The sequence below is a fragment of the Leifsonia aquatica H1aii genome (assembly GCF_000633535.1).
In the GTDB taxonomy this organism is placed as follows: Bacteria; Actinomycetota; Actinomycetes; order Actinomycetales; family Microbacteriaceae; genus Leifsonia; species Leifsonia aquatica_A.
Window position 1 is genome coordinate 55,410 of the sequence record NZ_AYMR01000020.1, and the last position, 82,546, is coordinate 137,955.

Annotated in this window: 73 protein-coding genes and 2 riboswitches (1 of these 75 running past the window's edge); of the genes, 33 read left to right on the top strand and 40 right to left on the bottom strand. The window is 70.9% G+C overall.

Annotated elements, in window-relative coordinates:
• From U870_RS24470 to U870_RS22745, 3 genes are all read left to right on the top strand, one after another.
• Positions 1 to 21, top strand: the end of a protein-coding gene (locus U870_RS24470; RefSeq protein ID WP_162819179.1) for a hypothetical protein. 216 nt of this gene lie to the left of the window's left edge; the window shows 21 of its 237 coding nt (coding positions 217-237); its start codon lies beyond the left edge, outside the window; its stop codon occupies positions 19 to 21.
• 227 nt (positions 22 to 248) lie between these two features.
• The gene (locus U870_RS0117710) at positions 249 to 1,088 is read left to right on the top strand and encodes a hypothetical protein (protein ID WP_025158708.1); all 840 of its coding nucleotides are present in this window, start codon (positions 249 to 251) and stop codon (positions 1,086 to 1,088) included.
• A gap of 49 nt (positions 1,089 to 1,137) precedes the next feature.
• Positions 1,138 to 1,653 carry an AAA family ATPase gene (locus tag U870_RS22745; RefSeq protein WP_025158709.1) on the top strand — a complete coding sequence of 172 codons (516 nt, stop codon included), beginning with the start codon at positions 1,138 to 1,140 and terminating at the stop codon, positions 1,651 to 1,653.
• Between the two features lie 137 nt (positions 1,654 to 1,790).
• Here the strand turns inward: U870_RS22745 and U870_RS0117720 are convergent, their stop codons facing one another.
• Complete coding sequence (locus U870_RS0117720; RefSeq protein ID WP_025158710.1) at positions 1,791 to 2,288, bottom strand: DUF427 domain-containing protein; 498 nt, start codon at positions 2,286 to 2,288, stop codon at positions 1,791 to 1,793.
• A gap of 50 nt (positions 2,289 to 2,338) precedes the next feature.
• Between U870_RS0117720 and U870_RS0117725 the strand changes: the two genes are divergently transcribed.
• The 5 genes from U870_RS0117725 (at position 2,339) to U870_RS0117750 (ending at position 5,160) form a co-directional block, all read left to right on the top strand.
• On the top strand, positions 2,339 to 2,941 hold the full coding sequence (locus tag U870_RS0117725; protein ID WP_205288793.1) for an LON peptidase substrate-binding domain-containing protein: 603 nt from the start codon (positions 2,339 to 2,341) through the stop codon (positions 2,939 to 2,941).
• Positions 2,942 to 3,163: 222 nt separating this feature from the next.
• Complete coding sequence (locus U870_RS22750; RefSeq protein WP_162819181.1) at positions 3,164 to 3,469, top strand: hypothetical protein; 306 nt, start codon at positions 3,164 to 3,166, stop codon at positions 3,467 to 3,469.
• A 117-nt stretch (positions 3,470 to 3,586) separates the two neighbouring features.
• Positions 3,587 to 4,072 (top strand): hypothetical protein, encoded by a 486-nt coding sequence (locus U870_RS0117735; protein ID WP_025158713.1) that lies wholly within the window; start codon positions 3,587 to 3,589, stop codon positions 4,070 to 4,072.
• 168 nt (positions 4,073 to 4,240) lie between these two features.
• Positions 4,241 to 4,588 (top strand): hypothetical protein, encoded by a 348-nt coding sequence (locus U870_RS0117740; protein WP_025158714.1) that lies wholly within the window; start codon positions 4,241 to 4,243, stop codon positions 4,586 to 4,588.
• A gap of 296 nt (positions 4,589 to 4,884) precedes the next feature.
• Complete coding sequence (locus tag U870_RS0117750; protein ID WP_025158715.1) at positions 4,885 to 5,160, top strand: hypothetical protein; 276 nt, start codon at positions 4,885 to 4,887, stop codon at positions 5,158 to 5,160.
• 67 nt (positions 5,161 to 5,227) lie between these two features.
• On the opposite strand, the gene U870_RS0117755 is transcribed toward U870_RS0117750, so the two are convergent.
• From U870_RS0117755 to U870_RS0117765, 3 genes are all read right to left on the bottom strand, one after another.
• Positions 5,228 to 5,572, bottom strand: a complete 345-nt coding sequence (locus U870_RS0117755) for a YciI family protein (protein ID WP_025158716.1) — start codon at positions 5,570 to 5,572, stop codon at positions 5,228 to 5,230.
• 290 nt (positions 5,573 to 5,862) lie between these two features.
• A complete protein-coding gene (locus U870_RS0117760; RefSeq protein ID WP_162819182.1) occupies positions 5,863 to 6,624 on the bottom strand; it encodes a hypothetical protein in 762 nt (253 codons plus the stop codon).
• 203 nt (positions 6,625 to 6,827) lie between these two features.
• Complete coding sequence (locus U870_RS0117765; protein WP_025158718.1) at positions 6,828 to 7,370, bottom strand: sugar O-acetyltransferase; 543 nt, start codon at positions 7,368 to 7,370, stop codon at positions 6,828 to 6,830.
• Positions 7,371 to 7,551: 181 nt separating this feature from the next.
• Between U870_RS0117765 and U870_RS0117770 the strand changes: the two genes are divergently transcribed.
• Positions 7,552 to 8,118, top strand: coding sequence for a GNAT family N-acetyltransferase (locus U870_RS0117770; protein WP_025158719.1), 567 nt, complete (start codon positions 7,552 to 7,554; stop codon positions 8,116 to 8,118).
• 106 nt (positions 8,119 to 8,224) lie between these two features.
• Here the strand turns inward: U870_RS0117770 and U870_RS0117775 are convergent, their stop codons facing one another.
• The 9 genes from U870_RS0117775 to U870_RS0117815 all read right to left on the bottom strand — a co-directional run bounded on the left by U870_RS0117775 (position 8,225) and on the right by U870_RS0117815 (position 18,991).
• Positions 8,225 to 9,001, bottom strand: coding sequence for an ABC transporter permease (locus U870_RS0117775; protein WP_025158720.1), 777 nt, complete (start codon positions 8,999 to 9,001; stop codon positions 8,225 to 8,227).
• The gene (locus U870_RS0117780) at positions 9,001 to 9,801 is read right to left on the bottom strand and encodes an ABC transporter ATP-binding protein (protein WP_025158721.1); all 801 of its coding nucleotides are present in this window, start codon (positions 9,799 to 9,801) and stop codon (positions 9,001 to 9,003) included. Before U870_RS0117780 ends, U870_RS0117775 begins: the two co-directional genes overlap by 1 nt.
• The gene (locus tag U870_RS0117785) at positions 9,798 to 10,169 is read right to left on the bottom strand and encodes a DUF1048 domain-containing protein (protein ID WP_025158722.1); all 372 of its coding nucleotides are present in this window, start codon (positions 10,167 to 10,169) and stop codon (positions 9,798 to 9,800) included. Before U870_RS0117785 ends, U870_RS0117780 begins: the two co-directional genes overlap by 4 nt.
• Position 10,170: 1 nt before the next feature.
• Positions 10,171 to 10,503, bottom strand: coding sequence for a PadR family transcriptional regulator (locus tag U870_RS0117790; protein WP_025158723.1), 333 nt, complete (start codon positions 10,501 to 10,503; stop codon positions 10,171 to 10,173).
• Positions 10,504 to 10,726: 223 nt separating this feature from the next.
• Entirely contained in the window at positions 10,727 to 11,476 is a 750-nt protein-coding gene (locus U870_RS0117795) for an ABC transporter ATP-binding protein (protein ID WP_025158724.1), read from the bottom strand.
• On the bottom strand, positions 11,463 to 12,410 hold the full coding sequence (locus tag U870_RS0117800; protein WP_025158725.1) for an ABC transporter ATP-binding protein: 948 nt from the start codon (positions 12,408 to 12,410) through the stop codon (positions 11,463 to 11,465). Before U870_RS0117800 ends, U870_RS0117795 begins: the two co-directional genes overlap by 14 nt.
• Complete coding sequence (locus U870_RS0117805; protein ID WP_025158726.1) at positions 12,407 to 15,154, bottom strand: ABC transporter permease; 2,748 nt, start codon at positions 15,152 to 15,154, stop codon at positions 12,407 to 12,409. Before U870_RS0117805 ends, U870_RS0117800 begins: the two co-directional genes overlap by 4 nt.
• The gene (locus tag U870_RS0117810; RefSeq protein ID WP_025158727.1) at positions 15,151 to 18,273 is read right to left on the bottom strand and encodes an FtsX-like permease family protein; all 3,123 of its coding nucleotides are present in this window, start codon (positions 18,271 to 18,273) and stop codon (positions 15,151 to 15,153) included. The genes U870_RS0117805 and U870_RS0117810 overlap by 4 nt, the downstream gene beginning before the upstream one ends.
• Before the next feature lie 58 nt (positions 18,274 to 18,331).
• A complete protein-coding gene (locus U870_RS0117815) occupies positions 18,332 to 18,991 on the bottom strand; it encodes an alpha/beta hydrolase family protein (RefSeq protein ID WP_025158728.1) in 660 nt (219 codons plus the stop codon).
• Between the two features lie 94 nt (positions 18,992 to 19,085).
• Between U870_RS0117815 and U870_RS0117820 the strand changes: the two genes are divergently transcribed.
• Positions 19,086 to 20,141 (top strand): NAD(P)H-dependent flavin oxidoreductase, encoded by a 1,056-nt coding sequence (locus U870_RS0117820; protein ID WP_025158729.1) that lies wholly within the window; start codon positions 19,086 to 19,088, stop codon positions 20,139 to 20,141.
• An 18-nt stretch (positions 20,142 to 20,159) separates the two neighbouring features.
• Here U870_RS0117820 and U870_RS0117825 read toward each other — a convergent pair whose 3' ends face one another.
• The gene (locus U870_RS0117825) at positions 20,160 to 20,678 is read right to left on the bottom strand and encodes a MarR family winged helix-turn-helix transcriptional regulator (protein WP_025158730.1); all 519 of its coding nucleotides are present in this window, start codon (positions 20,676 to 20,678) and stop codon (positions 20,160 to 20,162) included.
• 455 nt (positions 20,679 to 21,133) lie between these two features.
• On the opposite strand from U870_RS0117825, the gene U870_RS23300 reads away from it, so the two are divergent.
• The 3 genes from U870_RS23300 (at position 21,134) to U870_RS0117845 (ending at position 27,574) form a co-directional block, all read left to right on the top strand.
• Complete coding sequence (locus U870_RS23300; RefSeq protein WP_081815336.1) at positions 21,134 to 22,783, top strand: leucine-rich repeat domain-containing protein; 1,650 nt, start codon at positions 21,134 to 21,136, stop codon at positions 22,781 to 22,783.
• Positions 22,784 to 22,983: 200 nt separating this feature from the next.
• Positions 22,984 to 25,410, top strand: coding sequence for a hypothetical protein (locus U870_RS0117840; RefSeq protein ID WP_162819183.1), 2,427 nt, complete (start codon positions 22,984 to 22,986; stop codon positions 25,408 to 25,410).
• 208 nt (positions 25,411 to 25,618) lie between these two features.
• Complete coding sequence (locus U870_RS0117845) at positions 25,619 to 27,574, top strand: acyltransferase family protein (RefSeq protein WP_025158733.1); 1,956 nt, start codon at positions 25,619 to 25,621, stop codon at positions 27,572 to 27,574.
• A 19-nt stretch (positions 27,575 to 27,593) separates the two neighbouring features.
• On the opposite strand, the gene U870_RS0117850 is transcribed toward U870_RS0117845, so the two are convergent.
• The gene (locus U870_RS0117850; RefSeq protein WP_029947806.1) at positions 27,594 to 28,994 is read right to left on the bottom strand and encodes an MFS transporter; all 1,401 of its coding nucleotides are present in this window, start codon (positions 28,992 to 28,994) and stop codon (positions 27,594 to 27,596) included.
• Between the two features lie 20 nt (positions 28,995 to 29,014).
• Complete coding sequence (locus U870_RS0117855) at positions 29,015 to 29,260, bottom strand: hypothetical protein (RefSeq protein WP_025158735.1); 246 nt, start codon at positions 29,258 to 29,260, stop codon at positions 29,015 to 29,017.
• Between the two features lie 76 nt (positions 29,261 to 29,336).
• Between U870_RS0117855 and U870_RS0117860 the strand changes: the two genes are divergently transcribed.
• Both U870_RS0117860 and U870_RS0117865 read left to right on the top strand, forming a co-directional pair.
• Positions 29,337 to 29,702 (top strand): hypothetical protein, encoded by a 366-nt coding sequence (locus U870_RS0117860; protein WP_025158736.1) that lies wholly within the window; start codon positions 29,337 to 29,339, stop codon positions 29,700 to 29,702.
• A 3-nt stretch (positions 29,703 to 29,705) separates the two neighbouring features.
• Positions 29,706 to 30,026, top strand: a complete 321-nt coding sequence (locus U870_RS0117865) for a hypothetical protein (RefSeq protein ID WP_025158737.1) — start codon at positions 29,706 to 29,708, stop codon at positions 30,024 to 30,026.
• Positions 30,027 to 30,130: 104 nt separating this feature from the next.
• On the opposite strand, the gene U870_RS0117870 is transcribed toward U870_RS0117865, so the two are convergent.
• On the bottom strand, positions 30,131 to 30,922 hold the full coding sequence (locus U870_RS0117870) for a nucleotidyltransferase domain-containing protein (RefSeq protein ID WP_025158738.1): 792 nt from the start codon (positions 30,920 to 30,922) through the stop codon (positions 30,131 to 30,133).
• Between the two features lie 114 nt (positions 30,923 to 31,036).
• Here U870_RS0117870 and U870_RS22755 point away from each other — a divergent pair, with 114 nt between their 5' ends.
• Positions 31,037 to 31,282: a hypothetical protein gene (locus tag U870_RS22755; protein ID WP_162819184.1), complete on the top strand. Its 246-nt coding sequence runs from the start codon at positions 31,037 to 31,039 to the stop codon at positions 31,280 to 31,282.
• Positions 31,283 to 31,358: 76 nt separating this feature from the next.
• Here the strand turns inward: U870_RS22755 and U870_RS0117880 are convergent, their stop codons facing one another.
• The 4 genes from U870_RS0117880 to U870_RS0117895 form a co-directional block, all read right to left on the bottom strand.
• Entirely contained in the window at positions 31,359 to 32,294 is a 936-nt protein-coding gene (locus U870_RS0117880) for a quinone oxidoreductase family protein (RefSeq protein ID WP_029947807.1), read from the bottom strand.
• Positions 32,295 to 32,349: 55 nt separating this feature from the next.
• Positions 32,350 to 33,486 carry an NYN domain-containing protein gene (locus tag U870_RS0117885; protein ID WP_025158741.1) on the bottom strand — a complete coding sequence of 379 codons (1,137 nt, stop codon included), beginning with the start codon at positions 33,484 to 33,486 and terminating at the stop codon, positions 32,350 to 32,352.
• A gap of 106 nt (positions 33,487 to 33,592) precedes the next feature.
• Positions 33,593 to 35,005: an aspartate aminotransferase family protein gene (locus U870_RS0117890; RefSeq protein ID WP_025158742.1), complete on the bottom strand. Its 1,413-nt coding sequence runs from the start codon at positions 35,003 to 35,005 to the stop codon at positions 33,593 to 33,595.
• Positions 35,006 to 35,034: 29 nt separating this feature from the next.
• On the bottom strand, positions 35,035 to 36,519 hold the full coding sequence (locus U870_RS0117895) for a CoA-acylating methylmalonate-semialdehyde dehydrogenase (protein WP_025158743.1): 1,485 nt from the start codon (positions 36,517 to 36,519) through the stop codon (positions 35,035 to 35,037).
• Between the two features lie 116 nt (positions 36,520 to 36,635).
• Between U870_RS0117895 and U870_RS0117900 the strand changes: the two genes are divergently transcribed.
• Positions 36,636 to 38,315, top strand: a complete 1,680-nt coding sequence (locus U870_RS0117900) for a PucR family transcriptional regulator (protein ID WP_240183749.1) — start codon at positions 36,636 to 36,638, stop codon at positions 38,313 to 38,315.
• Positions 38,316 to 38,327: 12 nt separating this feature from the next.
• On the opposite strand, the gene U870_RS0117905 is transcribed toward U870_RS0117900, so the two are convergent.
• Complete coding sequence (locus U870_RS0117905) at positions 38,328 to 39,455, bottom strand: P1 family peptidase (RefSeq protein ID WP_081815338.1); 1,128 nt, start codon at positions 39,453 to 39,455, stop codon at positions 38,328 to 38,330.
• A 148-nt stretch (positions 39,456 to 39,603) separates the two neighbouring features.
• Between U870_RS0117905 and U870_RS0117910 the strand changes: the two genes are divergently transcribed.
• Entirely contained in the window at positions 39,604 to 41,139 is a 1,536-nt protein-coding gene (locus U870_RS0117910) for an APC family permease (protein WP_081815339.1), read from the top strand.
• Between the two features lie 38 nt (positions 41,140 to 41,177).
• Positions 41,178 to 41,744: a TetR/AcrR family transcriptional regulator gene (locus tag U870_RS0117915; protein WP_240183750.1), complete on the top strand. Its 567-nt coding sequence runs from the start codon at positions 41,178 to 41,180 to the stop codon at positions 41,742 to 41,744.
• Positions 41,745 to 41,756: 12 nt separating this feature from the next.
• Here U870_RS0117915 and U870_RS0117920 read toward each other — a convergent pair whose 3' ends face one another.
• From U870_RS0117920 to U870_RS0117950, 7 genes are all read right to left on the bottom strand, one after another.
• A complete protein-coding gene (locus U870_RS0117920; RefSeq protein WP_081815337.1) occupies positions 41,757 to 42,137 on the bottom strand; it encodes a cupin domain-containing protein in 381 nt (126 codons plus the stop codon).
• On the bottom strand, positions 42,134 to 43,063 hold the full coding sequence (locus tag U870_RS0117925) for an ABC transporter permease (RefSeq protein ID WP_025158749.1): 930 nt from the start codon (positions 43,061 to 43,063) through the stop codon (positions 42,134 to 42,136). The genes U870_RS0117920 and U870_RS0117925 overlap by 4 nt, the downstream gene beginning before the upstream one ends.
• Positions 43,060 to 44,043: an ABC transporter permease gene (locus U870_RS0117930; RefSeq protein WP_025158750.1), complete on the bottom strand. Its 984-nt coding sequence runs from the start codon at positions 44,041 to 44,043 to the stop codon at positions 43,060 to 43,062. Before U870_RS0117930 ends, U870_RS0117925 begins: the two co-directional genes overlap by 4 nt.
• Complete coding sequence (locus U870_RS0117935) at positions 44,043 to 45,239, bottom strand: polyamine ABC transporter substrate-binding protein (protein WP_025158751.1); 1,197 nt, start codon at positions 45,237 to 45,239, stop codon at positions 44,043 to 44,045. The genes U870_RS0117930 and U870_RS0117935 overlap by 1 nt, the downstream gene beginning before the upstream one ends.
• A gap of 1 nt (position 45,240) precedes the next feature.
• Positions 45,241 to 46,356, bottom strand: coding sequence for an ABC transporter ATP-binding protein (locus U870_RS0117940; RefSeq protein WP_025158752.1), 1,116 nt, complete (start codon positions 46,354 to 46,356; stop codon positions 45,241 to 45,243).
• A 46-nt stretch (positions 46,357 to 46,402) separates the two neighbouring features.
• The gene (locus U870_RS0117945; protein ID WP_025158753.1) at positions 46,403 to 47,809 is read right to left on the bottom strand and encodes an NAD(P)/FAD-dependent oxidoreductase; all 1,407 of its coding nucleotides are present in this window, start codon (positions 47,807 to 47,809) and stop codon (positions 46,403 to 46,405) included.
• A 206-nt stretch (positions 47,810 to 48,015) separates the two neighbouring features.
• Positions 48,016 to 49,470 carry a helix-turn-helix transcriptional regulator gene (locus U870_RS0117950; RefSeq protein WP_240183751.1) on the bottom strand — a complete coding sequence of 485 codons (1,455 nt, stop codon included), beginning with the start codon at positions 49,468 to 49,470 and terminating at the stop codon, positions 48,016 to 48,018.
• Between the two features lie 132 nt (positions 49,471 to 49,602).
• Between U870_RS0117950 and aceA the strand changes: the two genes are divergently transcribed.
• Together aceA and aceB are read left to right on the top strand one after the other, a co-directional pair.
• Positions 49,603 to 50,922 (top strand): isocitrate lyase, encoded by a 1,320-nt coding sequence (gene aceA / locus U870_RS0117955; protein ID WP_029947814.1) that lies wholly within the window; start codon positions 49,603 to 49,605, stop codon positions 50,920 to 50,922.
• Between the two features lie 124 nt (positions 50,923 to 51,046).
• Positions 51,047 to 52,681, top strand: a complete 1,635-nt coding sequence (gene aceB / locus U870_RS0117960) for a malate synthase A (protein ID WP_025158756.1) — start codon at positions 51,047 to 51,049, stop codon at positions 52,679 to 52,681.
• Between the two features lie 14 nt (positions 52,682 to 52,695).
• Here the strand turns inward: aceB and U870_RS0117965 are convergent, their stop codons facing one another.
• The 9 genes from U870_RS0117965 to U870_RS0118005 all read right to left on the bottom strand — a co-directional run bounded on the left by U870_RS0117965 (position 52,696) and on the right by U870_RS0118005 (position 61,489).
• Positions 52,696 to 53,067, bottom strand: coding sequence for a DUF488 domain-containing protein (locus U870_RS0117965; RefSeq protein WP_025158757.1), 372 nt, complete (start codon positions 53,065 to 53,067; stop codon positions 52,696 to 52,698).
• The gene (locus tag U870_RS0117970) at positions 53,064 to 53,633 is read right to left on the bottom strand and encodes a carboxymuconolactone decarboxylase family protein (RefSeq protein WP_025158758.1); all 570 of its coding nucleotides are present in this window, start codon (positions 53,631 to 53,633) and stop codon (positions 53,064 to 53,066) included. Before U870_RS0117970 ends, U870_RS0117965 begins: the two co-directional genes overlap by 4 nt.
• Before the next feature lie 136 nt (positions 53,634 to 53,769).
• The gene (locus tag U870_RS23305) at positions 53,770 to 54,132 is read right to left on the bottom strand and encodes an iron chaperone (RefSeq protein ID WP_162819185.1); all 363 of its coding nucleotides are present in this window, start codon (positions 54,130 to 54,132) and stop codon (positions 53,770 to 53,772) included.
• A 119-nt stretch (positions 54,133 to 54,251) separates the two neighbouring features.
• The gene (locus tag U870_RS0117980; protein WP_025158760.1) at positions 54,252 to 55,757 is read right to left on the bottom strand and encodes an MDR family MFS transporter; all 1,506 of its coding nucleotides are present in this window, start codon (positions 55,755 to 55,757) and stop codon (positions 54,252 to 54,254) included.
• 133 nt (positions 55,758 to 55,890) lie between these two features.
• The gene (locus U870_RS0117985; protein WP_025158761.1) at positions 55,891 to 57,042 is read right to left on the bottom strand and encodes a cysteine desulfurase family protein; all 1,152 of its coding nucleotides are present in this window, start codon (positions 57,040 to 57,042) and stop codon (positions 55,891 to 55,893) included.
• Positions 57,039 to 57,899 carry a carboxylating nicotinate-nucleotide diphosphorylase gene (nadC, locus tag U870_RS0117990; protein WP_025158762.1) on the bottom strand — a complete coding sequence of 287 codons (861 nt, stop codon included), beginning with the start codon at positions 57,897 to 57,899 and terminating at the stop codon, positions 57,039 to 57,041. The genes U870_RS0117985 and nadC overlap by 4 nt, the downstream gene beginning before the upstream one ends.
• The gene (nadB, locus tag U870_RS0117995) at positions 57,893 to 59,467 is read right to left on the bottom strand and encodes an L-aspartate oxidase (RefSeq protein WP_025158763.1); all 1,575 of its coding nucleotides are present in this window, start codon (positions 59,465 to 59,467) and stop codon (positions 57,893 to 57,895) included. Before nadB ends, nadC begins: the two co-directional genes overlap by 7 nt.
• Before the next feature lies 1 nt (position 59,468).
• A complete protein-coding gene (gene nadA, locus U870_RS0118000) occupies positions 59,469 to 60,767 on the bottom strand; it encodes a quinolinate synthase NadA (RefSeq protein WP_029947817.1) in 1,299 nt (432 codons plus the stop codon).
• On the bottom strand, positions 60,764 to 61,489 hold the full coding sequence (locus U870_RS0118005) for an NUDIX hydrolase (protein ID WP_025158765.1): 726 nt from the start codon (positions 61,487 to 61,489) through the stop codon (positions 60,764 to 60,766). Before U870_RS0118005 ends, nadA begins: the two co-directional genes overlap by 4 nt.
• A 161-nt stretch (positions 61,490 to 61,650) precedes the next feature.
• A riboswitch (glycine riboswitch) is annotated at positions 61,651 to 61,746 on the top strand.
• A 1-nt stretch (position 61,747) separates the two neighbouring features.
• A riboswitch (glycine riboswitch) is annotated at positions 61,748 to 61,858 on the top strand.
• Positions 61,859 to 61,923: 65 nt separating this feature from the next.
• Between U870_RS0118005 and gcvT the strand changes: the two genes are divergently transcribed.
• From gcvT to gcvP, 3 genes are read left to right on the top strand one after another with little or no spacing between them, the layout of a single operon-like run.
• Positions 61,924 to 63,108, top strand: coding sequence for a glycine cleavage system aminomethyltransferase GcvT (gene gcvT / locus U870_RS0118010; RefSeq protein WP_025158766.1), 1,185 nt, complete (start codon positions 61,924 to 61,926; stop codon positions 63,106 to 63,108).
• A gap of 2 nt (positions 63,109 to 63,110) precedes the next feature.
• A complete protein-coding gene (gene gcvH / locus U870_RS0118015; RefSeq protein ID WP_025158767.1) occupies positions 63,111 to 63,482 on the top strand; it encodes a glycine cleavage system protein GcvH in 372 nt (123 codons plus the stop codon).
• A gap of 15 nt (positions 63,483 to 63,497) precedes the next feature.
• On the top strand, positions 63,498 to 66,413 hold the full coding sequence (gene gcvP, locus U870_RS0118020; protein WP_025158768.1) for an aminomethyl-transferring glycine dehydrogenase: 2,916 nt from the start codon (positions 63,498 to 63,500) through the stop codon (positions 66,411 to 66,413).
• Between the two features lie 37 nt (positions 66,414 to 66,450).
• Here the strand turns inward: gcvP and U870_RS0118025 are convergent, their stop codons facing one another.
• A complete protein-coding gene (locus U870_RS0118025) occupies positions 66,451 to 67,245 on the bottom strand; it encodes a CPBP family intramembrane glutamic endopeptidase (protein ID WP_025158769.1) in 795 nt (264 codons plus the stop codon).
• A 280-nt stretch (positions 67,246 to 67,525) separates the two neighbouring features.
• Here U870_RS0118025 and U870_RS0118030 point away from each other — a divergent pair, with 280 nt between their 5' ends.
• The 3 genes from U870_RS0118030 (at position 67,526) to U870_RS0118040 (ending at position 72,055) form a co-directional block, all read left to right on the top strand.
• A complete protein-coding gene (locus U870_RS0118030) occupies positions 67,526 to 69,316 on the top strand; it encodes an ABC transporter family substrate-binding protein (RefSeq protein ID WP_025158770.1) in 1,791 nt (596 codons plus the stop codon).
• 192 nt (positions 69,317 to 69,508) lie between these two features.
• The gene (locus U870_RS0118035; RefSeq protein WP_025158771.1) at positions 69,509 to 71,041 is read left to right on the top strand and encodes an ABC transporter permease; all 1,533 of its coding nucleotides are present in this window, start codon (positions 69,509 to 69,511) and stop codon (positions 71,039 to 71,041) included.
• Positions 71,042 to 72,055: an ABC transporter permease gene (locus U870_RS0118040; RefSeq protein ID WP_025158772.1), complete on the top strand. Its 1,014-nt coding sequence runs from the start codon at positions 71,042 to 71,044 to the stop codon at positions 72,053 to 72,055. It begins immediately after the preceding gene.
• A 32-nt stretch (positions 72,056 to 72,087) separates the two neighbouring features.
• On the opposite strand, the gene U870_RS0118045 is transcribed toward U870_RS0118040, so the two are convergent.
• Positions 72,088 to 72,714: a PH domain-containing protein gene (locus U870_RS0118045; protein WP_025158773.1), complete on the bottom strand. Its 627-nt coding sequence runs from the start codon at positions 72,712 to 72,714 to the stop codon at positions 72,088 to 72,090.
• Between the two features lie 68 nt (positions 72,715 to 72,782).
• Between U870_RS0118045 and U870_RS0118050 the strand changes: the two genes are divergently transcribed.
• The 6 genes from U870_RS0118050 to typA all read left to right on the top strand — a co-directional run bounded on the left by U870_RS0118050 (position 72,783) and on the right by typA (position 82,399).
• The gene (locus U870_RS0118050; protein WP_025158774.1) at positions 72,783 to 74,639 is read left to right on the top strand and encodes an ABC transporter ATP-binding protein; all 1,857 of its coding nucleotides are present in this window, start codon (positions 72,783 to 72,785) and stop codon (positions 74,637 to 74,639) included.
• 396 nt (positions 74,640 to 75,035) lie between these two features.
• Positions 75,036 to 76,643, top strand: coding sequence for a peptide ABC transporter substrate-binding protein (locus tag U870_RS0118055; protein WP_025158775.1), 1,608 nt, complete (start codon positions 75,036 to 75,038; stop codon positions 76,641 to 76,643).
• A 148-nt stretch (positions 76,644 to 76,791) separates the two neighbouring features.
• Entirely contained in the window at positions 76,792 to 77,721 is a 930-nt protein-coding gene (locus U870_RS0118060; protein ID WP_025158776.1) for an ABC transporter permease, read from the top strand.
• Positions 77,711 to 78,688 (top strand): ABC transporter permease, encoded by a 978-nt coding sequence (locus U870_RS0118065; protein ID WP_025158777.1) that lies wholly within the window; start codon positions 77,711 to 77,713, stop codon positions 78,686 to 78,688. The genes U870_RS0118060 and U870_RS0118065 overlap by 11 nt, the downstream gene beginning before the upstream one ends.
• A complete protein-coding gene (locus tag U870_RS0118070) occupies positions 78,685 to 80,382 on the top strand; it encodes a dipeptide ABC transporter ATP-binding protein (protein ID WP_025158778.1) in 1,698 nt (565 codons plus the stop codon). Before U870_RS0118065 ends, U870_RS0118070 begins: the two co-directional genes overlap by 4 nt.
• Before the next feature lie 100 nt (positions 80,383 to 80,482).
• On the top strand, positions 80,483 to 82,399 hold the full coding sequence (gene typA / locus U870_RS0118075) for a translational GTPase TypA (protein ID WP_025158779.1): 1,917 nt from the start codon (positions 80,483 to 80,485) through the stop codon (positions 82,397 to 82,399).
• Positions 82,400 to 82,546: the final 147 nt, after the last annotated feature.

Consider the following 82,546-nt stretch of genomic DNA (forward strand, 5'->3'; position numbering starts at 1 on the left):
CGTCACGTCTTTCAAGGATGAGTTCGGGGCTGAATGCGCCTTGAAAGTCGCCGAATCGCTCGTGAGGACTGGTGCAGTCAAGCGCGATGAGAGAGCTCGCTGGTCGGTCGAGGCCTGCGCTGCTCCGCCCATTCGCAACGCTTGAAGCCGATGCACCATGGTGGAGTTCCGGGTTCGGAAGGACGTCTACGTCCAGAGGCCGACTGGATCCCGGTCGATAGAGGCGCGTCGGGTTCTAGGATCGTGACGTGATGCTGACCGAGATGCCTCTTCGCCGAATCGGCGTTCCAGAGAGCGAAGGGCCGCTCCGGTTCGGCAAAGCGGATTCGAGCCTTCCGTTCTCGGCGAGAACTTTGTTCCTGGAGGGGAAGCCAGCATTCGAACTGTCCTCTTGGTGTGGCACCTGCCCTTTCCTGTTCGAACGAAAGGAGGGTGCGAACAGCACTCTGTCTGGTGCGCGCGAGCGGATGGGGGAACTAGAGGGGCCACTCGCTACGGTAAGCGAGCGCGTCATTCAATCGTTCGGTTCCGTGCTTCCTAGCGGAGAGTACCTGCCTCTCCTTCTTGAGGTGCGACCAGACCAAGTCGTACCGAACGACGATCGCGACTATTTCACTCACGAGCAGATAGCTACGTGGGGAGTCGACAGCTTCTGGGGGCTTCCCGAGAATCCGCGCAGCTACTATTACCGGACGTTCGAGACACCGGTCGAGCCCAACGAGCATCTCTATGAGTTCGTGGTCCCGATGGTGCCACCGGGCTGGAACGATCAGGGGCGGGTGGCCGAGTATCGAGACCTCATCCGAGGCGGGACGGCGCCGACAGCCGTTGCTCTATCGACGCTGGATATTTGTCAGCCCGCGACCGATGACGATTCGATCGACTTTTACACGCACTGGGGCCTCACCCACTTCTTGCTCGACGGGCACCACAAGATGCAAGCTGCGGCCGAGGTGGGAGCGCCGCTTCAGTTGCTTGCGTTCGTCAGCATCGACGACAGCCTGGCGCGTTCGGAAGACATTGCCCGACTTCCCCAACTGCTCTCTCGGCCGCTCATGCGGCGAGCAGCTCCGGGCTCCGATCGATAGCCGTGATGTGGTGGAGTTCCGGTTCAACGTGTAGCCGGTCAGGTATTCGATGCTCGTCGTGATCTCCGGGCTGCCCGGCGTGGGCAAGACCACCGTCGCCGACATCGTCGGCGCGCGTCTCAGTGCGGTGCGTCTCTCGATCGACCCGGTGGAGGAGGCGCTGCTTGCGAGCGGTTTCCCGCACGGGTGGAAGACGGGTGTCGCGGCCTACGAGGCGGTCGGGGTCATCGCGGAATTGAATCTGAGGGCCGGGCGGACCGTCGTCCTCGATGCCGTCAACGACAGCGAGCCGGCACGAGAGACCTGGCGCCGAGCGGCGGTGTCCGCGGGTGCAACGCTGTGCTGGGTGGTGCTGACGATGAGCGATACTGCTGGTCACGCGTCGCGGTTGGACGGGCGTCATCGGGGCTTCTTGCACATCCCCGAGCCGACATGGACCGATGTGGCCGGGCGGACGATGGAGCCGTGGAGAGACCAGCACCGAGCGATCGACGTGTCAGGTTCCAGCGAGGATGTCGCGGCTGAGGTCGAGCGGTACGTCGTCGAGTTCAGATCCGACGTGTAGCGGGCGGTCAGCCACCGCTGCGCGCGCCCAAAGGAGGAGATCCCGGCCGATTCCGGCTCGGACCGCCTCCGTTTCCTGCGTTCGGGCGGCGTGTCGGGGCGGATGTCCTCCGGTGCCAACGCCTGCATCCCCACCGGTCACCACCCCAGCGACCCCGGCACCCCCTTGAACGGCCCGACGACGGCACTCGTGATCCAGCCGCCGTAGAAGCCTCCGGGTTGCGGGGTGACGACCTCGCCGTCGACCGTGCATTCGTCCATCTGCTGCGCGTAGACGGCGACGCGGTCTCGGAGCAGCTCGTACCCGGGCGACGGATGCGGGTAGTTCCACGCGCACGCGGACCGCGTCTCGCCTCCGCCGCGCACATCGAGATAGCGTGCGGTGCCTTTGAACTCGCAGAACGACGAACCGACGCCGTCGGCGAGAGCGCCGGGAGCGAAGTCCGCTATCGGGAGGTAGTAGACCGGGGGATGGCTGGTCTCGAGCACCCGGACGACGTCCCGGGTGTCGACGATCAGCTGCCCGCCCAGCCGGATCGTCACAGTCGCAGTGACGCGCTCGATGCGGGGCGGTCTCGGGTAGTCCCACACGGACTCCTGTCCCGTTCCGGGGATCTCGGGGCGCGGTCGGGGCACCTGTTCACTCTACGCGCGCGGTGCTTCACTGGAGTATGGCCGTCTCCCCGATGTTCCCGCTCGGATCCGTGCTGTTCCCCTCCGTGGCCATCCCGCTGCGGGTGTTCGAGCCGCGGTATCTCACGCTGGTCGGGCGACTGCTCGACGAGGACGAACCGGACTTCGAGTTCGGCGTCGTCCTCATCGAGCGCGGCCCCGAGGCCGGGGGCGGCGACCAGCGCGCCTCGGTCGGGACGATGGCGCGCCTGGTGAGCGCCGCCGCGGGCGCCGACGATCTGCTCATCGTCGGCGTGGGGACCCGGCGGTTCACGGTCGAGCGCTGGGACGACGACGACCCGTATCCCCGGGCCGAGCTCGCGTCGCTCCCGGAGCTGGAGTGGTCCGAGGCGCTCGCCCCCCTGCGGGCCGAGGCCGAAGCGGTCGTCCGCCGCATGATCGCCCGCGTCGCGGAGGCGCCGTCGGATGCCGACATCGAGCTGTCGGACGATCCCGTCGCAGCGGTCTGGCAGCTGGCGGCGGTCACCCCGCTGGGCGAGTACGACAGGTACACCCTGTTGCGGTCGACCACGATGGGAGGGCTCCTGCGCCAGCTGATCGACCTGACCCTCGAGGCGGAGGAACTCTGGGCGGCCGAGGGAGGCGGAGGCGTCTGACCACGATTCGCCACCTTCGGTGCTTCCGCTCCCGCTCCGGCCAACGGAGGAACTCTCGGCGGTATCCCGGGCGGATCTCCTCCCTTGCCGGTATCCGCACGGCGTGTCACCGGCGAACTCCTCCGTTCCCGCCGCCACCGACGGTGTACGGTCAGGCCGTGATCTGGACGAGAGAGCGACTCGAATGACGGCCGCGTCCGAGAACACTGAGGCGTACGGGGCGTGCTGGGCGTACGGGGCGTGCAGGGCATCGCGGTGAACAGATGGCCCGCCGGTGCCCTGACCCGCGAGGAGGTGTCCGCGCTCCTGCAGGAGCCGACCCACTGGCGCGTGGAATGGTGCGAGGGCGCACATCGCGAACCGTCGGAGGGGTACGGCGTCATGCTCCCGGACGGGGTCCTGGAGGGTGTGCCGTCGCGGGCGAAGCGTCGCAAGCTCGAACGCGGCATTCACGACCGTCGCACCCGTTTCTCCGCCATCGTGGCCGGGGAGGGAGCCGCTCGGCTCCTCGTGCTGCGGGAGGGGTGAGGCCGCGGCCCACGTTACCCTCCTCATGTGACGACCTGACCTTCCGGCGGCGCCCGGCTCCGCTAGGGTCGGTCCGGGAGGGCGAGATTCTTTCGCTCCGATCGGAACGGGGGCAGCGTGGTGTCATTCATCGGGAAGGGCCGGTCGCAGCGCATCGCGGTCGTCGTCGCGGCCGCGGTATTCGTCGGCGTGTTGCTGACGGGATGCGTCGGCTCAGGGGGTGGATCCGAGACGCCGGTGGCCGCCCCGTCGGCTTCAGGCTCACCGGAGGCCTCCTCGACGGCCTCATCGGGTTCGAGCGCCCTCCCCACGGCTCGTGCGGACGGGTTCGACACGAAGGCGATCTATGCAGCCTGCGATGCCGCGGTGCCTGCGGACGTCTGGGGCGGCCAGCAGCCCGTCGCGCCCGGACCGATCGTCGCCGACTCCATCGGACCGGCGTCGTCGGACGGCTATACGGCCGACCATACGAACGGTGATCCGGCCGCCGTCTACATCAATGTCCAGTACTTCACCGGTGACTCGTTCGCTTTCTCCGCATTGTGCGTCGCGTCCGGTGATCCGTCCGCGCCGCGCGTCGAGTACATCCGGACCTTGAACTGAGCGCACGACTACGTTGGGGCAGCGTTTCCGGACGAACGCAGTCGGTCGGAGGGAGCGCTGGACCGGGAAAGACTCGAACGGCCTTCGTCTCTTATGTTCGGGCGTCCTGTTGGGTGGGGTCTCCTCCGATCGCTTAGTGGCCCACCGGACAAGCACTACGGTGATCCCATGAGTAGCGACCAGCCAAGCACCGCTGCCGAGCAGGCCGCCGCAGATCGCCGTGCGATCGAGGCGGTCATCGAGAGTTCGCTCGGCGATGTTCGACCTGCAGCCGGCGCGTGGCCCGTCGGGACCCGGGTGCGGGTGGTGAAGGACCCGGGATGGGATGGCCCCTGGAAGAACGAGTTCTCGGGGACCATCGACAACACGTTCCCTGCCTCGATCATCGATCACGCCCTGGCTGAGGACGGCGAGCTGGAGTACTCGGTCCGATTCGACAGCCCGCAGCTCGATGCCGACGGCGACGGGCCGTATCGCAAGGCCGTGATCTGGGGCAGATACCTCCGGCCCGAGTGATGCGTCGTTGCGCGTGTTCGAGCGCAGGCGGGATAGGCTGCCGGGCATGTCCCGATCCGGTCCCGACTTCGGCTCGATGACGGTGAACGAGCGGTTGATGACCGCCGGTCTGCTCGATGTGTAGGAGCGCGCCGTCGGGCGCCACGACCGCACGAAACCATTGATGTTCTGGGTCGGGTCGCCATCGATCGCCGCAGTGCCACAGTCACCGTCGATTCGCTGCTCCACGGCGTGACGGGAAGCGACGCCAAAACCGCAGCTGTGGTCGAATCGTCCACCGAGGAGGGTTCGCCACGATGAACGTCTGGCCCGATGGCGCCCTGACGCGCGAAGCGGTGTCCGACCTTTTGCACGAGCCGGTGCGCTGGCGGGTGGAATGGTGCGACGGGGCGCGCAGAAGCCCCTCGGAGCGATACGGCTCCGACCTTCCGGAAGCAGCACTCCAGGGTGTGCCGACGCGGGCGAAGCGCCGGAAAGTCGAGCGTGGCTCCCACGATCACCGCACCTGGTTCTTCGCCTTCGTGTCCGATGCTGACGGCGACCGGATCCTGACCCTTCGCGAAGGGCATTGAGGTTAGGGATCTCGAGTACGACGGCTGGCCCACGCGCGAAGGGTCTGCGTCCTGAGGGCAAGGCGGATCAACTCACCACGCCGCCACTGTGCACCAGCCGCACCTCCACGCCGCCGTCCCCGCGGATGGCCGGGTTCGTCGCGGCGATCGCCAGTGCCGCATCCAGGTCGTCCGCCTCGATCACGTAGACGCCCGCGACCGCGACCGGAGCGTCGATGAACGGCCCGGTCGTCACACCGTCCGCCCGCACCGAACGGGCCAGGTCGCGCGGGGTGAACGCGTAGGCGACCCGCATGGCGCCGGAGGCGGCGAGCTCGTCGCCGTGCCCGTTCGGCTCCTCGAGGTCCTCGGGCGTGGCGTCGAGGCGGTGAGCGGAGTCGCTCGCGTAGATCAGGACGGCGTACTGCGGCATGGTGTGGTCCTTTCGACGACTCGACGGTACTCGCCCCGCCCGACGTCCGGGATGACCGCCGGTGTTCGGGACGTTCGCGCCGGGGCGCCGGGGCGCGCTCGTCCCGAACCGCCGCGCTTGTACCGAACCGCCGCGCTCGTCCCGAACCGCCGCGCTCGTCCCGAACCGCCGCGCTCCTCCCGAACCGCCGCGCTCCTCCCGAACCGCCGCGCTCGTCCCGAACCGCCGCGGTCGTCCCGAACAGGCGCTGCGTCGCGAACCGCCGCGCTCGCCGGTCGCCCGACGGGCGACTACCCGCCGTACTTCGCGTGGACGACGATCGGGGTGCCGTTCGCCGCGCAGATCTGGCCGACGAGGGCGTCAGCGGCGGTGAAGTCGCCGAGCGGCGCACCGATGAAACCGCCGGGGTGGTCTCCCGCGCCGCCGAGCCAGTCGGCGAGCGGCGGGAGGGCCGGGCCGAGCAGGCCCGCCGTCTCGGGGTGGGAGTGCGCCGTCGCCGCGAGGTCGTCCAGCTGGGCCTTGGCCTTCGCCGTCTGCTGGACCCACTCGGCGTCCGTCACGTCTCCGGCGGCATGCCCCTGGTCGGCGTTGGTGTACGCCTCCGTGATCGAGGAGAGCGCCGCGCACTGCGTCTTCGTCGTGCGATCGGGCGCGAACGGTCGGGGGCTGTACCGCAGGTCCGCGGTGAGGCGGGTATCGGTCGGCACGGTGATGTCGACCCGCAGCCGGGTGCCGGGCGCGACGGCGGTCACGTCGAAGTCGAAGGACTGGGCGCCCCCGCACATCCCGGAACGCGAGTCGATGCCGGTCGCCGGAGACACGGCGTAGAGGCCGCTCGTGCAGGAGAAGTCGACATGCAGTGATCGCGCGCCCGACGGCAGGGTCAGCGTGGCGGTCGTGGGCCCCTCGTGGTAGAGCTGCGCGGTCGGCCATCCGGCGGTGGAGGCCGCGGTCGGGGTGGGGCTCGACGCACCGCTCGCGGCGGTGCAGCCGCTCAGCGCGGCAACGGCGAGCCCCGCGGCCACGATGGTCGTCCAGTGTGTGCTGCGCATGATCGTGGTCCCCTCCACCCGGCGAGTCGGCTGGGGACATCCTGCCGCATCCACCTGCCCGCGGCCGCCTCCGCCGCACCGGTGTCGACGGTCCGCGGTCTGCGGTCCGGTGTCCGCGGTCCGTCGGGACGTTCGCGGTGCGGCGCGCGGGGGCGGATGTCCCGGGACGCAGCGGTCGCGCGTCGCCGCTGCCCGGGCGGACGCTACCAGCGACGCTTGATCGTGCCCTTCGGACCGGCGACGAGGCTGGCCGCAGGCACGTCCTCGGCGACGACCGTGCCGGCGGCGACGACCGAGTCGCGGCCGATCCTCACCCCGGGGAGGATGGTCGCGCCGGCTCCGATCCAGACGTTCTCCTCGACGTCGATCGGTCCGCCGGTGAGCCAGATGCGGCGGTCGTCGGTGTCGACCGGATGGCCGACCGTGATGAACGTGACCTTCGGCGCGACCATGACGCGCTCGGCGAGGCGGATGCCGGCGTAGTCGAGGAAGGTGCAGTTCTGGTTGATGAAGACGCGCTCGGCGAGCTCCAGGTTCAGCCCGTGGTCGGTGAAGAACGGCGGATAGATCGTGGTGCGCTCGGGAACGGGACGGCCGAGGATCTGCGCGAGCAGCTCCGCCTTGCCGGCCTCGTCGTCGAAGGGGAGGACGTTGAGGCGGGAGGTCAGGGCGGTCACCGCGAGGACGCGCTCCGACATGGCCTGGAACTCGGGGCTGTGGATGCGCATGAGGAGGTCGGCGGGCATGTGCCCATGCTGCCACCGATATCCCCGTCGCCGACTCACGCCTCCGTGCGTCGCCAGTGCTCCTGCGACTGCGCTCGGCCGGTACGTTTGCGCCGCGGCGAGGTGGCGCAGACGTTCCGAGACGTAGCAATCACCGCTCTGTCGCAGCCCCGATGTCGCCCCCTCCCGCTACGCTTCCCGCATGTCCATCGAAGTGCTGCCCGCGACCGGTCGCTGGGACGATTTCGCGACGTTCATGGTGCCGCGCAAGCCCGGCGGTGGGGGTTGTGTGTGCATGTCGTACCGGGATTCGCGGCTCGACATGCCCGCGCGGATCGACTACATGCACGCCGAGTGCGAGACGGAGCCGGGGCCGGGGGTGCTGGCCTACCTCGACGGGGAGGTGGCGGGCTGGTGCTCGGTGGCGCCGAAGTCGAGCTACCGGCGGCTGCTGAACTCCCGCACCATCCCGCACCTGGACGAAGAGCTCGACCCGTGGTCGATCGTGTGCTTCGTGGTGCGCGGCGGCTTCCGCAAACGGGGAGTGATGCACCAGCTGCTCGACGGGGCGGTGGAGCACGCGCGGGCGTCCGGAGCGGCGATCGTCGAAGGCTACCCGGTCGACACCGACGGGAAGAAGGTGGACGTGATCAGCGGCTACGTCGGAACGGTCGCGCTGTTCGAGAAGCACGGGTTCGAGCGCTACGCCGAGACGAACGCGCATTCCGGGGGAGCGGACCGCTGGGTGATGCGGCGGAGTCTGCGCTGACGTCCGCTGGGTCAGAGACGTCCGCTGGGGCGGGGGCGCGCGTGGGGTCAAACACGACCACCGCCGGCCCGAGCGGGGCGGCGGGAGTCGGTGCCGGCAAGGGTGCTCACCCGGCGGTGATCCGGCGGCGGTAGGCGACCATCGCGAAGGCGTAGGCGGCCACGAGGATGCCGACGCACCAGGCGAGGGCGACCCAGATGTCGGTGCCCGCCGGCTGGCCGGCGAACAGGGCGCGGATGGTGTCGACGATCGAGGTGACCGGCTGGTTCTCGGCGAACCAGCGCACCGGCCCGGGCATGGTCGCCGTCGGGACGAACGCCGAGCTGATGAACGGCAGGAAGATGATCGGGTAGGCGAACGCCCCGGCCCCGTCCACGGACTTGGCCGTCAGACCCGCGATCACCGCGATCCAGGTCAGCGCCAGGCTGAACAGCACCAGGATGCCCGCGACGCCGAGCCAGGCGAGCACGCTCGCGCCGGAGCGGAAGCCGATCAGGAGCGAGACCAGCACGACCAGCACCACCGAGATGAGGGTCGAGACCAGCGAGGTCAGCACGTGCGCCCAGAGCACGCTCGACCGGGCGATCGGCATGGACTGGAAGCGCTCGAAGATGCCGCCCTGCAGGTCCATGAACAGCCGGTACGACGTGTACGAGATGGCCGTCGCGACCGTGATGAGCATGATCCCGGGGAGGAGGTAGTCGACGTACGAGCCGGAGAACGACCCGGTGTCGATGGCTCCGCCGAAGACGAACGTGAACAGCAGCATGAACGCGATCGGCATGAGGGCGGTGGTGATGATGGTGTCGAGGCTGCGCGTGATGTGGCGCATGGACCGCCCGGTGAGCACGGCGGTGTCGCTGACGAACGTGGCGGTGGACATCATGACTCCTTCGAGGTCGTGCCGTCGTCGGCGGGAGTGCCGACGATGGCGAGGAAGACGTCCTCCAGGCTGGGCTGCTTCTCGACGTACTCGACCTGCGCCGGCGGAAGCAGGTGCTTCAGCTCGGCGAGGGTTCCGTTCGCGATGATGCGGCCCTCGTGGAGGATGGCGATGCGGTCGGCGAGGTGCTCGGCCTCGTCGAGGTACTGCGTGGTGAGCAGCACGGTGGTGCCGCGCCCGGCGAGCTCTTTCACGGCCTCCCAGACCTCGATGCGGGCCTGCGGGTCGAGACCGGTGGTGGGCTCGTCGAGGAAGATCACCGGCGGGTCGCCGATGAGGCTCATCGCGATGTCGAGCCGGCGGCGCATGCCTCCGGAGTAGGTCGCGACCTTGCGCGAGCCCGCGTCGGTGAGGGAGAAGCGGGCGAGCAGGGCGTCCGCGATGGCCGCGGGCTTCTTCTGGTGCCGCAGCTGGGCGACGAGGATGAGGTTCTCGCGCCCGGTGAGGATCTCGTCGACCGCGGCGAACTGGCCCGTCAGGCTGATCGAGTCGCGCACGTCGCCGGCCTTCGTGGCGACGTCGAACCCGTTGACGACGGCCTGACCGGCGTCCCCCTTCAGCAATGTGGAGAGGATCTTGATCGCCGTGGTCTTGCCGGCGCCGTTGGAGCCGAGCAGGGCGAAGATGCTGCCGCGCTCGACGTCGAAGTCGACGCCGCGCAGGACGCTGAGCTTCTTGTAGGACTTCTCGAGGCCGCGGACCCGGATGGCCGGGACGCGGTCGAGGGTGCTGGTGGTCATTCGTCCGTCCCCTTCTTCTCGGCCGCCTCGACGGCGGCGTTCAGGCGGGCGCGCTCCTTGTCGATCCAGCGCTTGCCGGTGTAGGCCTCGGCGAACGCCTCCGCGAACTCGACCGGGTCGTCGCCGACGATGTCGCGGACGGGGGTCTCGTCGGCTGCGGCGCGCTCCCAGAGCTCGACGAAGTCGCCCATCATGGTGAGGAGGGTGTCGCCGTCCTCGACGCCGCCGTTGTAGAGGAAGTACCGCTGCACGGCCTTCGCGACGGCGAGGTACGGCTCGGGCAGGGCCTCGATGCGCGCCTTGTACTGGCGGTACTGCTTCTTCTGCTCGAGCGACCCGGTGAGCGCTTCGATCCACTTGCTTGCCATGTCAGTTCTCTCCTTCGTGTCGGAGCTGTTCCAATCGTTCTGCGAGGAAGCTCCACGTCCTCCAGAACTCGTCGAGGTACTCGTGACCCGCCCGGTTGAGCGAGTACACCTTGCGCGGCGGGCCCTTCTCGGACGGGACCTTCTCCACGTCCACGAGGCCGCGCTGCTCGATCCGCACGAGGAGCGCGTAGATGGTGCCCTCGGCGATGTCGGTGAAGCCCTGATCCCGCAGCCACGAGGTGATCTCGTAGCCGTACGCGGGCCGGGCCTGGAGGATGGCGAGGACGATGCCCTCGAGGGTTCCCTTGAGCATCTCCGTTGCCTGCTTGCTCATCGGACGCTCCTTCCGGCTACTCAGTGTTGCTTGGTACTGCTAGATAGTAACGCCGAGTACCGGTAGATAGCAACACTGAATAGCAAGAGAGTTTCGTGGGGCTCGCGGGCGCCGGAGCCACGCCGAACGCCCCGAGTCCGACGGCATGCGGAGGCGAGGAGAGAAGAGGGAAGCGAGGAGAGAACGGGGAGGACAGGAGACGAGAGGGAAGCGGAGCCGCGCGTCAGTCGCGCACGTGGGCGCCGCGCCGTCGAGGGACGGTGCGGCCGTCATGCAGCTCGATCACGCGATCGGCGCGCGCCATGAGGATCGGGTCGTGGGTGGTGACGACGGCCGCGACGCCGGAGTCGTGCACCAGCTCGACCAGCAGATCCATCATCGCGGCCCCGGTCACGCTGTCCAGCTGACCGGTCGGCTCGTCCGCGAGCAGCAGCTGCGGCCGGGCGGCGAGGGCGCGCGCGATGCCGACCCGCTGCTGCTGGCCGCCGGAGAGCTCCGCGGGCCGCTGCGCGGCATGGCCGGTGAGTCCGACCCGGTCGAGGAGGTCGGCCACGCGGGCGTCGCGCTCGGCCGGGTCGACGCCGAGGAGCCGCAGGGGGACCTCCACGTTCTCCGCCGCGGACAGCACCGGGACGAGACCGAACGCCTGGAAGACGAAGCCGATGCGGGAGCGGCGGGTGGCGACCAGCGCGGCCTCGCTCGCCGTCGTCAGCTCGAGCGGACCGAGGGTCACGGTCCCGCTGGTCGGCGTGTCCAGGCCGCCGAGCACATTGAGCAGGGTGGTCTTGCCCGAGCCGGAACGCCCGCGGATCACGAGCAGCTCGCCGGGGTGCACCGCCAGCGACACCCCGTCGAGCGCGGTGACCGGTCCGGCCGGCGTCGGGAACACCCGGCTGACGCCGTCGGCGCGCAGCAGCGGCTGCAGTCCATCGGATTCGCCGGTGCGCGGGAGGATCGGCTCAGCGCTGCTCATCGCGGTTCCTCCGCTCGGTGGTCTCCGTGCCGGTGCTCGTGCTCTCGTCGCCGTCGTCGTGCGGCCAGACGCCGACGTGGTCGGATTCGAGGGCGAGGCGCACCCGGTCGCGCAGCGAGAGCGCGGCGAGGTACTCGGGCGGCAGCTGCAGGCGCCCGACCCGGTCCAGCACCGCGAACTCCTCGGCCACCGTGTGCTCGTCGCCGCTCGCGGTGCGACCGGTGCGGCGGATGACCTCGGTGGAGGTCCGCCCATCGCGGATCTGCACCGTGCGCGCCACGTGCTCCGACACCGCTGGGTCGTGGGTGACGATCAGGGTGGTGACACCGAGCTCGCGGTTGACGCCGCGCATCGCCTCCAGCACGTCGGCCGAGGTGTGCTCGTCGAGCTCGCCGGTGGGCTCGTCGGCGAGCAGCACGGCGGGCTCGTTGGCGAGACCGACGGCGATGGCGACGCGCTGCTGCTCGCCTCCGGACATCTCGGCGGGCCGTCGGTCCGCGCAGTGCGAGACCTCCAGCAGATCGAGCAGGTCGCGGCTGCGGTCGACCCGATCCGGGCGGCGGGCCAGCGACATCGTCAGGGCGATGTTCTCGCGCGCCGTCAGGTACGGCAGGAGGTTGCGGGAGGTCTGCTGCCAGACGAACCCGACGGTGTGGCGGCGGTAGTCGACCCGCTGCGCCGAGCTGAGCGTCAGCAGATCCCGGCCCGCGACGGACGCCGCGCCCGCGGTCGGTTTGTCGAGTCCCGACAGGATGCCGAGGAGCGTCGACTTGCCGGACCCCGAGGCGCCGACGATCGCCACGAGCTCGCCGCTGCGGACGCGGAGGTTGAGGCCCTGGAGGGCCTGCACCTCCACCCCTTCCGCCGTGAAGATGCGCACGAGGTCGGAGCAATCGATGCTCGCGTCCTCGCGCCGTGCTGTCATGGTGGTCATTCTTCTCCTCCTACGCGCAGCACGGCCGCGGGGGAGCGGCGGCGTGCGACGGCGAGCGCGACGAGTGTGACGGCGACGGTGGAGAGCGCGAAGCCTCCCGCCGCCAGGGCGATGAGCCCGGGGTCGATGACGACCGCGGGGGCGATCGGGCCACCGGTGAAGCCGCTGAGGTCGATCGGCGCGAGCACGATCGCCGGCAGCGCCAGCCCGACCAGGATGCCGGCCACGAGCCCGACGATCAGGATCGGTCCCAGCTCCCAGCCGAGCAGGGCGGCCGTCTGACGCGAGGTGTAGCCGATGGTCCGCAGGGTGGCCACCAGCCGGGTGCGGGCGGCGGCGCCGATCACCAGCGCGAGCAGCAGCGCCCCGACGCACATCAGCGCCGAGAGGGCGATGGAGAGCAGCGCGATGGTCTCGATGCCGGAGACCAGCGGGGCGGAGCGGAGCGCTGCCTGCTCCCGTTGGGCGTCGCCGATCGTGGCGCCGTCTCCGGCGATCGCCGCGACCTGCCGGTGCACGTCGTCGTCGTCGGCGCCCGGGGCCAGGGCGATCAGCACGGTCTGCGGTGTGCCGGTGACCCCGGTGTGCGCCGGAAGGGTGGTGCGGTCGATGATCGCCCACTGACCATCCCAGATGTAGACGCCTGGCACGAAGTCGAACTCCGTCACCCCGAGGTGCACGGAGGTATCGGCGGTGAGGATGGCGCTGGTCACGGGGATGGCGGGATCGAAGCCGCCGATGACCGCACCGGTGCGCGCCGGGTCGGTGTGCGCGAGGGCGGAGGAGACCCGAGCGGCTTCGGGGATCCCGGTCTGCACGCGTGCCAGCTCGGCCGGGTCGACGAGATAGCCGGAGAGGTCTCCGCCCTGCGAGCCCGCCTGGATGCGCAGGCCGCCCGCCCACTCGACGACCGCGCTCGCGGCGACCCCGGGGACCTCCCGCAGCTGTGCCACCTGGGCGTCGGTGAACGTCCCGGAGGCGGTGACGCTGAGATCGGCCCCGACGCGGGCGAGCGCGCCCGACTCGATTCCGGCGCGCTCGGTGCTGAGCACGCTCGCCGAGAAGACCGCGATGGAGACGCCCACGACCACGGCGAAGACGGGCCAGAGCCCGCCCGCGCGTGACCGCAGCGCGCCGGCGGCGCCGAGATACGCGACCGGTCCACGGCGTCGACGCAGGGCGCGCGCCAGCCAGGAGAGCGGGAGCGGGTACAGCCGCAGCACGAGCACGCAGGCGGCCAGAGCGAGGAGCACGGGCGTCACCACCAGCAGCGGGTCCACGCCGAGGCCGGCGCCCGGGGCGGCGAGCCCGCGTTGGAACAGCGCCGCGACGCCGAGAGCGGCCAGGCCGATCACGAGGGCTTCGAGCACCCAGCCCCAGCGCCGCCGGGCGCTGCGCTCTCCGCGGAGGTCGTCGCGCGGGCCGAGCCTGCCGGCCGCGGCGACGCAGATCAGGGGAGGGGCCAGCGCGCAGATCGCCGCGAGCGCGATCGGGAGGGCGAGCGCATCCACTCCCGGCGTGAGCAGGAGGGCCGCGATCAGGCCGAGGGCCGCCGCGGGGACGGACACGGCGGCGGTGTCGGCGGCCAATCCGAGGCGCAAGCGCGCGGGAGAGGCTCCCCGGGCCGCCAGCAGCGCCAGCGCCTCCCGGCGCCGGCCCAGCAGCAGCCGCACGCCGAGGACGAGCACGGCGAGCGCGACCCCGAGCGGCCCGGCGGCGAGGAGCGCGAACAAGGTGTTCGCCGGCTGCGCGCGAGCGAGGTAGTCGTCGAGCGTCCGGTCGAGGGATGTCGAGAACCGCAGCGTGGCGGGGGTGCCGCCGACGCCCGCGGCCGACGGGGAGGAGAGGAAGCGCGCGAGGGACGACCGCACCGGTTCGAGTCCCGAGATGGTGAACGCCCCGGGCGCGACCGGGTACCAGGCTTGGGTGAACGTCCCGGGGAAGAGCGGGGCGACCCGCGACCAGGATCCGGGATCGACCCAGGCGACGGCGCGGTAGAGCTTGCCGTGGTCGCCGAGATCGGCGTAGCTGCCGCGGGACCGCAGCGTCGCCAGCTCCCAGAAGTCCGAATCGGACGGTTTCTCCCGCACCGTTCCGCTGAGCCGCAGCGCGAACGGAGCCCCGGCGTACGCCCGCCGGGTCTCGCCCACGTGCCAGCCCAGGAGCGTCGCCGCGGTCGATGCCATCACGACGTCGACCGTGCCGCCCTCCGGGATCGGGTCCTGCGTCGTCGCTCCGGCGGGGACGCGCGCCGGCCAGGCGCCCGCATCCAAGTCCGCCACCGTGCGGAGCCGTTGGTAGGCCTCCACCTGGGTGACGTAGCGCGCATCGCCGGCGGCGTCGGCGGGCCCGGCGGTCGGGACGTCGTCGCTGCGAGCGGCGACGTCTCCGGGCAGCGTGACGGCCCGCAGCGCCGGCTGCATGGCGGAGCGTGCGCCGGCCAGCGCCGCGGGCATGCCCTCCCAGATGGCGGCGGGCTCGCTGCCGTCGCCGACGGTCGGCGTTCCCGACATCATCGGCATCCCCGTGGTCACGGAGCTGAGCAGGTCCCGGTTGACCGGCGTCGCCTGCTCCACGCGGTAGCGCAACTCGTCGCGCAGCAGACCGTCGGCGAAACGCGGCCAGGCGGAGACGGCGGTCGTCGCGATGAGCACGACGACGCCGAGCAGGGCGAGACCGCCGCGGGAGGCGGCGAACGCACGGGCAGCGAGACCGGGCCCGGAGAGCAGGGAGCGCCGGCTCATCGCGTCTCCGCCCGGTACGCGGTGTCGGCGACCTGCCCGCGCACGGCCCGACCGTACAGCCAGAGGACGGCGGCCACCGCGACACCCAGAGCCGCGAGGGCGATGCCGAGCCCCGCGACATCCACCCGGCCCTGCACGGAGAGGGTGCTCGGCGCGGTGACCACCGAGATCCGGGCCAGGGTGTTGCCGGCGAGGAGGAAGACGGCCAGGCCGCCCAGTACCCCGACGATCGCGGCGCCCGCGATGACGCCGCCGATCTCCAGCCGGCGTGCGGCCGCCTGCTGGCGCGAGCCGACGCCGACCGCTCGCAGCACCACGACCTCCGCCCGTCGGCCGCGCAACGCGGAGAGCACGGCGGCGGCGACGGCCACGACCGCCAGCAGGGCGCAGCCCGCCGCACCGAGCCAGAGGGCGGCGACCGCGCTCGCCATGAACCGGGCGACGAAGGCGCCCGAGGCGTCCGTGACCACGGCGTCTGCGCCGGCCACCTGTGCGGCGGCCGCGGCGACCCGCTGCGGCTCGGGTGTGGCCAGCCAGACGGAGCCCAGCCGGGGGATGGTCGGCGAGGTGCGGAGCAGCTGATCCTCGAGTGCCGGCAGATCGACCAGCAGTGCGTTCTGATCCGCCGTGCCGGGGACGGCGGCGACGATGCCGGCGACGACGCCGTGGAACGACGCCCACGCGGAATCGACGTCGATGCGCGCGCCCGTCTGCAGCCCTCCCGCGTCCGCGGTCGCCTGAGTGACCAGCACGGGCACGTCGGAGACCGTCCCGGGAAGCAGCCGCACGGCGTTGTCGGCGCCGGCGGGGACGAGCGGGGAGTCGAAGCCGAGGCCGCCGGTGCGGGGCGCGGACGCCGTGAACGCGGCGCCGAAGGCGTCCGGTGCGGGCTCCCACGCCGAGGTGATGAGCGTGGTGCCCGCGCGCACGTCGGTGAGACGCACCTGCACGGGTGTAGAGGCGGCTCCCGTGTCCAGGTGTGCATCCACGGCGACGAGCCGCCACGGTCCGCCGGCCGGCAGCGTGGCGCCGATCCGGCCGGGGGCTCCGCTCGTGGTGGCCGACGCCGGGAGCGGGGCGAGCGACCCGTGCCGGTCGGCCACCCAGAAGGTCACCCCGAGACCGGGAACGACAGGAGGGGCATCGGCGGAGGGGGAGGAGTCGGCGGAGGAGTCGGCGGCGGGCTCCGGCACGGTGACCGTCGCCACCGCCTCGATCGTCTGCGCTCCCGGGGGGATCGGTGGTCCGCCGAGCGGGTCGGTCGCGGCGAGGGTCTGCCCGGCGGACGACGGGAACAGGTAGTCCCCGACGGGCATGAGATCCTGCAGGGCGTAGCCGTCGACGGCGACCAGGGCGACGCTCTGCTGGCCGAGCGTCGAATCGGTCACGAGCGCGGGCGCGGCCGTCCTCACCGTCGGCACGGTGGCGAGACGTGGCGAGGGCGGGAGATCGTCCGGGGCGCGCACGCTCCCGGCGACGCCGAGATCCACCCGGACGTCCGAGCCCACGACCAGGAGCGACGAGTCGCGCAGGAAGCCGGACCACGTCCCCACGTAGCCGGCAGCGAAGGTCGCCGCGCCCACGGCCAGCACCACCAGGGCGGCGGGGGCGGCCACCAGGCCCACGCCGCGGCTCACCTGGCGGGCGGGGAGCACGCGCGAGAGTCCTCGACCGCGGGCCGCCAGTCGTTCGACCAGTGCGGAGGCCGGGCCGAGGGCGACGAGGGCGACCACCACGACCGCGCAGAGCACGGCGGCGGGGGCCACCGTCCCGACGGCGTCGACGTGCCCCTGCGCATCCGGCGTGCCGAAGGAGAGGAAGCGCCAGAGGGTCACGCCGGCCGCGGCCAGGGCGAGCACTCCGAGGCCGAGGGAGGCCGCCGACCGGGTGCGCCCGGCCTCGACCGGACCGGGGGCGCCGTCGGCGGAGCGGGCGGCGAGGGCGGTGACGACGGCGGTGGAGCCGACGGCGACCGCGAGCACGGCGACGGCCGGGACGAGGGCGGCGAGGGCGACCTCCAGCGCTCCGCTCCCGCTTCCCGTTCCCGCCGCGGCGAGCACGACGAGCGAGGCGCCGGTACCGAGGGCGGTGCCGACCAGGGCGACGACGGCGGATTCGCTCGCGTCGGCGCGCACGAGGCCGCCGACGGTCGCCCCGCGGGCGCGCAGCACCCGCGTCTCCGCCAGGCGGGAGCGGGCGAGCAGCCGGGACAGCAGCACGAGCGAGATCGCCGAGCACACGGCGAGCAGGGCGAGCGGAACCGGGAGCACGGCGGCCAGCGCGCCCACCGACTGCTGCATGTCCGCCACCGTCGCGGTGGCGCCGCCGAGGGCGGCGAACGGTGACGGCGACGCGTCCGACTCGGTGAGCGCGTCGAGGGCGCCGACATACCCGGTGTGCAGGCGGGGGAGGTCGCCCGCGGTCAGCCGGCCGGCATCCGGCGCCACGACCCATTGCGCCGTCGCGGACGCGGTCAGCCGGGCGAGCAGCGCCGGGTCGGCGATCGCGCGACCGTCCGTCCCCCCGATGCCGGCGGTCACGCCGAGCCACGCCGGGGCCGCCGGGTGGGCGGGCTCCCAGATGCCGGACACCACGACGGGGACCGTCCCCGCGTCGGCGGTCAGCTGCAGCCGTGCGCCGGCCTCGATCCGTGCCGCGTGCGCGAGGGTGGCGTCGACGGCGATCTCCCCGTCGCCGGACGGCCACGTGCCGGACCGCAGGGTGGCGCGCCCACGCAGAGCGTCGTCATCGGCCAGGACCAGGGCGGAGCGGTCCCCGCCGAGCGCGACGACACCGGCGAACGCGGCACGGTCGACGGTGACAGGCGCGGAGCCGAACCGGTGGGCCAGCACGGAACGGACGATGCGGTCCTGACCCGCGGGGTCGTCGGGGTCGAGCGCGGCCTGGTACGCCTCGGCGACGGCGGAGGCGGGACCGGCCTCGACGCTCTGCCGCACCGCGACGGTCGGGGAGCGCACGGCGAGCCCGGCCATCGTGCACGCCAGGAAGGAGATCACCAGCACCGTGAGAGCCGTGGAGGCGAGGACCCCGGCCTGTGCCCGGGAGCGCTGCGGCCAGAACGCGCGGATGCGTCCGTTCGTCCGAGCCCCCACGCGCATCCACTCACCGTATCGCGGCCGGGACGCATTACTGATGCGCGTCGCGGGATTTCTCCGCTCAGATCGTGCGGTCGAGCGTCGAGTCGATGAATCCTGTGACGGTCGAGACGACGAGGGCGGCGACGTCGTGGGCGTCCAGCGGCGACGATTTCAGGGTCTTCATCCCGTGATCCGCGCCCGGGACCGGGACGACGCGGATGCGGTCGTGAGCCGTGATCTCGTCGGAGAGGGTCTGCGCCGAGCCGAAGGTGTCACGATCGCCTTGCAGGACCAGGACCGGCGCCTCCGGGGTCAGCAGCTCGGCGAGCCGCGACGTCTCCGGGCGCCCCGGCGGGTGCAGGGGGAAGGCCAGGCAGACGACGCCAGCCGCGCCGACCTCCGCGGCGGTGCGGCACGCCACCCGCGCGCCGGCGCTGCGGCCGCCCGTGAACAGCGGCAGCCCCGCGGCGAGTCCGGTCACGACGGGCGCGGTCTCGCGCCACGCGATGTCGAGCGCCTGCGGCCGGGAGGCGACGCGTTTGCCGGCGACCCGCCACGGCTGCTCGTAGCGGGCGACCGTGATGCCGACTGCGGGGAGCGCCCGCGCGAGCGCCGCCAGGTCGATCGCGTCGATCCCGCCGCCCGCGCCGTGGCCGAGCCAGAGCAGGGCGCGCGGAGCCGGGGACTCCGCCACGACGAGGCGGCCGGGTCCCAGCGACGTGGGGGTCGTGATGTCCATCGACCCGACGGTACCCGACCGTGGCCGGGCCGGCACGACTAGACTCGTCCGCGTCGAGTGATTGCGCGTGCGCAAGGATTCTGAGGAGGACGGGATGCGCTTCGAGGAACGGATCGGGACGAGTCTGCCGGTGGTGCTCGGGCCGTTCGGCGGACTCTCCTCCGTGGAGCTGACCGCCGCGGTGAGCGAGGCGGGCGCTCTCGGATCGTTCGGCCTCTACGGCTTCTCCGCCGATCGCATCCGGAGCACTGCGGCGAGTCTGCGCGCCCGGACCGCGCGTCCCTTCGCGTTCAACCTGTGGCTGCCGTTGCAGCTGCCGGGCGAGCACGCGGTCGACCGCGCCGAGTTCGCCGCCTCCGTCGATGCGCTGGGTCGGCTGTTCGACGACGCGGGTGCGGAACGACCCGCGTGGCCGATCGCGCTGCCGCCGTCATTCGATGAACAGATCGAGGCCGCGCTCGCCGCGGAGCCCGCCGTGCTGAGCTTCATCTTCGGCGTGCCGCCCGCCGAGGTGGTCGCGGCGGCGCACGAGCGCGGCATCGCCGTGGTCGGCACGGCGACGACGGTCGCCGAGGCGCGCGCGCTCGCAGCGGGCGGTGTGGACGCGATCGTCGCCTCCGGCTCGGAGTCGGCCGGACACCGGCCATCGTTCCTCGCCCCCGCCGAGGACAGCCTGGTCGGCTCCTTCGCCCTGATCCCTCAGGTGGTCGACGCGGTGGACGTGCCGGTGATCGCGGCGGGCGGCATCGCCGACCGGCGTGGAGTCGCGGCGGCGTTCGCTCTCGGCGCGAGCGCGGTGCAGGTCGGCACGGCGTTCCTCGCCACCCGGGAGTCGGCGGCGCCGGAGGTGCATCGTGCGCGCATCCGCACCGCAGAGGCCTCCGACACCGTCCTGACCCGGGCGATGAGCGGGCGGCTCGCACGCGGCCTGCGCAATCGGGCGGTCGCCGAGATCGAACGGGGCGGCGGGGTCGCCCCGTTCCCGGTGCAGAACGCCCTCACCGGGGTGTTCCGTCGCGCCGCCGGCGAGCGCGGCGACGACGAGCTGCTGTCCCTGTGGATGGGACAGAGTGCGGGCCTCGCCCGGTACGTCGACGCCGACGCGGTGCTCGCGGAGCTGGTGGCGGGTCTGCCCGAGCGCCCACATTAGGCGCTCGGCCGAGGACGGCTAGCTGTCCTTCCCGGCGACGCCGGGACCCGGGCGATCTCCGGGCAGCAGCAGAGTGAAGCGGCCGTCGTCGACGGCGGTGATCCCGGCCGCCTCCTCGGCGGCCCGGGCGAACGCGGCGAACGCCGCCGCAGCGGCGACCCGTTCCGTCTCCGGCAGGGACTCCAGCACGTCGGCGAGCGCGGCGCGGCGCCGTGAGATCACCCGCGTGACCAGATCGGCCCCCGTCGGTGTCAGCACGAGCCGCACCGAGCGCCGGTCCCGCGGGTCGCCCGTCCGCTCGGCGTACCCCGCCCGGACGAGCTTGTCGCCGGTGCGGGTGGCGTTGGACGGGTGTACGCCGAGCGCTGTCGCGATGTCTCCGGGAGTGCGTGGCCCGTTGGTCGCGATCAGCACCAGCACCCTCAGTTGGGGCGAGGTCACCTCGTCCTCCACATCGAGCACCGAGCGCGCGGCCACACCGAGCAGGACGTTCGCCGCGCGCAGGACGGCGTCGAGATCGGCTGCAGGAACGGTCACGCTCCCAGTTCTACCGTGTCCGGGGTCCGCCTGTGGCGCTTCTCCCGCGTCTGGAGGCGGCGGCGCACGTCGGTGCCCGGCGGCGACCGCTGCGATCGTCCCTCCCTCGCCCGGCCCGCACCCGCAGGGTCCCGAGCCCCGTCGTCTACCCCCACGAGGGCCAGCTCCCCGTGCTCGCACCACTGAAATCGACGATGAGCTACTGGTTCCCTCATGCGTGCGTACTGGATTCCGCTCGCGGAGAGGGCATGCGGCCGATGCGCTCCGCAGCGGCGTGGTTGAGTGCCCCTGTCCATCGCGTGTCTCCTCGGTGCGCGGCGCACCGGACGGATCGTCCATGTCGCCTGCGCTCTCCGGATGCCCGCTGTGCCACGTGTCCGGCGTGAGCGCTGACGCGTGGTGAACGCGCCGGTGCCGCACGTCGCCGTGCTCGGAACGACCAGAGAGAACACCGTATGAGAAACACCACGCGCCGCCCCCGGCGCCTCCTCCGGATGATCGTCGCCGCGGCCGCCGGGAGCATCCTCCTGACGGGTGCGGCGCCCCTCGCCGCGACGGCCCTGACGACGCCGCAGAGCGGCGTCCGTGCGATCGCGCCGGAGCCCGGAGACGCCGTCAGCATCCCCGATCCCCGGTTGGCGTCCGTGCTGAACCAGCGTCTGGGCATGCCGGTGGGCTCGCCGATCACGGCGGTGCAACTGGAGACGTTGACGGATCTCGGCAACCCGCGGGGGCTGTCCGCTCTGGGCATCACCGACCTGACCGGGCTCGAATACGCGACCAACCTCACCAAGCTGAACATCTGGGGCAACGCCGTGACGGACCTGTCGCCGCTGACCGGACTGACGAAGCTGACCAGCCTGCAGGCCTACTCGAATCGGATCACCGATCTGACGCCGCTGGCCGGCCTGACCGCGCTGACCATCCTGAACCTCTACGACAACGACATCGCCGATCTGACCCCGCTGACCGGGCTCACGCGTATGACCGATCTGCGCGTCCACAGCAACCGGATCTCGGACATCTCTCCGCTGGAGGGGATGTCGCAGCTGAGCTACCTGGTGATCGCGGACAACCGGATCAGCGACCTCGAGCCTCTCCGTGAACTGACCACCCTGAAGAACCTCTACGCGTACGGCAACACGATCACGGACGTCGCGCCGCTGGCCGGCCTGACGCGCCTCCAGCTCCTCGCGGTGGCCGACAACCACATCGTCGACGTCACGCCGCTGGCAGGGCTGACCGCGCTCTCGAACCTCTCCCTGCGGAACAACCACATCGCCGACCTCTCCGCGCTGAGCGCGTTGAGTCCGGCCGAGCACTACTACTCCGGGCAGTACGACGTCGACGCAGGACCCCTGTACGTCCCGATCGACGCGGCGACCTTCACCCACCCGGCCACCGGACTGCTCAACACCGACGCGACCGCGGTGGCGGCGCTCTCCGCGGCCGGCTACACGGTCGCGGACGGCCTGGTCACCTGGGCGCCCATCGCCGACGGTCAGACGAGTCTGCCCATCCGGTTCGAGGGTGTGGGGAGCTTCGCCGGCAGCGGTGCCTACACGATCGTCCCCGCGGTGTTCACCAACGGCGCGACCGACGACGGCGTGGTCGGCGACGACTACGCGTTCACCTTCACCACCACGACCGGCTTCCAGGCCACGTACGCGCTCACCGCCGGGGAGGTCCCCGGGCTCACCCTCGACGCGGACACGGGCATCCTCAGCGGCACGCCCACCCAGCCCGGACGCTACGACATCACGGTCACGGCGACGGACGCCTACGGCAACCCGCTCGCGCACGACTACACCGTCGTCATCACGGACGCCGCGGTCGTCCCGCCGGTGGATCCGGAGGAGCCGGTGGACCCGGAGCAGCCCGTCGACCCGGAGCAGCCGGTGGACCCGGAGCAGCCGGAGTCCGTCACGCCGGTCGACCCCGACTCCGCGACTCCCGCTGCGACCCGCCCCACCGGTGACGCGCTCGCGCAGACCGGAGCCGACAGCCTCCTCCCCGCAGGCGTGGCCGCGGCCGGTGCACTGCTGCTCGGCGGTCTCGTCGTGCTCGGAGCCTCGCGTCGCCGGACGCGAACCCGCACCCGGTAACCCGCCCGCGTAAATGGGGGCGCAGCGCGCGCCCACGCCGCGCCACCCCGGCGGGACTCGACTGCACCTCGAGTCCCGTCGGAGTGTGTCTGCCGTCTTCCGTAGGTAGCTACGTATATCACACATACAGGTACGTATATCTGTGCATCCGGTGTTTCACCCTCTTGTGGTGCTCCACGGGTTGACGGCAGTCTCGGCAGATGACCGTCAACAGGATGGAGACGTCGATGTCGACCAGAACACGTGTCATGACGCTCGCGGGGGCGCTGACCACGGCGGCCCTCCTCCTCAGTGCAGCCGGCCCGTCGGTCGCGGGGACGATCTCGACCGGACACGCCCCGAAGAGCCTGATGGTGCAGCTCTCCACGTGGAACTCAGCGGCGCAGCTACGGACGGACATCACAGAGATCTGCGCCCACCACCACGATCCGTCCGCGGACGGCTACATCTCCGACCTGGTGCTACAGAATGTCGCCACGCTCGACCCCTCCGGCGCGCCGGTGCTCAAGACGGCGCTCCTGGACATCCTGCTCCCGCATTTCCCCGGCGGCAGTGACAGCTGTCGCTTCGAGCGCGTCTTCGTGGGGACGATCGACCTCACCGGCTCCTACACGGGCGGCAATGCGTACAACGCCGGTATCCGTGACGCCGCGTTCCGCGAGCGCATGCGCACCACGAGCGCCTCCGTCGCCCGGGCGTTCACCGGCTACGTCGCGGCGTCGGCGACGCCCGCCGTCTCCTGGGACTGGTACATCACCTTCGAATCGATGCTGAACTACCTGGGCGGGACCGACGCCTCCGGGACGACGACGGCCGGAGCGCAGGTGGCCGAGGGCTACCGGCTCTATCTCACCGAGCACATGGCCGATCTCGACGCCATCCACCGCACCGCCTCGTACCTCTGGTCCCCGGGCGTCGACGACTTCCCCGACAACTACGCGACCGGTTCGGCCAAGCGGACCGAGCTGGCGAAGAACCTCGGCGCGCTGACCGCGCAGATCGCGGCGTCGATGCGGAGCATCCCCGGTCGGACCGACGGGGCGGACGGCCCGCTGATCGTGGACCTGCAGGATCACGTCGGCTCGACCGATTGCTCGTTCGGGATGAGCCCGCAGATGGCCGTGTCGTGGGCACGGATGCTGAAGTCGATGATGACCGTGGACGCGTTCCGGGTCAACGTCGAGCAGTTCCGGCATGTGAACCCGGCCGCGTGCAGCCAGGGGATCGTCTCCGACTTCGGTGCGGCGCTGAATGCCCGCGAGGACTACTACGTGTCGCAGGGTCTCACCCTCGGTGCGGCCTGGGAGCTCCGGTTCTGGGCCGGGGTGAACAAGACCAGCGCGACCGCCGGGCTGACGACGCTGGTCGGTGACGGGCGGTCCGAGTTCCACCAGCCGGGGGAGACGATGACCGTCACGGGCACCCTCCTCGGCGAGCGCTCGCAGCCGCTGGCGGGCAAGACGGTCCAGCTCGTCTCCTGCGATATCACCTGGGGCAAGTGCGCGCTGGTCACGGGTGCCGGCTCCAGCGCGCGGACGGACGCGACCGGCGCGGTGAGGATCACGACCCCCGCGCTCAGCCGGACCGGATACCTCCGGCTCTACTTCCCCGGCGACGCCACGGATCTTGCGTCGTTCGGCCAGCAGAACTTCGCCTTCGTCGTCTCCACGACGGGTCAGGCGGTGACGTGGTCGGGGGCTTCGGCGTCGGGAACCGCGGTGGGCGGCACGAGCGCGGTGACGGGCAAGCTGACGGTGGTGTCGAACGGGTGGTCGATGACGGGTGCCAACGTGGTGCTGGTGCGATGCGCGTCCGCGCTGGACTGCGCGGATGGTTCGCCGGTGCTGGCGGGCGTCGTCGGCTCCGGGGGCGTGGCGACGCTGACGACGCCGGCGTTGGGGGCCCTGCCGGCGTACTTCCTGATCCGGTTCATCGGGAACGGGACCTACGCGGCGAAGGACAGCCCGATCGTGTCGGTGGCGGCGACGTCGGGCCGGTCGGTGGCGTGGTCGGAGGTGGCGGCGTCGCCGGCGGCGGTGGGCGGCACGAGCGCGGTGTCGGGGACGCTGACGACCGCGACGGACGGCAGGCCGATGACCGGCTCCGAGGTGGTGCTCGTGCGGTGCGGTTCGGCGGTGGACTGTGCAGCCGGTTCGGCCGTCGCGGCGGGCACGGTCGGTCCTGCGGGTGCGGCGTCGCTGACGACGCCGACGCTGGGGACGCTGCCGGCCTTCTTCCGGATCCGGTTCCTCGGCGACGAGACGCATGCGGCGGAGGACAGCCCGATCGTGTCGGTGGCGAAGACCTCGGGACAGGCGGTCGTGTGGTCGGGGATGGCGGCGTCGGGAGCGGTGGTGGGCGGTACGAGCGTGGTGACCGGGAAGCTGGCCGTGGTGTCGAACGGATGGTCGATGACGGGGGCGAACGTGGTGCTGATGCGGTGCGGTTCGGCGACGGACTGCTCGAGCGGAACTGCGGTGGTGGCGGCCGTCGTCGGTTCCGGGGGCATGGCATCGGTGACGACGCCGGTCGTGGAAGCTCTGCCGGCGTTCTTCCAGCTCCGCTTCCTCGGGAACGGCACGTATGCGGCGAAGAACAGCCCGATCGTCACGGTGGCCGCGCGCTGACGAGGCCCGTGAGGGCCGCCCATGCGGAAGCGGGAGCCGCACGCAGAAGGCACGTGTGCCGCCCGGGACGCGGTGCGCACACTCGGTGATTGCATGCACTGAGATCCCGTCCGGGCGCTACTGAAACCGCCTCCGCGGACGACGGCGACGATCCGGCACGCCCATAGGCTGGGCCGCCTGTCGCCGCTGATCTGAACCCGGGGGATCCATGTCCGTCCTGCCCACCGTCGAGGCCGCCTCACCGCGGCGTGCAGCGCGGCGCAGCGCCGCGGCGAACGAGCACGTGGTCGCCATCGACGGGTTGCGTGCCGTCGCCGTCATCGGTGTGATCGCCTACCACCTGGGTGTCATCCCGGGAGGGTTCCTCGGCGTCGACCTGTTCTTCGTGATCTCGGGGTTCGTGATCACCCGGCTGATCCTCGGCCGGCTCGAATCGCCCGGACGCTTCCGGCTGCGGGACTTCTGGACGCGCCGCGCCAAGCGCTTGGTCCCCGCGGTGCTGTGCGTGCTGGTCGCGGTTCAGCTCTGGCTCCACCTCGTCGATCCGATCGGGCTGGAGACCGTGGTCGACGGTCAGACGGTGAGCTCGCTCGTCTACGCGACGAACTGGTACGACATCCTCGTCGACCTCCCCTACGGGCAGGCCGGTCCGGACGCCTCGCCCCTGAACCATCTCTGGTCCTTGGCGATCGAGGAGCAGTTCTACCTGGTCTGGCCCGTGCTGCTGATCCTCCTGCGCACGCGTCGTCGCATCGCCACGGCTGCGGTCGTCGGCATCGCGATCAGCGTCGCACTGACCTTCACCGTCGGGCAGGGCTGGTCGCTGACCCGGCTGTACCAGGGCACGGACATCCGGATGGCGGCGCTCCTCGTCGGTGCTCTGATCGCCGTGGCGCGCCTCGACGCCCGGATGTCCGGTCTGGACAGGAGGAGGGCGGGCCTGATCCGTTCCGCGGCTCCCTTCGTGGCGATCCTGAGCGCGGCCGGACTCGGGCTCCTCTGGCTGCTCGTGCCGCTGGACCGGAGCCTGTTCGACGGGCCGCTGCTGCTCGCCACGACACTGGAAGGTGTCCTGGTCGCGAGCATCGTGGTCGCCCCACGCTCCTGGTTCTCCTCGGTGCTGTCGTTGGGGGTCTTCCGCTACGTCGGGCACCGGAGCTACGCCCTGTACCTGTGGCACTGGCCGGTCATCATCTGCGTCAGCGAGGTCATGACGGGGTGGCAGGGCGTCGACCTGGCGATCCCGCGCACCCTCCTGATCGTGGTCCTCACCCTCGTCTCCTACGCGGCCATCGAGAATCCGATCCGGCGATCGCCGTACCGGGGGTGGCGGCTGTGGGCCGGGCTCGCCCTCACCACCCTGCTCGTCGCGGGACTCGCCGTCGCTCCCGCCTCCGCCACCGCGGCCTGGTTCGGTCGGCTCACCGGGCCGCCGACGGCAGCGAAGCCGGTCGACACCGACCAGGCCGCGTACGCGCTGTCTCCCGTGCAGCCCGGGACGAAGCTCCTCGTCGTCGGTGACTCCTGGGCGGAGAACCTCGGTCGTGGGATGGCCGATCCCGGGTTCGGCGTCGTCGTCGACAATCGCGGCCAGGGCGGGTGCGGCATCGCGGACCCCGAGGCGTACATGAATGACGACGGCGCGGTCGTGCCGCCGCCGGCGCAGTGCCTGACCTGGAGGTCCGACTGGGCGAAGCGCATCGTCGTCGATCGCCCGGACGTCGTGGTGCTCGGAGTGGGGGACTACGACCAGCGCAAGGCCAGGATCGCCGGCTCCTGGGTCTATCCGGGCGATCCGGTATTCGACGAACGCTACGCGGCGCACCTCGACGAGGCGATCGCGATCTTCACGGACGCCGGGATCCCGGTGTGGGTGCCCAGCACGGTGGTGCTCAACGGCGAGCCGTTCCACGCGCACTCGATCGCGATGAACGACCTGCTGACGGCCGCGGTGGCACGCAATGAAGGAGCGACGCTGTTCGACTTCGGTCACTATCTGTGCCGGCCGGAGGAGGTCCACGACTGTCCGCGGGTGCGCGACGGCCGCCCGATCTACGACGCCACGGGTCACGTCGCACCGTTCTGGCAGCTCCGTTCGGCGCAGTGGTCCCTCAATCAGATCCAGTCGGCCGTTCCCGCGCCCGACCCAGCCACGACCGGCTGACAGTGCGCGGCAGCGGGTGTCAGGCGCGCCCGGCCGCCCGGCCCTGCGGGCGGACGAAGACCAGCAGGCCGAGGTGCACGACCGCGAGCCCCGCGGCGACGGCGACCGCCGTCAGCCAGCTGCCGGCGGTCGTCCCCCCGCTGAACAGCAGTCCCAAGACGGTCGTGGCGACGATGGCGCCGACGTAGCGGGAGGTCTGGAAGATCCCCGCGGCGACACCGCTGTCCTCCGGGCGGGCGGCGGCGTAGAGCGCCTGGTTCATCGAGATGCTCACGACGCAGTACGGCACGCCCAGAGCGGCCGTCAGGAGCAGCACGACCCAGGGCGCCGTCGAGGCGGCGGCGACGGCCAGCAGGCCCGCCCCGACGATGAGCGACGACGCGCCCCACAGCAGGGTGCGGCGCAGCCCGACGCGCTCGATCGCGCGGGCGGCGAGGGGGGTGGCGACGATGGTGACCGCCGCCAGCGGGAACATCAGCAGGCCGGCGATCCCCGCCGGATACCCGGCGTGCGCTTGCAGATACTGGGGCAGGCCGAAGAACGCCGAGTAGTAGACCACGCTGAAGATCGCGAAGCACAGGTACACCATCATCAGGCGGCGGTTGGCGGCGAGCAGCCGCAGGTCGAGGAAGGGATGCGAGGTGCGCAGCTCCCGCCACACGAACGCCGCGCCGGCGGCGACGAAGACCGGAAGCAGCCACCACAGGGGCGCGGGGGAGAGGTCCAGCAGGAAGACCAGCAGCGCGCTCAGCGTGGTCACGAACAGCAGGACCCCGGGGATGTCGGACTCGGCCAGGGTGCGCGACAGCGGTTCCCGCTCGCGCTCCGCGTCGCGTGGGGCGAACGCCCACACGCCGACGAACGCCAGCGCGGCCAGCGGGACGTTGACCCAGAAGATCGCCTGCCAGCCGAGGAAGGTGACGAGCGCCCCGCCCAGCACCGGCCCGATCGCGGCGCCGGAGGTGTTCGCGATCTGCAGGCGGCCGAGCAGTCGCGGCGTGCCCACGTCGGTACGGGCCGCGAGCGGGCGCAGCATGGCGATCGCCGAGGGGAAGGCCGTGGCCGTGCCGATCGCGAGCGCGACCCGGCCCGCGCACACCGCCGCGAAGGACTGCGCGAACGGCGTCGCCGCGCAGGCGAGCGCCACCACGACCATCCCGAACAGGAACAGCCGGCGCGGTCCGAACCGGTCGGCGAGGCGCCCCATCAGCGGCTGCCCGGCGGCCGACGCGAGATAGAAGGAGGTGACGACCCACGTGACCGTCGTCACATCGACCCGGAAGTCGCGCTGCAGAGACACCAGCGCGACGGCGATCATCGAGGAGTTGAGCGGGTTGAGCACGGTGCCGACGCTCAGCGCCGCCACGGCGGCGCCCACCCCACTCCCGCGCGGTCGGGGAGCGGGAGTGGGCGAGGTCACCCGACCAGCCTAATCAGGCTTCAGTCGCGCAGATCGTCGATCGTCACGGGAACGGTGGAACGGTAGGGGTACGCCGGCATGGCCGAGTACTCCTCCTCGTCCGCCAGTTCGTACACGTCGTAGGCGAGTGCACCGGCGAACAGGGTGGCGACGCGGATCTCGCCCGGCGGACAGCCGCCGATCAGAGGCACGACCACGACGCTGTCCAGAGTCCGGCCGTCCTCGTAGAGGAGGGCCGCTTTGATGGTTCGCGTGAGAGCGTCCATGGCCGGACTTTACGCCGCGGCGGTCGGATCACTTGACGACGCGCCCGCCCGCCGCGAAAGTGGACCCGGAGGAACGATGGGCACTTTGATCTACGACGGCGCGGACGGCTTCGCGTTCGACGACCGCGTGCTGGCACACCTGCAGGCCGTCATCGCGACCAAGCTCCGCCGACGCGAGGGCTTCCTGCTGATCTGGACGGACAACACGTCGAGCGCCGAGGGAACGCTCCGCTCGATCTGGCTCGACCCCTCCATCAGTCTGCAGTTCGTCTTCTCACGCGCGACCCTCCCGGAACTGAACCGGGAATGGCTCGGGCTGCTCACCGAGCGCGCCAACGGCAACGGAGGGCTCGTGCTCGAGGACGCTCTGCGCGCCGAGATCCGAGAAGAGGTGCCGGAGGGCACCTACCGGGCCGCGCGGACACAGCGGAAAGAGGGCTGAACGATGGGCAAGCTGCTCTACGGCAACGGCCAGGAGTACGAGTTCGACGACCGCACCCTCTCCCACGTCAAGATCGCCCTGGTGACCAAGCTGCGCCGCCACGAGAGCTTCCTGCTCAACTGGCAGATCCCGCCCGAGCAGGGCGGCGGCCGGATGAGCCTGTGGATCAGCCGCGAGATCCCGATGGCCTTCGTCTTCGCCGGAAGCCGGCCGCCCGCGCTCAACGAGCGCTGGATGGAGGCACTGCTGCATTCGAGTCAGCGCACGGGAGGCATGGAGATCATGCGCGAGGACGAAGCCGAAGCCGGGCACGTCGCCGACTAGGCGAATCCGCCGAGCAGCGTCGCCGCCACCGCCGAGCTGCCTCCCGGACGGCGCCGAGTGTCCGGCCGGCGCCGAGTGTCCGGCCGGCGCCGAGTGTCCGGCCGTCAGTGCCCGTCGACCAGCCGGAGGAAGAAGCCGTTCGCGGCCTCCCACGCCGCCGCGCGATCCGATCGGGGGCGCTCCGGGCGCTCCGCGGCCCGCCGCAGCTCGTCGTCGACGTAGTGCCGGAGGATCTCGGGCGGCTCACCCGCTCCCAGCTCCCGGGTCACCGCCTTGCGGGCGATGAGCTCCTCCGCAGCCGCCACGACCCCGGCGGGAGGGGCGGATTCGGCGAGGAGCGTCGGCAGGTCCATCGGGGCGACGGCGGCATCGGGATGCGCGTGCAGCCAGCCGAGGACGGCGGCGGGCCGGAGCGCATAGAAGAACCGTTTCAGCCGGCCGTCCTGCCCGTCGCGGTGACGCACGCCCACGTGGAGGTAATGGTCGATCACCCGGTCGCGGTCGAGGATCTCGTCGGCCAGCGCGAGCATCCCGTCGCGGAACGCCCGATCACCGGTGTACACGATCGGCGATCGCAGCCACTCGACGACGGTGGCGTTGCCGCCCACGAGCAGGCCGACGGCCTTGCGGACATCCCAGCCGTTGACGTCGAAGACCGCGTCGAGCGGCGTCTCGATGACGTCGCGCAGCGGAGTGAGCCGAAGGTAGTCGGCGCGTGGCCGCACGTACAGGAAGCGGCCGTCGTAGTCGCTGTCGGGCGAGGGGAATCCCCACGCGCGGCTGCCGCTCTCGATCGCCCACGGGATGGCCACCCCCTGCTCGCGCTCGATGACGGCCAGGCGCGCGTCGATGGTCGAGACGACCGACGGGTCGAGGGAGTCCGGGACGGCACGCATGGCCCTGATGCTATCGGCACGCCGCGACCGCCGCCCCGGTGCGCGTCTGAAGGCGGTCTGGCAGTCGGATCGGAATCGGTGCCGGCCGGGAGTCATCGGCCTACCATCCGGAGTATGGAGAAAGTGCACGAACGGCGCGTCCCCCGCGCCGAACGGGCGGCGGAGTGGCTCGATGCGAAGCTGCTCCCGGTCCTCGGGCCGCCTCCGCTCGGCCCCTATGGGCCGGAGGCGCCGAAGACCGAGACGGCGACGTGCCCGCTCTGCGGCAGCCGGATCGACGAGCACGGGATGCAGCGCGACCACGGTCACGCGTACCTGCTGTGCCCGTACCCGGCCCGCACGCAGCTACAGGTCGAATGACCGTCCGGAGCCGAGCGCTCACCGCCACGGGCAGCGAGCGCTGGACGGGGTGCGCCCGATCGCGCCGGCGGCGGCCTCAGGGGAGCAGGGTGATCTTCCCGCCCGGATGCCCCTCGGCGAGGAAGCGCAGCGCCTCGGGGGCCTCCGCCAGCGGATAGGTCCGCGCGATCGGGACCTGCAGGCGGCCGCTGCCGGCGAGCTCCAGCAGGGAGGCGCGCACGGAGTCGCGGTAGGCCTGGCTCTCCGGCTGCGCGCCGAAGACGGCAGCGAAGCCCTCCTGCTCGGCACGCTGGGCGGCGACGATCGTGACGATGCGTGAACGGTCCCGCACCAGTTCCAGCGAGACGTCGACCGCCTCGTCCGTCCCGACGGTGTCGAGCGCGGCGACGATCGGGCCGTGCGCGGCCGCGCGCGCCCGCTCCGCCAGGCCGTCGCCGTAGAGCACCGGGGTGCCGCCGAAGCGGCGCACCCGGGCGAAACTCGCCTCGCTCGCGGTGCCGACCACGTGCACGCCCAGCTCCCCGGCCTGCTGCAGGATGCTGACCCCGACGGAGCCGGAGGCGCCGTGGACGAGGATCGTCTCGCCGGCGCGCACGTGCACGGTGTGCAGCATCTGCGACGCGGTCGTGCCGACGAGCAGCAGGTTCGCCGCCTCCTCGTCCGCGAGGCGCTCCGGCTTGGCGAACACGTCCATCGCGGGCACGGTCACCTCGTCGGCGTAGCCCCCCTGGATCCGGAACGCCACGACGGCATCGCCGACTTCCGCCGCACCCGAGCCGATCCGGGTGTCCGGGCCGACCGCGCTCAGCACCCCCGCGACCTCGTAGCCGATCGGGACGGGGAGGTCCATGCCCGGGCGCTGAGCGGAGACGTGCTTGTAGTCGGCGGGGTTGACCCCCGCGGCGTGCACCCGGATCGTGACTTCTCCCGCCCCCGGCGCGGCGACCTCCCGGTCCACCAGCTCCCAGTCCTCCGGCCCACCCCACCGCGTCGCGATCCACTGTCGTGCCATGGGGTCAGTCAACGCCCGGATGCTGTGTGCCGGCTCAGCGTCCGGGCGCGTCCGCTCAGGCGGAGACGGTGTCGGACGCGCGACCGCTGTGCCGCGCCCGCCGGGACCGGGTGGGGACCAGCCGCACCATCTGCGCCGTGGAGCTGTCGTCCAGCTCCACGAGGGTGCTGCGCGACTTCACGAAGTCGCTGAACGAGCGGAAGCCGAGCGCCTTCTCGCTGAAGGACGGATCCATCCGCTTCATCTGGCCCTTGACCGTCGAGCTGTGCAGCCACTCGGTGTCGTCCTTCTCGTGACCGAGCTGGAGTGCGCGGGTGAGCAGGCGGGTCGCCTCGGCCTGCAGCTCGGCGTCGGCCTGCTCGCTCTCTGTCGGGGCGACGGTCGCGACGGTCGCTGCCGGCTGCTCGGCGGGTGCGCGCTTGCGGCGCGACCGCGAACCGCGGGCGGGGGCGGCATCGGCGGCCGCGGCATCGGCGGCGTCGGCATCGGTGGCATCGGCATCGGCGGGAGCCGCCACGGCGGGCGCGGAGTCGTCGACGTCGGAGGCCGCCACGTCGGGCGCGTCCACGACCTCCTCCTGCACCTCGGCCTCGTCGTCGTCCGCCGCGTCGTCGGAGACCTCGTCATGCGCGATGCCGGGGATGTCGTCGTAGCTGTCGAACTCGTCGCAGGCCGCGGCGAGCGACTTGGCGGTGGAGCCGGCCACCCCGATCCCGATCACGTATCGGCCGAGGCGCTTGATCCGCTGGGCGAGCGGCACGTAGTCGGAATCCCCGGCCACGACGACCACATGGGTCAGCTCGGGCAGTCGGAACAGATCCTCGACGGCGTCGACGGCGAGCCGGATGTCGGCTCCGTTCTTCGCGTACGCGGCGGCGGGGAAGAGCTGGACGAGATCGACCGCGCGGCCCACCAGCTGGCCGCGGTAGTCCGCGTTCACGGTCGCGGACCAGTCGGCGTACGCCCGGGTCAGCACCAGGGTGCCGAAGGACGATGCGAAGTCGATGATGGCGCCCAGATCGACCCGGGCCTCCTCGAGCTTGGCGGCGAAGGCGGGCTTGGGCTTGTCGCCCGACGACTTCTGCCGGTCGCGCATGAACTGCCCGCGCCCGTGCACCTGGTCGTAGCGGGAGATGACGATGTTGTCGAAGTCGATGTAGACCGCGACGCGGCCGTGCCCAGGTTCACTCATGGCCCAACGATATCCCGCCCACCTCAGTCGAAGGGCGGTCCGTCATTCGTGCCGAATGTAGGGAATGGGAGCTGCTATCTCCACATTCGGCACGAATCGTTGCGAACTAGACCGTGTAGCGGTCCGCGACGTCGAGGGCGGCGTCGATCGCGGCGAGGCCGCGGCGCAGCTCGTCCTCCTCGATCACCAGCGGCGGAGCGATGTGCACGCGGTTGAAGTGCGTGAACGGCCACACGCCCGCGGCCTTGCACGCGGCGGCGACGGCGCCCATCGGCGCGGCGTCGGCCCCGGCGGCGTTGAACGGCACCAGCGGCTCCCGCGTCTCACGGTCGCGCACCAGCTCCAGCGCCCAGAACAGCCCGCGCCCGCGCACCTCGCCGAGCGAGGGATGCCGGTCGAGCCACGAGGTGATCTCCGGCTCGACGACGCGCTCGCCGAGGTCGCGCACGCGCTCCAGGATGCCGTCCCGCTCGAACACCTCGAAGGTCGCGACGCCGGCGGCGCACGCCAGCGGGTGCCCGGAGTAGGTGAGGCCGCCGGCGAAGGCGACGTCGTCGAAGGAGGACGCGATCGGCTCCGAGATCACGACGCCGCCCAGCGGCACGTAGCCCGAGTTCACGCCCTTCGCGAAGGTGATCAGGTCGGGAATGACGTCGAACGCGTCCACCGCGAACCACTCGCCGATGCGGCCGAAGCCGACCATGACCTCGTCGGCGATGTAGACGATCCCGTACTTGTCGCAGAGCGCGCGCACGCCGGGCAGGTACCCCGGCGGGGGGACGAGGACGCCGTTGGTGCCGACCACCGTCTCGACGATGATGGCCGCGACGGTGGCCGCGCCCTCCAGGACGATGACGCTCTCGAGGTGCTCGAGCGCGCGCCGCGTCTCCTCCTCCGGCGTCGTGGAGTGGAACGCCGAACGGTACGGGTACGGCCCGAAGAAGTGCGCGACGGAGGGGTCGCTCGGCTCGTTCGGCCACCGCCGGGGGTCGCCGGTGAGCGAGATCGCCGTGGAGGTGCCGCCGTGGTACGAGCGGTACATCGAGAGCACCTTGCGGCGCCCGGTCACCCGGCGGGCCATCCGGACCGCGTACTCGTTCGCGTCGGCGCCGCCGTTGGTGAAGAAGACCTTGTCCAGCGTGCCCGGGGCGACGCGGGCGATGCGGCGGGCGAGCTCGCCGCGCACATCGTTCGCCATCGACGGCTGGATGGTCGCGAGCCGGCCGGCCTGCTGCTGGATGGCGGCGACGAGATCGGGATGCTGGTGCCCCAGGTTCAGGTTGACCAGCTGCGAGCTGAAGTCCAGGAATGCGTTGCCCTGGTAGTCCCAGAAGGTCGAGCCGGAGCCGGCGGCGATGGGCAGCGGGTCGATCTGCGCCTGCGCGCTCCACGAGTGGAACACGTGGCTGCGGTCGTCGCTGCGCACCTGGGTCTCGGCGTCCGTGTCGCCGAACGCGTGCTGCTCTCCGCGGCGGTCCTCGAATCCGGTGCGGGCGGAAGTGGGGAGGGTGTCGGTCATGAGTCGGGTCCTTCGATCTCGCGGGGCGGTCAGGAGTTGCCGGGGAACGACAGCTGGATGCTGGACTGCACCGGGTCGGGCCAGCGCGTGGTGACGACCTTGCTGCGCGTGTAGAAGTGGAACGACTCCGGGCCGTAGATGTGGGAGTCGCCGAACAGCGAGCCCTTCCAGCCGCCGAACGAGTAGGCGCCCACCGGCACGGGGATCGGCACGTTGACCCCGACCATCCCGACCTCGATCTCGAACTCGTACCGGCGCGCGGCACCGCCGTCGCGGGTGAAGATCGCCGTGCCGTTGCCGTACTGGTTGGCGTTGACGAGGTCGATGGCCTCGTCGAAGGTGTCGACGCGGACCACGGAGAGCACCGGACCGAAGATCTCGTCCTCGTAGACGCGCATGCCGGGCTTCACGTCGTCGACCAGGCTGACGCCGATGAAGAAGCCGTCACCGTCGAACTGCTTCTGCGTGCCGTCGACGACGACCGTCGCGCCCTCGGCTGCCGCGCCGGTGACGTAGGAGGCGACCTTGTCGCGGTGCTCGCCGGTGATCAGCGGACCCATCTCGCTGGCCGGGTCGGTCCCCGCGCCGATGGCGAGGGCGCCGAGGCGGCGCTCGATGGCGGGGACGAGCCGGTCGCCCACATCGCCGACGGCGACGAGCACGCTCACGGCCATGCAGCGTTCGCCGGCGGAGCCGTAGGCGGCGGAGACCGCGGCGTCGGCGGCCGACTCGATGTCGGCGTCCTCCAGGACCACCATGTGGTTCTTCGCCCCGCCGAGGGCCTGCACGCGCTTGCCGTTGGCGCTGGCGCGCTGATAGATCGACCGGGCGATCGGGGTGGAGCCGACGAAGCTGACCGCGGAGACGTCCGGGCTGTCGAGCAGCGTGTCGACGGCCTCCTTGTCACCGTGCACGACGTTCAGCACGCCGGCCGGCAGCCCGGCCTCGAGGAAGAGGCGGGCGAGGAAGAGGGATGCGGACGGGTCCTTCTCGCTCGGCTTCAGGACCACCGTGTTGCCGCAGGCGATCGCGCTGGCGACCATCCAGAGCGGCACCATGACAGGGAAGTTGAAGGGCGTGATGCAGGCGACCACGCCGACCGGCTGCTTGACGCTGTGCACGTCGATGCCGGTGGAGACCTGCTCGCTGAACTCGCCCTTGAGCTTGTCGATCAGGCCGGAGGCGAACTCGACGTTCTCGAGTCCGCGGCCGATCTCGCCCGCGGCGTCGGAGAGCACCTTGCCGTGCTCGCTGGTCACGATGGCGGCGAGGTCGTCGCGGCGCTCGGTCAGCAGGTGGCGCAGCCGGAACAGCACGTCCGCGCGCTTGGTCAGGCTGGTGGCGCGCCACCCCGGCAGGGCGGCGCGCGCCGCGGCGATGGCGGACTCGACGTCGGCGCGGCTGCCGAGCACGACCTCGTGCTGCCGCTCGCCCGTGGCGGGGTCGAACACCGGTCCGGTGCGCACCGGCTCCCCGGTCTCGGCGCCGGCGATGAGATGACGGATCAGGGCCACGGGTATTTCTCCTTGGATGGTTCCGGACGAACTGCCCGGATCAGACAGTAGGCTTGTGCCCCAATGGTTGCAGAGAGCGGGGCGCGCGAGTGATGCCAGATCGTCGGAGCTTGTCCGTGGACGATACAGATCGTCCGGAGGCGCCGTCGCCGGTCGTGCTGCCCTCCGTCCGCGACGTGCTGCGCTTCGACGAGGTGGCCGTGGCGCTGCCGGAGGTCCTGGCCGGTGCGGACGCCCTCGACCGCCCGGTCCGCTGGGTGCACGTCTCGGAGACGGCCTCCAGCGCGCGCCTGGTCAGCGGTGGCGAGCTCCTCCTGTCGACAGGCGCCGGTTGGCCGTCGGACGAGGCGGGACTCCAGGGTCTCGCGTCGCAGCTGGCCGGAGCCGGGATCGCCGGTCTCGTCCTCGAGCTGGGCGAGCGCATGCCCGTCGCGCCGGCGACGCTCGTCGAGGGCTTCCGTGCTGCGGGGATCCCGTTCGTCGTGCTGCACCGCGAGGTGCGCTTCATCGCGATCACCGAGGCGGTGCACTCGCGCATCATCGCGGACCAGATGGGCGCCCTGCGGGCCCGCGACGAGATCCACGCCCTCTTCACCGAACTGAGTCTGCGCGGCAGCCCGGCCGACTTCATCGTGGAGCAGGCGGCGCGCGCCCTCGACGCCCCCGTCGTGCTCGAGGATCTGAACCACCGGGTGATCGCGGCCTCCGGCATTGCGGCCTCCGGCACCGATGCGGAGGAGGAGGCGCTGCGCGACTGGGAGCAGCGCTCCCGGCAGGAGCACCGCGGCGCCGGGGTCGAGGGCTGGTTGATCACGCCGATCGAGGCGCGGGGGATGCGGTGGGGGCACCTCATCGCCCTGACCGGGCGCCCGCATCCCGCCGGCCGGTCGAACGTACTGGAGCAGGCCGCGGTCGCGCTCGCCCTCAGCCGGCTCGCCGACCGGGACGCCGACGAATGGACCCGCCAGAGCCACGATCGGCTGCTCGGCGCCCTGCTGGGGCGGCGGTTCGCCTCCGAGAGCGGTCTCGTCGCCCGGTTCGAGGCGTCGGGGCTTCCGGTCGCAGGTCGCGTGCTGAGCGGGGTCGTGATCGGGCTGCCCGCCGTCGGCGCGACGGCGATCGACGTCCCGGCCCTCGTCGCCGCCGCGCACGCCGAAGCGCGGGACCAGGGTGTGGACGCACTCGTGGCGCAGCTTCCGGACCGTGCGTCCGGGACTCTGGTGCTCGCCCTCTCGTCGCGGCCGTCGCGGGCGGCGACCGATGCGATGCTCGCCGCCATCGGTGGTGCGGTCGCGCGAGCGGTCGCCGCGACGACGCCTCCTGCCGCCTCGTCCCCGGCCGTATCGGCGGCCGGCGCGGTCACGGTCGCGCTGGGGTCGGAGGCTCCGGGGATCCCTGGCCTGCTCGCGTCGATCGCGGAGGCGGGCCAGCTCGTGGCGCGCGCCGATCCCCGGCGTCCGCAGGGGGTCACCGTCCTCCGTGCCGAGCACCGACCGCTGCTGCGCCTCGTCACGACCCTGGGCGCCGACCCGCGGATGCAGGAGCACAGCGAGCTGATGCTGCGGCCGCTCATCGACTACGACCTCGCCACTGCGGGCGACCTGCTGGAGGTGCTGCGCGCCTACGCCGCGCATCCCGGCAACCGCACCAGGGCCGCCGCCGCGAGCCACCTCTCCCGGTCGGTGTTCTACCAGCGCATCGCGCTGATCGAGGAGCTGTTGGGGATGGATCTCGACGACGGCGAGACGCTCAGTGCGCTGCACGCGGCCCTGCTCGCCCGGAGTGCGCGCGGCTGAACGCGCGGGGAGCTACTCCGCGGGGAACGCGGCGCGGATCTCGGCGTGGGGGAGCGCGTGGCTGACATGCCGCGCCCGGCCCACCACGTCCCGGGCGGCGACGAGCGCGTTGGCGACGGCCTCCTCGACGGCCTGCACCGTCGCCTCGAAGAACGGATCCAGGTGGCCCCACGGCAGCGCGATCACGGAGTCGTAGTCCGCGGCGGTCGCCGGGCCGGCCGGCATGCGTGACGAGAACGCACCCGCGTTGGCGGTGGAGAAGGCGAGGAAGATGTCGCCGGAGAAGTGGCTTCCCGTGGTCCCGGTCCGGGCCAGGCCCAGCGGGACGCGGCGCGCGATCGCCGCCAGCTGGCCGGGCAGCAGCGGCGCGTCGGTCGCGACGACCGCGATGACCGAGCCCGCGCCCGCCGTCGACGGCCGGGGTAGGCCGTCACGCGAGAACCAGTCTGTCTCCTCCATCGGATTCGGCACGGATGAGCGCCGGCCCAGCGGCACGCCGGCGAGCCGCAGTTCCGAGCGCTTGCCGAAGTTGGCCTGCACGAAGGCGCCGACGGTGTACCGGGTGCCACCGTGGTCGATGAGGCGGGAGGCGCTGCCCGAGCCGCCTTTGAACCCGTAGCAGTTCATCCCGGTGCCGCCGCCCACGGACCCTTCAGCGATGGGTCCCCCGTGGGCATCCCGGATCGCCTCGGCCGCGTGACCGGGGAGCACGTGGGCTCCGTTGATGTCGTTGAGGTACCCGTCCCAGGTCTCGCCGACGACGGGGAGCATCCACTGGGCCGCGACGGCCGGATGGGCGTCGGCGACCCAGTCGATCGTCCCGCGGTGGACGGTGCCGACCGCGTGCGAGTTCGTGATCAGCACAGGCAGGGCGAGGGATCCCGACTCGTCGATCCAGCTGCGCCCGGTGAGCTCGCCGTTGCCGTTCAACGAGAAGGTCGCGGCCGCGCATGCGGTGCCCACGCCGTCCCGGCCGCGGGGGAGGATCGCCGTCACGCCGGTCTGCACGGGGCCGTCCGAGATCGTGACATAGCCGACCTCGACGCCGGCGACGTCCGTGATCGCGCCGACGGGACCCGGGGTGCCGTCGAAGGGGATGCCGAGGTCGCGGGCACGAGGCCCTCCGCTGGGATGCGTCATGGCGGACAGCATACACACGAGACTGAACGCGTGTTCAAAAAGGTGCTCAGAGTCCTTGAATTGCTTGACATCAGGAGTCCGGTCTGCGTTTAATCCGTGTTCAATGCAGCATCCCTTCGAGCAACGACGCATCGACCAGAGGAGCACCATGACACAGCACCAGCAGAGCGGGCCGCCCGCGCCGGACACCGCGGCGAACCGCGGCGCGCTCGCCCCCGGCCGCCTCGGCGTGTGGGGGATCGTCTTCTTCGTCATCTCGGCGGCCGCCCCGCTCACCGTGGTGGTGAGTGCCGGCCCCACCACCCTCCGGATGGGAAGCATCGGCGCCCCGGGTGCCATGCTGACCTGCGGGTTGATCCTGATCCTGTTCTCGCTCGGCTTCACCGCGATGTCGAAGCACGTGCGCAACACCGGCGCGTTCTACATCTACGCGTCGCGGGGGCTCGGCAAGCCGGCCGGCATCGGCGTGGCGTTCGTGACGGTCTTCGCCTACGGCTTCCTCTGCGTGTGCTTCTACGGCTTCATCGGCTTCTTCGCGCAGTCGACCTTCGCCGATCTGTTCGGGATCGACCTGCCCTGGGGCGTGTACTCCCTCGCCGCCCTGGTGATCGTCGGCCTGCTCGGCTACCGTCACATCGATGTCGGGGCGAAGGTGCTCGGCGTGCTGCTGACGCTCGAGGTCGCCATCCTGCTCGTCCTCGCCGTCGCCGTGCTGGTGCAGGGCGGCCCGGAACCGATCTCGTTCGCCGCCTTCGACCCGGCCAACGTCTTCTTCGCCGCCGGGGCGGGCAGCCTGTTCGTGGTCGGCTTCGGCGCCTATCTCGGCTTCGAAGGGACGGCCATCTATGCGGAGGAGGCCAAGGACCCGACCCGGACGGTGCCGGCGGCCACCTACATCGCGGTCGCCTTCCTCGGGATCTTCTACGCGTTCACCTTCTGGATCCTCACCGTCGCGTTCGGTGCGCAGGGCGTGCTGGCGATGGCGCGCGGCGACGACTTCCAGGACATGGTGTTCACCGCCTCGGGCAGCTATCTCGGCGAATGGGCGACGATCGCGATGCGTGTGCTCATCGTGACCAGCTTCTTCGCCTGCCTGCTCGCGTTCCACAACGCCTGCTCCCGCTACCTGTTCTCGCTCGGCCGGGAGGGCCTGCTGCCGCGCGCGCTCGGCCGCACCCATCCCGTCACCCGTTCGCCCTACCGCGCGAGCCTGCTGCTCTCCGCGGTGTGCCTGATCGCCGTGGTGGTCTGCATCGCGACCGGCGCCGACCCGTTCCTGCAGCTCGCGATCTGGACTTACGCCACGGGCGTCGCGGGCCTGGTCTTCGCGCAGGCGGTGGCGGCCGTGTCGGTGGTCGGGTTCTTCGCCCGCGACCGGCGCGGGCACAGCGTGTTCCGTGCGCTCATCGCCCCGGCCCTCGGGGCGCTCGGCCTCATCGTCGGGCTGCTGCTGATCGTGTTCAACTTCGACGTGGTGACCGGTATGGAGGGGGCCGTCAACTGGATCCTGCTGCTGCCGACGCCGATCCTGTTCGTCGCGGGCATCGTGGCCGGGCTCGTCCTGCGGCGACGTGCTCCGGCGCGCTACGCTGCGCTGACGACCATCGCGACCGGCGACGAGACGGCAGCGGCGCCGCAGACCCGGACGGACGCGGTTCCGCCGCTGAGGACAGGAGAACGGTGACGACCAACCCGCGCCAGAGGCGACGTCGTGAGGAGCTCGTGGCCGCGACCCGGAAGGTGGCGCGGGAACGCGGCATCGCCGCGACCAACGTGCGCGCCGTCGCCGCCGAGGCCGAGGTGAGCGCCGGAGCGGTGCTCTACTACTTCACGACCTTCGACGAGCTGATGTTCGCGGCGGTGGAGGGTGTGGTGGAGGAGTTCTATGAGCGCCGCCGCGCCATCGCCGAGCGGCACGACGACCCGCGCGAGCGCATCCTCGCATTGGTGGAGGCCGGCGTGCCGGACGTGATCAGCGACGATCTGCGCATCGTCTACGAGAGCATCCCGCTGCTGCGCGAGCAGCCGCAGTACAAGCCGCTGCACCGCTCCATCGTCGAACGCCAGGTGATGCTGTACCGCACCACGATCGAGATCGGCGCGGGACTCGGGACCTTCCGGCCTGCCGCGGACGCCGCGACGATCGCCCGCAACCTCGTCGCCCTCGAGGACGCCTACGACCTGTACCCGTTGATCGGCGTCGAGCTCGACCGTGCGCAGAGCAGGCGCAACGTGCTCTCCTACGCCGAACTGGCCCTGGGCTGCGAGCTGGGCGCCGATCTCGGCTGAGCCCGGATCCGGTCAGGCCAGCCAGACCTTGCGGAGGGTCTCGGTCACGGTCCAGACGGTCTCGTCGCCCGCGGTCAGCCGCACCACGTCGCCGGGCCCGATCTCCATCACCTCGCCGGTCGCGACGAACCGGACGGTCGCGTGGCCCGCGATCACCACGAAGAGCTCGTCGGACTCCACGTCGCGCATCGTCCCCGGCGTCATCTCCCAGACGCCGACCTCCGCACCGGCGAAGGAGCCCAGCTCGGCCAGGCCGGTGCGCGGGGCACCGGACACGCGCTGTGCGTCCGGCACCTCCTCGTGGTCGAGCGGCAGGGCCGACGCGACCACGCGTCTCGTCGCGGCGATCCGGTCGCCGTCGTTCTGATCGCCGCCCGGGCCCTCGCCGCTCATGCGCTCGCCAAGGTCTTCGCCATCTCCTCGGTCGACGCCCCGCTGCGGCGGAGCACGAACCCGACGACGGCGAGGGCCACCAGGGTGAGGACGAACATGACCGCGGAGACCGCGGCGATCTCGGGGCGGAGGCCGACGCGCAGCGAGCTGAAGATGTACACCGGCCACGGGGTCGAGCCCGGGACCTGTACGAAGCTCGACACGATCGTGTTGTCGAGGCTGAGCGTGAACGACATGAGCGCCCCGGCCCAGATCGCGGGGCTCGCGACCGGGAGGGTGATCTGCCAGAATCGCTTCAGCGGCGGCGCGTAGAGGTCGGCGGCCGCCTCCTCCAGTGCCTCGTCCATGCCCTGCATCCGGGCGCGGACGATGAAGGTCACCACCGCCACCGAGAGCACGGCGTGGGCGACGACGAGGCGCACCATGCCGTTGCTGAAGATGCCGATGCCGAAGTCGGTGCCGAGGCTCACGAACCACGGCAGCATCGAGACGGCGTCGACGATCTCCGGGGTGAACAGTGTGATCGACAGCAGCAGCGTGGCCCACAGCACCCAGGAGGTCTTCGCCTTCGACCGCGCGAGCGCCAGTCCGCCGAGCGTGCCGAGGATCGTGGACAGCAGCGCGGCCCCGACCGCGGCCTCCAGCGACGTGATCACGGAAGAGCGGATGACGGGGCTCGCCCAGGCGGCCGCATAGGCGTCGAAGCCGAAGCCCTGCCACGTGGCCAGCAGTCGGCCGGTGTTGAACGAGTACGCCAGCATCACCAGGATCGGCAGGAACAGGAAGGCGAACACGAGGATGCCCCAGACGGTGAGGCCGATGCGCACGCCGTCGGGCCGGCGTCGGCGGCGCACCGGGCGGCGCGGGTTCGTGCCGGCCTCGGTGCGGACGGCGAGCATGGCCTCCGTCGCGGTCGGTGTCGTCATGCGCCCGCTCCCTTCGTGAGCACGACCCGGCGCGATCGCCGCACCAGGTACCGGATGAGGAGGGCGACGCCACCGACGATGACGACGGCCGCCGCGATGAACAGCATCAGCAGGACCGCCATGGCCGAGCCCAGTGCCCAGTTCTGCGCCGTGTTGAACTGACTGGCGACCAGCTGACCGACCATGTTGCCCTGTGCGCCGCCGAGCACGGAGGCGGTGACGTAGTCGCCCATCAGCGGGATGAACACCAACAGACAGCCCGACGCGATCCCGGGGGCCGCCAGGGGCAGCGTGACCTGGAGGAACGTGCGCACACGGTTGGCGCCGAGGTCGGCGCTCGCCTCGCGCAACGGCTGGCCGGCGCGGTCCATCGCCACGTACAGCGGCAGGATCATCAGCGGCAGGTAGTTGTAGACGACACCGAGCTGCACGGCGGCCTGGGTGTAGAGCACGTTCAGGTCGCCGTGGATGATCCCGAGGGCCTGCAGCGCGTCGGACAGGAATCCCTGCGGCGACAGCACGATCTGCCAGCCCAGGGTCCGTACCAGGAAGTTCGTCCAGAACGGCACCAGGACGAGTGCGAGCGCGAGCGCCCGATACTGCGGGCGCAGCTTCACGGCCAGCCAATACGCGAAGGGCACCCCGATCACGAGGCAGATCGCTGTGCCGACCAGCCCGATCCGCAGCGTGTTGACGAAGGTGCCGAGGAACGTCGCGTCCAGCGCCTCGCCGTAGCGGTCGAACGAGAGCTTGTCGTTGGCGTGGGCGGAGAAGAGGTCCGGCTTGTAGCCGAAGCTGTACCAGAGCACGAGGGCCAGCGGCACGATGAAGAAGAACAGCACGAACGCCCAGGTCGGGAACCCGGCGATCGTGGTGCCCGAGAGCCGGGTGCGCAGCCGGCGGCGCTGCGGGCCGGGCGTCGATCCGGAGCCGGTCGCCGTGCGGTCCCCGGCACGGGATGCGGTCGCTGTCGCGGTCATCAGGAGCCTGCCTTCGCCATCATGCGGTTCACGATCGACACCAGCCGCTCGGCCGCGCCGTTGAGCTCGGCCGGGGTCAGGCGCGCGATCACGTCGTCGGACGGGAACACCAGCTCCGGCAGCGCGAAGTCCTCGCTCTGCGCGCGCTCGCGGAGCCCCTTCACCCCGGTCGAGTACCCGATGTAGTCGACCTCCCGGTACGACGCGTCCGGTTCGAGGATCGCGTCGATGAACGCGCAGGCGGCATCGGGATGCTGCGCGCCCGTCGCGATCGCCCAGGTGTCCATCCACAGGTTCGCGGTCGGCGTCGGGTAGACGAACGTCCAGTTCTTGGGGATCGTGTCCGTGGCGAGCATCCCCTGCCGGGCGTCCCCGTTGAACGCCTGGCAGAGGGCGAACGTGCCCTCGGGGATGCCGCTGGTGACGGCCGTGGAGTTGAACGCCTTGATGTGCGGGGCGAGCGTGTTCACGAGGTAGTCCTCGGCGGCCTCGAGGTCGGCCTTCTTCGTCGTGTTGGGGTCGATGCCGTTGGCCGCGAAGTACATGCTGGCGACCTCCCACGGATCCTCCAGCACGGCGACGTTCTTGCTCGCCTCCTTCTGGGCGGCGTCGAGGAAGTCGGCCCACGAGGTCATCGGCCGCTGGATCACATCGGTGTTGTATGCGAACCCGGTGGTGCCCCAGTCCTTGCAGACCGAATAGACGTTGCCGCGGTCCCACGACTGGTCGAGATAGTGCGGGTCGATGTTGCCCAGGTTGCGCAGCCGGGAGTGGTCGAGCTTCTGCAGGAGCCCGTTCGCCGACATCATCGGGATGTAGCTGCCGGTCGGCACGACGATGTCGTAGCCGCTCGTGCCACGGGTGGCGCCGAGCTTGGCGATCATCTCCTCGTTGGAGCCGTAGCTGTCGAGCTGGACGGTGACGCCGTGCTTCTTCTGGAAGGACGTGATGTTCGACGGATCGTCGTAGTCGCCCCAGCTGTACACGTTGAGCTGGCTCTCGAGCTTCCCGTCGGGCGCGACGGAGGCGCCGAAGGCCGTCTCCCGCGTGCAGGCGGTGAGCGCGAGCCCGGCCGCGGTCACGGCGAAGCCGCCGAGCAGCGCACGTCGCGTGATGCGGGCGGCTCCGGCCTCGGGGATCAGCGCGACGACGTCGGCGGCGCTGCTCGCGCGGCCGTCGCGGCGGGTGCGCCGCATCTCAGGCGGCCTCGGCGTCGGTGTCCGCACCGGCCGCGGCGTCGGCGGGGAAGACGTGCAGGTCGCCGTCGGCCCAGCCGCACCACACCGGGTCTCCGGTGCTCAGCTGCTCCACCTGGCTCGGCGGTCGCCGCGAGAGCAGTTCGACCCCGGCCGCGGTCACGACCACGTACTGGATCACATCGCCGAGGAAGGAGATGCCGGCGAGGGTCCCCTGCACGGCCGTGCCGTCGGGTCGTTCCCGGCCGACGGTGACGGCCTCGGCGCGGACGGCGACCCGCACCCGGTCGCCGCTGCGGGCGTCCGACCCGGCCGCCGAGCCCACCCGGCCGTCGGCGGCGTGCAGCGAGGCGTCCGGCTGCACGGTCGCCTCGATGAAGTTCTGCTTGCCGATGAAGCCGGCGACGAACGCGTTCGCGGGGGACAGGTACACCGCCTCCGTCGACCCGATCTGCTGCACGGCGCCGCCCTGCATCACGACGATGCGGTCGCTCATCGAGAGCGCCTCCTGCTGGTCGTGGGTCACGAACACGAAGGTGATGCCGAGCTGGCGCTGCAACAGCTTCAGCTCGATCTGCATCTCCTCGCGCAGCTTGCGGTCGAGGGCGGACATCGGCTCGTCCAGCAGCAGCACCCGCGGCCGATTGACGAGCGCGCGAGCCAGGGCGACACGCTGCTGCTGGCCGCCGGAGAGCTTCTGCGGGCTCCGGTCGGCGAAGGATCCCATCCGGGAGAGCTCCAGGGCGTCCCGCACCCGTTCGGCGATCTCCGAGCGCGGCACCCGCTTCTGCCGCAGGCCGTAGGCGACGTTCTCGGCGACGGTCATGTGCGGGAACAGCGCGTAGGACTGGAAGACCGTGTTGACCGGTCGCTTGTGCGGTGGCGTGTCGATGACGCTCGTCCCGCCGACCGCGATGTCGCCCGCGTCGGGATGTTCGAACCCGGCGATCATGCGCAGCAGGGTGGTCTTGCCGCAGCCGGACGGCCCCAGGAGCGAGATGAACTCCCCGCTGCGCACGTCCAGGTCGATGTGGTCGACCGCGGTCTGCGATCCGAACAGCTTGGTGACCCCGCGCAGCTGCACGGAGCCGTCGGAGGCCGGTGGGGTGGACGTCATCGTCGGTGTTCTCCTCGTGGTCGGGCGGAGGCGGTGGGCGAGGTGCTCAGCTGTCGAAGCCGAGCCCCACCGCATCCAGGGTCTTCAGGAACAGGTTGCGCTTGCCGTCGTTGTGATCCGCGCGGTCCAGCGACAGCCGGGTCAGGTTGATGCCGAGGGAGGCCGCGGGCTCGGGGGGGAAGGGCAGCGGTCGGCTCTTCACCATCGCGAGCTCGGTGCGCTCTGTGCGGCGGCCGGCGAGCAGGTCGAGCATGACCTGCGCACCGAAATGCGTCGCGGCGACGCCGAGCCCGGTGTAGCCCGTCGCGTAGGCGACCCGGCCGCCGCGAGCGGATCCGAAGAAGGCGCAGAACCGGCTGCAGGTGTCGATCGCGCCGGCCCACTTGTTCGTGAACCGCACCCCCTCCAACTGCGGGAAGGTGGTGAAGAAGTGGCTCGCGAGGCGGGAGAAGGTCTCGGGACGGTTCTCGTACTCCTCGCGCACCCGTCCGCCGTAGTGGTAGATCGCGTCGTAGCCGCCGAACAGGATGCGGTTGTCCGCCGAGAGCCGGTAGTAGTGGAACTGGTTGGCCGAGTCACCGAGGCCCTGCCGCCCGCTCCAGCCGATGGAGGCGAGCTGGGCATCCGACAGCGGCTCGGTCATCAGCACGTAGTCGTACACCGGCACCGTCTGCAGCCGGTTGCGCTTCAGCAGGCTCGGGAAGACGTTGGTCGCCAGCGCGGTGCGCTCCGCACGGACGATGCCGCCGGGGGTCTCGAGGGTGGTTCCGTCGCCGATGCTCTCCACCGGCGAGTGCTCGAAGATCTCGACCCCGAGGTCGGTGCAGGCCCGGGCCAGCGCGCGGGCGAGCTTCGCCGGATGCACCAGCGATGAGTCGGCGGTGCGCAGGAGGCCGGCCAGGTAGCTGGGGGAGTGGACCTCGGCGCGCACCGCCTCGGTGTCGAGGAAGACGGCGTGCTCGCCGTCGGCGGCCTCCCGTAGCCACTCCACCTGGTGCGGTTCGGTGGCGAGATCGATGGCGCCGTTGCGCTCGAAGTCGGCGTCGAGCCCGAGCTCCGCGATGGTGGCCTCGATCTCGTCGAGGTTCTGCATCCCGAGCCGCTGGAGCTGGTCGAACTCCTGCGGGAAGCGGTTGAGGCCGTTGTCGTCGCCGTGGGTCAGGCTGGCCTCGCAGAAGCCGCCGTTGCGTCCGGAGGCCGCCCAGCCGATCCGGCGCGCTTCCAGCAGCACCACCCGGGCCGCCGGGTTCTCGCGCTTGGCGAGGAGCGCCGTCCACAGCCCGGAGTATCCGCCGCCGACGACCGCGAGGTCGCACGAGAGGTCTCCAGAGAGCGTGGGGTAGGAATCGCCGGGAGCGTCCTCGAGCCAGAACACCGCCTGCCGGGTGCCCGCGAGCGCGTGCCGCACCACCGACGCGTCCGGTCGGCTTCGTTCGAATACGGTACTGCCCACGTCACACGCGCCTCTCTGCCGGGTTTGTGACATTCTGCCCCCTGCCCATGGGCCACGTCGACGGATTCCGTACCGAATCGGCCGCTATTCCATGCATTTCGTCCGATGGCCTCGCGAGCGCTCGGTGGCCGCCCACCTGCCGGGGGTCGCATCCTGTCGCTCTGCGGGCGCCCGAGCGACAGGATGCGACCCGGGAGGGAAGCTGCTCACGCCGGGGCGTGCCGCTCCAGGAAGTCGTAGACCTCGGTCGAGTCCACGCCGGGGAACGTCCCCGTCGGCAGGGCGGCGAGCAGGGACGTCGGTGTGCGGGCGGCCGGCCAGGCCTGGCCTTCCCACCGCTCCGCGAGCGTTCCGGAGGGGCGGCGGCAGCAGCTCTCGTCCGGGCAACGCGACACCGCGCGATGCGGGGTCTCCCGGCCGCGGAACCACTTCACGTGGGCGAACGGGACCCCCACGCTGACGGAGTAGTCGCCCTCCTTGGCCTTCTCGATGCGGGAGGTGCACCAGTACGTCCCGCGCGGGGTGTCCGTGTACTGGTAATACGGGCTGAACCGATCCTCCACGTCGAACACGGTGCGAGCGGTCCAGCTGCGGCAGACCGGCGTGCCCTCGATGGCGCCGAGCGCGTCGGAGGGGAAGGCGACCGAGTCGTTCTCGTACGCCTTGATGATGGTGCCCGACTCGTGCACCTTCATGAAGTGCACCGGGATGCCCAGACGTGCGGTCGCGAGGTTGGTGAAGCGGTGCGCGGCGGTCTCGTACGAGACGGCGAACGCGTCGCGCAGATCCTCCATCGAGAGGCGACGGAAGTTCTTGGCCTCGGTGAGGACGGCCACGGCGTCCTTCTCGGGCAGCAGCAGGGCGGCGGTCAGGTAGTTGGTCTCGATGCGCTGCCGCAGAAATTCGGCGTAGTTTCCGGGTTCGTCGTGCCCGAGCAGTTGCGAGGCGAACGCCTGCAGGATCGGTGAGCGGGAGTCGCGGGAGGCCGACTGCTCGGTCGGCAGGTAGATGCGGCCGTTGCGTTTGTCGGTCACCGAGCGGGTGGAGTGCGGCAGGTCCGCCACGTAGTGCAGGGAGAAGCCGAGATGGTCGGCCATCTCGGCAACGGTCCGCTGCGAGACCGGCCCACCGGTGTGGCCGACGGCGGCGAGCAGCTCGGCGGCGATCGCCTCGAGCTCCGCGAAATAGTTGTCGCGCGCGCGCATCGTCGCGCGCAGTTCGGCATTCGCCCGGCGCGCCTCCTCCGGGGTGGCGGCGCGCTCCCGGTGTAGGCGCTCCACCTCCTGGTGCAGCGCCAGGATCGCCCGGAGGGTGGCGTCGGGGACGGCTTTGGACACACGCACCGGGTCGATCCCGAGGGCGCCGAACACGGTGCCGCGCTGCGCCCGCTCCACGGCGATCTCGAGCGCCGCCCGCTCGTCCGGCGCCTCCGGTGCGAGGAGGTCGTCGACCGTGACGCCGAGCGCCGAGGCGATGGCGCGCAGCTGCGGCAGGCGCGGCTCGCGGTTGCCGTTCTCGATGGTGGAGACCTGCGAGGGCGCGCGGTCGATCGCCGCGGCCAGAGCCTCCAGCGTCATCCCGCGTCGCGTGCGTGCCGCGCGGATGCGCCGCCCGAGGGTGAGCGCGTCCGCCGCCAGGTCGTCGTCGACCGTGTCTGTCATGCAGGCCATGGTGACACCGCTGCGAAGTTCTGGCAAACAGAAGAACCGCCGGATTTCTGTCGACGGATCCGATCGAGACCGATCGTGGCGGTCGCAGGATCGTCTCAACCGATCCGACCGATGGAGGTCACGATGAGCACCGCAGACCACCCCGAGCACCGCCCCGGCGACACGACGCAGACCGCCGCCGCGCTGCAACTGGAATGGGACGCCGACCCGCGCTGGTCCGGCATCCGCCGCGACTACACCGCCGCCGATGTCGTCGCCCTGCGCGGTCCCGTCCGCGAGGAGCAGACGCTCGCCCGCCGCGGTGCCGAGCGGCTCTGGGAGCTGATCCAGCGCGACGGCAGCGGTCCCGACGCGCGGTGGGTCGCCGCCCTGGGCGCGTTGACCGGCAACCAGGCCGTGCAGCAGGTGCGCGCCGGGCTCGAGGCCGTCTATCTCTCCGGCTGGCAGGTCGCGGCCGACGCGAACCTCTCCGGCCAGACCTACCCCGACCAGAGCCTGTACCCGGCCAACTCCGTCCCCGCCGTCGTGCGCCGCATCAACAACGCGCTGCTGCGGGCGGGGCAGGTCGAGGGCGTCGACGGCGCCGTGTCCGACTGGATGGCGCCGATCGTCGCCGACGCGGAGGCCGGGTTCGGCGGACCGCTCAACGCGTACGAGCTGATGCACGGGATGATCCAGGCCGGCGCCGCGGGCGTGCACTGGGAGGACCAGCTCGCGAGCGAGAAGAAGTGCGGGCACATGGGCGGCAAGGTGCTCGTCCCGACCGGGCAGCACATCCGCACGCTCAACGCCGCACGGCTCGCCGCCGATGTCGCGGGCGTCCCCACCATCGTCATCGCCCGCACGGACTCGCTCGCCGCGACGCTGCTGACGAGCGACCACGATGAGCGCGACCGTCCCTTCCTCACCGGCACCCGCACCGCGGAGGGCTTCTACGAGGTGACGAACGGCATCGACCCCGTGATCGCCCGCGGGCTGGCGTACGCGCCGTACGCCGACCTCCTCTGGGTGGAGTCGGCCGAGCCCGACCTGGAGCTGGCGCGCCGCTTCGCCGAGGCGGTGCACGCCGAGCACCCGGGCAAGAAGCTCGCCTACAACTGCTCGCCGTCGTTCAACTGGCGCTCGCACCTCGACGACGAGACGATCGCGCGCTTCCAGCGGGAGCTCGCGGCGATGGGATACGCCTTCCAGTTCATCACGCTGGCCGGCTTCCACGCCCTCAACCACTCGATGTACACGCTCGCCCGCGACTACGCGTCGCGGCAGATGAGCGCCTACGTCGACCTCCAGGAGGCCGAGTTCGCCTCCGAGGCCGACGGCTACACCGCCACCCGCCACCAGCGGGAGGTCGGCACCGGCTACTTCGACCGCGTCGCGACCGCGCTCAACCCCGACAGCGCCACCCTCGCCCTCGTGGGATCCACCGAACAGCACCAGTTCTGACCCCCCAACCCCCCACCTCCCCAGCCATCGCTTCCGGAGTTCGGTACGCCGACACGCGGTACAAGGCGTACACAACTCCGGAACGGATGGCGGGCGGCGGGGGACTGACCAAGGAGACACGACCATGATCGAGATCACCGGTCCGACCGTTCCCGGCTCGGACGACATCCTGACCCCGGAAGCCCTGAGCTTCCTCGACCACCTGCACCAGGCGTTCGCCGCTCGCCGGCAGGAACTGCTCGCCGAGCGCCAGCGGCACCGCGGCGAGGCCGGCAACGGCCGCGACCCGCGGTTCCTGAGCGCGACGGCCGCCATCCGCGAGGACCCGGACTGGCGCGTCGCCGGGGCCGGCCCCGGCCTCGACGACCGCCGCGTGGAGATCACCGGTCCGACCGACCCGAAGATGGCGATCAACGCGCTCAACTCCGGGGCCCGCGTGTGGCTCGCCGACCAGGAGGACGCCACGAGCCCGACGTGGACCAACGTCGTCGGCGGTCAGCGCACCCTGCGCGACGCCGTGCGCGGCGAGCTGGAGTTCACGAGCCCGGACGGCAGGGAGTACCGCGTCACCACCCCGCTCGAGCACACGCCCACCATCGTCATGCGCCCGCGGGGCTGGCACCTGGTGGAGAAGCACCTCGCCTTCACCGACCGCGCCGGGCGCACCGCCCCCGCGAGCGCCTCCCTGACCGATTTCGGCCTGTACTTCTGGCACAACGCCCAGGCGCTCGTCGACGGCGGCCGGGGCCCGTACTTCTACCTGCCGAAGCTCGAGTCGCATCGCGAGGCGCGGCTCTGGAACGACATCTTCGTCTTCGCGCAGCAGCGCATCGGGATGCCCGTCGGCACCGTCCGTGCGACCGTGCTGATCGAGACGATCCCGGCCGCCTTCGAGATGGAGGAGATCCTCTACGAGCTGCGCGACCATTGCGCCGGGCTGAACGCCGGCCGCTGGGACTACATCTTCTCGATCATCAAGACCTTCCTCGGCCGCGGCCGCCGGTTCGCGTTCGGCGACCGGGACCGGATCACGATGACCGTCCCGTTCATGCGCGCCTACACCGAGCTGCTCGTCGCGACTTGCCACAAGCGCGGCGCGCACGCCATCGGCGGCATGAGCGCGTTCATCCCGAACCGCCGCGACCCGGAGGCCACCGAGCGGGCGCTCGCCAAGGTCGCCGACGACAAGCGGCGCGAGGCCGGCGACGGCTTCGACGGCACCTGGGTCGCCCACCCGGACCTCATCCCGACGGCCCTGGCCGAGTTCGACGCTGTGTTGGGCGAAAAGCCGAACCAGCTGGAGCGGCAGCGTCCCGACGTGCACGTCACGGCGGACGACCTGCTCGATGTGACGACCGCCGACAGCACGGTCACCGACGCCGGAGTGCGCTCGAACGTCTCCGTCGCCCTCCGCTACATCGAGGCCTGGCTGGGCGGCACCGGCGCGGTCGCCATCGACGGGCTGATGGAGGATGCGGCGACAGCCGAGATCTCCCGCTCCCTGCTGCGCCAGTGGATCGACAACCGGGTCACGACCCAGGAGGGCACCCCGGTCGACCGGGCACTCGTCGAGCGGATCCTCGCCGAGGAGCTCGGCCGGTTGCGCACCCCGGAGGGCGACGACCGCTACGAGGAGGCCGCCGGCATCCTGCGCGAGGTCTCCCTCGGTGAGGAGTTCCCGACCTTCCTCACCATCCCGGCCTACGCCCGCCACCTCGTGGACGCTCCGGAGCCCGAGCGGCTGGCGCTCGCGGGCTGACGGCGCCGCGCCACTCAGGGGTGGTGCTCGAGGACTCCTTCGAGCACCACCCCGTGGTTGTGCGCGTCGCGAGCGCCGACCAGCAGGGTGACGACGGGGTGCTCGCGGGCGAGCTCGCGCAGCTGCGCCACGGCGGGATTGTCGGCGAGCTCGGCCTCGTACCGGGCGCGGAACTCCTCGAACGGCGGATTCCCCTGGTGGAACCATTGCCGCAGCGCGGTCGACGGCGCCACGTCCTTCAGCCACAGGTCGAGTTCCGCGCGTTCCTTCGAGAGGCCGCGCGGCCACAGCCGGTCGACGAGCACGCGGAAGCCGTCATCGCGGGAGGGTGCGTCGTAGACGCGGCGCACCCGGAAGGCGCCGGCCTGATCCGAAGCCGCGGTCACAGGGGAGCCAGCAGGGCTCCGCGCAACCGGTCGCTGAGCCCGGGCGGGACGTCGACCGCCACCCCCAGTGCCTGGATCGCCCGGCTGAAGTAGTTGCGGGCCGCGGCGGCGAGCGTGATGTCGACGATCTCCCGGTCGGTGAAGCCCAGCTCGCGCAATCGCAGGCTGTCGGCGTCGGTCATGCCGGCGGAATCCGTGCTGATCTTCTCCGCGTACTCCATCATCGCGACGTCGGCCTCGCTCAGATCGGCGTGGCGGTAGTCGCGGGCGATGGCTTCCAGCTCGTCCTCCGGGATGAGCGTCAGCGTCTTGCGCCCGTGCGCGAGACGGCAATGCTCGGAGTGCGCGCCCTGGGCCGCGGCCAGCGTGACCAGTTCGTACCGGCGCACGCCGAGCTGCGCGACGATCGCGCGCACCAGCTGCTCCCACGCCACGTACGCCTCCGGATTCACGGCCATCACCCGGGTGTGCTCGGGAACGTAGCCGACATCGCGCTGGTCGTGCGCATAGATCGCGGCGACGTCTCCGGTCGCCTCGCCCGGTTCGGTGGTCTGGATGATGGACACGGCTGCCTCCTCGTGACGCCCCCGACGCGCCCATGATGCCATCCGTCGCCCATCCCGGCCAGTGCGGAACGGCCGAGGTTCACGTCGTTGCGCTCATTCGGCCCGAATGACGGCAACGACGTGAACTTCGGCGGGGTCAGGCGCCGAGTTCGCGCAGCCGCACGGCGAGCACCGTCCGCAGCGTCTCCGCGCTCAGGGGCACCGCGGGCGGGAAGTGCAGGGTCGCGCCGGTGATGCTGCCCTCGGTCAGCGTCCCGGCCAGCTCGGCGGCGGCAGACGGGCTCATCAGCAGGAGGCTGCAGTCCTTCGCCGTCGCGGAGAGGCCGACCAGTCCCGTGCCGTTCAGCCGGAGGATCGGGACGCGGTAGCTGATGACCTGTTCGACGTCGGGGACGATCGCGAGGATCCGGTCGCGGACGGTCCGGAGCGCGGCGCCGAACGGCTCGCCGATGCGCTCGAGGTACTCCTCGACCGTGTCCGCTTCCACACCTCGCGCCATGCCGCGACCCTAGTCCCGCGGCGTGAGCGGTCGCAACACGCCCTTTTCCGTGACGTTTCGGCGCGGAAAAGGGCGTGTTGTGACGTCTCAGGGTTGCGGCGTCTGCGTGTTGCGACGTGTCAGTGGGCGAAGGCGCCGTCGGAGACGGAGTCGGCGGGTTTGCTGATGAAGAAGGAGCCGACCACGGCGAACAGCGAGATGATCGCCGCGGCGAGGAACGCCACCTTGATGCCGCCGGCGGTCGCGACGTCGAGGGGCGCGCCACCTGCCGTGAGCGCCGCCGTCTGCGCGGACAGCACGGCGACCAGCAGAGCGGTCCCGGCGGCGCCGCCGACCTGCTGCACGGTGCCGACGATCGCGCTGCCGTGCGAGTAGAGGTGCGGAGGGACCGCGCCGAGACCCGCGGTGAACAGCGGTGTGAACATCAGGGCGAGCCCCAGGCTCATCACGACGTGCGCGGCGAGGACGAGCCCGACCGGCGTGTGCTCGCTCACCAGGGTGAGCGACCAGAGCGCGAGGCTCACGAGGATGGAGCCGGGAACGACGAGCACCCGCGGCCCGAACCGGTCGTAGAGCCGGCCGACGAACGGCGCGGCCAGTCCCATCACCAGTCCGCCGGGCAGCAGGAGCAGGCCCGTCGACAGGGTGTCCAGATGCAGCACGTGCTGGAGGTAGAGCGGCAGCACGATGATCACGCCGAACATCGCCGCCGTGCTGATCGCCATCAACACGATCGAGACGGTGAACACGGGGGAGCGGAACGTGCGCAGGTCGAGCAGCGCACGGTCGCGCCGCTGCAGGATCAGCTGGCGCACGATGAAGGTGGTCAGTCCGACCACGCCGATGGCGAGCGAGATCCAGAGCGCCGGACCGGCGCCTCCCGACGCGCCTCCCGATTCGCCGGAGAGGGTCAGCCCGTAGACCAGCCCGCCGAAGCCGAGCGCCGAGAGCACGACGGAGAGGACGTCGATGCGCACCTTCTCGGTCTCGGTCACGTTCTCGACGAAGCGCATGCCGATCAGGAGCATGATCAGAGCGATCGGCAGCACGATCAGGAAGATCCAGCGCCAGGCGAGGTAGTTGAGGATGAAACCGGAGATGGTGGGGCCGATGGCCGGCGCGACCGAGATCACGATCGAGACGTTGCCCATGGTGCGGCCGCGCTTGGCCGGCGGCACCAGCGTCATGAGCGTCGTCATGAGCAGCGGGAGCATCATGGCCGTTCCGGAGGCCTGGATGACGCGGGCGCCGACGAGCACGGCGAAGCCGGGGGCGAGCGCCGCGGTCAGGGTGCCGAGGGAGAACAGCGACATGGCGGTGATGAACATCGCCCGCGTCGTGAACCGCTGCAGCAGGAAGCCGGTGATCGGGATCACGATCGCCATCGTGAGCATGAACGCCGTCGACAGCCACTGGGCGGCGAGCGCGTCGATGTTCAGGTCGTCCATCAGCTTCGGGATGGCGACCGTCATGATCGTCTCGTTGAGGATGACCACGAACGTGGCGGCGAGCAGCAGCCAGATCACCCGGTTGTTGCGGCGTTCGATCCGGGTGGCGTCCGCGGCGGCGGCGCCCTCGACGGTGGCGTCGTTCGCGGCGGCGGATCCGGCGAGGACGGCGGGCACAGGTGAGGTCTGCTCAGTCACCGGTCAACAGTACCGACGACCGGCGACAGCGGGGGTTTCGAACGGGTAAACGATCGCGCCGTTCACTGACCGCGAAACCGGGAATAGATCGGCGCCGTCGGGCGCGGTCCGGTCAGCGGCCCAGCGACTGGACCGCGCGGACGGCCGCGCCGACCGCCGGGGCGACGGCGGCGAGCTCGGTGGCGCCGACCTCCGGCCCCCAGGAGAAGCGGACCGCGGTGCGGGCGAGGTCCTCCGGGTAGCCGAGCGCGAGGAGCACGTGGGAGGCGTCCTCGCTTCCCGCGGCGCACGCGGAGCCGCTGGAGGAGACGACGCCGTGGCGTTCCAGCTCCAGGAGGACGGCCTCGCCGTTGGTGCCCGGGAAGACGAACGAGGCCGTGCCCGGCAGGCGCTGCTGCGGATGGCCGCTGAGCTGCGCACCCGGGGCGGCGTCCAGCACAGCCGCGACGAAGGCGTCCCGGGCGGCCGTCGCGGCGGCGGCGTTGGTCTCGCGGCCCTCGACGGCGAGCCGGGCGGCCGTCGCGAGCGCGACGGCTCCGGCCACGTTCTCGGTGCCCGAGCGCCGGCCGCGCTCCTGGCCGCCACCGTGCAGCACGGGCTCCAGCGGGATGCGGCCCCGCACGAAGAGCGCGCCGATGCCCTTGGGCGCCCCGATCTTGTGGCCCGAGACGCTCAGCGCGTCGACGCCCAGCTCGTGGACGTCGAGCGGCAGCCAGCCGGCCGCCTGGACCGCGTCGGTGTGGAACGGGATCCGGTGCTCGTGGGCGAGCGCGGACAGCCGGGCGATCGGCTGCACCGTGCCGACCTCGTTGTTGGCGAGCATCACGCTCGCGAGCGTGGTGTCGGGACGCAGGGCGGCGGCGAACGCGTCCGGGTCGACGAGCCCCTCCCGGTCGACCGGGACCAGGGTGGCCTCGAAGCCATGGAGGCGCACCAGGGCGTCCACCGACTCCAGCACCGCTTCGTGCTCGATCGGCGTCGTCACGATGTGCCGCCCGCGGGGAGAGGCGAGCGCGATGCCCTTGATCGCGAGGTTGTCCGCTTCCGTGCCGCCGGAGGTGAAGACGACCTCGGAGGCACGGCAGCCGAGCCAGGCCGCGACGGTCGCGCGCGCGTCGGCGAGGGCTCGCGCCGCCGACTCGCCGACCGCGTGATGGCTCGACGGGTTGCCGAAGTCACCGGTCAGGTACGGCCACATGGCCTCCAGCACCTCGCGCCGGACCGCGGAGGTCGCCGCCGCATCGAGGTAGAGGCCGCCGGTCATGACGCCTCGACCACCACGTCCAGTCCGAGGTCGAGCGAGCGGACGCTGTGGGTGAGGGCGCCCGACGAGATGACGTCCACCCCGGTGGCGGCGATCGCCCGGACGGTGTCGAGGCTGACGTTCCCGCTCGCCTCCACGATCGCCCGGCCGGCGACGAGGGCGACGCCCTCGCGCAACTCGTCCAGGGTGAAGTTGTCGAGCATGATCGTGTCCACCCCGGCGGCGAGCACGGGCTCGATCTGGTCGATCCGGTCGACCTCGACCTCCAGGTGCGTCGTGTGCGACAGCTGGGCGCGCACGGCCAGCAGGGCGTCGGTGACGTTCAGCCCGGACTGCGCGGTGAGCACGGCGAGATGGTTGTCCTTCGCCATGACGGCGTCGGAGAGGGAGTAGCGGTGGTTGTGTCCGCCGCCTGCCCGCACGGCGTGGCGCTCGAAGGCGCGCAGACCCGGCGTGGTCTTGCGGGTGTCCACCACGCGCGCGGAGGTGCCGGCGACCTCCCGCACGAAGGCGGCGGTGAACGTGGCGATGCCGCTCATCCGCTGGGCGAAGTTGAGAGCGACGCGCTCGCCCTGCAGGACCGATCGTGCAGGTCCGCTCACCGTGGCGAGGGTGTCGTCGGCGCTGAACTCCTCGCCGTCGGCACGCTCGAGCACGACCTCGACGGCGGGGTCGGTGAGGGTCATCGCAGCGGCGAAGACCTCGCCGCCGGCGAAGGTGCCCGGTTCGCGCGCCACCAGACGCGCCGTGGCATATGCCGTCTCGGGAATGAGCAGCTCGCTGGTCAGGTCGCCCCACGGCGCGTCCTCCACCAGGGCGGCGCGGACGACGGTCTCGATGATCTGGCGGGTCAGCATGCGACGGCGGCTTTCTGCAGGTGTGCGGCCGGCGCCAGGAGCGTGTGGTGCACCGGGCCGGCCGAGGGGAGGGGGAAGTCGGAACGGAAGTGGGCGCCGCGCGATTCCTCGCGCGACAGGGCGGCCTGGACGACGAGGCGGGCGACCTGCAGCAGATCGCGATCCTCGCCCGGTGCGGGGTCGATCGTGGCGGACAGCTCCGCGGCCGCCGCCGTGAGCCCGGCGCGGTCGCGGTGGACACCGGCGGTGTCCCACATCAGGGCGCGGAGCCGCTCCCGGTCGAACCGGATACCGGAAGCGCCGGCACCGTCCGGCACCGCGCCGTCGGTTTCAGCGCCGCCCGATACGGGGGCCGGTGCCGGGGCGGCCGTCGCGGCCTCCGTCAGCCAGGTGGGGGCGGGCTCCCACGGCGACCCGATCGCCTGGACGGCCCGGTGGGCGAAGACCAGGCCTTCGAGCAGGGAGTTGGACGCCAGCCGGTTCGCCCCGTGCGCCCCGGTGCAGGCGACCTCGCCGACCGCGAAGAGGCCGGGCAGCGTCGTGCGGCCGGCGATGTCCGTCGCGACTCCGCCCATCACGTAGTGCGCCGCGGGGGTGACCGGCACCGGTTCGCGGGACCAGTCGATCCCGGCCGCACGGCAGGCGGCGTCGATCGTCGGGAACCGCCGGGCGAGGAACGCGGCACCGAGCGCCGTCGCGTCGAGCACGACCGGGGCTCCGCCCTGGGCCGCCATCTCGATCGCGATGCCGCGGGCGACGATGTCGCGCGGCGCGAGCTCGGCATCCGGGTGCACGTCGACCATGAACCGTTCGCCGCGGGCATTGCGCAGCACGGCCCCCTCCCCGCGCACGGCCTCCGACACCAGGAAGGAGCCGGGGATCGCGAGGGCGGTGGGATGGAACTGGACGAACTCCAGGTCGGCGACGGCGGCACCGGCGCGCCAGGCGGCCGCCACTCCGTCCCCGGTCGCGACGGCCGGGTTGGTGGTGTGCGCGTAGAGCTGGCCGAAGCCTCCGGTCGCGAGCACGACGGCGTCGGCGACGATCTCCCGCCCGGGGTCGTCGCCCGTGCGCACGAGCACGCCGGCGGCGGCCCCGTCGCGCACGACGATCTCCTGCAGGAAGGCGTGCTCCACGATCTCGACGGCGGAGGCCCGCACCGCCGCGACGAGGGCGCGCTCGATCTCGGCGCCGGTGGCGTCGCCGCCGGCGTGGAGCACCCGCGCGCTGGAGTGCGCCGCTTCCAGACCGCGGGCGAGGCCGTCCCCGTCGCGGTCGAACGCGACGCCGAGGGCGATCAGCTCGCGGACGCGCGGTGGGGCGTCGCCGCACAGCGCGTCCACCGCCGCACGCACCCCGAGGCCCGCGCCCGCGCTCAGCGTGTCGGCGACATGGGCCCGGGTGCTGTCGTCGGGAAACAGTGCGGCGGCGATCCCGCCCTGGGCGTACCGGGTGTTGCTCTCGGCGAGGGCGGCCTTCGTGACCAGCACGACGTCGTGGCTCCGCACGGCGCCGAGAGCGGCGACCAGGCCGGCGATCCCGCTGCCGACGACGACCACGCGCGCCATGTCAGGCCGCCATCGTGGTGTCCGGCCGTGCGGCGAGCATCCGCTCCAGCGCGACCCGGGCGGGTTCGGCGACGTCGGCCGGCACGGTCACCTGGTTGTAGACCTCGCCGCGTACCAGGCCCTCCAGCACCCAGGCGAGGTAGCCCGGGTGGATGCGGTACATGGTCGAGCACGGGCACACCACCGCGTCGAGGCAGAAGATCGTGTGCTGCGTGAACTGCGCCGCGAGGCGCTGCACGAGGTTGATCTCGGTGCCGATCGCGAACGTCGAGCCGGCCGGGGCGGCTTGGATGGCCTTGACGATGTAGTCGGTCGAGCCGTACTCGTCGGCCGCATCGACCACGTCCATCGGGCACTCGGGGTGCACGATCACGCGCACGCCGGGGAACTCGGCGCGGGCGTTCTCGATCTGGCCGACCGTGAACCGCTTGTGCACCGAGCAGAACCCGTGCCAGAGGATCACCCGTGCGTCCTGAAGGGTCTGCTCGTCCGTCCCGCCCCACGCCTTGCGGGGGTTCCAGAGCGGCATGTTCTCCAGCGGGACGCCCATCGCCTTGGCGGTGTTGCGGCCGAGGTGCTGGTCGGGGAAGAAGAGGACGCGCTGCCCGCGCTCGAACGCCCACTCGAGCACGGTGGACGCGTTGGACGAGGTGCAGACGATGCCGCCGTGCTCGCCGCAGAACGCCTTGAGCGCCGCCGACGAGTTCATGTACGTCACCGGGATGACCGGCACCCGGCCGTCCGCGTCCGGCTCGGTGCCGTAGAGCTCCTCCAGCTGCTCCCAGCACTCCTGCACGGAATCGAGGTCGGCCATGTCGGCCATCGAGCAGCCGGCGGCGAGGTTGGGGAGGATGACGCGCTGGTCGGGACGCGACACGATGTCCGCCGTCTCGGCCATGAAGTGCACGCCGCAGAAGACGATCGCCTCGGCCTCCGGTCGCGCCTTGGCGGCGTTGGCCAGCTGGAAGGAGTCGCCCACGAAGTCGGCGAACTGCACGACCTCGTCGCGCTGGTAGAAGTGCCCCATCACCGCGACCCGGTCGCCGAGCACCGCCTTGGCGTCGAGGATGCGGGTGTGCAGCTCGTCGGCGCTCGCCGTGCGGTACTCCTCCGGCAGCTCGCCCTGGCGCGGGGTGAGCGCTGGGATGGGATCGGCCATCGAGGCGCCCGGACCGTACGACGGGGGAGCCGAGTCGAAGGTCCACGGCGCCTCGACGAGGTCGGGCGTGCAGGTCTCGCCGGCGACATCGCCGCGGGCGATGAGCTGGATGGTCGTGTCGACCGAGGCGATCGTGGTCATTTCTCTCCTCCGAATGGATACTGCTGGCGCGGCAGGGGGCCCGCGTCGGCGAGGTCGATCGAGTCGTTGTACCGGTACAGGCGCGGGGGCCGGTGGGGCGTGCCGGTGAGATATTCGTCCGTCGCCTCGACCGTGCCGGAGGCTTCGATCGTGCGACGGAAGTTGGCCGGGTCGAGCGCGCGGCCGAGCACGGCCTCGTGCACGGCGCGCAGCTGGGCGAGGGTGAACCGTTCGCCCAGGAAGGCGTGTGCGATGCGGGAGTACTCCATCTTGGTCCGCAGCCGCCAGAGGGCGTACTCGACGATGAGCCGGTGATCGAAGGCCAGCGGCGGCAGATCGTCGGCCGGGAACCAGCGGACGTTCTCGCCCACGCTCGCCCGCTCCGCCTCGTCCGAGCGGACCAGCGCCCAGTAGACGATCGACACGACGCGCTCGCCGGCGGGGGAGCGGGAGGTGTCGCCGAAGGCGTACAGCTGCTCCAGGTAGCGCGGTGTCAGGCCGGTGGTGTCGTTGAGGGTCCGAGCGGCCTCGAACGCGAGGTCCGCCTCGCCGCGCAGCGGACCGCCGGGAAGTGCCCAGTGGCCCTCGAACGGCTCGCGGATCCGGCGGACCAGCGGGAGCCAGACCTGCGGGAGGCCGCCCGTCTCGTCGTCGGTGCGCAACGCGAAGATCACCGTCGAGACGGCGAGGATCGCGCTCGCTCTCGTGTGCTCCGTCGTCATGGCCGCTCCCGGCTGCTGGAAGGGGATCTAAAAGTCATCGTGACTCTAACCTAGAGCCATCTTAGTGTCAGTCGGACCAGAACGCCAACTCGAGGTGAACGGGAGGTGACCCGGGCCGGACTCGGATATGCTGACCCCGACCAACTGAACACAGGGCCGACGAGGCCGATGCGGGAGAGTCGCGCGCGCGAGCGAAGCGACACCGAAGGAGCAATCCTCCCCGACAATCTCTCAGGTACGCGTACCGCATCGGACTGGCCACTCTGAAAAGCAGGACGGCGACCGCCGTCCTCGCCCAAGGTGAAAGCCGACGACGCTCACGACGAGCGCGGCCGGCGAAGCTCTCAGGCCGGATGACAGAGGGGGAGTTCTTCAACGGGGCGGCTCGCCGCTTCCGTTCAGCCCCCGGCCGACGGCCGGCGATCGGAGAACTCATGACCTCGCAGGACGACACCCCGCAGCAGAGCGGACGCACCTCCCCCCTCCACGACGCGCATGCGGCCGCGGGCGCCTCGTTCACGGACTTCGCCGGGTGGCAGATGCCCGTGCGCTACTCGAGCGATCTGGCCGAGCACCACGCCGTGCGCACCGCCGCCGGCCTTTTCGACCTCTCTCACATGGGCGAGATCGTCCTGATCGGCCCGGAGGCCGGGGTCGCGCTCGACTACGCCCTCGCCGGCAAGCTCTCGGCGCTCGCGATCGACCAGGCGCGGTACTCGCTCCTGCTCTCCCGGTCCGGCGGCATCGTCGACGACCTGGTCGTCTACCGCACCGGCGAGGACCGCTACCTGGTGGTCGCCAACGCCGGTAACCGCGAGATCGTCGCCGAGGAGCTGCGTGACCGCACCGCGCCGTTCGACGTCGAGGTCTACGACGAGAGCGACGACATCGCGCTGATCGCCGTGCAGGGCCCGGCCAGTCTCTCGATCCTCCTGGCCACCCCCGGGTTCACGGTGGAGGATGGTGAGTTCGCCGACCGGATCGCGGCGCTCAAGTACTACCGGAGCATCCCGGCCGAGTTCGAGTCGCACCAGGTGCTGATCGCCCGCACCGGCTACACCGGCGAGGACGGCTTCGAGCTGTACCTCGCGCCGGACGAGGCGCGCACCCTCTGGGACGCCCTGCTGGAGGCCGGCGCCGAGCAGGGCCTGGTGCCCGCCGGGCTCGCCAGCCGGGACACCCTGCGCCTGGAGGCCGGGATGCCGCTCTACGGCCACGAGCTCGGCCTCGACACCAAGCCCGCCTCGGCGGGGCTCGGCCGGGTCGTCAACCTCGCGAAGGAGACCGACTTCGTCGGTCGCGCCGCCAGCGAGGAGGGGCCCGACCCGGAGTCCCGCGTGCTCGTCGGCCTGATCGGGGAGGGCAAGCGCGCGGCGCGGGCCGGCTACCCCGTGCTCGCGCCCGGCATCGACGGCGACGACGCCACGATCGGCATCGTCACCTCCGGTGCGCTCTCGCCGACCGTCGGCGTGCCGATCGCGATGGCCTACGTCGCGCCCCGCTACGCCCGACCGGGCACCGAGCTCCACGTCGACGTACGGGGGACCCGCCTGCCGTTCACCGTCGCCGCCCTCCCGTTCTACAGCCGCAAGACCACCTCCCCACGAAAGGACGGCTGACCATGGCCGCAGCACAGGACCTCCAGTACACCGCCGAGCACGAGTGGCTCCTCGTCGAGGGCGATGTCGCGACCGTGGGCATCACGGCCTACGCCGCCGAGAAGCTGGGCGACGTCGTGTTCGTCGAGCTGCCGGCCGTCGGCAGCGCCGTCGCCGCCGGCCGCGTCGTCGGCGAGATCGAGTCGACCAAGTCGGTCGGCGAGCTCTTCGCGCCGGTCGACGGCACCGTCACCGCGGTGAACGACGCCGTCGTCGACGCCCCCGAGCTGGTCAACAGCGACCCGTTCGGCGAGGGATGGCTGGTGAAGGTCTCCTTCACCGAGCTCCCGGCCCTGCTCAGCTACGACGAGTACACCGCCCTCACGGGCGAGTGAGGCGAACCCCCGCACATGACTGAACTCTTCCAGGCGCGTCACATCGGCACCGACGGCGACGCGCAGCGCACCATGCTGTCCGCCCTCGGCGTCGCGCACTCCCGCGATTACGGCTCCGTCGAGGAGGTCGTCGCTGCGGCCGTCCCCGCGGGCATCCGCGTCGATCCGTCGTATCGTCCCGCGCTGCCCTCGCCGGCGAGCGAGCGCGCCGCCCTGCGCGAGTTGCGGGAGCTCGCCGCCCGCAACACGGTCAACCGGTCGCTGATCGGGCTGGGCTACTACGGCACGATCACGCCCGCGGTGATCAAGCGCAACGTGCTCGAGAACCCCGGGTGGTACACGGCCTACACGCCATACCAGCCCGAGATCTCCCAGGGCCGCCTGGAGGCGCTGATCAACTTCCAGACGATGGTCGCCGACCTCACCGGCCTCGACACCGCCAACGCGTCGATGCTCGACGAGGGCACGGCCGTGGTCGAAGGGATGCTGCTGGCGCGCCGCGCCTCCAAGGCCGCCTCGGCGCGCTTCGTCGTCGACGCGGACACCTTCCCGCAGACCCTCGCCCTGCTCCGCAACCGGGCGGAGGCCGTCGGGATCGAGCTCGTCGTGCGCGACCTCGCCTCGACGCCGGCCGACGCGCCCGAGCTGACCGACGCCTTCGGCCTGTTCGTGCAGTACCCGGGCGCCTCCGGTCGGGTCTGGGACCCCTCCGCCGTGATCGCCGCCGCGAAGGCGGCCGGCGCCATCGTCGTGGCCGCCGCCGACCTGCTCGCGCTCACCCAGTTGCGCGCTCCGGGCGAGCTCGGCGCCGACGTCGCCGTGGGCACCAGCCAGCGCTTCGGCGTCCCGATGGGCTTCGGCGGCCCGCACGCCGGGTACATGGCCGTGCGCTCGGGTCTGGAGCGCCAGCTCCCCGGCCGCCTGGTCGGTGTGTCGCAGGACGCCGCGGGCAAGCCCGCCTACCGCCTCACCCTGCAGACGCGTGAGCAGCACATCCGCCGCGAGAAGGCCACCTCCAACATCTGCACCGCGCAGGTGCTGCTGGCCGTCATGGCGGCGATGTACGCCGTCTATCACGGCCCGCAGGGGCTGCGCGCGATCGGCCGGCAGGTGCACCTGACCACGGCCGCCATCGCGGACCTGCTGCGCTCGGCGGGTGCGGAGGTCGTCTCGCGCTCGTACTTCGACACCCTCCAGGTGGTCGTCGACGACGCCGCGACCGTCGTCGCCCGGGCCCACGACCGCGGCCTGCTGCTGCACGCCACGGACGCGGGGCTCGTCTCGCTCAGCGTGGACGAAGAAACCGCCGCCGACCTGCGCGACGGCGCCTTCCCGCTCGCCGACCTGGTCGACGTACTCGGCGGGACGACGGAGGCGCCGCCCGTGCTGGCGCTGCCGGCCGAGGTCGCCTTCGACGACGCGCTGGCCCGCACCTCCGCCTATCTCACGCACCCGGTGTTCAACAGCCACCACTCCGAGACCGCGATGATGCGCTACCTGCGGCAGCTGCAGGACCGCGACTACGCCCTCGACCGCGGGATGATCCCGCTCGGTTCCTGCACCATGAAGCTCAACGCCGCCACCGAGATGGAGGCCGTCACCTGGCCCGAGTTCGCAGCGCTGCACCCGTTCGCCCCCGCGGCGGACGTGCAGGGCTCGCTCGCGATCATCGACCAGCTCGAGGCCTGGCTGGCCGACGTCACGGGATACGACACCGTGTCGCTGCAGCCGAACGCGGGCAGCCAGGGCGAGCTCGCCGGGCTGCTGGCGATCCGCGGCTACCACCGCTCGCGCGGCGACGAGCAGCGCACCGTCTGCCTCATCCCGCAGAGCGCACACGGCACGAACGCGGCCTCCGCCGTGCTGGCCGGCATGCGCGTCGTCGTGGTGGCGACCGACGACCTCGGCAACGTGGACCTCGACGACCTGCGCGCCAAGATCGCCGAGAACGCCGACACCCTCGCCGCGCTCATGATCACCTACCCGTCGACCCACGGCGTCTACGAGCACGAGGTCGTCGCGATCACCTCGGCCGTCCACGACGCCGGGGGACAGGTCTACGTCGACGGCGCCAACCTGAACGCCCTGCTCGGCTACGCCCGGTTCGGCGACTTCGGCGGCGACGTCAGCCACCTGAACCTGCACAAGACCTTCTGCATCCCGCACGGCGGCGGCGGTCCCGGCGTCGGACCGGTGGCGGCGAAGGCGCACCTCGCGCCCTTCCTCCCCGGGCACCCGCTCGCCCAGGACGACACCCACGTGCTCGCCGGCGGGGGACGCGTGGAGCACGGCGGCGCACCGGTCTCGGCCGCGCCGTACGGCAGCCCGAGCATCCTCCCGATCAGCTGGGCGTACGTGCGGATGATGGGAGCGGACGGCCTGCGCGACGCCACCGGCGCCGCGGTGCTGGCGGCCAACTACGTCGCCGCACGTCTGCGCGACCACTTCCCGGTGCTCTACTCCGGCGACGCCGGCCTGGTGGCGCACGAGTGCATCCTCGACCTGCGCCCGCTCACCGAACGGACCGGAGTGACGGTGGACGACGTCGCCAAGCGCCTCGTGGACTACGGTTTCCACGCGCCGACGATGTCGTTCCCGGTCGCCGGCACCCTGATGGTCGAGCCGACCGAGAGCGAGGACCTCGCCGAGCTGGACCGCTTCGTCGCGGCGATGGTCGCCATCAAGGCGGAGGCCGACGCCGTGGCCGAGGGAGTCTGGCCGTCCGACGACAACCCGCTGCGCGGGGCCCCGCACACCGCCGAGTCGGTCGTCGCCGCGGACTGGAGCCACCCGTACACCCGCGAACAGGCGGTCTACCCGGTGCCGGGGCTGGTCCGCGGCAAGTACTGGCCGCCGGTGCGCCGCATCGACCAGGCGTACGGCGACCGCAACCTGTTCTGCGCCTGCCCGCCGCCGGAGGCCTTCTCCTGAGCCGCGCCGTCCGCTGAGCCGCTCGTCTGGTGGCCCGTCACGCGAAGATCGACGGCCACCAGGCGACGGCGAGGGGATACCCGACGAACGACACGATGTCGATGACGACATGCGCCACAACCAGCGGCATCGTCCGGCCCCAGCGCGTGTAGCACCAGCCGAACACGACGCCCATGATGGCGTTGCCGATGAAGGGGCCGAAGCCCTGGTAGAGGTGGTAGCTGCCGCGCAGCCCCGCCGCGGCGAGGATGATCGTCCAGCGCCCCCAGCCCAGCTGGCGCAGCCGGGTGAAGAGGTAACCGACGACGATGACCTCCTCCTGCAGGCCGGCCCGCAGCGCCGCGAGCACCAGCACGGGAACCGTCCACCAATGCGTGGTGAGCGAGGACGCCTCCACGGTCACCGTGATCCCCAGCAATCGGGTCAGGGCGAAGAACAGGATGCCGGGGATGCCGATCACCAGGAAGAGCAGGCCGCCGCGCCCCAGGTCGCGCAGGGGCTGCGTCGCGTCCAGGCCGATCCGGCGGAAGCCGCTGCGTCCCGGACGCCAGAGCAGGAAGATCGCCAGGGCGACCGCGAACAGCGGGAACAGGTTGCCGAGCACCTGGTAGAGGAAGTCGAAGACCTCGCGGCTCGACTGGGAGGGGTTGACTTGCGCGACCTGGTCGGCCAACGCCTGCGAGCGCGTACTCTTGTCGATGATGTCGACGATGGAGTAGATCGCGGACTGGCCGAGGGAGAGACCCAGGACGATCGCGATCTCCCACCACAGTCGAGCGCGCCCTGCGCGTTCGACAGGGGCTTCGCCGGACCAGGTCGGTTCGCTGCTCATATGTGCATCCTGCCAGGCGCAGGGCGCGGCGCCGTGAGGCGGGCCGAAGCGTCTGAACCCGCCCGAATCCAGTGGAAGCGCTTGAAATCCTGCGTAGCGCGACGCATTCCGGATGTTTTCGAGCAGAGTGCGCAATAATCCGCCGACTGAGTTACCACTGTGTAACGTTTTCTAGCCTCATTTTGCATTGGCGGCGTGCGCTACCTAGGGTCATTCTTATCGAGCGCGGACCGGGCACTCTCGCATGCCCGTGCCGCGCACACTTCGCACAGGAGGAACATTGCACACCAAGGGAAGAAAGGTCAGGTACGCGGTCAGCGCGGTCGCCATTGCCGGCGTCGCCGCACTCGCCCTCTCCGCCTGCACCACGTCCGGCAGCACCAGCAGCTCGTCGGCTGCCAAGGGCGGCACCGTGACGGTCGCTGTCGTGAACGACTTCACTTCGTTCAACTCGCAGACCCCGCAGGGCAACCTGGACACCAACGGCCAGGTCGGCTACCTGAACGGATCGTACGGAACCGGTTTCCAGTACATCGACAACAACTACAAGATCGTCCACGACGACAAGTTCGGAAAGTTCGAGAAGATCTCGGACGACCCGCTGACCGTCAAGTACACGCTCAACAAGGACGACAAGTGGTCCGACGGCGAGCCCGTCACGGCTGACGACATGGTCCTCGCCTGGGCGATCGCCTCGGGTCACTACGACTCGGCGACCACCGACGACCAGGGCAACGTCACCAAGGGCACGCAGTACTTCTCGATCGCCGGCTCCACCGCGGGCATCGACGCGACCGACTTCCCGACCGTGGGTGACAACAACACCTCGATCACCCTGAAGTACTCCACGCCCTACGTGGACTGGGAGCTCGTCAACCCGATCGCGCAGCCCGCGCACATCGTCGCCAAGAAGGCGGGCCTCTCCTCGGCCGCCGACCTGACGAAGCTGCTCAAGGGCCTGCCGAAGGGCGACACCGCCAACCCGGCCCCGGCCGACCCGACGCTGGAGAAGGCGGCCAAGTTCGTCAACACCGGCTACGACGTGACCGCGTTCCCGACCGACAAGGACCTCCTCGTCTCGTCCGGTCCGTTCGTCGTCTCCTCGTGGACGCCCGGCCAGTCGCTCACCATGGTGCCGAACAAGTACTACGCGGGCGGCCTCAAGGCCAACGTGGACAAGATCGTCTTCCGCATCATCCCGGACGCCAACGCCCAGGTCACCGCTCTGCAGAACGGTGAGGTCGACATCATCAACCCGCAGGCCTCTGCGGACACCATCACCGCTCTCAAGCAGGGCAGCGCGAAGATCCTCACCGGCGCCCAGGCGTCGTACGACCACCTCGACCTGAACTTCGGCTCGCCGGTGTTCGCGGACGCGAAGGTCCGTGAGGCGTTCCTCAAGACCATCCCGCGTCAGCAGATCCTCGACTCGATCGTCACCCCGGTCGACTCGAAGGCCAAGGTCCTGAACTCGCAGATCTTCCTGCCGAACCAGGAGCAGTACGCGGGCAGCGTCAAGCAGAACGGCTCCGACGCGTACGACAAGGTCGACATCGACGGCGCCAAGGCGCTCCTCGCCGGTGCCACCCCGACCGTCCGCATCCTGTACAACACCAACAACCCGAACCGTGTCGACGAGTTCCAGGCGATCTCGACCTCCGCCGCCAAGGCCGGCTTCAAGGTCGTCGACGCCGGCTCGCCGGACTGGAGCAAGCTCCTCCCGGGTGGCGACTACGACGCCTCGCTCTTCGGCTGGATCAGCCCGGGTGCAGGCACCACGCAGCTGCCGCAGGTGTTCTCCACCAACGGTGGCGGCAACTACAACCGCTACACCGGTACGAACGATCTCGCGCTCAAGTCGCAGACCACTCTGGACACCGACGCGCTGACGAAGATCGAGTACCAGATCGACAAGCAGACCTTCGCTGACGCGTACGGCCTGCCGCTGTTCCAGCTGCCGGGCGTCTTCGCGACGACCTCGCGGGTCGACGGCGTGAAGTACAACGGCGGACAGTCCGGTCCGTTCTGGAACTTCTGGGAGTGGTCGGTCAAGTCGACCTCCGCGAAGTAACAGCACCGATAGCGAGAGTGCCCGGGTGAACCCCGGGCACTCTCCTGCGGCGGGGCGTCGGCTTCCGGGTCGGCGCCCCGTATCATGTAGTCGGTGGACGCGATCCGTCCGCCCATCCGAGACGCGCCCAGGCGAGCTGAGCCCCGCCGCCCTACCCGTTCGGCGCGTCCTGTCAGTAAGGGTTCCCCACCTATGGCGAGTTTCATTCTGAGACGCCTTCTGGTCTCAGTACTCATCATCATCGCCGCTTCGTTCCTGATGTACATGCTGGTGGCCTATAGCGCCGACCCGCTCATGGACCTCCGAAGCAGCAATTCTCCGAACAAGCAGGCGCTCATCAACGCCCGCATCCAGCTCCTCGACCTCGACGTGGTCCCGCCGCTGCGCTGGTTGCTGTGGCTGGGCGGCGCCGCCAAGTGCCTCATCCCGTTCGCCAACGCCTGCGACCTCGGGTCCACGGTCTCGAACGCGAAGGTCATCGACATCCTCCCGCAGGCGCTCGGCTCGACCGTCCAGCTCGTGACGGTCGCCCTCATCCTGGCGATCCTCCTCGGTGTGACGATCGGTATCGTCACGGCCCTCCGGCAGTACAGCGGACTCGACAACGTCGTCACGTTCCTCAGCTTCTTCCTGTACTCCCTCCCGGCCTTCCTCGTCGCGGTGCTCCTCAAGGAGTTCGTGGCGATCGGGTTCAACAATTTCCTCGAGCACCCGGTGATCCCGTGGTGGCTGGCGGTGATCATCGGCATCGTGGCCGGATTCATCTGGCAATCGCTCATCGGCGGTGATCGACGCAGGAGGCTGTTGACCTTCGTGATCTCCGGCGTGGCCACCGCAGGTGTGCTGCTGCTGATGTCGGCGTTCAACTGGTTCCTCGAGCCGGGCCTCGGTCCGGTGGTGATGATCCTGCTGGTGGCCGCCGTCGTGATCGGCACGACCGCGCTGATCTCGGGGCTGCAGAGCCGCCGGGCGCTGATCTCGGCGTCGATCAGCGGCGCGATCTCGCTGGTCTGCTACTTCGCCCTGCAGGGACTGTTCTCGGTCTCCACGCCGGCGACGATCGTCATCCTCGCCGTCGTCGCCATCGTGGTGAGCATCGCCATCGGCTGGTTCGTCGGCGGGTACGACCGCGGTCAGAACATCCGGATCGCCGTGATCGTCACGGTCGTCTCCGGCGTCCTGATCCTGGTCGACCGCTTCATGCGCGCGTGGCCGCAGTACTTCCAGGACACCAACGGTCGCCCCATCGCGACGGTCGGCTCCTCGACTCCGGGACTCACCGGTGACATGTGGGAGACGGGTCTCGACACGTTCACCCACCTGCTGCTGCCGACCATTGCGCTGCTGCTGATCTCGTTCGCGTCGTACACCCGGTACTCCCGGGCCGGCATGCTCGAGGTCCTCAACCAGGACTTCATCCGCACCGCGCGTGCCAAGGGCCTGCCGGAGCGCACGGTCATCGTCCGGCACGCGTTCCGCAACATGCTCATCCCGATCACCACCCTCGTGGCGTTCGACGTGGGTGCCCTCCTGGGTGGAGCCATCATCACGGAGCGCGTGTTCGCTATCCCCGGAATGGGTTCGATCTTCGCCGCCGGCCTCAGTCGCGGCGATCTCAACCCCGTGATGGCCTACTTCCTGGTGATCGCGGTCATGGCCATCCTGTTCAACTTCCTCGCGGACCTCGCCTACGCCGCACTCGACCCGAGAGTGAGGGTCCGATAAATGTCTGCTCCTGAAACCCGTATCGCCGACGAGCTCGAGGCGCCGAGCACTCCGCCCGTCAGCCAGGGCAAGCTCATCTGGAAGCGGTTCCTGTCCAACAAGGTCGCCGTCGCCAGCGCGGTCCTGTTCATCCTGATCATCCTGTTCTCGATCTCCGCGATCGGCATCGGTCCGATCCACGGCTGGTGGAAGTACAACTACATCGAGCTGAACGACCAGGTCTCGCAAGGTGCCCCGTCGGCGGAGCACCCGTTCGGCCAGGACCGCATCGGCAAGGACTACTTCGCCCTCACGATGCGCGGCGTGCAGAACTCGGTGCTGGTGATGATCGTGCTCGGGCTCATCGCGAGTGTCGTGGGCGTCGTGGTCGGAGCGGTCGCGGGCTACTTCCGCGGTGTCGTCGACGCCGTCCTGATGCGCATCACCGACGTCTTCATCGTCATCCCGGCGCTCGTCATCGGCTCGGTCGTCGGCCACGCGTTCGGCGGACTCGGGGCGTTCTTCCTGGCCCTGATGCTCGGCTTCTTCTCCTGGATGGGCATCGCCCGACTGGTCCGCGGAGAGTTCCTCTCGCTGCGCGAGCGCGAGTTCGTGGAGGCGGCCCGCGTGGCCGGCGCGTCGGACATGCGGATCATCTTCAAGCACATCCTGCCGAACGCCATCGGCGTCGTCATCGTCTCCTCGACGCTGATCATGGCAGCGGCCATCCTGCTCGAGACGGCGCTGTCGTTCCTCGGCTACGGCATCAAGGCGCCCGACGTCTCGCTCGGCCTGCTGATCAGCTCGAACCAGTCGGCGTTCCAGACCCGGCCGTGGCTGTTCTGGTGGCCCGGCGCGTTCATCGTGACGCTCGCGCTGCTGGTCAACTTCGTCGGCGACGGTCTGCGCGATGCGTTCGACCCGCGCCACCGCCGGTTCAACCTGCGCAAGATGCGCGAGGAGGAGCCGGAGTCCGGTGAGGGCGGAGACGGCCAGCCGAAGACGGGCGCCGCCCTCGCGGAGGACGTGCTGTGACCACCCGCCTCGCCGCCGTGCTCCCGGCCTCCTCAGGCCAGGAGCAGGGCGGCGACCGTGCCGGCCGCCAGCACGACGGCCGCGCACAGCGTCGCAACGTGCCAGCGGCTCGTCACGGGCGCCTCGTCGGCACGGCCCGGCTCGATCGCGCCGGACGCCTGCAGTTCGGCCCAGCGGCGGCGCACCACCTCGGCGGCCGCGCCGGACTCGGTCGACAGCAGGTCGCCGGGGCGGCGGACGCTGGACTCGACGCTCGGTCTGCCCACGCGTCCCTTGGTCTCCTCGCGGGTCGCGCGCAGTGTGCGGCTCGTGCCGGGAGCCGGCGCGGACCACACCGGGAACTTCTTCCCGGGGGTGTACAGGGTCAGCGCGTACTTGGTGTCGACGTGGATGAGCGCCTCCCACGGGATGTGCACGGTCCGCGTCACGTTGACGACGGTCAGCCCGTCACGGTCGACCACGAAGAGCGGCCGCCACAGCATCGCCCAGCCGATGAGCGCGACCAGCGCGCCCGGCACGATGTAGAGCAGACGGGCGTCGCGCACGCTCAGCAGCAGTCCGACGGTCAGGACGGCGGCAGCCGCCCAGATCAGGACGGCAAGGACCCGGTTGAACCGGGAGACGAAAACCTCGCGGTCGGGGGAGGGGACGTAGGGCATGGATCCATGCTCTCATCCCGCCCACAAGGCTTCCCGACACCGACCGCCCCCGAAAGGAACCTCGAATCATGACCGACACCACCCCCGGTCAGGCCGGCGTCGTGACCGACGCCCCCGTCCTGGAGGTCACCGGCCTCTCCGTCGACTTCGGCGTCGACGGCGTGTGGGTCCCCGCGGCCAAGAAACTCACCTACTCGATCAAGGCGGGCGAAGTGCTCGCGATCGTCGGCGAGTCGGGCTCCGGCAAGAGCGCGAGCTCGATGGCGATCCTCGACCTCCTGCCGAAGAACTCGCGCATCCGCGGGTCGATCAAGCTGGAGGGCCGTGAGATCACGGGCCTCTCCCAGCCGCAGATGCGCCGGGTGCGCGGCAACCAGGTCGCCGTGATCTTCCAGGAGCCGATGACGGCCCTGAACCCGGTCTACACGGTCGGCTTCCAGATCGTCGAGACGCTGCGCATCCACTACGGGATGTCGCCGCACGAGGCGAAGGAGCGCGCCCTCGAGCTGCTCCACATGGTGGAGCTGCCGGACCCCGTGAAGGCGTTCAACTCCTACCCGCACCAGCTCTCCGGCGGCCAGCGTCAGCGTGCGATGATCGCCCAGTCGATCTCGTGCGACCCGAAGCTGCTCATCGCCGACGAGCCCACCACCGCGCTCGATGTGACCGTGCAGGCCGAGATCCTGGAGCTGCTGCGCAGCCTCCGCGACCGGCTCGACAGCGCCATCCTGCTCATCACCCACGACATGGGCGTCGTCGCCGACCTGGCCGACAACATCGTCGTGATGCGCAAGGGCGACATCGTCGAAGCCGGCACCGTGGCCGAGGTGTTCGCGGCCCCGAAGCACCCGTACACGATCGCCCTCCTCGACGCGGTGCCGCATCTCGGCCAGCGCGAGGACGAGGAGATCGACACCACGGCGGCCCTCGCCGCCGGCACCGAGAACCCGGACGCCGCGTTCGCCGAGCGGATCCGTGTCAACGAGCGCATCGCCGCAGCCGAGCACGAGAAGTCCGAGATGGACAAGCGGAAGGTCGTCGTCGACTTCGAGAAGGTGTCGATCGAGTACCCGAAGCACGGCCGTGTCCCCGCATTCCGCGCCGCGACCGACATCGACCTGACCATCCACGAGGGCGAGGTCGTCGGCCTGGTGGGCGAGTCGGGCTCCGGCAAGACGACTCTCGGCCGCGCGGCCATCGGCCTCCTGCCCATCCACTCGGGCAAGCTCGTCGTGGCGGGCCAGGACATCAGCACCGCCAAGCGGGACGAGATCCGCAAGCTGCACCGCAACGTCGGCATCGTCTTCCAGGACCCGTCGTCGTCGCTGAACCCGCGTCTGCAGATCTCCGACTCGATCGGCGAGCCGCTGCGGCTGGCCAAGGGGCTCAAGGGCGCGGACCTGGCCAAGGAGGTCGACCGCCTCCTCGACAGCGTCGAGCTGCCGCGCGCCTACCGCAGCCGCTTCCCGCACGAGCTCTCCGGCGGCCAGAAGCAGCGCGTCGGAATCGCGCGTGCCCTGTCGCTCAAGCCGCAGGTGCTGATCGCCGACGAGCCGACCAGCGCGCTGGACGTGTCCGTGCAGGCCCGCGTGCTGGAGCTCATGCAGCAGCTGCAGAAGGAGATGAACTTCGCCTGCCTGTTCATCACCCACGACCTCGCCGTCATCGACGTGCTCGCCGACCGCATCGCGGTCATGCACCACGGCAGCCTGGTCGAGGTCGGCACGCGCGACGAGATCCTGCGCTACCCGAAGGAGGCGTACACCCAGCGCCTCCTGGCCGCGGTCCCGCTGCCCGATCCCGAGCAGCAGCGCGCGCGCCGCGCCCTGCGCCTGGAGCTGCTGGCCGCCGGCTCAGACGAGGCCGTCCCGGTCAACGAGGGCCTGCCGCAGGAGCCCGAGCCGCCGGTGTCCCAGGGGCTGTAGGCTCCCGGCTCCCGCGTACAGAACGCCGCCTCGCTTCGAGCGAGGCGGCGTTCTGCGTGTCCGGTGCAGGACGCATGCCGCGGCCCTGATCCGCTTCTCGCGTGCGGTGGGGGAGGGCGCGACGGGGCGGCGCTGCCGATGCCCGCGCGCCCGGTCGTCGAGGCGTCCTCACACGGGACGCCACCGGCCGCGATGGCTCGACTACGCCTGTCGCCAATATATCAATCCGAGATGGGCAAATAAAGGGTTTCTCGCTAGGATGATGTGAATCCGAGACTTCGAGGCCTGGGGATTCAATGCCGCATCAGGGTGTCGAGAATCGGACGAACACTGCACCTCGCGGCGACGATGCCGTCGCCGCGAATGGAAACACCTGCACCAGGAGGAAATGTGTCCATGAAACATCTCGGCAGGTCGGCGGCAGTACTCGCCGCGGCCTCGGCGCTCGTGCTCACCGGCTGCGCCGACGATCCGTCCGACCCGCCGGCGGCGAGCGCCGCCATCATCGTCGTGAACGGAACGGAGCCGCAGAACCCGCTCGTCCCGACCAACACCAACGAGGTGGGCGGGGGCAAGATCCTCGATTCGATCTTCGCCGGCCTGGTCGCCTACGACGCCGACGGAAAACCCGTCAACGACGTCGCGGAGTCGATCGAGACGGACGACTCGCAGCACTTCGAGATCACGATCACGGGCGATCGGACGTTCACCAACGGAGAGAAGGTGACCGCGAAATCGTTCGTCGACGCCTGGAACTACGGCGCGAAGAAGAGCAACGCGCAACTGTCCAGCTATTTCTTTGAGGACATCGAGGGGTTCGACTACGAGGAGGACAGTGAGCTGACCGGCCTCCGCGTGATCGACGACACGACGTTCACGGTCGACCTGACGTCGAAGGTCTCCGACTTCCCGCTGCGGCTGGGCTACTCGGCGTACTTCCCGCTCCCGAGCGTCGCGCTCGACGACATCAAGGCGTTCGGCGAGCATCCGATCGGCAACGGTCCGTACAAGCTCGCGAGCGACACGGCCTGGAAGCACAACGAGAGCATCGAGCTCGTCACCAACCCCGACTACGACGGGCCGCGCACGCCGAAGAACGGCGGCCTCCGGATCGTGTTCTACGCGTCGCAGGAGTCCGCCTACGCCGACCTGCGCTCCGGCAGCCTGGACGTGCTCGACGCCATCCCGGCATCGGAGCTCGGCACGTACGAGTCCGACCTGGGCGACCGCGCGGTCAACCAGCCGGCCGCCGTCTTCCAGTCGTTCACCATCCCGGAGCGGCTGGCCCACTTCTCCGGCGAGGAGGGAAGGCTGCGACGCCAGGCCATCTCGCTGGCGATCAACCGCCCGGAGATCACCGAGGTGATCTTCAACGGCACCCGCACGCCCGCGAAGGACTTCACTTCGCCGGTCATCCACGGCTGGTCGGCGAAACTGAAGGGCGCCGACGTGCTCGACTTCGACGCGGTCAAAGCCAAACAGCTGTGGGCCGAGGCCGACGCGATCGCGCCGTGGAGCGGGACGTTCGAGATCGCGTACAACGCCGACGGGGGACACCAGGGCTGGGTCGACGCGGTGGCGAACGGCCTCAAGAACACGCTCGGGATCGAAGCGTCGGGCGCACCCTCGCCCACCTTCGCCCAGGTGCGCACGGCCGTGACGCAGCGCACGATCGAGACCGCCTTTCGCACGGGATGGCAGGCGGACTACCCCGGCCTGTTCAACTTCCTCGGACCGATCTACGGCACCAACGCCGGCTCGAACGACGGCGACTACTCGAACCCCGACTTCGACGCCCTCCTGAAGAACGGGCTCTCGGCGACCGACAGCGACGCCGCGAACCAGGACTTCCAGGACGCGCAGGAGATCCTGTTCGCCGATCTGCCGGTGATCCCGCTCTGGTACTCGAACGTCAGCGGCGGATACGCCGAGTCCGTGCAGGGCGTGACGTTCGGCTGGGACTCGGTCCCGCTCTACTACGAGATCACCAAGTCCACCGACTGAACCGATCGGAGGCGGGGCGGCCCGACCGGTCGCCCCGCCTCCACCCATAGAGCCCGGCTCCGCTCCGAGACGGGTCTCCCTGCGGAGACCCGCCTCCGCCCTGTGAAAGGGACCCCATGTCATCCATCCTGCCCACCGGTCGACGCGGATGATCCGCTACATCGGCTTCCGGGTCCTCCAAGCCGTACCCGTGCTGCTGGGGACCACCTTCCTGATCTACTTCATGGTCTTCGCGCTCCCGGGCGACCCGATCGTCGCCCTGTTCGGAGACCGCACGCCGAACGCCTCCGTGCTGGCCGAGCTGCGTGCCCAATACCACCTCGACCAGCCCTTCCTCCTGCAGTACGTGAACTACCTGGGCGGGATCCTGCGAGGCGACTTCGGAACGTCGTTCTCCGGCGAGGCGGTCACCGCGATCCTGGCCCGCACGTTCCCGGTCACCATCCGTCTCGCGCTCATCGCGCTCGTGATCGAGATGGTGCTCGGCATCGGGGTCGGCCTGGTCAGCGGGCTGCGCAAGGGGAAGCTCTTCGACGCCAGCGCGCTGGTGGTGAGCCTGCTCCTCATCTCGGTGCCGATCTTCGTGATCGCCTTCGTGCTCCAATACGTGTTCGGGATCTGGCTGGGCTGGACCCGGCCGACGGTCGGACCCGGCGCCCCCACCCGCGACCTCATCCTGCCCGCCGTCGTCCTCGCGGCGATCAGCTTCGCCCAGATCGTCCGGCTGACCCGCTCCTCCGTGATCGACACGAACGCGATGGACTTCGTGCGCACCGCCGCGGCGAAGGGACTCAGCCGACGGCGGATCGTCCCGGTGCACATCCTCCGCAACTCGCTCATCCCCGTCGTGACCTATCTGGCGACCGATTTCGGCGGCCTGCTCGTCGGCGCGACGGTGACAGAGGGGATCTTCAACGTCCCGGGCGTCGGGCGCACGCTGTACCAGGCCATCATCCGCGGGGAAGGACCGACGGTGGTCTCGTTCGTGACGGTCATGGTCCTGCTGTACCTCGTCGTCAACCTGATCGTCGACCTCCTCTACGCCGTACTCGATCCGAGGATCCGCTATGTCGCATGACGCACCCCCGCCCGCACTCGCATCCGATGCCCCCGCCGCCGAGCACTACGTCGCCCCGGAGGACGAGGTCGAGCTGACCCCCGTCGACGCGGCCGTCGTCGCCGACCGGCCGAGCAACCTCTGGCTCGACGCCTGGCGCGACCTGCGGAGGCGACCGCTGTTCTGGTTCTCCGCGGCGCTCATCGCGGTGATCCTCGCGGTCGCCCTGCTGCCCGGCCTGTTCACACAGGCCGACCCGAACGCCGGCTGCCAGCTCGCCGACAGCAACCGCGGACCGGCGCCCGGCCACCCGCTCGGCTACACCAAACAGGGCTGCGACATCTACGCCCGCATCATCTACGGCACGGCGACCTCGCTGTCGGTCGGCCTGATCTCGACCGTGCTGATGGCCGTGATCGGGATCGTGTTCGGCGCCTTCGCCGGCTACTACGGCGGCTGGCTGGACTCCGTCCTCTCCCGGATCGGCGACATCTTCTTCTCGATCCCGTACATCCTCGCGGCGGTGCTGATCATGTCGGTCTTCGCCCGCTACGCCAACGTCTGGGTCATCTCGCTCGCGATCGGGATCTTCGCGTGGCCGGCCACGGCGCGCGTGCTGAGGGCGGAGATCCTCCGGGTCAAGACCGCCGACTACGTGATGGCCTCCGAAGCGCTCGGCGTCTCCCGGTTCCGCATCCTCCTGCGGCACGTCCTGCCGAACTCCATCGCGCCGGTCATCGTGGTCACCACCCTCTCGCTCGGAGGCGCGATCGTGGCCGAAGCGACGCTGTCGTTCCTGGGCGTGGGGCTCCCGAGCGACGTGATGTCGTGGGGCAACGACATCAACCAGGCGCAGAGCGACCTGCGGACGGCCCCGCAGACCCTCATCTATCCGTCCATCGCGCTGTCGGTCACCGTGCTGAGCTTCATCATGCTCGGCGAAGTCGTCCGCGATGCGCTCGACCCGAAAGCGAGGGCCCGTCGATGACCGCCACGCACCCCACCGCCGCCCCGGATCGCATCGCCGCCGCACCGCCCCTGCTGACCGTCCGCGACCTGCGCGTCGGCTTCACCACCCAGAACGGCACGGTGGCCGCCGTCGACGGGGTGGACCTCACCATCCACCGCGGCGAGACGGTGGCGATCGTGGGGGAGTCGGGCTCCGGCAAATCGACCACCGCGCAAGCGATCATCGGACTGCTCCCCGGCAGCGGGCGCATCCTCGGCGGCTCCATCGCCCTCGACGGCACCGAGCTGACGACGCTCAAGCGCCGCCAACTGGAGGCCGTGCGCGGTCGCGAGATCGGATTCGTGCCACAGGACCCGATGTCGAGCCTCAACCCGGTCTGGAACATCGGGTTCCAGGTGGAGGAGGCGATCCGGGCGAACGGTCTCGCGTCCTCGCGCCGCGAGGCCACCGCGAAAGCCGTGCGCGTGCTCGAGCAGGCCGGGCTCGCCGACGCGAGCACCCGCATGAAGCAGTACCCCCACCAGTTCTCCGGCGGGATGCGGCAACGTGTCCTCATCGGCATCGGGCTGTCGAGCGAACCCGCGCTGTTGATCGCCGACGAACCGACCTCCGCCCTCGACGTGACCGTCCAGAAGGTCGTCCTCGACCACCTGGCCACGCTCACGAGCAGGCTCGGCACCACGGTGCTGCTCATCACGCACGACCTCGGCCTCGCCGCCGAGCGAGCCGACCGCGTCATCGTCATGTACAAGGGCCGGATCGTCGAGGCCGGCCCGAGCCGGGCGATCCTGCAGAATCCGCGCCACCCCTACACGCGCCGCCTGGTCGAGGCCGCTCCCGGAATCGTGACCGACGGCATCCGGGTGAACGATCGCGATCCCGACCCGGCTGGCCCGGTCGCCCCGGCGGGTGCGGCGGCGGTGGTGCCGGCCATCGCGGTCACGGATCTGACCAAGACCTACCGGGTCCGTCGGGGGTCGTTCCTCGCCGAGACCTTCACCGCGGTGGACGCGATCTCGTTCGACGTGCCGCGCGGGACGACCACGGCGCTCGTCGGCGAATCGGGGTCGGGCAAATCGACCGTCGCCAAGATGGTCCTGCGCCTCGAATCGCAGACCAGCGGCCGGGTCGCCGTCGACGGGGTGGACACCGACGGCCTGACCACGCGCGAGGTCTTCGCGCTGCGCCGCCGGATGCAGCCGGTCTTCCAGGACCCGTACGGTTCGCTCGACCCCATCCGGAGCATCGGCACCAGCATCGCCGAGCCGCTCGTCGTGCACCGCGTCGGCGACGGCCGGAGTCGACGGACCCGGGTCCGCGAGCTCCTGGAGCAGGTCGCCCTGCCGGCCGGCTTCGCCTCCCGATATCCGAACGAGCTGTCCGGCGGGCAGCGACAGCGCGTCGCGATCGCGCGCGCCCTGGCGCTGAACCCCGACATCGTGGTGCTGGACGAAGCGGTGTCCGCCCTCGACGTCCTGGTCCAGGAGCAGGTGCTCGATCTGCTCGCCGACCTCCAGCGCGACCTCGGACTCACCTACCTGTTCATCACGCACGACCTCGCCGTGGTGCGCGAGATCGCCGACGACGTCTGCGTCATGCAGCACGGCAGGCTCGTGGAATGCGGCCCGACCGCCGACGTCTTCGTCTCCCCGCAGGAGGACTACACGCGCGCACTGCTGGACGCCATCCCGGGAGCCGCGCTCACGATCTGACGACGGTGTGATATATGACACGGCGACGGGTGGACGCCGTCGGCTGGGATAAGATGGACCGTTCCCCGAAAACCACCTGACGAGAGTCGAGCCCTCACGCATGTCCGAGAACGCCGTCGCCCACCGCGACGATCTGCGCAACGTCGCGATCGTGGCCCACGTCGACCACGGCAAGACCACGCTGGTCGATGCCATGCTGCGCCAGACCAACTCGTTCGGTGACCACGAGCACGTCGAAGAGCGTGCGATGGACTCGAACGAGCTCGAGCGTGAGAAGGGCATCACGATCCTCGCCAAGAACACGGCGATCTCGTACAAGGGCAAGCACGCCACGAACGGCCCGATCACCATCAACGTGATCGACACCCCCGGCCACGCCGACTTCGGCGGCGAGGTCGAGCGCGGCCTCTCCATGGTGGACGGCGTCGTGCTGCTCGTCGACTCCAGCGAGGGACCGCTGCCGCAGACCCGCTTCGTGCTGCGCAAGGCGCTCGAGGCGAACCTGCCGGTCATCCTCGCCGTCAACAAGACCGACCGCGGCGACGCCCGCATCGAGGAGGTCGTGAGCGAGAGCCAGGACCTGCTGCTCGGCCTCGCCAGCGACCTCGCGGACGACGTCCCCGACCTCGACCTCGACGCCATCCTCGACGTGCCCGTCGTGTACGCGTCCGGTCGTGCCGGCGCCGCCAGCCGCAACCAGCCCGCGAACGGCGAGCTGCCCGACAACGACGACCTCGAGCCGCTGTTCGAGGCCATCCTGGAGCACATCCCGGCGCCGTCCTACGACCCCGAGGCCCCGCTGCAGGCGCACGTCACCAACCTCGACGCGTCGCCGTTCCTCGGCCGTCTCGCGCTGCTCCGCATCTTCAACGGCACCCTCAAGAAGGGCCAGACCGTCGCGTGGGTCCGACACGACGGCGACGTGCACAACGTGCGCGTCACCGAGCTGATGATCACCAAGGCGCTCGACCGCTACCCGGCCGAGAGCGCCGGACCCGGTGACATCGTCGCCGTCGCCGGCTTCGCCGACATCATGATCGGCGACACCCTCGCCGACCCCGACGACATCCGCCCACTGCCCGCGATCCACGTCGACGAGCCCGCCATCTCCATGACCATCGGCACGAACACGTCGCCGCTGGTCGGCAAGATCAAGGGGCACAAGCTCACCGCCCGCATGGTGAAGGACCGCCTCGACCGCGAGCTGATCGGCAACGTCTCGCTCCGCGTGCTCGACATCGGCCGCCCCGACGCGTGGGAGGTGCAGGGCCGCGGCGAGCTCGCGCTCGCCATCCTCGTCGAGCAGATGCGTCGCGAGGGCTACGAGCTCACGGTCGGCAAGCCGCAGGTGGTCACCAAGCGCGTCGACGGCAAGCTGCAGGAGCCGTTCGAGCACCTCACGATCGACGCCCCCGAGGAGTACCTCGGCGCGATCACCCAGCTCCTCGCCGCGCGCAAGGGCCGCATGGAGAACATGGCGAACCACGGCACCGGCTGGGTCCGCATGGAGTTCATCGTCCCCTCCCGTGGACTGATCGGCTTCCGCACCGAGTTCCTCACCACCACCCGCGGCACCGGCATCGCGAACGCGATCTCGCACGGCTACGACGAGTGGGCCGGCCAGATCATCACCCGCAGCAACGGCTCCATCGTGGCCGACCGCGCCGGCGTGGTCACCCCGTTCGCGATCATCGCGCTCCAGGAGCGCATGACCTTCTTCGTGAACCCCACCGAGGAGGTGTACGAGGGCATGGTCATCGGCGAGAACTCCCGCGCCGACGACATGGACGTCAACATCACCAAGGAGAAGAAGCTGACGAACATGCGTCAGTCGACCGCCGACAACTTCGAGTCGATGACGCCGTCGCGCCAGCTGACCCTCGAGGAGTGCCTGGAGTTCGCCCGCGAGGACGAGTGCGTGGAGGTGACTCCGGAGGCCGTGCGCATCCGCAAGGTCGAGCTCGACGCCACCGCCCGCGGCCGCGCCGCCGCGCGCCTCAAGCGCCAGGACGCCTGAGCCAGAGCGATCGCAACGGAGGAGATTCCGGCCCACGCGGCCGGAATCTCCTCCGTTGCCGTTAACGGCGCGGCGAGTCGTTCCAGAACTCCTCCGTTGCCCGCACGGCGGTAACGGAGGTGATAGGGCCACAGAACTGCCCGGAAA

What these genes read in the sequence shown, in the direction of transcription:
- U870_RS22745 (WP_025158709.1), top strand. Translation starts at nt 1,138, where the DNA reads ATGCTCGTCGTGATCTCCGGGCTGCCCGGCGTGGGCAAGACCACCGTC.
- U870_RS0117725 (WP_205288793.1), top strand. Translation starts at nt 2,339, where the DNA reads ATGTTCCCGCTCGGATCCGTGCTGTTCCCCTCCGTGGCCATCCCGCTG.
- U870_RS0117740 (WP_025158714.1), top strand. Translation starts at nt 4,241, where the DNA reads ATGAGTAGCGACCAGCCAAGCACCGCTGCCGAGCAGGCCGCCGCAGAT.
- U870_RS0117750 (WP_025158715.1), top strand. Translation starts at nt 4,885, where the DNA reads ATGAACGTCTGGCCCGATGGCGCCCTGACGCGCGAAGCGGTGTCCGAC.
- U870_RS0117755 (WP_025158716.1), bottom strand. Translation starts at nt 5,572, where the DNA reads ATGCCGCAGTACGCCGTCCTGATCTACGCGAGCGACTCCGCTCACCGC.
- U870_RS0117760 (WP_162819182.1), bottom strand. Translation starts at nt 6,624, where the DNA reads ATGCGCAGCACACACTGGACGACCATCGTGGCCGCGGGGCTCGCCGTT.
- U870_RS0117765 (WP_025158718.1), bottom strand. Translation starts at nt 7,370, where the DNA reads ATGCCCGCCGACCTCCTCATGCGCATCCACAGCCCCGAGTTCCAGGCC.
- U870_RS0117770 (WP_025158719.1), top strand. Translation starts at nt 7,552, where the DNA reads ATGTCCATCGAAGTGCTGCCCGCGACCGGTCGCTGGGACGATTTCGCG.
- U870_RS0117775 (WP_025158720.1), bottom strand. Translation starts at nt 9,001, where the DNA reads ATGTCCACCGCCACGTTCGTCAGCGACACCGCCGTGCTCACCGGGCGG.
- U870_RS0117780 (WP_025158721.1), bottom strand. Translation starts at nt 9,801, where the DNA reads ATGACCACCAGCACCCTCGACCGCGTCCCGGCCATCCGGGTCCGCGGC.
- U870_RS0117785 (WP_025158722.1), bottom strand. Translation starts at nt 10,169, where the DNA reads ATGGCAAGCAAGTGGATCGAAGCGCTCACCGGGTCGCTCGAGCAGAAG.
- U870_RS0117790 (WP_025158723.1), bottom strand. Translation starts at nt 10,503, where the DNA reads ATGAGCAAGCAGGCAACGGAGATGCTCAAGGGAACCCTCGAGGGCATC.
- U870_RS0117795 (WP_025158724.1), bottom strand. Translation starts at nt 11,476, where the DNA reads ATGAGCAGCGCTGAGCCGATCCTCCCGCGCACCGGCGAATCCGATGGA.
- U870_RS0117800 (WP_025158725.1), bottom strand. Translation starts at nt 12,410, where the DNA reads ATGACCACCATGACAGCACGGCGCGAGGACGCGAGCATCGATTGCTCC.
- U870_RS0117805 (WP_025158726.1), bottom strand. Translation starts at nt 15,154, where the DNA reads ATGAGCCGGCGCTCCCTGCTCTCCGGGCCCGGTCTCGCTGCCCGTGCG.
- U870_RS0117810 (WP_025158727.1), bottom strand. Translation starts at nt 18,273, where the DNA reads ATGCGCGTGGGGGCTCGGACGAACGGACGCATCCGCGCGTTCTGGCCG.
- U870_RS0117815 (WP_025158728.1), bottom strand. Translation starts at nt 18,991, where the DNA reads ATGGACATCACGACCCCCACGTCGCTGGGACCCGGCCGCCTCGTCGTG.
- U870_RS0117820 (WP_025158729.1), top strand. Translation starts at nt 19,086, where the DNA reads ATGCGCTTCGAGGAACGGATCGGGACGAGTCTGCCGGTGGTGCTCGGG.
- U870_RS23300 (WP_081815336.1), top strand. Translation starts at nt 21,134, where the DNA reads ATGAGAAACACCACGCGCCGCCCCCGGCGCCTCCTCCGGATGATCGTC.
- U870_RS0117840 (WP_162819183.1), top strand. Translation starts at nt 22,984, where the DNA reads ATGACCGTCAACAGGATGGAGACGTCGATGTCGACCAGAACACGTGTC.
- U870_RS0117845 (WP_025158733.1), top strand. Translation starts at nt 25,619, where the DNA reads ATGTCCGTCCTGCCCACCGTCGAGGCCGCCTCACCGCGGCGTGCAGCG.
- U870_RS0117855 (WP_025158735.1), bottom strand. Translation starts at nt 29,260, where the DNA reads ATGGACGCTCTCACGCGAACCATCAAAGCGGCCCTCCTCTACGAGGAC.
- U870_RS0117860 (WP_025158736.1), top strand. Translation starts at nt 29,337, where the DNA reads ATGGGCACTTTGATCTACGACGGCGCGGACGGCTTCGCGTTCGACGAC.
- U870_RS0117865 (WP_025158737.1), top strand. Translation starts at nt 29,706, where the DNA reads ATGGGCAAGCTGCTCTACGGCAACGGCCAGGAGTACGAGTTCGACGAC.
- U870_RS0117870 (WP_025158738.1), bottom strand. Translation starts at nt 30,922, where the DNA reads ATGCGTGCCGTCCCGGACTCCCTCGACCCGTCGGTCGTCTCGACCATC.
- U870_RS22755 (WP_162819184.1), top strand. Translation starts at nt 31,037, where the DNA reads ATGGAGAAAGTGCACGAACGGCGCGTCCCCCGCGCCGAACGGGCGGCG.
- U870_RS0117880 (WP_029947807.1), bottom strand. Translation starts at nt 32,294, where the DNA reads ATGGCACGACAGTGGATCGCGACGCGGTGGGGTGGGCCGGAGGACTGG.
- U870_RS0117885 (WP_025158741.1), bottom strand. Translation starts at nt 33,486, where the DNA reads ATGAGTGAACCTGGGCACGGCCGCGTCGCGGTCTACATCGACTTCGAC.
- U870_RS0117890 (WP_025158742.1), bottom strand. Translation starts at nt 35,005, where the DNA reads ATGACCGACACCCTCCCCACTTCCGCCCGCACCGGATTCGAGGACCGC.
- U870_RS0117905 (WP_081815338.1), bottom strand. Translation starts at nt 39,455, where the DNA reads ATGACGCATCCCAGCGGAGGGCCTCGTGCCCGCGACCTCGGCATCCCC.
- U870_RS0117910 (WP_081815339.1), top strand. Translation starts at nt 39,604, where the DNA reads ATGACACAGCACCAGCAGAGCGGGCCGCCCGCGCCGGACACCGCGGCG.
- U870_RS0117920 (WP_081815337.1), bottom strand. Translation starts at nt 42,137, where the DNA reads ATGAGCGGCGAGGGCCCGGGCGGCGATCAGAACGACGGCGACCGGATC.
- U870_RS0117925 (WP_025158749.1), bottom strand. Translation starts at nt 43,063, where the DNA reads ATGACGACACCGACCGCGACGGAGGCCATGCTCGCCGTCCGCACCGAG.
- U870_RS0117930 (WP_025158750.1), bottom strand. Translation starts at nt 44,043, where the DNA reads ATGACCGCGACAGCGACCGCATCCCGTGCCGGGGACCGCACGGCGACC.
- U870_RS0117935 (WP_025158751.1), bottom strand. Translation starts at nt 45,239, where the DNA reads ATGCGGCGCACCCGCCGCGACGGCCGCGCGAGCAGCGCCGCCGACGTC.
- U870_RS0117940 (WP_025158752.1), bottom strand. Translation starts at nt 46,356, where the DNA reads ATGACGTCCACCCCACCGGCCTCCGACGGCTCCGTGCAGCTGCGCGGG.
- U870_RS0117950 (WP_240183751.1), bottom strand. Translation starts at nt 49,470, where the DNA reads ATGACAGACACGGTCGACGACGACCTGGCGGCGGACGCGCTCACCCTC.
- aceA (WP_029947814.1), top strand. Translation starts at nt 49,603, where the DNA reads ATGAGCACCGCAGACCACCCCGAGCACCGCCCCGGCGACACGACGCAG.
- aceB (WP_025158756.1), top strand. Translation starts at nt 51,047, where the DNA reads ATGATCGAGATCACCGGTCCGACCGTTCCCGGCTCGGACGACATCCTG.
- U870_RS23305 (WP_162819185.1), bottom strand. Translation starts at nt 54,132, where the DNA reads ATGGCGCGAGGTGTGGAAGCGGACACGGTCGAGGAGTACCTCGAGCGC.
- U870_RS0117985 (WP_025158761.1), bottom strand. Translation starts at nt 57,042, where the DNA reads ATGACCGGCGGCCTCTACCTCGATGCGGCGGCGACCTCCGCGGTCCGG.
- nadC (WP_025158762.1), bottom strand. Translation starts at nt 57,899, where the DNA reads ATGCTGACCCGCCAGATCATCGAGACCGTCGTCCGCGCCGCCCTGGTG.
- nadB (WP_025158763.1), bottom strand. Translation starts at nt 59,467, where the DNA reads ATGGCGCGCGTGGTCGTCGTCGGCAGCGGGATCGCCGGCCTGGTCGCC.
- nadA (WP_029947817.1), bottom strand. Translation starts at nt 60,767, where the DNA reads ATGACCACGATCGCCTCGGTCGACACGACCATCCAGCTCATCGCCCGC.
- U870_RS0118005 (WP_025158765.1), bottom strand. Translation starts at nt 61,489, where the DNA reads ATGACGACGGAGCACACGAGAGCGAGCGCGATCCTCGCCGTCTCGACG.
- gcvT (WP_025158766.1), top strand. Translation starts at nt 61,924, where the DNA reads ATGACCTCGCAGGACGACACCCCGCAGCAGAGCGGACGCACCTCCCCC.
- gcvH (WP_025158767.1), top strand. Translation starts at nt 63,111, where the DNA reads ATGGCCGCAGCACAGGACCTCCAGTACACCGCCGAGCACGAGTGGCTC.
- gcvP (WP_025158768.1), top strand. Translation starts at nt 63,498, where the DNA reads ATGACTGAACTCTTCCAGGCGCGTCACATCGGCACCGACGGCGACGCG.
- U870_RS0118025 (WP_025158769.1), bottom strand. Translation starts at nt 67,245, where the DNA reads ATGAGCAGCGAACCGACCTGGTCCGGCGAAGCCCCTGTCGAACGCGCA.
- U870_RS0118035 (WP_025158771.1), top strand. Translation starts at nt 69,509, where the DNA reads ATGGCGAGTTTCATTCTGAGACGCCTTCTGGTCTCAGTACTCATCATC.
- U870_RS0118040 (WP_025158772.1), top strand. Translation starts at nt 71,042, where the DNA reads ATGTCTGCTCCTGAAACCCGTATCGCCGACGAGCTCGAGGCGCCGAGC.
- U870_RS0118045 (WP_025158773.1), bottom strand. Translation starts at nt 72,714, where the DNA reads ATGCCCTACGTCCCCTCCCCCGACCGCGAGGTTTTCGTCTCCCGGTTC.
- U870_RS0118050 (WP_025158774.1), top strand. Translation starts at nt 72,783, where the DNA reads ATGACCGACACCACCCCCGGTCAGGCCGGCGTCGTGACCGACGCCCCC.
- U870_RS0118055 (WP_025158775.1), top strand. Translation starts at nt 75,036, where the DNA reads ATGAAACATCTCGGCAGGTCGGCGGCAGTACTCGCCGCGGCCTCGGCG.
- U870_RS0118060 (WP_025158776.1), top strand. Translation starts at nt 76,792, where the DNA reads ATGATCCGCTACATCGGCTTCCGGGTCCTCCAAGCCGTACCCGTGCTG.
- U870_RS0118065 (WP_025158777.1), top strand. Translation starts at nt 77,711, where the DNA reads ATGTCGCATGACGCACCCCCGCCCGCACTCGCATCCGATGCCCCCGCC.
- U870_RS0118070 (WP_025158778.1), top strand. Translation starts at nt 78,685, where the DNA reads ATGACCGCCACGCACCCCACCGCCGCCCCGGATCGCATCGCCGCCGCA.
- typA (WP_025158779.1), top strand. Translation starts at nt 80,483, where the DNA reads ATGTCCGAGAACGCCGTCGCCCACCGCGACGATCTGCGCAACGTCGCG.